The 114678-nt window shown below is 72.0% G+C and carries 104 protein-coding genes and 3 pseudogenes (2 of these 107 cut by a window edge); 52 read left to right on the top strand and 55 right to left on the bottom strand.

Going from position 1 to position 114678, the window contains the following annotated elements; translation table 11 throughout:
• Positions 1-657, top strand: partial view of a multicopper oxidase family protein gene (locus IE273_RS30310; RefSeq protein ID WP_189818355.1) — the end only. Its footprint begins 1242 nt before the window's first position; the window shows 657 of its 1899 coding nt (coding positions 1243-1899); its start codon lies off the left edge, out of view; its stop codon occupies positions 655-657.
• A 285-nt stretch (positions 658-942) separates the two neighbouring features.
• Here IE273_RS30310 and IE273_RS30305 read toward each other — a convergent pair whose 3' ends face one another.
• Complete coding sequence (locus IE273_RS30305; protein WP_229887704.1) at positions 943-1956, bottom strand: winged helix-turn-helix domain-containing protein; 1014 nt, start codon at positions 1954-1956, stop codon at positions 943-945.
• A 298-nt stretch (positions 1957-2254) separates the two neighbouring features.
• On the opposite strand from IE273_RS30305, the gene IE273_RS30300 reads away from it, so the two are divergent.
• Positions 2255-2764 (top strand): hypothetical protein, encoded by a 510-nt coding sequence (locus IE273_RS30300; protein WP_189818354.1) that lies wholly within the window; start codon positions 2255-2257, stop codon positions 2762-2764.
• Between the two features lie 110 nt (positions 2765-2874).
• Here the strand turns inward: IE273_RS30300 and IE273_RS30295 are convergent, their stop codons facing one another.
• Positions 2875-3138, bottom strand: coding sequence for a hypothetical protein (locus tag IE273_RS30295; RefSeq protein WP_189818353.1), 264 nt, complete (start codon positions 3136-3138; stop codon positions 2875-2877).
• A gap of 168 nt (positions 3139-3306) precedes the next feature.
• Here IE273_RS30295 and IE273_RS30290 point away from each other — a divergent pair, with 168 nt between their 5' ends.
• Entirely contained in the window at positions 3307-4089 is a 783-nt protein-coding gene (locus IE273_RS30290) for a TIGR03084 family metal-binding protein (RefSeq protein ID WP_229887703.1), read from the top strand.
• Positions 4090-4230: 141 nt separating this feature from the next.
• Here IE273_RS30290 and IE273_RS30285 read toward each other — a convergent pair whose 3' ends face one another.
• Positions 4231-4869, bottom strand: a complete 639-nt coding sequence (locus IE273_RS30285) for a TetR/AcrR family transcriptional regulator (RefSeq protein WP_189818352.1) — start codon at positions 4867-4869, stop codon at positions 4231-4233.
• A gap of 167 nt (positions 4870-5036) precedes the next feature.
• On the opposite strand from IE273_RS30285, the gene IE273_RS30280 reads away from it, so the two are divergent.
• Both IE273_RS30280 and IE273_RS30275 read left to right on the top strand, forming a co-directional pair.
• Entirely contained in the window at positions 5037-5999 is a 963-nt protein-coding gene (locus IE273_RS30280) for a zinc-binding dehydrogenase (protein ID WP_189818351.1), read from the top strand.
• A 135-nt stretch (positions 6000-6134) separates the two neighbouring features.
• A complete protein-coding gene (locus tag IE273_RS30275; protein WP_189818350.1) occupies positions 6135-7268 on the top strand; it encodes a hypothetical protein in 1134 nt (377 codons plus the stop codon).
• Positions 7269-7310: 42 nt separating this feature from the next.
• On the opposite strand, the gene kdgD is transcribed toward IE273_RS30275, so the two are convergent.
• Positions 7311-8237: a 5-dehydro-4-deoxyglucarate dehydratase gene (gene kdgD / locus IE273_RS30270; protein ID WP_189818349.1), complete on the bottom strand. Its 927-nt coding sequence runs from the start codon at positions 8235-8237 to the stop codon at positions 7311-7313.
• A gap of 276 nt (positions 8238-8513) precedes the next feature.
• Positions 8514-9695, bottom strand: a complete 1182-nt coding sequence (locus IE273_RS30265) for an L-talarate/galactarate dehydratase (RefSeq protein WP_189818348.1) — start codon at positions 9693-9695, stop codon at positions 8514-8516.
• Positions 9696-10052: 357 nt separating this feature from the next.
• Here IE273_RS30265 and IE273_RS30260 point away from each other — a divergent pair, with 357 nt between their 5' ends.
• Positions 10053-10931, top strand: coding sequence for a LysR substrate-binding domain-containing protein (locus tag IE273_RS30260; RefSeq protein WP_189818347.1), 879 nt, complete (start codon positions 10053-10055; stop codon positions 10929-10931).
• A gap of 199 nt (positions 10932-11130) precedes the next feature.
• On the top strand, positions 11131-12534 hold the full coding sequence (locus IE273_RS30255; protein WP_229887701.1) for an MFS transporter: 1404 nt from the start codon (positions 11131-11133) through the stop codon (positions 12532-12534).
• 92 nt (positions 12535-12626) lie between these two features.
• Here the strand turns inward: IE273_RS30255 and IE273_RS30250 are convergent, their stop codons facing one another.
• The 3 genes from IE273_RS30250 to IE273_RS30240 all read right to left on the bottom strand — a co-directional run bounded on the left by IE273_RS30250 (position 12627) and on the right by IE273_RS30240 (position 14899).
• Complete coding sequence (locus tag IE273_RS30250) at positions 12627-13055, bottom strand: phosphotransferase (RefSeq protein WP_229887712.1); 429 nt, start codon at positions 13053-13055, stop codon at positions 12627-12629.
• A complete protein-coding gene (locus tag IE273_RS30245) occupies positions 12985-13386 on the bottom strand; it encodes a hypothetical protein (RefSeq protein ID WP_189818345.1) in 402 nt (133 codons plus the stop codon). The genes IE273_RS30250 and IE273_RS30245 overlap by 71 nt, the downstream gene beginning before the upstream one ends.
• 292 nt (positions 13387-13678) lie before the next feature.
• The gene (locus IE273_RS30240) at positions 13679-14899 is read right to left on the bottom strand and encodes a hypothetical protein (protein ID WP_229887699.1); all 1221 of its coding nucleotides are present in this window, start codon (positions 14897-14899) and stop codon (positions 13679-13681) included.
• A gap of 179 nt (positions 14900-15078) precedes the next feature.
• Here IE273_RS30240 and IE273_RS30235 point away from each other — a divergent pair, with 179 nt between their 5' ends.
• Entirely contained in the window at positions 15079-15723 is a 645-nt protein-coding gene (locus IE273_RS30235; protein WP_189818344.1) for an HAD family hydrolase, read from the top strand.
• 271 nt (positions 15724-15994) lie between these two features.
• Here IE273_RS30235 and IE273_RS30230 read toward each other — a convergent pair whose 3' ends face one another.
• Positions 15995-17455 (bottom strand): sensor histidine kinase, encoded by a 1461-nt coding sequence (locus IE273_RS30230; protein WP_189818343.1) that lies wholly within the window; start codon positions 17453-17455, stop codon positions 15995-15997.
• Positions 17452-18213 carry a response regulator transcription factor gene (locus tag IE273_RS30225; protein WP_189818342.1) on the bottom strand — a complete coding sequence of 254 codons (762 nt, stop codon included), beginning with the start codon at positions 18211-18213 and terminating at the stop codon, positions 17452-17454. The genes IE273_RS30230 and IE273_RS30225 overlap by 4 nt, the downstream gene beginning before the upstream one ends.
• A 408-nt stretch (positions 18214-18621) precedes the next feature.
• On the opposite strand from IE273_RS30225, the gene IE273_RS30220 reads away from it, so the two are divergent.
• The 4 genes from IE273_RS30220 to IE273_RS30205 are packed head-to-tail and all read left to right on the top strand — an operon-like array spanning position 18622 to position 24434.
• On the top strand, positions 18622-20196 hold the full coding sequence (locus IE273_RS30220; RefSeq protein ID WP_189818341.1) for an IucA/IucC family protein: 1575 nt from the start codon (positions 18622-18624) through the stop codon (positions 20194-20196).
• Between the two features lie 37 nt (positions 20197-20233).
• Positions 20234-21928, top strand: coding sequence for an IucA/IucC family protein (locus tag IE273_RS30215; protein ID WP_189818340.1), 1695 nt, complete (start codon positions 20234-20236; stop codon positions 21926-21928).
• Entirely contained in the window at positions 21925-23151 is a 1227-nt protein-coding gene (locus tag IE273_RS30210) for a type III PLP-dependent enzyme (RefSeq protein ID WP_189818339.1), read from the top strand. Before IE273_RS30215 ends, IE273_RS30210 begins: the two co-directional genes overlap by 4 nt.
• Entirely contained in the window at positions 23148-24434 is a 1287-nt protein-coding gene (locus IE273_RS30205; RefSeq protein WP_229887698.1) for an MFS transporter, read from the top strand. Before IE273_RS30210 ends, IE273_RS30205 begins: the two co-directional genes overlap by 4 nt.
• A gap of 111 nt (positions 24435-24545) precedes the next feature.
• Here IE273_RS30205 and IE273_RS30200 read toward each other — a convergent pair whose 3' ends face one another.
• Positions 24546-25733 carry a hypothetical protein gene (locus IE273_RS30200; protein WP_189818338.1) on the bottom strand — a complete coding sequence of 396 codons (1188 nt, stop codon included), beginning with the start codon at positions 25731-25733 and terminating at the stop codon, positions 24546-24548.
• 303 nt (positions 25734-26036) lie between these two features.
• Between IE273_RS30200 and IE273_RS30195 the strand changes: the two genes are divergently transcribed.
• Both IE273_RS30195 and IE273_RS30190 read left to right on the top strand, forming a co-directional pair.
• On the top strand, positions 26037-26354 hold the full coding sequence (locus tag IE273_RS30195) for a hypothetical protein (RefSeq protein ID WP_189818337.1): 318 nt from the start codon (positions 26037-26039) through the stop codon (positions 26352-26354).
• Positions 26355-26429: 75 nt separating this feature from the next.
• Positions 26430-26987 carry a hypothetical protein gene (locus tag IE273_RS30190; protein WP_189818336.1) on the top strand — a complete coding sequence of 186 codons (558 nt, stop codon included), beginning with the start codon at positions 26430-26432 and terminating at the stop codon, positions 26985-26987.
• 135 nt (positions 26988-27122) lie between these two features.
• On the opposite strand, the gene IE273_RS30185 is transcribed toward IE273_RS30190, so the two are convergent.
• Both IE273_RS30185 and IE273_RS30180 read right to left on the bottom strand, forming a co-directional pair.
• Complete coding sequence (locus tag IE273_RS30185; RefSeq protein ID WP_189818335.1) at positions 27123-28034, bottom strand: helix-turn-helix domain-containing protein; 912 nt, start codon at positions 28032-28034, stop codon at positions 27123-27125.
• A 35-nt stretch (positions 28035-28069) separates the two neighbouring features.
• Positions 28070-28810 (bottom strand): peptidoglycan-binding protein, encoded by a 741-nt coding sequence (locus IE273_RS30180; protein ID WP_189818334.1) that lies wholly within the window; start codon positions 28808-28810, stop codon positions 28070-28072.
• Between the two features lie 561 nt (positions 28811-29371).
• Here IE273_RS30180 and IE273_RS30175 point away from each other — a divergent pair.
• Together IE273_RS30175 and IE273_RS30170 are read left to right on the top strand one after the other, a co-directional pair.
• Positions 29372-30364, top strand: a complete 993-nt coding sequence (locus IE273_RS30175; RefSeq protein ID WP_229887697.1) for a peptidoglycan-binding domain-containing protein — start codon at positions 29372-29374, stop codon at positions 30362-30364.
• Between the two features lie 163 nt (positions 30365-30527).
• Positions 30528-30944, top strand: a complete 417-nt coding sequence (locus IE273_RS30170; RefSeq protein ID WP_189818333.1) for a DUF2690 domain-containing protein — start codon at positions 30528-30530, stop codon at positions 30942-30944.
• Positions 30945-31015: 71 nt separating this feature from the next.
• On the opposite strand, the gene IE273_RS30165 is transcribed toward IE273_RS30170, so the two are convergent.
• Genes IE273_RS30165 through IE273_RS30155 form a run of 3 tightly spaced genes read right to left on the bottom strand, consistent with a single transcriptional unit; the run spans position 31016 to position 34112 of the window.
• Positions 31016-32287 (bottom strand): type III PLP-dependent enzyme, encoded by a 1272-nt coding sequence (locus IE273_RS30165; protein ID WP_189818332.1) that lies wholly within the window; start codon positions 32285-32287, stop codon positions 31016-31018.
• A 56-nt stretch (positions 32288-32343) separates the two neighbouring features.
• Positions 32344-32676 carry an acyl carrier protein gene (locus IE273_RS30160; protein WP_189818331.1) on the bottom strand — a complete coding sequence of 111 codons (333 nt, stop codon included), beginning with the start codon at positions 32674-32676 and terminating at the stop codon, positions 32344-32346.
• 29 nt (positions 32677-32705) lie between these two features.
• Positions 32706-34112: an aldehyde dehydrogenase family protein gene (locus IE273_RS30155; RefSeq protein ID WP_229887695.1), complete on the bottom strand. Its 1407-nt coding sequence runs from the start codon at positions 34110-34112 to the stop codon at positions 32706-32708.
• A gap of 541 nt (positions 34113-34653) precedes the next feature.
• Between IE273_RS30155 and IE273_RS30150 the strand changes: the two genes are divergently transcribed.
• The 6 genes from IE273_RS30150 (at position 34654) to IE273_RS30125 (ending at position 42677) form a co-directional block, all read left to right on the top strand.
• Positions 34654-35634 carry an NAD-dependent epimerase/dehydratase family protein gene (locus tag IE273_RS30150; protein WP_189818330.1) on the top strand — a complete coding sequence of 327 codons (981 nt, stop codon included), beginning with the start codon at positions 34654-34656 and terminating at the stop codon, positions 35632-35634.
• Positions 35631-37469, top strand: coding sequence for a beta-galactosidase trimerization domain-containing protein (locus IE273_RS30145; protein WP_189818329.1), 1839 nt, complete (start codon positions 35631-35633; stop codon positions 37467-37469). The genes IE273_RS30150 and IE273_RS30145 overlap by 4 nt, the downstream gene beginning before the upstream one ends.
• Positions 37470-37548: 79 nt before the next feature.
• On the top strand, positions 37549-38946 hold the full coding sequence (locus tag IE273_RS30140) for a preATP grasp domain-containing protein (RefSeq protein ID WP_229887694.1): 1398 nt from the start codon (positions 37549-37551) through the stop codon (positions 38944-38946).
• Between the two features lie 12 nt (positions 38947-38958).
• Positions 38959-39795, top strand: coding sequence for a 4'-phosphopantetheinyl transferase family protein (locus tag IE273_RS30135; protein WP_189818328.1), 837 nt, complete (start codon positions 38959-38961; stop codon positions 39793-39795).
• Positions 39796-39817: 22 nt separating this feature from the next.
• Positions 39818-41362 (top strand): class I adenylate-forming enzyme family protein, encoded by a 1545-nt coding sequence (locus IE273_RS30130; protein WP_189818327.1) that lies wholly within the window; start codon positions 39818-39820, stop codon positions 41360-41362.
• The gene (locus tag IE273_RS30125; protein WP_189818326.1) at positions 41355-42677 is read left to right on the top strand and encodes a nucleotide sugar dehydrogenase; all 1323 of its coding nucleotides are present in this window, start codon (positions 41355-41357) and stop codon (positions 42675-42677) included. Before IE273_RS30130 ends, IE273_RS30125 begins: the two co-directional genes overlap by 8 nt.
• Before the next feature lie 87 nt (positions 42678-42764).
• Here IE273_RS30125 and IE273_RS30120 read toward each other — a convergent pair whose 3' ends face one another.
• The 4 genes from IE273_RS30120 to IE273_RS30105 are packed head-to-tail and all read right to left on the bottom strand — an operon-like array spanning position 42765 to position 46798.
• Complete coding sequence (locus tag IE273_RS30120) at positions 42765-43802, bottom strand: alcohol dehydrogenase catalytic domain-containing protein (RefSeq protein ID WP_189818325.1); 1038 nt, start codon at positions 43800-43802, stop codon at positions 42765-42767.
• Entirely contained in the window at positions 43799-44980 is a 1182-nt protein-coding gene (locus IE273_RS30115; RefSeq protein WP_189818324.1) for a DegT/DnrJ/EryC1/StrS family aminotransferase, read from the bottom strand. The genes IE273_RS30120 and IE273_RS30115 overlap by 4 nt, the downstream gene beginning before the upstream one ends.
• A gap of 22 nt (positions 44981-45002) precedes the next feature.
• The gene (locus IE273_RS30110) at positions 45003-46061 is read right to left on the bottom strand and encodes a glycosyltransferase family 4 protein (RefSeq protein ID WP_189818323.1); all 1059 of its coding nucleotides are present in this window, start codon (positions 46059-46061) and stop codon (positions 45003-45005) included.
• Positions 46058-46798 (bottom strand): sugar phosphate nucleotidyltransferase, encoded by a 741-nt coding sequence (locus tag IE273_RS30105; RefSeq protein WP_189818322.1) that lies wholly within the window; start codon positions 46796-46798, stop codon positions 46058-46060. The genes IE273_RS30110 and IE273_RS30105 overlap by 4 nt, the downstream gene beginning before the upstream one ends.
• Before the next feature lie 228 nt (positions 46799-47026).
• Here IE273_RS30105 and IE273_RS30100 point away from each other — a divergent pair, with 228 nt between their 5' ends.
• Genes IE273_RS30100 through IE273_RS30090 form a run of 3 tightly spaced genes read left to right on the top strand, consistent with a single transcriptional unit; the run spans position 47027 to position 49153 of the window.
• A complete protein-coding gene (locus IE273_RS30100; RefSeq protein ID WP_229887693.1) occupies positions 47027-47956 on the top strand; it encodes a ketoacyl-ACP synthase III family protein in 930 nt (309 codons plus the stop codon).
• A 33-nt stretch (positions 47957-47989) separates the two neighbouring features.
• Positions 47990-48262, top strand: coding sequence for an acyl carrier protein (locus IE273_RS30095; protein ID WP_189818320.1), 273 nt, complete (start codon positions 47990-47992; stop codon positions 48260-48262).
• Between the two features lie 3 nt (positions 48263-48265).
• Positions 48266-49153: a hypothetical protein gene (locus tag IE273_RS30090; protein ID WP_189818319.1), complete on the top strand. Its 888-nt coding sequence runs from the start codon at positions 48266-48268 to the stop codon at positions 49151-49153.
• Between the two features lie 57 nt (positions 49154-49210).
• Here the strand turns inward: IE273_RS30090 and IE273_RS30085 are convergent, their stop codons facing one another.
• The 5 genes from IE273_RS30085 to IE273_RS30065 all read right to left on the bottom strand — a co-directional run bounded on the left by IE273_RS30085 (position 49211) and on the right by IE273_RS30065 (position 54520).
• A complete protein-coding gene (locus tag IE273_RS30085) occupies positions 49211-49816 on the bottom strand; it encodes a helix-turn-helix transcriptional regulator (protein ID WP_189818318.1) in 606 nt (201 codons plus the stop codon).
• A 138-nt stretch (positions 49817-49954) separates the two neighbouring features.
• Positions 49955-50995, bottom strand: coding sequence for a glycosyltransferase family 4 protein (locus IE273_RS30080; protein ID WP_189818317.1), 1041 nt, complete (start codon positions 50993-50995; stop codon positions 49955-49957).
• Positions 50995-52092, bottom strand: a complete 1098-nt coding sequence (locus IE273_RS30075) for an NAD-dependent epimerase/dehydratase family protein (protein ID WP_229887691.1) — start codon at positions 52090-52092, stop codon at positions 50995-50997. Before IE273_RS30075 ends, IE273_RS30080 begins: the two co-directional genes overlap by 1 nt.
• Entirely contained in the window at positions 52080-53489 is a 1410-nt protein-coding gene (locus IE273_RS30070) for a nucleotide sugar dehydrogenase (RefSeq protein ID WP_229887689.1), read from the bottom strand. The genes IE273_RS30075 and IE273_RS30070 overlap by 13 nt, the downstream gene beginning before the upstream one ends.
• 41 nt (positions 53490-53530) lie before the next feature.
• A complete protein-coding gene (locus IE273_RS30065; protein ID WP_189818316.1) occupies positions 53531-54520 on the bottom strand; it encodes a glycosyltransferase in 990 nt (329 codons plus the stop codon).
• Positions 54521-54893: 373 nt separating this feature from the next.
• Here IE273_RS30065 and IE273_RS30060 point away from each other — a divergent pair.
• The 5 genes and pseudogenes from IE273_RS30060 to IE273_RS30040 all read left to right on the top strand — a co-directional run.
• Positions 54894-55634 (top strand): annotated as a pseudogene (locus IE273_RS30060) (SDR family NAD(P)-dependent oxidoreductase); the annotation flags it as partial.
• 427 nt (positions 55635-56061) lie between these two features.
• Positions 56062-57378 (top strand): MATE family efflux transporter, encoded by a 1317-nt coding sequence (locus IE273_RS30055; protein WP_229887687.1) that lies wholly within the window; start codon positions 56062-56064, stop codon positions 57376-57378.
• Positions 57375-59411, top strand: a complete 2037-nt coding sequence (locus IE273_RS30050) for a condensation domain-containing protein (RefSeq protein ID WP_189818314.1) — start codon at positions 57375-57377, stop codon at positions 59409-59411. Before IE273_RS30055 ends, IE273_RS30050 begins: the two co-directional genes overlap by 4 nt.
• Before the next feature lie 2 nt (positions 59412-59413).
• Positions 59414-60640 carry a cytochrome P450 gene (locus IE273_RS30045; protein WP_189818313.1) on the top strand — a complete coding sequence of 409 codons (1227 nt, stop codon included), beginning with the start codon at positions 59414-59416 and terminating at the stop codon, positions 60638-60640.
• Positions 60637-60849 (top strand): ferredoxin, encoded by a 213-nt coding sequence (locus tag IE273_RS30040; protein WP_189818312.1) that lies wholly within the window; start codon positions 60637-60639, stop codon positions 60847-60849. The genes IE273_RS30045 and IE273_RS30040 overlap by 4 nt, the downstream gene beginning before the upstream one ends.
• Positions 60850-60876: 27 nt before the next feature.
• On the opposite strand, the gene IE273_RS30035 is transcribed toward IE273_RS30040, so the two are convergent.
• Both IE273_RS30035 and IE273_RS30030 read right to left on the bottom strand, forming a co-directional pair.
• A complete protein-coding gene (locus tag IE273_RS30035) occupies positions 60877-62049 on the bottom strand; it encodes an acyl-CoA dehydrogenase family protein (RefSeq protein ID WP_229887686.1) in 1173 nt (390 codons plus the stop codon).
• Positions 62043-62720: an acyl-CoA dehydrogenase family protein gene (locus IE273_RS30030; protein WP_189818311.1), complete on the bottom strand. Its 678-nt coding sequence runs from the start codon at positions 62718-62720 to the stop codon at positions 62043-62045. The genes IE273_RS30035 and IE273_RS30030 overlap by 7 nt, the downstream gene beginning before the upstream one ends.
• A 269-nt stretch (positions 62721-62989) precedes the next feature.
• On the opposite strand from IE273_RS30030, the gene IE273_RS30025 reads away from it, so the two are divergent.
• The 3 genes from IE273_RS30025 (at position 62990) to IE273_RS30015 (ending at position 66530) form a co-directional block, all read left to right on the top strand.
• Positions 62990-64147 carry a hypothetical protein gene (locus IE273_RS30025; RefSeq protein ID WP_189818310.1) on the top strand — a complete coding sequence of 386 codons (1158 nt, stop codon included), beginning with the start codon at positions 62990-62992 and terminating at the stop codon, positions 64145-64147.
• Between the two features lie 155 nt (positions 64148-64302).
• Entirely contained in the window at positions 64303-66225 is a 1923-nt protein-coding gene (locus IE273_RS30020) for a P-loop ATPase, Sll1717 family (RefSeq protein ID WP_189818309.1), read from the top strand.
• 62 nt (positions 66226-66287) lie between these two features.
• Positions 66288-66530: a hypothetical protein gene (locus IE273_RS30015; protein WP_189818308.1), complete on the top strand. Its 243-nt coding sequence runs from the start codon at positions 66288-66290 to the stop codon at positions 66528-66530.
• On the opposite strand, the gene IE273_RS30010 is transcribed toward IE273_RS30015, so the two are convergent.
• Positions 66478-70278, bottom strand: coding sequence for a serine/threonine-protein kinase (locus IE273_RS30010; protein ID WP_189818307.1), 3801 nt, complete (start codon positions 70276-70278; stop codon positions 66478-66480). The genes IE273_RS30015 and IE273_RS30010 overlap by 53 nt on opposite strands.
• 35 nt (positions 70279-70313) lie before the next feature.
• Between IE273_RS30010 and IE273_RS43900 the strand changes: the two are divergent.
• Positions 70314-70547: pseudogene (locus IE273_RS43900) on the top strand (transcriptional regulator); the annotation flags it as partial.
• Positions 70548-70607: 60 nt separating this feature from the next.
• Here the strand turns inward: IE273_RS43900 and IE273_RS30005 are convergent.
• Both IE273_RS30005 and IE273_RS30000 read right to left on the bottom strand, forming a co-directional pair.
• The gene (locus tag IE273_RS30005) at positions 70608-71258 is read right to left on the bottom strand and encodes a response regulator transcription factor (protein ID WP_067360243.1); all 651 of its coding nucleotides are present in this window, start codon (positions 71256-71258) and stop codon (positions 70608-70610) included.
• The gene (locus IE273_RS30000; protein ID WP_189818306.1) at positions 71246-72502 is read right to left on the bottom strand and encodes a sensor histidine kinase; all 1257 of its coding nucleotides are present in this window, start codon (positions 72500-72502) and stop codon (positions 71246-71248) included. Before IE273_RS30000 ends, IE273_RS30005 begins: the two co-directional genes overlap by 13 nt.
• A gap of 171 nt (positions 72503-72673) precedes the next feature.
• Between IE273_RS30000 and IE273_RS29995 the strand changes: the two genes are divergently transcribed.
• On the top strand, positions 72674-73153 hold the full coding sequence (locus tag IE273_RS29995; RefSeq protein WP_373309412.1) for a hypothetical protein: 480 nt from the start codon (positions 72674-72676) through the stop codon (positions 73151-73153).
• Between the two features lie 210 nt (positions 73154-73363).
• Here IE273_RS29995 and IE273_RS29990 read toward each other — a convergent pair whose 3' ends face one another.
• Positions 73364-73927 (bottom strand): dihydrofolate reductase family protein, encoded by a 564-nt coding sequence (locus tag IE273_RS29990; RefSeq protein ID WP_189818304.1) that lies wholly within the window; start codon positions 73925-73927, stop codon positions 73364-73366.
• Between the two features lie 94 nt (positions 73928-74021).
• Positions 74022-74357: pseudogene (locus IE273_RS43895) on the bottom strand (LLM class flavin-dependent oxidoreductase); the annotation flags it as partial.
• Between the two features lie 294 nt (positions 74358-74651).
• Between IE273_RS43895 and IE273_RS29985 the strand changes: the two are divergent.
• Together IE273_RS29985 and IE273_RS29980 are read left to right on the top strand one after the other, a co-directional pair.
• Positions 74652-75575 (top strand): LLM class F420-dependent oxidoreductase, encoded by a 924-nt coding sequence (locus IE273_RS29985; protein WP_189818303.1) that lies wholly within the window; start codon positions 74652-74654, stop codon positions 75573-75575.
• A 62-nt stretch (positions 75576-75637) separates the two neighbouring features.
• Positions 75638-76462, top strand: coding sequence for a DUF1684 domain-containing protein (locus IE273_RS29980; RefSeq protein WP_189818302.1), 825 nt, complete (start codon positions 75638-75640; stop codon positions 76460-76462).
• Between the two features lie 184 nt (positions 76463-76646).
• Here IE273_RS29980 and IE273_RS29975 read toward each other — a convergent pair whose 3' ends face one another.
• Positions 76647-77231, bottom strand: a complete 585-nt coding sequence (locus IE273_RS29975) for a helix-turn-helix domain-containing protein (protein WP_189818301.1) — start codon at positions 77229-77231, stop codon at positions 76647-76649.
• 117 nt (positions 77232-77348) lie between these two features.
• Here IE273_RS29975 and IE273_RS29970 point away from each other — a divergent pair, with 117 nt between their 5' ends.
• From IE273_RS29970 to IE273_RS29955, 4 genes are all read left to right on the top strand, one after another.
• Complete coding sequence (locus IE273_RS29970; RefSeq protein ID WP_189818300.1) at positions 77349-78185, top strand: EamA family transporter; 837 nt, start codon at positions 77349-77351, stop codon at positions 78183-78185.
• A gap of 32 nt (positions 78186-78217) precedes the next feature.
• Positions 78218-78865, top strand: coding sequence for an FMN-binding negative transcriptional regulator (locus tag IE273_RS29965; protein WP_189818299.1), 648 nt, complete (start codon positions 78218-78220; stop codon positions 78863-78865).
• A 42-nt stretch (positions 78866-78907) separates the two neighbouring features.
• Complete coding sequence (locus tag IE273_RS29960; protein WP_189818298.1) at positions 78908-79615, top strand: B3/B4 domain-containing protein; 708 nt, start codon at positions 78908-78910, stop codon at positions 79613-79615.
• A 203-nt stretch (positions 79616-79818) separates the two neighbouring features.
• Complete coding sequence (locus IE273_RS29955; protein WP_189818297.1) at positions 79819-80148, top strand: MazG-like family protein; 330 nt, start codon at positions 79819-79821, stop codon at positions 80146-80148.
• Positions 80149-80212: 64 nt separating this feature from the next.
• Here the strand turns inward: IE273_RS29955 and IE273_RS29950 are convergent, their stop codons facing one another.
• Positions 80213-81109, bottom strand: coding sequence for a LysR family transcriptional regulator (locus tag IE273_RS29950; RefSeq protein WP_229887684.1), 897 nt, complete (start codon positions 81107-81109; stop codon positions 80213-80215).
• Positions 81110-81248: 139 nt separating this feature from the next.
• Here IE273_RS29950 and IE273_RS29945 point away from each other — a divergent pair, with 139 nt between their 5' ends.
• Both IE273_RS29945 and IE273_RS29940 read left to right on the top strand, forming a co-directional pair.
• Positions 81249-82616, top strand: a complete 1368-nt coding sequence (locus tag IE273_RS29945; protein ID WP_229887682.1) for an MFS transporter — start codon at positions 81249-81251, stop codon at positions 82614-82616.
• 129 nt (positions 82617-82745) lie between these two features.
• Entirely contained in the window at positions 82746-83306 is a 561-nt protein-coding gene (locus IE273_RS29940; protein WP_189818295.1) for a nitroreductase family protein, read from the top strand.
• Between the two features lie 63 nt (positions 83307-83369).
• Here the strand turns inward: IE273_RS29940 and IE273_RS29935 are convergent, their stop codons facing one another.
• On the bottom strand, positions 83370-84527 hold the full coding sequence (locus tag IE273_RS29935; protein ID WP_189818294.1) for a Dyp-type peroxidase: 1158 nt from the start codon (positions 84525-84527) through the stop codon (positions 83370-83372).
• A gap of 217 nt (positions 84528-84744) precedes the next feature.
• Between IE273_RS29935 and IE273_RS29930 the strand changes: the two genes are divergently transcribed.
• The gene (locus IE273_RS29930) at positions 84745-85956 is read left to right on the top strand and encodes a right-handed parallel beta-helix repeat-containing protein (protein ID WP_189818380.1); all 1212 of its coding nucleotides are present in this window, start codon (positions 84745-84747) and stop codon (positions 85954-85956) included.
• A gap of 7 nt (positions 85957-85963) precedes the next feature.
• On the opposite strand, the gene IE273_RS29925 is transcribed toward IE273_RS29930, so the two are convergent.
• The 3 genes from IE273_RS29925 to IE273_RS29915 all read right to left on the bottom strand — a co-directional run bounded on the left by IE273_RS29925 (position 85964) and on the right by IE273_RS29915 (position 90344).
• Positions 85964-86644 (bottom strand): hypothetical protein, encoded by a 681-nt coding sequence (locus IE273_RS29925; protein WP_189818379.1) that lies wholly within the window; start codon positions 86642-86644, stop codon positions 85964-85966.
• Positions 86645-86953: 309 nt separating this feature from the next.
• The gene (locus tag IE273_RS29920) at positions 86954-89476 is read right to left on the bottom strand and encodes an SdrD B-like domain-containing protein (RefSeq protein WP_229887680.1); all 2523 of its coding nucleotides are present in this window, start codon (positions 89474-89476) and stop codon (positions 86954-86956) included.
• A 595-nt stretch (positions 89477-90071) separates the two neighbouring features.
• Complete coding sequence (locus IE273_RS29915) at positions 90072-90344, bottom strand: hypothetical protein (RefSeq protein WP_189818292.1); 273 nt, start codon at positions 90342-90344, stop codon at positions 90072-90074.
• Positions 90345-90559: 215 nt separating this feature from the next.
• On the opposite strand from IE273_RS29915, the gene IE273_RS29910 reads away from it, so the two are divergent.
• Positions 90560-91159 carry a DUF6058 family natural product biosynthesis protein gene (locus IE273_RS29910; RefSeq protein WP_189818291.1) on the top strand — a complete coding sequence of 200 codons (600 nt, stop codon included), beginning with the start codon at positions 90560-90562 and terminating at the stop codon, positions 91157-91159.
• A 470-nt stretch (positions 91160-91629) separates the two neighbouring features.
• Here IE273_RS29910 and IE273_RS29905 read toward each other — a convergent pair whose 3' ends face one another.
• Positions 91630-92244, bottom strand: a complete 615-nt coding sequence (locus IE273_RS29905; protein WP_189818290.1) for a ScbR family autoregulator-binding transcription factor — start codon at positions 92242-92244, stop codon at positions 91630-91632.
• A gap of 400 nt (positions 92245-92644) precedes the next feature.
• Here IE273_RS29905 and IE273_RS29900 point away from each other — a divergent pair, with 400 nt between their 5' ends.
• Positions 92645-93355 (top strand): HAD family hydrolase, encoded by a 711-nt coding sequence (locus IE273_RS29900; protein WP_189818289.1) that lies wholly within the window; start codon positions 92645-92647, stop codon positions 93353-93355.
• Between the two features lie 117 nt (positions 93356-93472).
• Entirely contained in the window at positions 93473-93973 is a 501-nt protein-coding gene (locus IE273_RS29895) for a peptidylprolyl isomerase (protein ID WP_189818288.1), read from the top strand.
• Between the two features lie 104 nt (positions 93974-94077).
• On the opposite strand, the gene IE273_RS29890 is transcribed toward IE273_RS29895, so the two are convergent.
• The 7 genes from IE273_RS29890 to IE273_RS29860 all read right to left on the bottom strand — a co-directional run bounded on the left by IE273_RS29890 (position 94078) and on the right by IE273_RS29860 (position 102087).
• Entirely contained in the window at positions 94078-96114 is a 2037-nt protein-coding gene (locus IE273_RS29890) for an oxidoreductase (protein WP_189818287.1), read from the bottom strand.
• A gap of 45 nt (positions 96115-96159) precedes the next feature.
• Entirely contained in the window at positions 96160-97191 is a 1032-nt protein-coding gene (locus tag IE273_RS29885) for a Gfo/Idh/MocA family protein (RefSeq protein ID WP_189818286.1), read from the bottom strand.
• Positions 97192-97220: 29 nt separating this feature from the next.
• On the bottom strand, positions 97221-98345 hold the full coding sequence (locus tag IE273_RS29880; RefSeq protein WP_189818285.1) for an NAD(P)/FAD-dependent oxidoreductase: 1125 nt from the start codon (positions 98343-98345) through the stop codon (positions 97221-97223).
• Between the two features lie 244 nt (positions 98346-98589).
• Positions 98590-99717: a LacI family DNA-binding transcriptional regulator gene (locus IE273_RS29875; RefSeq protein ID WP_229887678.1), complete on the bottom strand. Its 1128-nt coding sequence runs from the start codon at positions 99715-99717 to the stop codon at positions 98590-98592.
• Positions 99717-100487, bottom strand: coding sequence for an amino acid ABC transporter ATP-binding protein (locus IE273_RS29870; protein WP_308437071.1), 771 nt, complete (start codon positions 100485-100487; stop codon positions 99717-99719). Before IE273_RS29870 ends, IE273_RS29875 begins: the two co-directional genes overlap by 1 nt.
• Positions 100484-101233 (bottom strand): amino acid ABC transporter permease, encoded by a 750-nt coding sequence (locus tag IE273_RS29865; RefSeq protein WP_189818284.1) that lies wholly within the window; start codon positions 101231-101233, stop codon positions 100484-100486. The genes IE273_RS29870 and IE273_RS29865 overlap by 4 nt, the downstream gene beginning before the upstream one ends.
• Before the next feature lie 2 nt (positions 101234-101235).
• The gene (locus IE273_RS29860; protein WP_268257523.1) at positions 101236-102087 is read right to left on the bottom strand and encodes an ABC transporter substrate-binding protein; all 852 of its coding nucleotides are present in this window, start codon (positions 102085-102087) and stop codon (positions 101236-101238) included.
• Between the two features lie 413 nt (positions 102088-102500).
• Between IE273_RS29860 and IE273_RS29855 the strand changes: the two genes are divergently transcribed.
• Positions 102501-104075, top strand: coding sequence for a protein kinase domain-containing protein (locus IE273_RS29855; protein ID WP_189818282.1), 1575 nt, complete (start codon positions 102501-102503; stop codon positions 104073-104075).
• Positions 104076-104142: 67 nt separating this feature from the next.
• On the opposite strand, the gene IE273_RS29850 is transcribed toward IE273_RS29855, so the two are convergent.
• From IE273_RS29850 to IE273_RS29815, 8 genes are all read right to left on the bottom strand, one after another.
• Positions 104143-104679 carry a GNAT family N-acetyltransferase gene (locus IE273_RS29850; protein WP_189818281.1) on the bottom strand — a complete coding sequence of 179 codons (537 nt, stop codon included), beginning with the start codon at positions 104677-104679 and terminating at the stop codon, positions 104143-104145.
• Complete coding sequence (locus IE273_RS29845; RefSeq protein ID WP_189818280.1) at positions 104676-104966, bottom strand: hypothetical protein; 291 nt, start codon at positions 104964-104966, stop codon at positions 104676-104678. Before IE273_RS29845 ends, IE273_RS29850 begins: the two co-directional genes overlap by 4 nt.
• A 158-nt stretch (positions 104967-105124) precedes the next feature.
• Positions 105125-106306, bottom strand: a complete 1182-nt coding sequence (locus IE273_RS29840; RefSeq protein ID WP_189818279.1) for an adenosylhomocysteinase — start codon at positions 106304-106306, stop codon at positions 105125-105127.
• Positions 106307-106624: 318 nt separating this feature from the next.
• Entirely contained in the window at positions 106625-107053 is a 429-nt protein-coding gene (locus IE273_RS29835; RefSeq protein WP_189818278.1) for a universal stress protein, read from the bottom strand.
• Between the two features lie 122 nt (positions 107054-107175).
• On the bottom strand, positions 107176-108213 hold the full coding sequence (locus IE273_RS29830; protein WP_189818277.1) for a TIGR03571 family LLM class oxidoreductase: 1038 nt from the start codon (positions 108211-108213) through the stop codon (positions 107176-107178).
• 127 nt (positions 108214-108340) lie between these two features.
• A complete protein-coding gene (locus IE273_RS29825) occupies positions 108341-109168 on the bottom strand; it encodes an aldo/keto reductase (protein ID WP_189818276.1) in 828 nt (275 codons plus the stop codon).
• A gap of 163 nt (positions 109169-109331) precedes the next feature.
• Positions 109332-109754 (bottom strand): GlcG/HbpS family heme-binding protein, encoded by a 423-nt coding sequence (locus IE273_RS29820; protein WP_189818275.1) that lies wholly within the window; start codon positions 109752-109754, stop codon positions 109332-109334.
• 158 nt (positions 109755-109912) lie between these two features.
• Entirely contained in the window at positions 109913-111133 is a 1221-nt protein-coding gene (locus IE273_RS29815) for an MFS transporter (RefSeq protein WP_189818274.1), read from the bottom strand.
• A 157-nt stretch (positions 111134-111290) separates the two neighbouring features.
• Here IE273_RS29815 and IE273_RS29810 point away from each other — a divergent pair, with 157 nt between their 5' ends.
• From IE273_RS29810 to IE273_RS29800, 3 genes are all read left to right on the top strand, one after another.
• Complete coding sequence (locus IE273_RS29810) at positions 111291-111761, top strand: MarR family winged helix-turn-helix transcriptional regulator (protein WP_189818273.1); 471 nt, start codon at positions 111291-111293, stop codon at positions 111759-111761.
• A gap of 17 nt (positions 111762-111778) precedes the next feature.
• Positions 111779-112708, top strand: a complete 930-nt coding sequence (locus tag IE273_RS29805; RefSeq protein WP_189818272.1) for an NADP-dependent oxidoreductase — start codon at positions 111779-111781, stop codon at positions 112706-112708.
• A 74-nt stretch (positions 112709-112782) separates the two neighbouring features.
• On the top strand, positions 112783-113109 hold the full coding sequence (locus tag IE273_RS29800; protein WP_229887676.1) for a nuclear transport factor 2 family protein: 327 nt from the start codon (positions 112783-112785) through the stop codon (positions 113107-113109).
• Between the two features lie 623 nt (positions 113110-113732).
• Here the strand turns inward: IE273_RS29800 and IE273_RS29795 are convergent.
• The gene (locus IE273_RS29795) at positions 113733-114089 is read right to left on the bottom strand and encodes a winged helix-turn-helix transcriptional regulator (RefSeq protein ID WP_189818270.1); all 357 of its coding nucleotides are present in this window, start codon (positions 114087-114089) and stop codon (positions 113733-113735) included.
• Positions 114090-114226: 137 nt separating this feature from the next.
• Here IE273_RS29795 and IE273_RS29790 point away from each other — a divergent pair, with 137 nt between their 5' ends.
• Positions 114227-114678: the start of a zinc-binding alcohol dehydrogenase family protein gene (locus IE273_RS29790; protein ID WP_189818269.1), read on the top strand. It continues 580 nt past the right edge of the window; 452 of the gene's 1032 nt are visible here — the first part of the coding sequence; the start codon lies at positions 114227-114229; its stop codon lies off the right edge, out of view.

The following is a 114678-nucleotide window of genomic DNA, read 5'->3' as shown; positions in this document are numbered from 1 at the left end:
ACCGAACGACTGTCCGCAGGCGGGGACAGGTCGAGGCCGCCCAAGGAACTCAGGCTGCCGACAGTCGCACCGGTCAAGCCGAAACCGCACACCCGTCGGCGGCAATGGGTCGTGTACCAGCACAAGTTGTTCAGGACCATGACGTTCAACGCGGTGCCGTTCGAGGCGCCGTCCCAGGACTTCATCAAGGAGGGCTCGACCGAGATCTGGGAGTACATCAATCCCAACCACGACGCCCACCCGATGCACGTCCACCTCGTCAACTTCCAGGTGCTGGACAGGCAGCCGATCGACGCGGCGGCCTACCAGGCCGATTACGACAAGTGGATCCACGGTGGCCGCAAACCGAAGGACCTGCCGGTGCTGGAGAACTATTTCACCGGCCCACCGGTACCGCCGGAACCGGACGAAGCACGGTCCAACAAGGACACGTTCAAATCCTATCCGGAGACGGTGACCAGAATCATCATCCAGGAATTCACCCCGCCGACGGCCACGATCGCGCGGATTCCGGGCAGCGGCACCAAGCTCCCGGCGACGTACATCCACCACTGCCACATCCTCGAGCACGAGGACGACGATCTGATGCGCCCGTGGACGATCGTCGGCCACGGCGACCACAGCGGTGGCGGCCATGACGGCGGCCACGGCCACTGACGGGATCGATCGACCCGCGTGTGCAGGTCCGCGCCCGCGAGGGGCCCGGACCTGCACTGACGCCGTGGGCCGACCCTCCCCGGATCCTTGCGCGTGCGCCATAGGTGTTGACTCGCCGGCGGTGACCCGGTGACGAGTGGCATTCCCAGCCGGGTGGGCGTCGACGGGGATGCCCGGCCGGCGGCCGGGTCGGGATGCGCGTCCTGGTCCGGTGGGTCGCGCCGGTTCGGTTGCCTGGCACGTGAGCGGACCGGCACCCGTGAGCTCTCCCCCGAACTGACGTGATCAGGGCGCCTCTGGTCGATCAGGTGTGTGGTTCAGAAGCCGGCGTCCTAGCTGAGTCAGGCTGTGCAGTGCTGTGTTGCGATGCCTGGTGGTCGTGACGAGTCCGGCTTCGCGGAGGATCGTGGCGTGTTCGCTGGCGCTGGACGGGGCGAGCCCGGCGAAAGCGGCGACTTCCTTCGTCGAGCAGCCCGGGTGTTCGGCGATGGTGGTGAGTACGGCGGCTCGTGTGTGTCCGAGCAGCGCGGCGACCGTGTGTGGGGTGCCCGTGGGCGCGAAGGCGGTCAATCGCCGTAGTGGCTGGTCATGGCCGGCCGGGTAGGTGACAGCGGGCTGCGGCTCGGCGTCGTGTTGGATGAGGGGCCGCGTCAGCATCACCGAGGGGACGAGCAGCAGACCTCGGCCCTCCAGGTGCAGGTCGTACGTGGTGCTGTCACCCCGGGTGGCGATCTCCAGCACCGGAGGGTTCCAGCGCATGTCCTCCGGGTTGGCCTGACTGAGGAGATGTTCCACGCCCCCGTGCAGTACCTGCCGTACGCGCACCGACCGGTCGGCCGTGAAGGCGTCGGCCATCGCCGGCCAGTAGGGAGCGAGGAGAACGTCGTAGAGGGCGCTGAGACCATCGCAAAGGCGGCCGAGGAAATCCGGGTCGGCCAGGTGACGCGTCCCCAACGGGGCTTCCGTAGTGGGAAGTATCGTGGTCAGCGCTTTCCGGATCTGACCGGGCGATGTCGCGCGCACCTGCTCGATGAGCTCCGCCGGCCCGCCGGCCCGCGGCGGACCGATGAAGGTCGGTGACCAGCCCACAGGCGGAAGGAAGTCGAGGGCCAGCCGCGCCTCCGCGGACAGGCGTGCGCGTGCGTGCCGACGCCAGCCGCTCAGCCGGGCCGGCTGGTCGGTACGTTGCAGGGCCCTGGCAGCCTGCTTCAGCTCCAGAAGCGGCATGGGTGCGTCGGCCACCTTCGTGCGCGCCAGGTCCTCGGTCGTGAAGTGAATGCGAAAGACCATGCTGACCATGCTTTCCCCTGACGCGGCCCGGCACCGTTCTGATCTTTCCGCTGTGCGGGTTGTTCGGTCCAGAGGGATTCCGGCCCGGACAAAGGACAGGCCCTTGAACGCCGGAGTCGAAATGTCGTGATTCGGTCCCGGCCGAACGACGTCGACCGGCAACTCGCGGGAAGCGCACGATGGTGCCGTACCGAGCCGGAGGACGACCTCCTTCGTAACGGTGAGCCCGTCTTGTCCAGGTGACGCACCGCGAATTCCCGCGTCCGCTCCACAGCCACTGCACGACTACACGTCAAGGAGTTGTGTCATGAAGCGCTCTCTCACCGCGCTTGGCCTCGTCGTCTGCGCCATCTCTTCGGTCCCCGCCCTGGCCTCCGGAGCCTCGGCCGGCCCATCGCCCGCCGGCGTCCCGAAGAGCTCGGCGTTCACGGTCCCCCTGCGGGCCGCGGGGCCCACGGCGAGTCCCGCCGCCGACCAGGTCTGCGCCACAGTGGGCGGCGCGGAGGGGTGTTTCGTGAAGTACGGTGACAAGTTCACCGCCGAGGACACGGCGTCGGACGGTTACTCAGCCGTCGTGTACTGGACCAACTACCTCTGGGACGGTTCCAGTTGGCGGCTTTACCGCACGGGGGGATGCCTCAACAGTTCCGGTGCGGGCACCAAGGCCACCTGCAACTACGACTTCTACGAGAACACCAGCACGAACGCCTACGGCGCCAAGGGAAGTCAGCTGGCCTTCCAGGCCTGCACCTACGACTCCCCCACGGATACCGTCGCGAGTTGCGGAGCCGTGAAGACAGCGGTCAACGACGGCTGATCCACTCGGCTCAGCTGGGGGGTTGGTCTCCGGTGTCGGCGTCGGACGCGGCGCCGGTAGGAGCTGGGCGGGGGAACGGGACGTCACCGTGGGGGATTTCTCGCCTCCCGCTACAGGCCGAGCATGTCCTCTTCGAACAGGCTGCCGACCAGGTCGGCGTGCGCGGTCCGCCAGGCCACGTACTCCACCGCCCACGGCTCCCCGTCCACCCAGGCGGACCGCAGCGCATCATCGAATTCCCAGCTGATGACCTTCTCGTCGCCGGGATGTTCTTCGCCGAGATGCTGAAGCAACACGTTGATCTTCACGCTCGTGGGTGGCGTGCACTGGGTGGCCCACGCGCCGTGGTCGTCCGGGTTGGTGTGATCGCTCATGCCGGTTCAACGACGCCGCAGGCGGCACGGAACGCCTCGGAGTTGTCGCGCAGCCACACACCACGTGATCATTCCGGGGCCGTCGCCGTCCCCTGGAGCGGACTCCGGCGACCTCGGGAGTCCGCCCGCACACTTCGTCCCCGCCGTCGGTGAGGAACGAGTGGCACCATGGCGCACATGTTGAACTACAACCTCGCCGTCTCCGATGCAGACGACGCCGGTGTCCTGTCCGCGCTGGTGGCTGAGGGCGACGAACTCGACGCCCTGGTCAGGGCAGTGGACGACTGGTCCGTACCGACACCGGCACCGGGCTGGACGGTCGCTCACCAGATAGCCCACCTCGCGTGGTCGGACGCGAACGCACTCAGCGCCTTACGTACCCCGGAGGCGTTCGGCGCCGAGCTCAGGCGGGCGGAAGCCGAAGGCACCGGGTACGCGGACAAGGCCGCCGCCGCGGGAGCGGCCAGACCGCGGTCGGTACTCCTGGACGAGTGGCGGGCCGGTCGAGCGGAACTGGCGGCGGCACTGCGCGACACATCATGGGATCACGCGTTCCCCTGGTACATGTCGAAGGTGACGCCGGCGCTGATGGTGCCCCTTCGTCTGATGGAGACCTGGGCACACGGGCAGGACGTCTTCGACGCTGTGGGTGTGGCGCACCGCCCGACGGACCGGCTCCAGCACGTGGCGTCGCTGGGGGTGCTGGGGCGGGCGCTGTCCTTCGCCGCCGTCGGACTGCCCGAGCCGGCGGACCCCTTCCGCGTCGAGCTGACAGCACCTGGCGGACGGACCTGGGTGTGGGGCCCCGAGACCGCCGCGCAACGGGTACAGGGCGGCGCCATGGACTTCTGCCTGTGTGTCACCCGGCGTCGCCCCTGGTCCGAGACCAGCCTGACGGCGACCGGCGAGGACGCTCAGAAGTGGCTGGAGGTGGCGCGCGTCTTCCTCTGAACACGTCGGGGTGCCCTGGTGATGCGAGACGCGTGACGGTGGGGATCCGCCCTTCAGGCACGGCGACGGCCCCCGGAATGGGCACGTGGTGTGTGCCGGCGCGACAACTCCGAGGCCGTCAGCGGCCCATGCTCGGCGTGATCAACTGGCCACCCGGCCGGCTCCCAGGCGTGGTGCCGGCGGCAGCGGCGTGGGCGCCGCCGTCTCCGGTGCGGCGCGGAACGCCTCGATCACATAGGCGGCGAAGCGGCGGGAGGCCGTGATTCGGGCGGCAGGCGGCGTGTCCCGGAGACCCCGGTGGGCCATGAGCATGAGGACGAGGTCGTCGACGACGAAGCCGGGGCGCAGCCGGCCGGTCTCCTGGGCGCGACGGGCCAGCTCGCCGACCGCGTGCACAGTCCGCTCCCGGTCGGCGGCGAAGTCCATGGCCTCGGGGAAGGCCGTCATGAAGGCGTCGGCGAATCCCCGGCTGTGCGCGTGGAGTTCGCAGATCCGCTCGATCAGGCTCCGGAATCCGCGCCACGGGTCGGGGTCCGCGAGGGCGTCGCGGACGGCGGCATGGCAGGCCCGCCGCTGCTCGGCGAAGGTCTCCGCGATCAGTGCCTGCTTGGTCGGGAAGTGCCGGTACAGCGTGGCGGGGCCGACGCCCGCATGCCGGGCGACCTCGCGCATGGGCGCGCTCAGGCCCTCCTCGCCGAACACCGCGCGGGCGGCTTCCAGGATGCGGGCCCGGTTGTCGCGGGCGTCGGAGCGCACGGTCTGAGGCAAATGGCTGGTCATCGTTTCTCACTTTAGCCAAACGGACGGGGGCGTCCGTTACGGTCCGATGACGGTGTCGCCGCCCCGTCCCCGCACGTCGCCGGCGGTGCCCCCGGCTGCGGCGGCCGGCTCGACGCCCACGGCCGCGGCAGCCGCGAGCCGTCCCTCCCCCGACCCGAGGAGCAGAGATGAAGGCCGTTGTGATCAGGGCGTTCGGAGACCCCGATGGCCTGGAGGTCGTCGATGTGCCCGTGCCCGTGCCCGCCCCGGGGCAGGTGCGGATCGTCACGGAGGCGATCGGGGTGGGCGGCGTGGACGCCGTGATCCGCCGGGGAGCGCTCGCCGCCTACGGCTTCCGGGAGGGCCATCTCCTCGGCAGCGAGGTCGCGGGAAGGGTCACCGCGGTGGGAGAGGGGGTGGACGCCTCGTGGATCGGGCGGCGGGTGTGGGCGTTCACCGGTCTGTCCGGTGGGTATGCCGAGCAGGCCGTCGCCGCCGTCGAGGACGTCCTCGCGCTGCCCGACGGCCTGTCCGGCGCCGACGCGGTGACCCTGGGCGGCTCCGGGGTGGTCGCCCACTTCGCCCTGGACCGGGGCCGTTTCACGTCCGGCGAGACGGTGCTCGTGCGCGGTGCGGCGGGCGGCATCGGGATCACGGCGGTCCAGCTCGCGGCCAGGGGCGGCGCGAGCGCGGTGGCGGTGACCACCTCGTCGGTGGAGCGTGGCGCCCGCCTGCGGGACCTGGGCGCGACCCATGTCCTCGACCGCTCCGGCGAGGGCGGCCCGGACGCCCCGGCGGGCTTCGACGTGGTGATCGATGTCGTGGGGGGTCCCCGTCTTCCCCTCTTCCTGGACAAGTTGAACTCCAACGGGCGGTACGTGGCCGTCGGTGTGGTCGGCGGGCAGCCGCCGGCGGATTTCGGCATGCGGTTGATGGACGCCTTCCGCAGGTCGTTGTCGTTCGCCACCTTCAGCTCTGACACGGTGCCCGGCCCCGACCGGCAGGCCGTACGGTCGTCCCAGTTCGCCGATGCCGCGCACGGGGACCTGCGCACGGTCGTGCACGAGGTGCTGCCTCTGGACCAGGCGGTGCCGGCCCACCGCGCGATGGACGCGGGGAAGGTGTTCGGCAGGGTGGTGCTGGTGCCCTGAGCCGGGCAGGCGAGCTTGCGCGGCAGCCGCCTGGTGGTCAGGGTTTCCCGGCACCGGCTACCTCGGGGGTGTCGTCCCGTTCGGGCCCGGAGGTATGTTGCCGCACACGAGATCTGCACGCCAGGGGGAGACCGCATGCAGCACCGATCCACACCGCTTGCCAGGGCTCTGGGGGCGGCGGCCCTGTTGTCGGCGGCTGCCGCATGGGGCACGGCCTCGATCCGGAGCGACACCGGCCCGCGTCTTGACATACTCGTGCCGCTGGCCTTGGCGGCGCTGTCGGCCTTGGGCTGGTTGCTGGCCTCCAGGTCGGCCCCCCTCGTCCAACCGCTTCAGGCGACCGCGCCTGCCCGGGAGGCGATCCCCGGCAACCTGGGTGCGGTGCGCCGCGACTGGGGGCTCGTCGCAGCGGCCTACCTCACGGTCTGGGCCCCGTACGTGGCCGCCTGCGCCGCCGACGAGGGCCGCGAGTCGCTCTTCGGTGCCTTGTACGTCGTGGTCACCTTCCTCCTCGGTGCCGCGCTGTCCGTGTGCAATCTCTCGCTGCTCCAGAGCTACCTCGATCGCTCGCAGCGCATGCTCAAGGAGGACGCCGCCGCGGGCGGCGTGCACGCGGTCCGCGTCCGGTTCGGCGCCCCGGTGCGGGAGACGTACCGGTACCCGACAGGGAAGGGTGTCGGCCAGATCGGCGTCCGAGCCGACTGTTTCATCGAGTTGGTACCCGAGGACGAGACCGGCAGCCGACGGGCCGTCCGGCTCCGGACCACGCACGCCGGTCACAGCGTCATCGTCAGCGAGAAGCACCTCACCCATGCCGCCGCCCGGCTCGTGGGTCACGGCGGCTGGCTGTGCTGGCCGACCCGGTGGCGGGACATCGCGGGCACGGACAAGGAGCGCAAGGTCTCCGCCGCCTTCGTCTCCGACTCCGGCCATGTGGTGTGGGGCGTGACGCACGAGGAGGACCACGCGCACTACCTCCGTGGGGGTGCGGCACCGGTGTGCCAGACCGACACCGCTCTCACCGTCACACCTCTTCCCCGGCCGTCCCGTTACTTCGCCAAGGTGCACGGCTGGCACCTTGGCATCGCGGCGGTCGGCGCCCTCCTGGCCGTACCGTTCCTGCTCGATGTCGTCCCGTACTGGGCCCGTTTGCTGTTGAGTGTGTTCTCGGGGGCCTTGGGGGTCTTCGCTGCGATGACGCTGGACGGAGAGGGCGTGGACAAGGAACCGTGGAGCGCGCGCGAGAGTCTGCATCCGTCGTTGCAGTGAACACGGTCGCTCAGGGGAGGAGTGGTTCCTCGGGGGCGGGGGTCAGGCGGTGGCGGTGGGCAGTTCGGCGATCAGCCGGGTGAGCTCGTCGAGTTCCGGCGCGCTCAGGTCGGTCAGGGGCGGGCGGACGGGGCCCGCGCTGTGCCCGGTGGCGGTCATGCCGGCCTTGACGATGCTGACCGCGTAGCCGGGCTGCCGGTCGCGGATCTCGGTGTAGGGGAGAACGAAGTCCGTCAGCATACGGATGACGGCGTCGTGACGGCGTTCGCGGACGGCGGTGTAGAAGTCGAGGGCGAAGTCGGGCAGGAAGTTGAAGATCGCCGAGGAGTAAGTGGTGACGCCGAGTTCCAGGTAGGGCAGGGCGAACGTCTCGGCGGTGGGCAGGCCGCCGATGTAGGTCAGGCGTTCGCCGAGGCGGGTGTAGATGCGGGTCATGGTGTCGATGTCGCCGACGCCGTCCTTGTAGCCGATCAGGTTGGGGCAGGTCTCGGCGAGGCGGGCGATGGTGTCGGCCGAGTAGACGGCGTTGGCGCGGCTGTAGACGACGACACCGAGGGACGTGGAGCGGCAGACGGCTTCGACGTGGCGGGCCAGGCCTTCCTGGCCGGCCTCGGTGAGGTAGGGCGGGAAGAGGAGGATGCCGTCGGCGCCGGCCCGTTCGGCCGCGGCGGCGAACTCGGTGGCGGTGGTGGTGCCGTAGCCGGCCGGGGCGAGGATGGGGGTGTCGTCGGGGGCGCTGTCCGCGGCTGCGGTGACGACGCGCTCGACCTCGGTGGGGGTGAGGGAGAAGAACTCTCCGGTGCCGCCGGCCGCGAAGAGGCCGCCGACGTCGTACTTGGCCAGCCGGATGATGTTCTCGCGGTAGGCGTCCTCGTCGAAGGACAGGTCGTCCCTGAAGTGGGTCACGGGGAAAGACAGCAGTCCGGAGCCGAGGCGGCTGCGCAGTTCCGCGGGGGTGTAGGACGTCATGGGTGTGCCGCTCCTGAAGGACGCAGGGGTGGGTGGGGTGGGTGGGGTGGGCTGCGGGAGGTGCCGGCCGGAGGTGAAATGGCCGGCGGGGACGGGCGGTGCCGACCGGAGGCCAGGTGGACGGCCGGGACAGGCGGTGCCGGCCGGAGATGAAATGGCCGGCCGGGACGGGTGGTACCGGCGCGGGCAGCGCGGCTGTCCGTTACGCGTGCCGCCCGCGCCGGGACTGGGCGTCGGCCGCAGCCGGAACTCCGCGGCCGACGAGGAGTCCGTCCGTCAGGGGCGGGAGCCCACTTCGTGCGAGGCGATCGTCCAGGCGCGGGCCTGGTCGCTGAGGGTGAAGCCGAGGCCGGGCCGGGAGGAGACGTACATGCGTCCGTCGCGGATCTCCAGGCGCTCGTTGAACAGCGGCTCCAGCCAGTCGAAGTGCTCCACCCACGGTTCGATGGGGTAGGCGGCGGCCAGGTGGAGGTGGATCTCCATGGCGAAGTGGGGGGCGAGCTGGAGCTGGTGGTGCTCGGCGAGGGCGGCGAGCTTGAGGAACTGGGTGATGCCGCCGATGCGGGGGGCGTCGGGCTGGATGATGTCGCAGGCGTTGTGGCGGATCAGCTCGACGTGTTCGGCGACGCTGGCCAGCATTTCGCCGGTGGCGACGGGGGTGTCCAGGGACGAGGCGAGCGCGGCGTGGCCGACCGCGTCGTAGGCGTCGAGGGGTTCCTCGATCCACACGAGGCCGAACTCTTCCATGGCGCGGCCCAGGCGCTGGGCGGTGGGCCGGTCCCACTGCTGGTTGGCGTCGACCATGAGCGGCACGTCGTCGCCGATGTGTTCGCGTACTGCGGTGAGGCGGGCCAGGTCGTACTTGCCGTCCGGGTGCCCGACCTTGATCTTGATGCCGCCGATGCCGTTGCTCAGGGATGCGCCTGCGTTGTCCAGGACTTGTTCGGTGGGGGTGTGCAGGAAGCCGCCGGAGGTGTTGTAGCAGCGCACGGAGTCGCGGTGGGCGCCGAGCAGCTTGGCCAGGGGCAGGCCGGCGCGCTTGGCCTTGAGGTCCCACAGGGCGACGTCGAAGGCGGCTATGGCCTGGGTGGCGAGGCCGCTGCGGCCCACGGAGGCGCCCGCCCACACGAGCTTGGTCCAGATCCTTCCGATGTCGCTGGGGTCCTCGCCGATCAGGTTGTCGGCGATCTCGCGGGCGTGCGCGAACTGGCCGGGGCCGCCGGCGCGCTTGGAGTAGCTGAAGCCGATGCCCTCGTGTCCCTGCTCGGTGACGATCTCGACGAAGAGGAAGGCCACCTCCGTCATCGGCTTCTGACGGCCGGTGAAGACCTTGGCGTCACTGATCGGCGTGGCCAGCGGCAGCGTGACTGAGGACAGGCGCAGCCAGGCGATGCGGTCGAGGGTGGCTTCGCCTGCGGTGGGCGCGGCGTGCGCTGTCGTGTTCGTCGTGGTCACCACTTCGTGTCCCTGGGTTGGCGCGGGTTGGACGGGTGCGGGCCGGATGAGGATTCGCGGCGGCCCGGCGTGCGAACGTGCGGCGGGGGCGGTCGGCCGGGTGGGGGACGTGGTCCGCCCGTGTGCGGCCTGGAGAGGTCCTGGCTGCTACGGGCAGCGTCCGCAGAGGTACTGTCTGCGGCGATCGATCGGGCGATCACGGCCGGGCTGTGCCATGGTGCGTCTCTCCTGTGGCTGCTCTCCGCTGCCGCGGACGGGCGTGCTAGGCGGGAGCGCCGTGTCGGATAGGTCCGACGCTACGGTCGCGATCGATTCACGTCCAACATAAGTTTTGGATGTGGCGATACAAGGAGAGCATCATTGTTCACATTGACGCAGCTGACGTGTTTCGTGGCCGTGGCGGAGGAGCTGCACTTCACGCGGGCTGCGGAGCGCCTGAGCATGACCCAGCCCCCGCTGAGCCGGCAGATCCAGCTCCTGGAGGGCGAGCTGGGAGTGAAGCTGCTGGACCGCACCAACCGGACCGTGCGGCTCACGCCGGCGGGCCGCTCGTTCCTCGCCGAAGCGCGCCGTATCGTGCGCCAGGCCGAGCATGCCGCCCTGGCGGTGCGGCGGGTCTCCACGGGAGAGGCGGGTTCGATCGCCATCGGGTTCACGGCCGCCAGCGCCTACTCCGCCCTCGGTGAGCTGCTGGAAAGCGCCCGTCGCGCGCTGCCGCGGGTGGAGATACTGCTGCACGAGCTCGTCACCCGGGACCAGTTGGAGGCGCTCAGCGAGGGCTCGCTCGACCTCGGGCTCATCCGCCCGTCCGCAGTCGGTCCCGACCTGACCGCACGCACCGCGGTCCGGGAAGGGCTGGTGGCCGCGCTGCCCGCCGACCACGCCCTGGCCGCCGACGACGGACCCATGGAGCTGTCGGCCTTCGACGGCCAGGACTTCCTGATGTACTCCCCGACAGAGGCCCGCTACTTCCACGAGTTGCTGCTCACCACCTTCCGCGGCGCGCAGGTACGGCCGGTGTTCACCCAGTACCTCAGCCAGGTCCACAGCATCCTGGCCCTGGTCAACATCGGCTGGGGCATCGCCCTGGTTCCCGAGGCGGCGGCCGAGATGCGGCCCACCGGAGTCGTGTACCGGCCGCTGCGCCTGCCCGGTCATCCGCGGCCGGTCGAACTGGACTACGTGTGGCGCAAAAGCAACGACAATCCGGCGCTGCACGCCCTGCTCCAGCTCCTGTGACCCGGGGCGCCGGCCGTCGGCGGACATGTGCTCGGCACGTGCCCGTCACAGGGGTGTCATACAAGGAGTGAATTGCAAGCAACAAAATTGGACATGGACGTGAATCGAAAGCGTCTCTACGGTCAACTCAGCCACCGGTTCTGTGGCTCGGACCACACGCGGCAGCGCAGCCGCATCACCTAGGTCTAGGAGACCGACCATGCCCGCTCTCGACCGGCAGGACGAGCCGGCGATCGCCGTCCCCACGGCCACCGCCACAGCAGGCCGCATCAGGTACCTGATTCTGGCCATGCTGTTCGTTGTCACCACGATCAACTACGCGGACCGCTCCACCCTCTCCATTGCCGGCGACTCGATGCAGAAGGACCTGCACATCAGCTCGGGCGAGCTCGGTGTGCTCTTCTCCGCCTTCTCCTGGTCCTACCTCATCGCCCAGATACCCGGCGGCTGGCTGCTGGACCGCTTCGGCTCCAAGAAGGTCTACGGCATCGCGATCTTCCTCTGGTCGGTGCTCACCATGCTCCAGGGCGCCATCGGCTTCTTCGCCGGCGCCGCAGTCGTCCTGCTGTTCATCCTGCGCTTCGCCGTCGGCTTCGCCGAGGCCCCCTCGTTCCCCGGGAACTCGCGTATCGTCGCCGCCTGGTTCCCCACCCGTGAGCGCGGCTTCGCGTCGGCCCTGTTCAACTCGGCCCAGTACTTCGCCACCGTCGCGTTCGCCCCCCTCATGGGCTGGCTGGTCACCGCCATGGGCTGGGAGCACGTCTTCACCGTCGTCGGCGGCGTCGGCGTCGTCCTGGCCCTCGTGTGGACGAAGGTCATCTACGCCCCCCGCAGCCACCCGCGCATCAGCGACGGCGAACTCGACCACATCCGCGGTGGCGGCGCGCTGGTCGACCTGGACGCCCCCACCGCCGAGGAGGACATGAGCGCCAGGAGCGCCACCTCCGGCCGGCGGAACCTGCGTCACATCTCCACACTGCTGAAGAACCGCACCACCCTGGGCGTCTTCGTGGGCCAGTACTTCATCAACACCATCACCTGGTTCTTCCTGACCTGGTTCCCCGTCTACCTGGTCCAGGAACGCGACATGAGCATCCTCGAAGCCGGCTTCGTCGCGTCACTGCCCGCGCTGTGCGGCTTCGTCGGCGGTGTCCTGGGCGGCTGGCTCTCCGACCGTCTCGCGCGGGGCGGCACCAGCCTCACCGCCGCCCGCAAGATCCCCATCGTCACCGGCCTGCTGCTGTCGACCACCATCATCATCTGCAACTACGTCACCGCGTCCTGGCTGGTCGTGCTGATCATGTCCCTCGCCTTCTTCGGCAAGGGCATGGGTGCCCTGGGCTGGGCCGTCATGTCGGACGTCGCCCCCAAGCAGATCGCGGGCCTCGCCGGCGGCCTCTTCAACACCTTCGGCGCCGTCGCCGGCATCGTCACCCCCCTCGTCATCGGCTACATCCTCGACGCCACCGGCTCCTTCGACCTCGCCCTCGTCTTCGTCAGCGCCTGCGCCGCCATGGCCGTGGTCAGCTACCTCGTCATCGTCCGCGACATCGAGCGCGTCGAACTGCCGGAGGAGGGGCACGCCCAGCCGAGCGTGACCTGACGGCCGACGCCCGCCGAACGGGAACCCACCACGCGAAGACGCAGCCTCCGGGAGCACTGAGCCCGGGGGCTGCGCCGTCGGCCAACCGTCAGTTACTGCTCTCCAAGTACCGGCCGATGCCGCCGGCGTGTTCCTTCAGCCCGGGCGATGTCGGCGCCGAGCAGCCACAGCCAGGCGGCATAGGCCAGGTCACGCGCGCGAGGGCCGGGGGCGGCCTGGTCGAAGTCGAAGGCGGGGGCAGGAAGGCCGTCGACGAAGGCGACGTTGAGCGGGGAGAAGTCGTTGTGACACACGGTCTCTTCGCCGCCCGCGACCACCGTGCCGGCGGTCGCGTCATGCAGTCGGCGCGGCAACCGCGCGGCGGCGGTGATCTGGGCGGGCGACCAGTCACGTGCCCGGAAGTCGGTCCGGTTCTCACCGTGCTGGAAGCCGAGGATCTCGCGGCACTTGTCATCGGTTCCGAGCAGCCTCGGTGCGGCGTCGAAGCCGACGTCCTCCAGATGCTGGAGCAGCCGGTGCACACCCGGCAAGCACGGACAGACGGGAAGTCTCACGCAACGCATAGCAGGCAAAGATCGCGACAGGGGCGAACATGATTGCGTTGGCCGCCTCCTGCTTGAAAATCATCGCGATCTCATTGGATCCCATGCCGGCCGTCCCGTAGAGAAGACCCTCACCGGGAAGCCAGTAGATGCGATCGAATCGTCCCGTCGGCGAGCCGTCGGGAATCACCGTCACGGCCAGTACGAGCAGCACCCAGACGGCCAGCGAGAATCCGGACGCCGGGCGAACGACGTCGGGGCGCCGAGCCATGAGGAACTCGGCAAGAAAACACAGCAGAACTGCCGCCACGGCCGCAGTCAAGCAGCTGGCGGGCGAGATGTAGAGGACTACTTGCCACACGGAAGTACCCTTTGCTTCGACTGTTTGCTATGCCTGGGGCTGATGGTGGCCATTCGTCTTCCCAGCATGACGGATGGCTGTGACGGCGGCGGGCGGCGCCTGTCCACCGGTCAGCTGTCGCCAGGTGCGGCCCGCGGTGGACCAGCGCTGCTGACGCCGCCTGTGATGGAAGCGCGGGATCAAGCCGGTCTCCGTCAGACACGGGGTCGATTTCAGCAGCGGCGTCAACCGCGTGACGTCGTCACACCGACCGCTCCTGAGGCGATGCCCCCGCCCCTCGGTTCCCGAAAGCCGGATACCCCGGCAGTGGGGTCGCCTCCCAGCCTCCGGCGACCTCGCGCAGCAGCGACTGCATCGTCTCCGTGAGCGCTGGGAAGTCCTCCAGCACGCTCGCCGTCTCCCAGCGGTGCCGCAGCACCTGGCGCCTCGTCGGGGCCGGACGTCGGGTCCGATGGAGCGGCCCGTCCTCCACAGTGCTGCGAGGCAGCAGACGCACCGTCGCGTCCACCGTCCAGACCGCTGTGGCCTGCCGCATGCCGGCCTGCCACACCTCGTCCTCGGCCAGTGCGGGGTACACGCCGACGACCTCCGCGCGGTACGCCTGCTCGATCCCCGCGGCCATCTCGGCCGGCAGGGTGAAGACGCACCAGCAACTGGAGAACGGCATCCGGCAGTACGCGGCCGTCAGGAAGACCGACTGGTAGCAGGCCGCCTCGAAGTCGATCAGCCGTAGCCCCTCCGAGGTGAGCAGGTTGTTGTCGGGACAGGTGTCACCTGGGGTGAAGGCTGGATACGCCCCGCCGCCCGCTGTCCCGATCCGGGCCAACTCCTCGGCAAGGCCCGGAGGGGCCGCGATGGCGACGCGGTCGAGCAGCGCGAGCAGATCAGCGACGTTCCTCGCGATCCACGGCTCGTCCTCCCAGGACAACATGCCCTTGTCGTACCGGGACCACAGCCGCCTGAAATCGGCGCGCCGGTCCGCCGATTCGGCGGCCAGCCTCCCGAGCCCACGGGCCCAGACCAGCAAACCGTCTTCTGCGACGCTCGGATCGTTCCCGAGCAAGACGTCCGCCAGGGTCGGTGCGTTCCCGAGATCCGCCATCACCAGCAAGGGAACATCGAGGTCTACGCCCAAGACCTCGGGACCGGCGATCCCGAGCGACAGCCCGGCGGCCTCAGCCGTGAAGCAGCGCAGGGACTCCGGCTCCTTGCCGAACGCCTTGACGATCACACTGCCGCCGTCGGCCGTCTCACAACGCAACACGGTGCTGCGCGGGCTGCCACCCAGGTCGACCGGGCCGGACAGCTCAGTACCCAGCAGCTCACCGGCAGCGCGCAGGATCGACTCCATCGTGCGCATTCTGCCACCGACGTCCTGGACGCCACAGGTCGCCATCGGACCGCCGGCCATGCTGAAACGACCATCAAGTCTCCGCCGCGGTCCGCTTCGAAGGTCGGCCACGGCGGCGTAGGCGTACGGAGGAGTCGTCCGCGAGACGGTGAAGCAGCACCGCCTCGTACACCGCACGCCCCGGCCCGCGCGCTGCGTCGCGGGTGTCGGCCGCGCACGGTCGGTGAGCCGGGCGATGTCATGGGGGTCGACTGTGGCTGTCGGCGGACTCGGCCGGGTAGGGTCCGCCCGTGAGACTCGCGATCTTCGACTTGGACGGCACCCTGGTAGACCGCACCAGTGCCGTCGCCGACGCCATAACCACCCTCAGCCACGACCATGGCTACGGACCCGAGATCGAGACCTGGCTGCTGACCGAGCTCGCCGACCACGCCGACCGCGCCGACTTCGACCGCCTGCGCGCCGCCTTTCCGATCGCCGAGAGCAGCGATCACCTCTGGCGCGTCTACATCGACCGCATGGCGTCCGCCGTCACGTGCCGCCCCGCCGTGCTCGATGCGCTCACCCGCCTGAAGGACGCCGGCTGGAGCATCGGAGTCGCCACCAACGGGGCCAGCGACATCCAACGCGCCAAAGTGCGGGCCACCGGGCTCGCCGACCTGATCGACGGCATCGCCGCCTCCGGCGACATCGACGTACGCAAGCCCGATCCGAGGCTCTTCGAGCTGGCGGCGGCCCGGTGCGGCACCCAGCTCACCCCCGGCGACTGGATGACCGGCGACAACCCCGAAACCGACATCGCCGGCGGCTACAACGCCGGCCTGCGCACCATATGGGTACGCGGTCGTACCTGGCCCGACGCACTGGACACCCCCCACCACACCGTCGGCGACGTCACCGAGGCGGTCGACTACCTGCTCGCCCACTCCCGGTGAGGACGGACTCGCCCGGGGGGACGTGAGGTGAGCCGAGCCGAGTGATCTGTTCGCCGCCCGCTGGGAGTTGTTCGAGCCGGTCGCGGTCGCAGCGCCGCTGCCGGGGGCTCGGCATCGGCCGGCCGGCCGCCCGACCACGACCCGCGCAGTCCGCTGGACGCGGTCCTCGTCACCGTGAGACCGGCAGCCGCTGGTTCCCCGCACGGCGGACCACATGCGGAGAGCGCCCGCGTGCTGCGCAGGCCGGGCAGGACGTCCCCTGGGCGCCGGGTCACCTCGCGGGCGTGGGACGGCCTGCGGGGAGCACGTCCGCGCAGGTGCCCGGGTGGCCCCAGTGCGTGCGGCTTCCGGCCCGCCGGAGGTGGACGACGGCGTCGAGTCCACCGCCGGGAGCCGCCTCCAGGGTGACCTCGCCACCGCCGGCGCGGGTGAGGTGCCGGACCATCGGCAGGCCGAGGCCCGTGCCGTCGTGGTCGGCGTCGGCGGCTCGCCAGAACCGGTCGAAGGCGCGCTGCCGTTCGGCCTCGCTCATGCCGGGTCCCTGGTCGGTCACATGCAGCTCGGCCATGGGCGGGGTGCGGCCGTCCTCCTTGGGAGCGACGGTCGCCAGCGTGATGGCGGATCCCGGCGGGGACACACGCAGTGCGTTGGAGAGCAGGTTGTCGATGATCTGCTCCAGGGCGCCGGGCACCGCCCACACCCTGACGGCCGCGGCCCCGGAGACGATGAGGTCGACGTCTTGTTCGTCGGCGAAGGCCGCCCAGATCGCCGCGCGATCGGCCACGACGGCAGGGAGATCGACTGCCTCCGGCCTGATCGCGGAGTTCTCCAGCCGGGCGAGCGCGAGCAGCCCCTGCACCATACGACTGAGCCGCTCCAGCTCCCCGAGTGCCTGGTCCAGGCTGTTGTGGGCGCAGGGGTCGAGGTGCGGTTCGAAGTTCTCCAGGCGCAGGCGCAGCGCCGTCAGCGGAGTCTTCAGCTGGTGCGACGCCTCGGAGGCGAACGCCTGCTGAGCCTGGAGCAGGTGCTGGAGCCGGGTCGCGGTTCTCGTGAACGACGCGACGAGGCGGCGCAGCTCCGGGGGCCCCTGGTCGGCGGCCGGTGGATCGGTGATCCGGCCTTCGGCGAGTTGGGCGGTGGCACGTTCGAGGGTCTGGAGGGGGCGGGTGACGGAGCGGGCGAGAGCGAAGCCGATCACGGAGACGGCGGCCAGGACGCCGAGCCCGGCAGCCGCGAGGACCAGCCAGGTGGCGTGGACCTTCGCCGTGATCGGCCCGAGGAGATAGGTGGTCCGCACGACGCAGGCGACGGCGGCGGCGGAGCCGCCCGGCACGGTGACGAAGAGGACGTCGCCGCCCGTGGACGGGTCGCTGCGGGTGCCGACGGCGGGACGGCCGCGCAGCGCGGCGAGGACGCCCGGCTCGGCGGACAGGTCCTTGCCGGCCAGGGTCCGGGCGGCGGTGTCGGTGAGGACGATGCCCCGGCGGTCGGCGACGAGTACTCGGCTGCCGGTTCGCCGCCCGTACGCGCGGGCGAGTTCGGGCAGGTCGGCCGTCAGCCCGTGCTCCATCTTGTCCTCGCAGACCTCCGCGAGCGTCATCGCCCCCTGCTGCGCCGCATGGGAGAAGCGGGACAGCTCGCTGCGGGCGTAGAAGATGCCGAAGGGCACTTCCAGTGCGAGCAGGACGAACAGCATGAGGCTCAGATGGCTGAGCAGCAGGCGCCGCGTCACCGGGGTGTTCCCCCGCGCGCCGGTACCGCGGCGGACGCGGTGCCGGCGTGTGCCGGTGGGACCAGGCGGAAGCCGATGCCGCGGATGTTCTCGATCCAGGCGGAGTCGCCGAGTTTGCGGCGCAGCGCGGCGATGTGGACGTCCAGGGTCTTGGTGGGTCCGAAGAAGTTCGGTTCCCACGCCGTGTCGAGGATCTGCCGGCGGGAGCAGACCGCTCCGGGATCCTCCGCGAGGCAGACGAGCAGATCGAACTCCTTGGGCGCCAGGGCGATGGGTGCCTGGTGCAGACGTACCTGCCGGGTGCGGCGGTCGATGGTCAGCGGGCCGATCCGCTGGACGTCGGGCGTCCTGGTCGGTGCCGGGTCGTCCGAGGGATCCGGTTCCGTACGGCGGGGGTCCGCGCCCGCCGGCCGGGCGCGGCGGGTGACGGCACGGATCCGGGCGACGAGCTCCCGTACGCCGAAGGGCTTGGAGACGTAGTCGTCCGCGCCCAGCTCCAGACCGAGCACCCGGTCCACCTCGTCGTCCCGGGCGGTGATCATGATGATCGGCACGGACGAGCGGGACCGGATGGCGCGGCAGACGTCGAGGCCGTCCATGTCGGGCAGCCCCAGGTCCAGCAGCACCATCTCCGCCTCCGGCACGGCAAGGCCGTCGGCCCCCGTTCCGGCGTGTTCGACGGTGAATCCGAAACGGCGCAGCCCCTCCATCAACGGCAGGGCCACCCGGTCGTCGTCCTCGATCAGCAAGACACGCATGCCGAAAGGCTCACAGACCTTTGCCACAGGGTGTGGAGCAAACGCCGGAACCTCCCCCGAGCCGGTGATCCCGCACGCTCGGCGTAACCGCGGAAGAGTGCGTCGACGACGACATCCAGGACATGGACAGCGGGGAGTAAGCGGGGAGTTAAGGCCGCGGGCGGCGCGGGTGCGGTCGCCCAGGCGACAGCGGGAAACCGATACAAGGGCGGACCGCGTACGAGGAAATCACTGCCGGCGGAATCGGCTGGGGGTGGGGAGGAAAACCGCCGCATCGCAGATATCCGGGGATTCCCGCTGTATGTGCTCTGGCAATTCGCTTGATCGTCTTCCCGTAGCGTCGGTCGCACGGCCGGTGCCACCGGGGCACCGTGCGGCACGCACCCCCACGAGCACCTGGGATGTCCCATGCCCCTTGATGAACTACGCCTCGCGCGCCCGGACCTGGTGGAGCCCTTCACGACCGCGCTCCCGGGAGCGCGCGCCACCGTGCTGGGCCGGCTGTGGGGGGCCTTCGCACGAGAACCCGTGCCCGGTGTCCTCGGGCGCCGCCGGGACGCCGGCGCCCTGGTGGTCGAGCTGCGGCGAGGCGGCACGCTCTCGGCGGTCGAGTCCAGCGCCCGGCCGTTCGCCGAGGTGCCCGACGACTTCGCCGTATCCGGGCCGGACGGGCCGATCGGCGGGCCGGTGGAGTTGCTGGCCCAGCTGGACCTGCGCACCCCCGCCGCGGAGCGTCTCGCGGCCGAGCTGGACAACAGCGTCGTCAACCTGGCCCTGGCCCGGGCCGCGAACGCCGGAGGAAGGGGCGCGCCGGAGGACTCGGCGGATGCCGAGCAGGCGGTCGTCGACGGCCACCCGCAGCACCCCTGCTGCCGGACGCGCACCGGCATGTCGATCGCCGACGTGCTCGCCTACGCACCCGAGCACCACCCGGTCGTCCGGCTGGCGCTGCTCCGCGTCCCGGCCGACCGCTGGCGGGGGGCCGGGACCTGGCCGCGGCACCTTCGGGACGGCGACACGGTCCTGCTGCCGCTGCACCCGTGGCAGCGGGACCACGTGCTCGTGCGCCACCCCGACCTGACCGTCGTGGAGGAGACGATCCCGGCCCGGCCGCTGCTGTCGATGCGCACCCTGGTGCCCCTGGGCGCCCTGCCGGGCTGCCACATCAAGACCGCCCTCGACGTCCAGGTCACCAACTACCGACGCACCATCTCCCCGGCCGAGGTCGCGGACGGGCCTCCGCTGTCCGACCTCGTCTCGGCCGTCGTCGACAAGGCCGGGTACGGCGGAAGCCTGCGCGTTCTGCGGGAGCTGGGCGGTGGCGCGGTGTGCGTCGACGGGCAGCCGTCGGCGAGCCTCGCGGCGATGGTCCGGGAGTCGACCGAGTGCTGCCTCGACGCCGGGGAGATCGCGGTTCCGCTCACCGCCGTCCACGCGACCGGAGCCGCCGTGGTGGCGGGGGACCCGGTGCGCTGGCTGTCGGACTTCGCCGGGCTGATCCTGCCGCCCGCGCTGACGCTGCTGTCCATGGGCGTGGCACTGGAGGCCCACGGTCAGAACACCCTCGTCGTCCTGCGGGACGGGCGGCCGGTGCGGGTGCTGTACCGGGACCTGGACGGCGTACGGGTCAGCCCGCGCCGCCTGGCCCGCTGCGGCTTCACCCTGCCTCCCCTGCTCGGCACCCGCGCGGGCGACGACGTGGAGGCGCTGCGCACCAAACTGTTCGGCGGTCTGATCAGCGGAGTCTTCAGCGAGCTGGTCGACGTGCTCAGCCGGACGCGGGGGGCCGATCCACGAGTGCTGTGGGGCGTGGTGGCCGAGGCGGGCCGCCGGGTGTACGCCGGCCTGCCGGAACAGGGGGACGAGGCCGCGTTCCTCGGCGACACCATGCCCCTGAAGGCGACCATCGCCATGCGCCTGGCCGAGGACCCGGGCAGGGCGCGGTGGGCGCCCGTCCCCAATCCCCTGGCGCCGTGCCGTTGAACTCCGACATCGACCACCGTCCCCCTGGAGCGACCGTATGACCACCGGCACTGCCCCCGGCACCACCACCTCCGGCGCGAGCGCGCCCGTCACGACAGCCGACACCGTCACTGCGCACACACTGCTCAACTGCCTGATCCGTGAGGTCTCCGCCCCCGAACACCAGGTGACGGTCGACGGCGACCACCTCCTGCTCCGGCTGCCGCGCCACGGGATCCTGCTGCGTTCCCCGCTGCGCCGGGTCTCGCTGATCGGAGCGCACCGCTTCGAGGGCCCGGTACAGCGGCTCGACGACGACGCCTGGACGGCCGTGAGCTGGAGAGAGCTGGCCGGTTACATCCGACACGAACTGGAACTGCGCACGGGTGTCGCCAACGAGGAGTTCCTCGCCCAGGTCGCCGACAGCCGGGAGACGATCCGCACCGCGCTCGAAGAGCGGGCGGGCGCGGCACCGCACACGGACCCGTACGTGGCGTCGGAGCAGTCCCTGGTGTTCGGCCACCGCTTCCACCCCACTCCCAAGTCCCGCACCGGCGACCCGGCGGACTGGCTGGCGTACGGCCCGGAGACCGGCGCGCGTTTCCGCCTGCGCTACCTGGCCGTACGCCGCCACCTCGTGCGGGAGGAGGGCGAGCTGCACGAGCTGGACGCGCTGCACCCGGCGACCGACCCGGAATTCGCCATCCTGCCGGTGCACCCCTGGCAGTTCCGGCTGCTCGGGGAGCACCAGGCGCTGCGCGAGGCCATGGCTCGCGGCGATGTGGCCGACACCGGGGTGAGCGGACCGGAACTGGTGCCGACCGCGTCGGTGCGCACGCTGTACGACGTCGAGAGCGACACCTTCCTGAAGTTCAGCCTGAACGTGCGCCTCACCAACTGCGTGCGCAAGCACGCCAGTTACGAGCTGTCCGGTGCCGTCGCCCTCAATCGCCTGCTCCGGCCCGTCTTCACCGGACTCGCGGGTCGCTACCCCGGGTGCGCGCTCCTGGCCGAGCCCGGCTACCGCACACTGGACACGGCCGGCGACACCGCCCTCCTGGAGGGTCTCGGCGTCATCGTCCGCTCCGGCCTGCGCCGCCACCTGCGTCCCGGGGTGACGCCCCTGCTCGCCGCCGCGGTGGCGGACGAGTACCCCTCCGGCGCGGCGCACGTCTCCCGTCTGCTCGCCCGCGGTGACGGGGACGTACTGGCCTGGTGGGACGCGTACCTGCGGCTGCTGCTGCCGCCGGTGCTGGCCGCCTACTTCGAACACGGCGTCGTACTCGAACCCCACCTCCAGAACGTCGTCGTGGGCGTGCGCGCGGACGGTACTCCGGCACAGATGTTCTTCCGCGACCTGGAGGGCACCAAGCTCCTGCCCGGGCGCCACGAGCGCGCCCTCGCGGATCTGCCCGAGGACGTCCGCGGTCCCCTCACCTACGACCCGGAACGTGGCTGGAACCGGGTCGCGTACTGCCTCCTGGTCAACCACGCGGCCGAAGTGCTCGGCGCCCTGGCCGACCTCGACCCGACCCTGGAGCCCGCCCTCTGGGGCCTGGTCCGCGACCACCTCCACGCCTACGCCCGCACCGCCGCCCAACCGCCGCGCCTGCGCGCCCTGCTGTCCGGAGTACCTCTGCCGGCGAAGGCCAACCTGCTCCTGCGCTGGTCCCGCAAGGCCGACCGGCACGCCACCTACGTCCCCCTGACCAGCCCCCTCGGCGCGGACTTCCCCCGCGAGGCGATCCGGTGAGGGCCGCCCTGCTGGACCACGTCGTCCGGCTGACCGACGACGACCTGCCCGCGTACCTCTACGACCTCCGGGCCCTGCGCGAGCACGTCCACGCCGTCCGGGCCGCACTGCCGGACCGTGTCGGGCTGCTGTACGCGGCCAAGGCCAACGCCGACCCCCGGGTCCTCGGGACCCTGGCCGGTCACGTCGACGGTTTCGAGGTGGCCTCCGGCGGCGAACTCGGCCATGTCCGCGCGCTCCTTCCCGACGCGCCGGTCGCCTTCGGGGGCCCCGGCAAGACACGGACGGAACTGGCCCACGCGCTCGACGCCGGAGTGGAGCGCCTGCACATCGAGAGCGAACACGAACTGCGTCTGCTCACCGGCCTGTTGGGCGGCCGGACGGTCGACGTCCTCCTCCGCGTCAACCTGCCCGTCGACCTGCCCGTCGATCTCGACCGGGCCGGCCTGGTCATGGGCGGCCGGCCCAGCCCCTTCGGCATGGACCCCGCGCGGCTGGACCGCTGCCTGGAGCTGATCGCGCCCGTCCCCGGCATCCGGCTGCGCGGCCTCCACTTCCACCTGGCCAGCGGCCTCACGGCCCCGGCCCACCTGGCGCTCGTCGACCGGATCCTGGCCTGGGCCGGGGACTGGGCGGCGCACCGTCGCGGCGTGCGCCTGTCCGAGGTGAACGTCGGAGGGGGGATGGGCGTCGACTACGCGCACCCGCACCAGAGGTTCGACTGGCCCGCGTTCGGCGCCGGACTGCGTCTGCCCCTGGCCCGCCACCCCGGTCTCACCTTGCGGATCGAACCCGGTCGTTCGGTCACCGCCTACTGCGGGTGGTACGTCACCCGGGTCCTTGACGTCAAGTTCAGCCGCGGCCAGGCGTTCGCCGTGCTGCGCGGCGGCACCCACCATCTGCGCACCCCGAGCGCGAAACAGCACGACCAGCCTTTCGAGGTGATCCCCGACGACGTCTGGCTGAGCCCCTGGGACCGGCCGGAGGTCCGCGACGAGCCGGTGACGCTGGTCGGACAGCTGTGCACACCCAAGGACGTCCTGGCACGCCGGGTCAGGGTCGCACGGCTGCGCGTCGGCGACCGGGTCGCCTTCGCCATGGCCGGCGCCTACGCCTGGAACATCTCCCACCACGGCTTCCTCATGCACCCCCACCCGACCTTCCACCACGTCGACGAAGCCGAGGCGCCCGACCCGGGCGCGTACGCCCGCCGACTGTCATGAGCGCGGGCCCCCGCCTGCCGGTGAAGGCCGTACTCACCGTCCGGAACGTCCGTCGCTACCTGCTCGGACAGCTGACGTCCAACATCGGCACCTGGATGCAGCGCGCCGCCCAGGACTTGCTCGTCCTGCGCCTCACCGGCGACAGCGGCGGCGCGGTCGGCATCGTGACCGCACTACAGTTCCTCCCCCAGACGCTGTTCGGCCTGACCGGAGGCGTCCTCGCCGACCGGTACCCCAAGCGGCGGCTGCTGCTGCTCACCCAGGCGGCCATGGGGGCGCAGTCGCTGCTGCTCGGACTGCTGACCGTCACCGGGGAGGTGAATCTGCCGTCCGTCTACGCGCTGGCCTTCGCCCTGGGCACCGCCACCGCCGTGGACGGCCCCGCCCGGGGCGCCTACCTCTCCGAACTGGTCGCGCGCGAGCTCGTGACCACCGCGGTCAGCCTGAACTCCGCCCAGTTCAACGTGGCCCGCGCCGTCGGCCCCGCCCTTGCCGGCCTGACGGTCGCCGCCTTCGGCACGGGCCCGGTGTTCCTCGTGAACGCTGCCTCGTACCTGGCCGTCCTCTACGGCCTGATCACCATCAGGACGGACGACGCGGGCGCCCCGGGCGAGCGCGGCCGGCCCCGCCCCGGCCGCACCCGGCCGCGCGACGCCTTCCGCCACATCGCCTCCACGCCCGGACTGCTCCTGCCGCTGGTCCTGATCGCCTTCGTCGGCACCTTCGGCCTCAATTTCCAGGTGACCATCTCCCTGGTGGCGATCACGGCCTTCCACACGGGCGCCGCCGCCTTCGGCTGGCTCTCCGCCGCGTACGCCCTGGGCAGCCTCGCCGGCGCGCTCTACGGGGCGAGCCGCGGCAGGCAACCCACGGCACGCCGTCTGACCACCGCCACGGTCGTCTTCGGGGCACTGGAGACCGCACTGGCTCTGATGCCGGGCTACGGCACGTTCATGGTCCTGCTGCTGCCCACCGGTTTCGCCGCGGTGACCGTGACCACGACCGCCAACGCGCTGACACAGCTCCATGCCGACCCGCGCCTGCGGGGCCGCGTCATGTCGGTCTACTTCCTGGTCCTCCTCGGCGGCACTCCGGTGGGCGCCCCGCTGGTCGGCATGGTGTCGGACGCCCTGGGCGTCCGCTCCACCCTGCTCCTGGGCGGCGTGATCTCGGCCTCCGCCGCGCTCGCGCTCCCCGTCCTGATCCCGGTGATGACCGCGAGACGCCGTCCGAAGGCCGGATCGACACCGCCCACGACGGCCGCGGCACCGGCGCCGAGGTGACGCGCACGCCACCTCGGCCGACGGAAGCCCCGGCCGGTGCTGAACCCTCCGCGGGGTGTGATCGTGACGGGCGCCCCCCGGCCGGCGCGCCGCGTCGGTTTCCGTGTCCCTTCAGCGTTTCAGGGCGTACACGTACCTGGTGCGGTACTTGCCGGGGTGGGTGTCGTCGTCCCCGGGCGCGTACTCGCCCAGGGTCCACAGCACGTCACCCCGGGCGTCGTAGCTGAGGTCCTCGGGTCCGGGCGGGAGTTCCCAGGTGGTGCCGGCCGGGCGCCAGCTCCGGAGCTCGCCGTTGCCGCTCACGCCGTGGCCGACGTTCAGGTAGTAGCGTCCCCTGACACTCACCGCGCCCTGGACCGACCGGGGTCCCGGGTAGACGATCGGGACGCCCGACGTGCCCCTGGCCAGCAGACCCGTTCGCGGGTTCAGCGGCCACCGCGCGATCCTGGGCCGGTGGCCGTCCTGCGACCACTCGCTCACCACCAGGCGGTGCGTCGCCTGCGAGCGGTCCAGCGCGACCTGGGAGTAGGTGAAGCCGCCTGCCGTGTCGCGGTAGGTCAGCACCTGGGGCAGGACGTACGCGTAGCCGTCGGCGCTGTAGTAGCCGTCCTGGAACCCGAAGCGGCCCTGGTTCCGTGCGGCGGTCCGGACCCGCAGCATGTTCTCCAGGTTGAAGACCCGCAGTCCGACGCGGGTGTCGGTGACGTACAGCCACTTGCCGTACCAGACCAGGCCGCCCGCGTGCACATGGACGGCGCGGAACCCCGGGTCCCGGCCCTGCATCACCGGTTCGGCCAGCAGGGCGTGCCAGTACCGGACGGGACCGGAGGCCGGCACGTGCACCAGGCTGATCCGCGTGCCCTCCGCACGTGCCCCGGGGTGGGCGTCCCAGGACACCAGCAGCACGGTGGCACCGGGGGATCCGCCGAAGGCGTCGTAGTTGCTCGTGATGCCCTGGGGTCGCCAGTTCCGGGTGAGGAAGTCGTCGTCCGCCCAGCGGAATCCGGTCTTCAGGCGCGGGACGCGCCGGGGGTCGGAGGGGCGGCCGACCGGATAGGGCACCCGGCTGATCCTCGGGCCGGTGCGTTGCGGGCTGCTCCGTACGATCTCGTTGGTCGACACCCGCCAGAGGCCGACCCGGTCGCCCTGCCGCGCCGCGCGGTCGTTCAGGCGTTGGATGACGGCCCAGTACCTCTGCCAGGTGTCACCGGGGTCGAGTCGGCGGGCGGTCTCGGCGGCGTACGCGGCCGGCGACGGGAGCAGTTCCCCCGCCGCGGCGGCGAGGGGTGCCACGGCCATGCCCCGGAGGAGGGCTCTTCGTAAGGTGTCCATACCCGGTCAAGGTAGGCAGAGCACCCCTCCCTGCCTATGGTGCCCATCGGTTTTCGGACATCGGCCTCTGCTGCCGAAGAGCAGGCGTAGACGCATCGCCAAGCAGGCCTGCACTCAGCGCTAACGCAATCCGTGGTGCTGCCACTTACCGTGAAACGCGTACGCCAGCGAGTGGAACCGATATCAGCACAGGGGGATTCATTTTCGATGTACACACGTACTCTCGCCCGCACGGCGGTGGCCGTCTGCGCCGTCGGTGTCGTGTCAGCCATGGCCATGGCACCGGTTTCGGCGACGGGAAATGCCTCGGTGTACACCAACGGCACGGAACGGGGCCGGGTGCACTACTGGAGCGGCACCGACGACTTCCGGGTCTCCGACACAAGCTGCGACGGCCGCGGCGTCTATACCGAGTACCAAAGGGCCCAAGCGAGCACGGTGAGGCTGCATCACAAGGGAGGCTGCGGCACGCACGTGGACGTCAACCGCAGCTTCGCCGGCGGCCAGACGATCAAGTACCGCGTCTGCGTCGACGTTCCTGTCGCCCGTGACATCTGCGGTCCGTGGAAGCGGGACACCACGGGTTGACCTCGCCCCACACCGGCTCTAGAAACAGGCGCCGCGGCCCCGGATGCCGACGGCGCGAAGAAGAAGGGGGAAAGAATGAACCGCGTGAAGAGGAATCTGGCCGTCGCGGGCCTCGCGACGTCCTCGCTCGTTCTGGGGTCTTTCGTGATTCCTGGGACGGCATCGGCGGCACCGGCTCGCTGCAATGAGGTCTTCTACTTCAAGGTGACCAAGTTGGGCCGCCCGACGTACAAGAGCATCGGCCCGACGGTCAGCAAGAGGAACGCCGCCTCGACCACCTCCACCCTCAAGTACGCGATCCGGACCGACACGACGCGTTCGTCCACCTATCACCGCGAGGCCGGCGGCAGCCTGGACTGGGGGATCGGCAAGGTGGAGGCGAAGACCAGCTACGACATCACCAAGACCGTCTCCAAGGGCAGGACGGTGACGAACACCTTGAAAGTGGGGCCGGGGAAACGCGGTTACACCAAGCCGATGGTCGAGTACCGCAAGTTCATGATCGACGAGTACGTCCAAGGGGAGGATTGCCAGCATTGGCTCTACAAATCCTACGGAGTACTGAAAGGCATCACTTCCTCGGTCCACTTCGCGGAATGCGTCTCCAAGGATCCGTGCACCCCGAAGCCGTAGCGTGAGGCGCGGCACCGCGTGGCGATCGGTCGGGCGGAGAGGTGAGCGTCCCCGCCCGGCCGATCGGCCGTCGTGGCGCACACGATCGCGAGCCTTGACTCACCACCGGCCGAACCAGGCCCTGGGGCAGCCCCGCTAGGGGCTGAAGCACTCTCTGCCGGAATGCTCGGCGGACGCGTAGTAACAGGCACGGAGGCGGGAGGGCTGAGGGGCGGCGATCATGGGAGTGGTGACGAGGTCCTCGATGGCGGAGCGCCGCGTCACCGTGTTGCCGCGGGAGCGCCGGCCCGGAGAACTGATCTCGATGCGGAAGTCGGCGTGGGTGGGCCGGGCACGGATCCAGCCTGCCTGGCACCGGGGGCTGAGGCGCAGTTCGAGGCGCGTCCCGTCCGTCGCGGTGTAGGACGCCAGGGTCTTCGGGTCCTCGCACGCGGTGGTCCTGGGGTCACGGCCGGCACACGACGTCAGCCGGCAGATCGGCGGGAGGGACGCCGTGGATGCCGGGGCGGCGTTGTGGGACGTGTGGTAGAGCGCGGCCGGAACGATCATCATGGCCGAGGCGAGGAGTACGCCGATCACCGTGACGACGGGGTGTGCGCCGATCATTTCGGAGGCGGCCGGCAGGAGGGCGTGTACGGGTCCGGGCGTCCGCCGCGGTACCGGCTCCGGAACGGGGCCTGGTGGTCGGAGCGCGGCCTTGCTCGACACGTACCCGGCGGAGGCGGGGAAGACCTCTCCCGGCGCGGTGATGTCCAGGTCACGTCCGCTCCAGACCGCTTCGGCGCGCGCCCACCGTTCCAGGATGCCGGCGTCGGACGACCGCACGGCCAGGCGGAGGGCCTCGACGGCGTGCCGGGGTGGGAACTGCTTGCCGTTGAGGTAGCGCTCCCAGGAGGATTTGCTGATGGCGGTCAGCTCGGCCAGTTCCGCCAGCGTCAGTCCGCTGCGGTCCTTCAGTTCCCGCAGCCCCTCGATCAGGCTCGCGCAGACCTCCGGCAGAGTGGGAGGCAGTGGGCGCGGGCGTGTTCCCTTCGCGTACTTCCTCATCGTCGAAACCCCCGTTCCGGCTTTCCGGTCAGTGATCACCGCACATGCCGCAGCAGGCGCCAGGTCTCCTCTCCCACGACTCCGTCGGCGGGTATGTGCCCCTGCCCTTGCAGCCGTTCGACCTGGGTCTGTGTGCGGGCCCCGAAGTACCCGTCGACATCGCCCGGGGACAGCTTGTGGCGGAGCAGCAGGCACTGCACCTCCGCGGCGTCCGGACCGGTGCTGTTGAGCATCACCCGACGGGACGACGTGGTGCTGTTTCCGCCGAACAGCAGATCGCCGCGCCGTGTGTAGTGGCACTCGTACTTTCCGGCACCGGAGCCGGATCCCCCTGCCGAACCGGGTGCCGGGCGGTGGGTGTCGAGGACCAGCGCCACGGAGAGCACGGCGGAGAAGAGGACCGTTCCCACGGCCAGGGACAATGCCGCGACGCGAATCCGCGGGCCGCCGGTGCCCGGACCGTTCTTCGCCCGTTCCGGCTGGTGCCCGACGGCGGAAGTGCCGTCCTCAGCCGTCTTCCACGTCTTCTCCGCGGCATCGCGCAACGCCAGCAGGGGACCGACATCCTCGTCGGCGATCCGGGCCAGCGCCTCGACTGCCGATGCGGGAGGAAGGGCCGTGCCGTTGAGATACCGGGCCCATGACGAGGCACTGAAATAGGTCTTCGCCTGGAGGGCTTTCAGCGTCAGCCCGCTGTGGTCCTTCAACTGCCGCAGCGTGCTGACGAACCGCCGCCCGTTGTCGTCCAATGACGGGGGCAGTGCTTTCCACCTCACCGTGCTCCTTCCCGCGGTGCCGCTTCTGCCGAGTATGGCCAGTGCCGGCGTCGGTGCGAGGGCTTCCGTATGTGCACACTTGCGCACGGACAGATTCCGGTCATCGGCGAACCCGGACGCGCCGGGGCGGGGGCCGAGCGCTCCTCGGTCACCGGCGAGAAGCCGAAGGGCTGTCCCGGGACTTCGCAGCGTCGGGTGAATCCGCAGGTGACCGGCCTGAGAAATCCCGGGACGCCGCTGGGCACCCCAAGCGCTGGTGGTGCGGCCATGCCGACGCCATGCTCGTTTCCGGTGCGGATCGCCACGGACGCCGCGCTGACATCCGCCATGAAAGGGGACCTGATCCATGCGTGTTTCGCCGCGCCCCCGCAGGGCTGTTTTCTTCTCCGCAGCACCCATCACGCTCAATTGCGCGGCGGACGGCTGTTCGAAGACCTGAAGCAATTCGACCGGCTCTGCCGCAACGGTCCTTCCACTGACGGAGTCGTCGGGCCCTACGGGCGGGATGCGCGGCAGCCGGAAATTCAGTCAGCGGGAATCCACGGGAAAGGAACCGACATCATGCTCACCACTAGTCAGAGGCCCCGCCGGAGCCTGGGCGCGTCCGTGCTCCTCGCCACGGCCCTGGTCGCCGGCATCACGGCGACCGACGTCACCACTGCCGCGGCGACCGCCTTGCCCGGCGCCGCGCGTGCGGGCTCCACCACCGACACCGCCGTGCGGGCGTCCTGGCCGACGGTCAAGTCCGGCCAGCGCGGCGTGGACGTGGCCACCGTACAACTGCTCCTGACCGCACGGGGCTACACGCTCGCCGCCGACGGGATCTTCGGTTCGGGTACCGCCGCGAAGGTCAAGTCCTTCCAGCGGGCGAAGCACTTGACCGCCGACGGCATCGTCGGACCCAACACCTGGACCAAGCTGGTCATGACGGTCAAGTCCGGTTCCAGGGGTGCGGCCGTGAAGGCCGTGCAGCGCCAGCTCACCGACAACGGCTACGCCGTCACCGCCGACGGGGTGTTCGGTTCGGGTACCGCCGCGAAGGTCAAGTCCTTCCAGCGGACGAAGCACCTCACCGCGAACGGCGTCGTCGACGTCCAGACGTGGGCCGCCCTGGTGAGGGGCGGGGGCGGCGCCGGTGGCGGCGGCAAGCTCAGTGACGCGCAGGCCGCGGCACGGCTGAGGGCGGCGGGCATCACCCGTTCCTCCTCGGGCAACTGCACCAACCGCCACAACAAGAACTGCACCAGCCTGCAGGACATCCGGGCCCGCACTGTCGACGGGGTCATCGCACTGAAGCGGAAGAGCGGCTGCCGGATCGTCATCACCGGCGGCACCGAGGTCGGCCACGCGGGGGGTACGTACAGCCACTGGAACGGCTACAAGGTCGACGTGGCCCGCACCTCGTGCGTCACCGACTACGTCCACGCGCACTCCAGCAAGCACCACAAGCGCGGTGACGGCGCCTGGGTGTGGCGCGTCACCTCCGGCGGCAGGACGGTCACCGACTACGCCGACGAGAACTGGGCCAACCACTGGGACATCACGTACTACTGATGCCTTCCCGAGGTGCCCGGCCTGCCCCGGATACCGGCCGGGCACCACCTCTCCCGCCCCGGGCTCCACCCGCCCGCGCAGGCGGTCACCGGGACATCACCCACCACGGCGGCGGCCCCGCCGCCGGCTCCTGACCCCCGATCCGACGTGGAAAGGCACCCCCATGAAACACCTCGCAACCGTCCTCCTGGGCACCGGAGCGCTGCTGGCCGGCGGCCTGGTCGCCGCGCCCTCCGCCTCCGCCGCCACCCATTGCCTCGGTTCCTCCTGCAACGGCCTGAACCCCGGCAGGACGACCTGCGCGGACGACGCCCGCACCGTGGCCGAGGGCACCGGTCCGGTCACGGCCATGGAGCTGCGCTACAGCCCCTCGTGCCGGGCCGCCTGGGGCCGCTTCAGGATCAGCGCCCCGTCCGGCTCCAAGATCGTGATCAAGAACAGCCGGGGGAAGCAGTACACGACGTACGGCAGCGGCCACTTCTTCAGCGTCATGGTCAGCGACAAGAACGTGAAGGCCTGGGCGTGCGGTACGTGGAAGGCCCGGGGCTCCCACAACGTCGACTGCACCGGCAGCTACTGACGGGCGGCACCGGCCGGGCGGCGGTCCTGCCCGGGTGACTCGGGGTCTGTCCGTCCTGTGCCCCTGTCCCGTCACCGGGGGGCGAAGGCCGGATGCAGGTGCTGGCGGGCCAGCAGGTCCTGTGGGCGGTCGCGGTCGCGGACCAGGTACGGGACGCCCTCGTGGACCAGGACCTCGGCAGGACAGCCGTGGCTGAGGAACAGGGTGGGCGAGGCGGTGGGCCCGTACGCGCCGGAACGCAGGATGCCTATGAGGTCCCCGGGGCGCAGCGCGGGCAGTTCCACGTTCTTGCCCAGCAGGTCGTTGGGCGTGCACAGCGGGCCGGTGATCTGCCAGCGTTCGGTGGGAGCGGCAGCCGCGCGGTTCAGCAGCCGCGTGGGGAAGTTCCGTTTGACGAACGATCCGATGCCCACCGCCGCCATGTGGTGGTGGGTGCCACCGTCGGTGACGGCGAAGTTCTCCCCCATGGAGGTCTTGGTGTAGCGGACCCGTGCCATGTAGGTCCCCGCCAGGGCGGTGAGGTAGCGGCCGAGTTCCATGATGACCCGGGTGCCGGGGTGAGCGGCCCTGAAGCGGTTGACGAGGGGCGCGAGGTCGAGTGTGGTCAGGTCCAGGTCGCGTTCGTTGTCGAAGTAGCCGACGCCCAGGCCGCCGCCGATGTCCACGATCTCCAGGGGGAAGCCCAGAGCGGACGCGATCCGGTCGGCCAGTTCCAGGATGCGCGCGGTGTTCTCGGCGACGACCTCCTCGCTCAGGATGCGGGTGCCCATGTAGACGTGGACGCCCATCAGCCGTACGCCCGGGTACTTGGCGGCGAGGTCCGGATGGTCGAGGAGTTGCGCCTCGTCGAGGCCGAACTGGCGCGGACGGCCGCCCATCGTCAGCTTCGAACCCTTCACCGTGAAGGAGGGGTTGACGCGCAGGGCCACGTCCACCGTGGTGTTCCTGCGGCGGGCCAGCTCGTCGATCGCCTCCAGCTCGCCGAAGGACTCGCAGACGATGGCGCAGATCCCCGCTTCGACGCAGGCGTCCAGTTCCTCGAAGCTCTTGCCGGGACCGAGGAAGATGATCTTCTCGGGTGGGATTCCGGCCCGGCGTGCGGTGTGGAGTTCCGTGAGCGAGGAGACCTCGGCGCCCGCGCCGGCGGACGCGAAGACGGCGCAGACCGAGACGTTGGGGTTGGCCTTCAGGGAGAAGAAGACCTCCGCCTCTTCGGGCAGGATCCCCCGGACCGCGGTGAAGTGGTCGGTGAGCACCCGTGAGTCGTACACGTACAGGGGTGTCCCGAAGGTCTCGGCCAACTCCGTGAAGGCGACGCCCTGCACCGTCAGGCCCTCTGACATGTGAAACCCCTTCGTCCGCATCCGGTCGTCGTCCGGTTGGCGACGGCTTGTCCTGGTCACGCGGCGCCGAGCTCGCGCGTGATGGTCGCGGCCAGCCCGGTGGGGGTGGCGTCCTCGAAGACCACGGTCAACAGCTCCGAACCGAGCTGATCGGCCTCGACAGCGCCGCTGGGCCGGTACCGCTCCGTCAGTCGCGTGATCAGTTCCACGGCGCGCAACGAGTCGCCGCCCTCCTGGAAGAAGTCGTCGAACGGTCCGAGCGGGCGGCAGGAGAGAAGCGCACCCATTTCCTCGGAGACGACGGAAACAACGTCCTTCTCTGTGTCACTCACAAAGATCCGAGCCCCTATCCGACATCGCCGTTGCGCAGTACAGGGATTGCTTGTCATGGCTGACACGATCGGGCCCGCGCTGCCCCTCACTGCCGCTCCACGTGCCGGACCCGCGCCCGCGTGTACTCCAGTAGCCCCCAGCGGCCGTACTCGACGCCGACGCCGGACGATCGTGTTCCGCCGAAGGGGACGTCGTGCCGCAGTTCACCGTGGGTGTTGACCCAGGTGGTCCCGCAGTCGAGCAGGGCCGCGACCTCGCACGCCGTGGTTTCGTCCCCCCACACCGAGCCACCGAGTCCGAACGGTGTGGCGTTGGCGCGGGCGACCGCCTCGGACACGTCGTCGTAGGCGATCACCGGGATGACAGGACCGAACTGCTCGTCGGCTTCGAGGCGCGTGCCCGCCGGCAGGTCCGTCAGGACGGTGGGTGCGTAGAAGTAGCCGGGCCGGTCGAGCGGGGTTCCGCCGGTGACGACCCGGGCGCCCGCCTGCCGTGCCTGGGCGACCAGCGCGGAGACGTGGTCGCGCTGCTCCCGGCTGACCACCGGGCCCAGGTCGGTGCCCGGCACCGAGCCGTCGCCGATGGTCAGTGCTTCGGCGGCGGCCACCAACGCCTCGACCAGCCGCCCCTGCTGCCGCCGTGACACGTACACCCGCTTGATCGCCGCGCAGAACTGTCCGGCGTTCACCATCGAACGCCGGAAGATCTGCCCGGCCACGGCGGCAAGGTCGGTGTCCGGCAGCACGATGCAGGCGTCGTTGCCGCCGAGTTCCAGCACGACGTGGGTGAAGGACTCGGCCGCGGTCCGCGCGATGCGGCGGCCGGAATCCACCGAGCCGGTGAACGAGACCATGCGCACGTCCCGGTGGCCGGTGAGCGCCGCGCCCACGTCGGCGCCGCCGGAGATGACGCTGAGGACACCGCCGGGCAGACAGGGGCCGATGACCTCCCCCATCCGCAGCGTGGACAGCGGGCACACCGGTGAGGGCTTGAGTACGACGGTGTTCCCGGCCAGCAGCGCGGGCGCGATCTTGACCACCGACAGGATGACCGGGAAGTTCGACGGGGCGATCGCCGCCACCACACCGCGCGGTACCCGTTCGACGACGACGTCGGCACCGGTGTCGTCGGCGGCCCGCTCCGGCGGACCGAGGGTCAGTGCCGCGGTGTGACGGAACCAGTCGCACGCCAACCGCACCTCCGCCGTGGCCTCGTGGAGGGGCTTGCCCTGCTCACGGGTCAGGAGCCCGGCGATCTCCCCGGCGTGCGCGCTCAACGCCGCGCCGCAGTCGCGCAGCAGCCCGCGGCGTGTGTCCTCGCCGAGCGCGCGCCAGGCCGGCCAGGCGGACGCCGCCGTGCCGACCACGGCATCCACTTCGTCGGGGGTGCAGGCCGGGGCGTCGGCGAAGACCTCGCCGAACGCCGGATTCTCCACCGGTATCCGCCCCGAGCCCGCGATCCGGCTGCCGGCCGTCGTCATCGTCACCGTCACCCGTCCAGTGTCGGCAGCCGTGGCCGGCCGGGGGAACTCCTCGTTGTGTCATGCCCTTAGGCGCGCTCGGTGGTGCCTTGCCCGGCGGCCGGGGCCCCGCCAAAGCTGGGGGCCCGGACGAGAAGGGGAGGTCATGTCGCTGCTCGACGCCCACACGGCGGAGGTCCTCGGGATCTCGCACGGGGCCTGTGCCGGCCCGGTCGGGACCGCCGTCGACGCCCGGCAGGCGCGACGCCCGCACCGGCGGGTCCGCCACCCCGCCGGACCGTGCCCCGCCCGGCTCGTGGACCGTACGGCCGCGGGCACCTGGCATGTCCCACCCGGTCATCTGCTTCCGCGCACCGTACGCGGCGGTCGAGCGGGGCTCCGCGCGGACGGCCGGACGCGGCCACCGGATCGCGCGGCGGTGTCCGTCCGCCGTGGCCGGTGCCGGCGGTTCCCGGGCCTCGCCGCCGCGCGCACACCCCGGCACAGCCGCTGACGGCCCCCGTGTGCCAGGAGCTTGTCCAGGGAGCATCAACCGACGACCGGAGGCCGGGCCATGACCGAACGCGTACTGATCACTGGTGGTGCCGGATTCGTGGGACTGCATCTCGCGCGGCACCTGCTCACGCAGGGCGCCGAGGTGGTCCTGCTCGATGACTTCTCACGAGGGCGGCGGGACGACGAACTGCTCGCCCTCCAGCAGCACGTGTCGGTCGTGGAGCACGACCTGTCCCGTCCGCTCCCGGACGACCTGCTGTCCGGGTCGTTCGACGCCGTCTATCACCTCGCCGGTGTCGTCGGCGTGGCGCGTGCCACCCAGTACCCCGCCCAGGTGCTCAATGTGAACCTGCGCGCGGCGCTGCACGTCCTCGACTGGTGCCGCCGTCGGCAGCCGGGCGCCGTGTTCCTCAGCTCCACCAGCGAGGTCGCCGACGGCGCCGCCGCGTTGGGGCTGGTGGACTTCCCCACTTCGGAGGACGGACCCTTCGCGCTGGCCGCCCCGGCTCGCCCGCGTGCCTCGTACGCGTTGAGCAAACTGGTGGCGGAGGTGCTCTTCCGGCAGTGCGCGCACGAGTTCCGGGTCAGGGTCGGGCGCTACCACAACATCTACGGCCCCCGCATGGGGTACGAGCACGTCATCCCCGAGTTCATCGAGCGCGGCCTCGGCCGGCTGGACCCCTTCCCCCTGTACGGCGCGACGCAGACCAGGGCGTTCTGCTACATCGACGACGCCGTGGAGGCGACCGTCGCACTGATGCGGCTGGGCACGGACGAGGCGGTCGTCGCGAACATCGGCAACGACGAGGAGGAGATCGAGATCCGCCGCCTGGCCGGCCGTGTCGTGGCACTGTGCGGCTACTCCCCCGCGATGCGGGTCTTCGCCGCGCCCTCCGGCTCCCCCCAGCGCCGCCTGCCGGACCTGACGGTGCTCCGGGAGGCGACCGGCTACCGGCCGAAGGTTCCCCTGGACGAAGGGCTCCGGCTCACCCACGCGTGGTACGCCGCACACCGGACGCCCGCGGAAGGCCCCCGGTGACCGGGTTCACCGTGCGGGACGGCCGGCTGTGGCGCGACGGGGAGCGGTTCGTCGCGGTGGGGGTGGACTACCACCCGTCGGGAGCGGGCTGCCGCATCTGGACCGACTGGGATCCCGCCGCGATCGAACGGGACTTGAGGGAGATCGCCGACGCGGGCTTCTCCGTCGTCCGGTTCTTCGTGTTCTGGCGCGACTTCGAACCCGAGCCCGGCCGCTTGCTGCCCGAGGCCCTGGCCAGGTTGCGGCACACCGTGGAGTGTGCCGCGAGCGCGGGGCTCGCCTGTGTCGTCTCGCTGTTCACGATCTGGATGAACGGCCAGCTCCTCGATCCCGCCTGGCGGCACGGCCGGAGCCTGTTCCTGGACGCGGACATGCTCGCCCGACAGGAGGAGTTCGCCGCCGCGGTCGGACGCGAACTGCGGGGCACCACCGCCCTGCTGGCCATCGACCTCGGCGACGAGATCGGCAACGTGTCACCGGACCCGGCGCCGTCCGCGGCGGACGTAGCCGCCTGGCACCACCGACTGGCGACCGTGCTCCGCCGGGAACTGCCGGGCGTACTGGTGACACAGGCGAACGACGTCTCCGGTGTGCTCGGCCAGTCGGTGTTCGGGCCCGCCAACTCGGCCGCCCTGGACATGATCTCGGTGCACGGGTTCCCGACCTGGTCACCCGGCTCGATCGAGTCGACCACCGCGTACAAGGCGACGTCCCTCGCCCCCTTCCTCGTGCGCTTCGCCGCCGCGTACGGTGTGCCGTTCGTCGACGAGCTGGGCGCTTACGGCGTCGACGAGGAGGTGGCCGCGCACTACCTGCGGGCTGCCGCGGCCTCCAGCCTGGCGAACGGGGCGGCGGGCGTGCTGGCCTGGTGCTGGCAGGACATCGCGTCCGTCGACGAGCCTTACTCGCGCCACCCCTCGGAGCGGTTCGTCGGGCTGCGCCACCTGGACGGCACGGCCAAGCCGGCGCTCACCGCGCTGCGGAAGGTGGCCGGGGCGGCGCGGGAGCTGAGCGACGTACGCCGCGGCCGGGCGAGGATCGCGCTCTACGTGCCGGAGCGCACCCGTGCGGGCGGCGCTTCCTACCTGGACCCCGAGCCGGGCACCCTGGCGACGTTCTACGCGCATCTGCTGCTCAAGCGCGCCCACCTCGACGCCGACATCGTCAGCGGCGACCTCGACGGCTACCGCCTGGTGGTGTGTCCGTCGGCCACGATGCTGACGATGACGGACCTGGAACGGCTACGCCGCCACCTCGACTCGGGCGGGTTCCTCTTCTGCTCGATGGGTGACCGGTTGCACGGCTTCCCCGGCGAGGACATCGCCGGAGCACGACTCGTGGACTTCTCCCTCCTGCCGGACGGGAAGACCGGCTTCCGCTGGGACGCGGACGCGTGGCCGGTCGACTGGGACGCCGGCCGGGCGCCCGCCGTCACCGTCCGCACGACGACGGGGACGTGCCTGGGGCGCTTCGGTGACGGCACACCGGCACTCGTCCTGAACGAGGTGGGCGAGGGCCGGGTGCTGTTCTGCGCGGCGCCGTTCGAGCGCCAGCTCGACCGGCCCGGACGGCTCACCTCCGGCAACGCCGAACACCTCTACCGGCGCGTGGCCGAGCTGGCCGGGATCCCCGCGGACGTCGACTGCGCCGACCCGGACGTCGAGATCGTTCCCGACGGCACGGACCGCCCGCGACGCGCCGCCGTCATCAACCATGGCACCGCGCCCGCCCGAGTGGACCTGGCCTGGCGCGCGGGCCGGCGGCACGTACGCGTGCCGGTGAGCGTCGGCGCCAAGGACTGGTGCGTCGTGGACCGCCCGGCGCCGGCCGGGTGACCCGGGGCGACCGGCTGCCCACCGTGCGGACCTCCCCGTCCGCACCTCAGCGAGCACGTGAGTGAAAGGAGTGGTTCCCGTGCGGACACTGTCCGACCCCGTTCTTGCCGGGCTGCGGACCGCGCTCACCGGAGCGTCCGACCGGCCGCTCGTCCTGGTCGGGAACTTCGAGGTGGAGGAGCACTGGGGCGCCTCGGAACCCGGCCTGCCGCACATGGCCATGAACGGCAGCCGCGCCATCGTCAACCACATGGACGAGCTGGCCCTGTCGCTCGCCGGAGCGGGCGACTACGTCCTGCTCAAGGCGGCACCCGACCCGGAGTTCCTGGCCTACCTGCACGGCCTCGGCCTGGCCGTCCCCACCGTGCTGACGCCCCGCGCGCCGGACCCGGCGCGCACCGTCACGCAGGACGCGCTGGCAGACCCGGACCTGCTCGCCACCCTGCGCGGCCTCGCCGCGGTCCGCGCCCATCTGTGGGCCCACGGCATCTCCGAGGACGAGGAACGGCTGACCGTCGGCTGCGGGCTGCGGGCGGCCGGTCCGACGGCCGCCGTCTGCAAGCGCGTCAACAGCAAGATCTACAGCCGTCTCACCGCGGACCGCCTCGGGATACCCCAGCCGGCCGGGATGGTCTGCCGGGACGCGGACGAGTTCGACGCCGCGTGCGAACGGGCCGCCTCCTGGCTCGGTGCGGGCCGTCCCGTGGTGCTCAAGGACGCCTACGGGGTCTCCGGGAAGGGCCTCCTCGTGGTGCGGGACGAGGCCAGGCTCCGTCAGGTGCGGCGCCTGATCGCGCGGCGCGCGCAGCGCTCCGGCAACCGGCGCCTCGGTCTGGTCATGGAGGAGTGGCTGCCCAAACGCACCGATCTCAACTACCAGTTCACCGTCGGACGCGACGGCTCCGTGCGGTACGACTTCGTCAAGGAGGCCCTGACCGAAGGCGGTTCCCACCAGGGTCACCGGATGCCGGTCCGGCTGACCGAGGCCCAGTCGGACGGAGTCCGCGAGGCGGCACACGCGCTGGGCGGGGCCCTGGCGGCCGACGGCTACTTCGGCGTCGTCGGCGTCGACGGTCTGATCACCGAGGACGACCGGCTGTACCCCGTGCTGGAGATCAACGCGCGCAACAACATGTCCACGTACCAGGAACGGCTCAGGGCGATGTTCTTCGACGCGGACCAGACCGCTCTCGCCAAGCGCTATCCGGTACGGCTTCGGCGCCGGCTGCCGTTCGGTGAGTTGCGCGCCCTCCTGGACGGCCTCCTGCTCGTGGACGGGACCGACGGCGGCGTGCTGATCAACTGCTTCGCCACGGTCAACGCGGGCGCCCCGGCCGACGGGTCCTCGCCGGGAGAGACCTTCGAGGGGCGTCTGTACGCCGTGGTGGTGGCCGGCTCGCCGAGCCGGGCCGAGGCACTGGACCGGGAACTGGCGCGGCGGCTCGGGACACTCGCCGGCCGCCCGGTGACCGGGTGAGGCGGGCAGCGGATGTGGGATGACGGTGACCTCCTCGCCGTCCGCGAGCGCCCGCCCTCCGCCCGCGAGGTGCACCTCTGGACCATCGCCCCGGACGCACCGCCGGAGGTCGCCGACCAGCTCGCCACCGTCCTGGACGCGGCGGCGCGCAGGCGCTGCTCCGGCCTCCCCGACGCACGCCGTGCGCGGTCCTTCGTCGCCGTGCACGGTGCCGTGCGCGTGATCCTCGGCAGGTACCGGGGAACGGCGCCGGACCGCTTGGGGCTGCGCGCCGGAAGGTGGGGCAAGCCGGAGCTGGTGGACGGCGACGGGCTGCGGTTCAGCCTCACGCACTCGGGCGGCGCGGTGCTCCTCGCGGTCACCGGCGGCGGCCGGGACGTGGGCGTCGACATCGAGGGGGGACGTCCCGGCGGCGCGGCCGAAGCACTCGCCGCCCGGTACTTCCCGCCGCAGGAGAGCGCGCTGGTGGCCTCGGCCGCGCCGGGGCGGCGAAGGGACACCAGCCTGCGGTTGTGGACCCGGAAGGAGGCGTGCGTGAAGGCGGCCGGCGCCCGTCTCGCGCTGGGACTCGGCCTGCCCGTCGCGGGTGACGGCGACGTACGGCTCGTCGACGACCCCACCGGACGGCTGCCCGCGCCCTGGCTGGTACGCGACCTCGACGCCCCGGCCGGATACCGGGCCGCGGTCGCGATGGCCGGCCCCGAACCGTACGCCGTGCGCCGAAGGCGGTTGCGCCCCTCGGACCTCGCGTGCCACCTCGGCACAGCGCCAGGCCCGGCGGGCGGCGATCCGGGCCCGAGCGCCGGAAACCGCTTCGTGGACCTCACCGAAGGAGAGACCCAGCCTTGAATCCGCACAACGGACCCCGCCCATGACGGACGCGCCGACAGCCGTCTCCGAGCTGTACACCGCCCTGTGCCGGCACCGGGACGCGGCGCCGGACGCGGTCGCCCTGCGGACGGCGACGGCGAACGGCCGGCACCGGACGTTCACCCGGGCCGAGTTCTGCGCCGACGTGCTGTCCGTCGCCGCGGGCGGCCGGATCACGGCGGACCGGTCACCGGTCGTCGTACGGGTGGACGGCAGCGCCGAGAGCATCGTGACCGTCGTCGGACTCGCCCTGACGGGGGCGGACCTCCTGCTGATCGAGGAGGAGAGTTCCTACCTCGCCGACCCGGGATCGGCGCTGCGCCGGCTCGCACCGTCGACCGTGGTGGGGCCCCCGGCCACGGCGCCGGACGCGCCGGACCCGAACACGTACCTCACCTACGAGGAGTGCCGTGGCGAGTTCCGGCGCCCGGCCGCCGGCCGGGACGGCGAGATCCTCCAGATGACGTCCGGTTCGACCGGCGAACCACGGGTCGTACGGCAGCCGTTGCGCCATGTGCTGCGGGGTGCCCGCACCTACGGGGACGTCCTGCGGCTCGGCCCCGGGGACACCCTGCTCACCGCCGTGCCGGCGGCCCACTCCTTCGGCCTCGTCGGGGGGCTGATGGCCGCCCTGGTGTCGGGGGCCGGCCTCTGGGCGCTGCCCCGGTTCGGGCTCCGGCCGCTGCTGGACGGGCTCGACGCGGGTGCCACGGTGCTGCTGGGCACACCGCTGGTCTACGAGTTGCTGACCCGCGTGCTCCGGACGCGGAACCGGCCCCCGGCGCTCCGGGTCGCGTTGTCCTCGGGGGGACCGCTCGCCCCGGCGGTGGCGGCCGAGGCCGCGAGCGGTCTCGGAGTGCCGGTCCGGCAGATCTACGGGAGCACGGAGACCGGACTCATCGCCGTCCAGCCCGGCCACGCCGAAGCCTGGCCCGCGAACGCCGTGGGCGTGGCCGCGCCCGGGGTCGGCCTGCGCGTCGAGCCGCCCGGCGGTGAGGGTGAGCTCCTGGTGCGCACGCCGACGCTCCTGTCGGGCTACGCGGCGGAACCGGGAGGTCCCCCGCTCACCGAGGACGGCTTCTACCGGACCGGCGACGTGGCGAGGATCGACGCCGAGGGACGCGTCTTCCTGATCGGACGCAAGAGCACCTTCGTCAACGTCGGGGGCAGGAAGGTCAACCCCCGCCGCATCGAGCGGATCCTCGCCGAACACCCCGCCGTACGGGAGGTCCACGTCCACGGAGTGGCCGCGCCGGGGGCGGAGGAACACATGGAGGCGGTGGTCGTACCCGACCCGGGGACGACGGTCGCCGACCTCGCCCGGTTCTGCCGTACGCGCGGGCTGCTGCCCTACGAGGTCCCGCACCGTTTCCACGTCGTGGACCGGCTGCCGCGTACCTCGATGGGCAAGGTCGACCGCCGCCGCGTGCGCGCCGCGACCGCCGGCACCGCGACCGACGGAGCCACCAGCCCCACCACGTCCGTACCGGCCGCACAGGGCCGGACGACCGAGCCCAGCGGGAGCGAGGACAAAGACCATGAGTGACTCAAGCGCACGGCGGGACACCCCCCTTGTCGCCGTCATCGGACTGGGATACGTCGGACTGACACTTGCGGTGTCGCTGGCCCGTGCCGGGGCGCGGGTCGTGGGCGTCGAGACGAACCCGCGGGTACGCACGGCGCTCGCCGCGAAACAGCCCCCGCTGTTCGAGCCGGGAGTGGCCGAACTGCTGCGCACGCTGCCGGAGGACCGTTTCAGGGTGGTCGACGCCCTCCCCGACGGCGGCCTGGACGCCGTCGTCATCTGCGTGGGCACCGCTGTCGACCCGCAGACCAAACGCCCCGACCTGCGCCATCTGGAGGCGGCCGTCGAACACACCGTGGCCCATGTCGCGGACGACACCTTGGTGGTCGTGCGCAGCACGGTGCCGGTGGGCACCTGCCGGCAGCACGTCCTCCCGCGTTTGCGCGAGCGGGTGCGCCGACCGCTCCTGGCCTTCTGCCCGGAGCGGACGATCCAGGGCCGGGCGCTCGAAGAGCTCTCCTCGTTGCCCCAGGTGATCGGCGGCGTCGACGAGCGTTCCGCGGCCCGCGCGGAGGAGTTGTTCGCCCTCGTGTCCGCGGACCGGGTGGTCGTCTCGGCCCTTGAGCCGGCGGAGATGGTGAAGCTGGTGTGCAACGCGCACACCGACCTCATCTACGGTTTCGGGAACGAGATCGCCCTGATGGCCGACGCGCTCGGTGTCGACGGCAACGAGGTCGTCGCCGCGGCGAACCTGCGCTATCCGCGCCCCGACCTGTCCCGGCCCGGGACCGTGGGGGGAAGTTGTCTCACCAAGGACCCCTACCTGCTGATCCACGGCGCGCAGGCGGCCGGGTACCACCCGCCGATGGTGCAGGCCGCCCGTGCGGTCAACGAGCGTGTGCCGCAGTTCGTCGCCGATCACGTGTTGAAGGCCCTGGCCGAGAAGGGCCGTCCGCCGAAGGAGGCCAAGGTCTTCGTCTGCGGCATGGCGTACAAGGGCCGGCCCGAGACCGACGACGTACGGGGAACGGCGGCGGCCGAGATCGCCCGGGCCCTGCGCGGCCGGGTCGGCGCCCTGGCCGGCCACGACTTCGTCGTCGGCGAGGAGCAGACCGCGGGGCTCGGGTTCGAACCGGTCGGTGTCCCCGAGGGACTGGACGGCGCGGACGCGCTGGTGCTCCTCGTGGATCACCCCCGCTACGCGGAGCGGATCGGCATCGACGCGATCAGGGCCGGGATGCGCGCGCCGGCCCTGGTCTTCGACGTGTGGGGGGTGCTGGCCCCGGCGCTCCGGGACGCCGAAGGCGTCGCGTACAAGAGGTTCGGCAGCGGCTGAGCCGGTAGGGCGGGGGCCGTCTGCCGCCGGGAGGTGTCCCGGCGGCAGACGGCCCCCGCCGTCCGTGGACAGGGTCCACCGGGCCGTTCAGGAGGCGCACTCCAGCACCACTTTGAAGGCCCGGTGCCGGTCGAAGAGCCGGTACGCCTCGGCTGCCGCCTCCAGCGGGAGGCGGTGGGTGACGATGCCGCCGGGGTCGACGCCCGCGCGGATCACCCCGAGCACCCGGTCGCGCAGGGCGATCGGGTTGCCCACGGTGAAACGTACCGACAGCTCGCGGGCGAACGCCTGCCCGGTGGGGAAGGGCATCGCCGTCGAGTGGTGGGCGCCCAGCGCGACGACGGTGCCGCACGGGCCCGTGGCGTCCAGCGCGCAGGCCAGCGCGGTATCACTGCCGACGGCCTCGATCACCGCGTCGGCGCCGCGACCGCCGGTGGCCGCGCGCAGCGCCTCGGCGAAGTCCGCGGGGGCGACGGCACGCACACCGAACTCGGCGGCCTGCTGCCGTCGTCGCGCATCGGGCTCGGCGACGACGATCTCCGCGGCCCCGGCCAGGGCGCCGCACCGTGCGGCGAGCACCCCGACGGGCCCCGCCCCCACGACGCCCAGCACGTCACCCGGCTCGCACCGGGCCGCGCGGACGCCGGCGTACGCGGTGGTGAGCACGTCACCGACGAACAGTGCCTGCTCGTCGGTCACCGAGTCCGGGGTGCGGGCGAGCACGACGTCGGCGAAGGGCACGCGGACGTACTGCGCCTGCCCGCCGGCCACCGAGGGGCCGGCCACGTCCGCATACCCGAACAGGGATCCGGCACCGCACTGGTAGTGCCGGCCGCGCAGGCAGTCGGAGCACCGCCCGCACGCGATGACGTCGGACGCGAAGACCCTCTCGCCGACGGCGAACGGCACCTCGGGACCGGCTTCGTGGACGCGTCCGGCGAACTCGTGGCCCAGCACCGTCCCCGCCGGGAAGCCGGGCAGCTCGCCGCGGTAGGGGTGCAGGTCGGTCCCGCAGACGGCGGCGCGCGTGACACGGACGACCGCGTCACGGGGACCGAGCGGACGGGGCACCGGCACGTCCTGGACCTCGACCTCCCCCGGCCCCCTGTAGACCACGGCTCTCATCGCTTCACCGCCTCGGTGAGCCGCCCCGCCACGTACGCCACGTCGTCGGCGGTCATCCGTGCGTGCAAGGGCAGCGACAGCAGGGTGCCCGCCAGCGCCTCGGTCACCGGAAGCCGCTGCTCGGGCGTCGCGGGGTCGCGGCGGCCTGCGACGACGTCCCGGTAGTACGACAGCAGGTGGGTGGGCGGGTAGTGCACGGACGTCTGGATCCCCGCCGCCTTGAGGAGCTCCTGCACCTCCGGGCGCGGCACCCCGGGCGGCAGTACGACCGCCATGAGGTGGTGGGCCGTGTCCGCCCGGTGCGCGGCGAACGGCACGGTCAGTCCCGGCACCCCGTGGAGCATCTCGTGGTAGCGGCGCGCCAGTTCACGGCGGATGCGGCGGTCGTCGGGGAGCCGGGCGAGCTGGACCCGGCCGATGGCGGAGGCCATCTCGGTGGGGCGGTAGTTGAAGCCGAGGCCCGGTACGTCGTAGTCGGAGGCTCCCGTGCGCATACGGTCCCAGGTGGAGCGGGTCAGGCAGTGGGCGCGCGCCGACCGGACCTGTGCCAGGACGTCGGGGTCCCGCGCCACGACCATGCCGCCCTCCCCCGTCGTCATGTTCTTGGACGCGAAGAAGCTGAAACAGCCGATGTCGCCGATGGTGCCCAGCGCTCCGTCCGGGGTCCGGACCACGGGGGCGTGGGCCGCGTCCTCGATGACCGGGACGCCGTGCGCTCGGGCGAGGTCGGTGATCTCCCGGGCTCGGGCCGGGTATCCGCCGTAGTGCATCACCACGACGGCCTTGGTCCGCTCGGTCATCAGCCGGGCCACGTCGGCCGGGGCGAGGGTGGGTTCGCCGGGCGAGAGCACATCGGCGAAGACGGGAACACCGCCCTGCAACGTGACCATGGCGGCGGAGGCGACGAAGGTGAGCGAGGGGACGATCACCTCGTCCCCCGGTCCGATGCCGAGGGCCGACAGGGCGAGGTGCAGTGCCGCGGTGCCGCTGCTCACGGCCACGGCGTCGGGAGCGTCCAGGGCGGCTGCGAACCGCCGCTCGAAGTCCCGGGTCACCGGTCCCGCGGACAGCCAGCCTGAGCTGAGCACGTCGGTGACGGCTGCGATCTCCTGCGCACTCACCGTGTTGTCGGCCAAGTTGACCCGGTGGGGGGGAGCTGGTGTGTCTGCGGTGGCCACGGGCCGGTTCCTCCGTTGCTGGTCAGGGAGAGGGGACGGATGACGGGTAGCCGCGCTCCACTGCGCGCACGACCTGGTCCCACGACATCTCGGCCCGCACACGGCGCAGACCGGCGGTGCCGAGGGCGCGGCGGGCGGTGCCGTCGGTCAGCAGCCTCAGCAGCGCGTCGGCGACGGCCGCCGGGCGGGCATCGGCCACGATCCCGTCCACACCGTCGCGCACCACCTCGCCGACACCGGGGAACCGGCCCGTCACCACGGGCTTGCCGCAGGCCCACGCCTCGGCGAACACGAGTGGGAACACGTCGGCGCTGGTGGGCAGGCACAGCACGGAGCAGGCGGCCAGCGCGTCGTGTTTCTCCTGGTCGGACAGCAGGCCGACGTCGACGACACGGGCGTCGAGCGGGCCCCGGAAGGCTCGGGCCGCCTGGGCGTCGCCGACCGGGCCGGCGAAGACGAAGAGGGTGTCCGGCAGGTGTTGCCACACCCGTGGCGCGGCGTCGAGGAGCACCTGGTACCCCTTGGAGGCGATCCGCCGGCCGAGGAACAGGACGAGGTCGCCGGTCAGTTCGCGCCGTGCGCGGAAGGCGGCCGGGTCCGGGGTGCCGACCAGGTCGGGCGCCTGCGGAAGGGCGCGCACACGGGCGCCGGACACGCCCATGGCCTCCAGGGCGGCCGTTTCCGCCTGCGTCAGGGTGTAGACGACTCCGGCCTCGCGGCACAGCGCCGCGCCCAGGTCCCGGTCGGGCCACACCTCGGGCGCGGAGGCCGGGGTGAGGACGAACGAGGCGTTCCAGCCACGGGCCAGCTCATGGGCTTGGGCCACGGCTCGGGGAAGCGCGACGTCGTAGGCGTGCACCACGTCGGGGCGCGGCCAGGGGCGGTCGGACAGCAACTCCGCTACGGACCGGAAGACCGGGCAGTGCGCGGTACGCAGGTCGTCGGGGGGCAGCGCGTCGGTGAGCGTGGCCACCTGGTGCCCGCGGCGCGCGAGGGCCGACGTGGTGCGCCAGGCCATCCGTTCGGCCCCTGACGTCCGGCCCTGCCCCGAGCCGCCGAAGACCGTGAGGACGCGGCTCATGCGGGACGCGCGTTCTGGACGGGGTCCGGGTCCGCTGTGACGTAGCTGCCGGGGTCGGCGAGGAACGCGCGCGCGGCGGTGTGATAGCTGCCCAGGGTTCCGATGTCGTGCCACGACCCGAGGACCCGGTGCCCCCGGACGCGTTCACCCCGGTCGATGACCGCGCCGATCAGGGTGGGCATGTCCATGTGGTGACCGGCCGGGATGTACGCGCGTACGGCGGGGTCGATCACGTACATCCCCGACGAGAAGTCGACGTTGATGCGCGGCTTCTCCCGTATGCGCGCCACCCGGCCGTCCTCGTCCAGGTCGAGCACCCCGTAGGCGACGGGGATCTGGGTGCGGCGGACGGCCACCGTCATGATCGGCCGGTGCCGCTGGTGGGCCGCGAACAGGTCGCCGAAGTCGGTCGAGGTCAGAATGTCGCCGTTCATCACCAGGGCGGGGGACGTCCAGTCCGGCACCAGGCGCAGGGGTGCGGCGGTGCCGAGCGGATCGCGGTCCCAGCAGTAGTCGATCGCCACGCCGAACCGCTCGCCGTCACCGAAGTCGCGTTCCACGAGTTCGCCGAAGTGCGACACGCAGAAGGTCAGCCGGTCGAATCCGGCACGGCGCAACTGCTGGGTGATGATGCCGAGAATCGAGTCGTCGCCCATCTTCATCAGGGGCTTCGGGAGGTTTCGCGTCAACGCGCCGAGACGGGAACCCTTTCCGCCCGCCATGACAATCGCATGCATGTTCGCTTCTCCGGGTGGTCGCGATTCCGGGATGCCGCCGGGCGCGCTCACTCTGCCGAATTCCCCGGTGACCCACCAACACCCGATGGTCGCCCCCTTGAGGTAACCGGATCGGCATACCTGAAAAAGGACCGCCAAGGAGGGTCGTACTCGGTGGGGTCGGCGGAGATATTGGTGACCGCGACAAGCGTGCCGTCCGACCACTCGCCGCCATCGGAGGTTGCCTTGGTGTCCCTTGAGGCCGTGTCGAGCCACATCCCGAGCCGGCGCGTCCGAGTCTCCGAGTACCTGCGGCGCTACGGCTTCAGCGAGAAGCGCATCGACATGCACATCCGCTACTTCGGGTTCGGAGAGGTCCCGTGCGACCCCGACGAAGGGCCGGTGGCACAACTCGTCGCGGCGGCGGCCGGACTGGGGCTGCGCGGCCGGGAGCACCGGGTGCGTTACGTGCTGCACGCGCGCACGATGCCGGTGACCGCCCCGTACCCGGTCAATCCGCTCCGGAGGGTGTGCGAGGAACTCGGCTTGGCGGACAGCACCGCGTTCACCCTCACCCAGCACGCCTGCGCCTCCAGCCTGCTCGCCGTCCAACTGGCCGGGCAGTTGCTCGCCGACGACGGCGACCCGGACGCCCGCGCACTCGTCCTCGCCGGGGAGAAGACGTTCACCTCCGCCGCCCAGGTCATCGCCGACACCGGAGTCATGGGCGAGGGCGCGGCGGCGATCCTGGTCGCGCCGCGGGGTGGGCGCGACCGTGTGCTCGGCTACGCCACGCACACCCTGGGCGAGTTCCACAGCGCGCCGTGGTCGGACGAGGCCACCAGCGCCCGGTTCAACCAGATCTATCCGAAGGCGCTCGCGGAGGTGATGCTCGCCGCGGTCGAGACGGCCGGCCTGACGCTGGACGACATCACCCTGGTGCTGCCGCACAACGTCAACCGGATGTCCTGGCTCAGGGTGTTGCGCCACCTCGGGATCCAGGGGAACGGCCGGCTGTTCCTCGACAACCTGGCGACGCTCGGCCACTGCTTCGGGGCCGACGCCTTCATCAACCTCCAGTCGGCCCGCGCGCAGGGGCGCCTGCGGACGGGCGACCGCTCCATCATGACGGCCGTGGGGCTGGGAGCCACGTTCTCCGCCATGGTCCTCCAGCACTGAAAGCCACCGCACACCACCGAAGAAGGGCAGCCCATGGAGACCTCGAACGTCAGCACCTCGACCCCTCAGCTGACCAGCACGGTGATCGGGACCGTCGCGCGCATGGTGTCGCGCGAGCCCCGGTCGATCTCCCCGGAGACCCGGTTCCTGGACGACCTCAACTTCGACTCGACCATGGTCCTGGAACTGCTGATGAATCTGGAGACCGATCTCGACACCGAATTCGACCCGGAGACGCTGGAGCCCAGTGACTTCGACACGGTGGGCACCCTGGTCGCCTACCTGACCCGGCAGTTCGAGGCGTAGCCGGTGTACGTCGCCACACCGCCGGAGTGCGCCGGGGCACGGCCCGGCACGGAGCGGACCGCCCTGGGGCTCGCCCGGGTCGAGTACCAGGAGTTCGACGGCGGGGGCGGCTTCCAGCCGCAGGACCGCATCTACTTCTCCGATCTCATGGCGGCGTACGGCCGCACCGTGCGGCCGGGTTACTTCGACGGGACCCGGGTCACCTTCCGGGACATGGCCGAAGGGATGCTGCCGCGGTTGCTGCCGCACCACGACCGGTTCGACCTCGCGCTGCTCGCCTCCGTCACCTCCGACGCGGAGGCGGGCCGGCCGTTGTGCTACCTCGCCCACACCCTGTCGCACATCGGCCTGGCCTACGGAGTGGCCGACCAGGGCGCGGGGTCGGCCTTCACGGCACTGCGCATGGCGGCGGCCGGCGTCCGGCAGGACGGGGCGCGCAGCGTGCTGCTGCTGATGATGGACCAGGCCGCCGTGCCGCACGCCGACCCCGTGCCGGGTCGGCTGGCGGCGGACCGGAACGCGGTGGTGGCCCTCGTGCTGGGCACCGAGGGCGACCTCGCCTCGGTGACGCCGCTCCCGGCCGTCCGCGTGGCACCAGGCGGGGCCGGCGAGCGACTCCGCGGCACGCTGGCCTCCCTGCGCGCGGACGGCCGGCCCCTGACCCTGATCGCGGGGCCCGGCCTGACGCCCCACCTGCCGGACCACCCGGCGGACGAGGTGGTCACGGCACCCGGGGGCCGGCCGTGCACCGCGGCGTGGTCGCTGCTCGCGCGGGGGCTGCCTGCCTGGCGGGCGGTGGGGCGCCGGGTCGTACTGGCCGACTACGACCCGGACTTCAGCCGGCTGAGTCTGTGCACGGTCGACACCGCGCGCGTCGGCACCGGCCCCTGACCGCTCCGGGCCGACCGCGGGCCACGGCGGGCACCGGACGCCGGTGGCCCGCGGTCATCACACCAGGCCGGCCTTCTGGGCGGTGACCACGGCCCCGGTCCGGTTGGGCGCGCCCAGCTTGAGCAGGATCGAGCCGACCAGGCGCTTGGCGCCGTGGATGGAGATGCCGAGCTTGCGCGCGATCTGTTTGTTGCTCAGGCCGTCGGCGAGCAGGGAGAGCGCCTCGGATTCACGCGAGGTCAGGGACACCGAACGGACCGCGGAACCCGAGATGCGCACCTTGTTCGCGGTCAGCAGGCGGCGGGCGAGCGCCGGCGGCATCGGCATCTGGCCGGTGACGGTGCGCAACAGGGATTCCCCGGCCGATTGCGCCGAGAGCTTCTGGAGGGAGAGGAACCCGTCCACGGGAAGCGCGGCGAACAGTTCACCCGACCACTCATAGGGCTCGTCGCCGAGGACGAGCAGGTGGGGAAGGCGGGTGTGCGTGCCTTCGGTGCTCTCGGCCAGTACGCGCCACTCGTCGAAGGTGATGATGAGGATGTCCGGCGGGGCGTCCAGCAGGACGTCCAGGGACTCGGGTTCGTATGTCTCGACACGCCCCACGCAGGCCAGATCCCGCAGTATCCCCTCCATGCCGATACGTATGATCTGGCTCTCGATCATGAGAGCGACGCTCCAGGTGGCGGTTGCCGTTTGGGTAGTCACAGATGTGCACCTCGCGATACCTCGTGGATTGATGGCCGCTGCGCGTGCGTGTACCGGGCATGGTCACGATTCCCCGCGTGACCATGCCCGAGGTCCTCAGTCCGAGTACTGCTCGATGACGTCCAGCATCGCCTTCGGCTTCTGCCAGATGTCGCGCTCCTTGTGCGCCCAGGCGGAGGCGGCCCGGCCGAGTGCCCGCGCCTCGTCGCGATGGTCGGCGACCCAGCGCAGGTGCCGGGCGACCTCGGCCACGTCCGGGACGCCGCGCACCCCGCAGTGGCCCAGGTGCGACTCGTACACGCCCTCCCAGCGGGACGGGGCCACCGGCAGCACGAGGTCGCCCGCGTCCGCGCAGACGTCGCCCTGTCCCTCGGAGGACAGCGCGATGACGGGCAGGCCGGTGGCCATGCCCTCGACCAGGGGCAGGCCGAAACCCTCGCTGCCCAGCGCGAGCAGCACGTCCGCCTGTTCGTACCAGTGCAGGATGCCGCGGGTCGGCTCGTTCTCGTCCACGATGGTGACCCGGGCGTCGCGCGAGGTCAGGCCCGCGCGCCCCTCGGCGCCGAACCGGGCCTTGATCACCAGCCGTGCGGCGGGGTCGTCCGCGAAGGCCAGGTTCCAGGCCGCGATGGCCTCGGGAACATGCTTGCGCGGTACCGCAGTGCCGACCACGAGCGTGGTGATCCCCTCCCGCTCGGGCCGCGTGACGTACGGGTACACATCGGCGTCGACGCCGTCCGGGGTGACCTCGACGGGCACGGTGATCCCGCTGTCCCGGAACATGCGGGCCACGAACCGGGTCGGCACCATCAGGGCCCGCGCCCGGTTCAACGGACCGATCCAGCTCGCGGGCAGCCTGCTCGACTCCCACATGGTGTGCACCAGGTGCGGACGTCCGGCGAAACGGCCGAGTTCCGGACGGACCCACGAGTTGAACACCAGCGGGCCGGGCACGGGCGGCCCGGCGGCGGCCACGATGTCGAGCATCTCCGGGGAGAGGCCGGCCGTCTCCAGTTTGAACGGGATCAGGTTGACCCGGATCCCGAGCCTGCTCAGGCCGACGACGATGTACTCGGAGATACCCGCGTACCCGTCGTGCACGTAGAACTCCCCGGCCAGGTTGACCGACTCGATCATCAGGCCGCCGCCGCGAGTCCGGTTTCGCGCACCCAGGCGACGACCTCGTCCACCATGGCCTCGATCGGTGTGTCGGCCACGAAGCCGAGCACCTCGGCGGCCTTGCGCGTGTCGGGCCTGCGGACGCGTACGTCGTCCGGGAAGGCCGGCTCGTGCCGGATCGAGAACGGCACGCCGGGGTTGACCCGGTCCCAGACGAGCCGGGCCAGTTCGGAGATCGTGCAGCCCTGGTTGCCCGAGAGGTTGAAATCCTCGTTCCACGCGGCCTCGGACTCCATGGCCAGGACGACGCCGCGCGCCAGGTCCCGGGCATGGGTGAACGTGCGGAACTGCCGGCCGTCGCCGAGGACACGGAACGGGTTCTCGCGGCGCAGCGCGCGTTCCACGAAGTCGGGGATGACGTGCCCGCGCACCAGGCGCTGCTGCTCCTCGGAGGAGGTGCTGGTGTGGGGGGCGTGCCGTTCACCGGCGCCCACACAGTTGAAGGGGCGGACGATGGTGTACGGCAGTCCGTACTGGGACCAGGCGGCGCGGGCGTAGTACTCGACCGCCAGCTTCTGGAAGCCGTACGCGGTGGCCGGCGGGGCGGTCTCCCGTTCGTCCCCCTCACGGAAACCGACGCCCGGGTGGCGCTCGTACACCATCGAGGAGCTGACGTAGGTGACCTTGCGGAGCCCCTCGCGGTGGCGGCTGACGCCCACCTCGGCTGCCGCGCCGGCCAGCCTGTTGTTGGTGGACAGGATGTCGTAGGCGAGGTCCTTCATGTACCGCACGCCGCCGATCAGGGCGGCGCCCGCGATGAAGTGCGCGCACCCCTCGCTGAGTTCGTACAGCAGGTCCTTGTCCGCGGCGTCTCCCACCACGCTCGTGAAGCGCTCGTGCTCGGGCAGCCCGCGGGCCGGCTGTCGGTACTTGGAGAGGTTGTCCAGGCCGACGACCGTGTACCCGCGGTCGATGAGCTCCTCGACGATGTACCCGCCGAGGAAACCGGCCGCACCCGTCACCAGCACCTTCACGCCGTCCCCCTTCCGCCGCACCACCGGCCGTCCCTGCTCGTCCGCTTGCTCGCGCCCGCTCGCCCCCGTCACGCCGTCCACGCCAACCGCCCTTCGCCGAAGGCGAGGTACTCCACCCCGCCGCCCAGCGAGGCGGCGTGCCGGGTGTGCAGGCCCCAGGCGTCGTACACGAGGCCCGGACTCGCCATCCTGTCGGTGACCGAGTGCAGTTCGAGCTCCGCGTACGACGGGTGATCGGTTCCGAGGATGACCAGGTTGGCGCCGTCGACGGCGTCCTTGGCCTCTGCACACGGCCGGTACCCGAGGGCCTGCTGTCTGACGAGGGGCACCAGCGGGTCGTGCGAGCGCACGGTCATGCCCGCGTAGCGCTCCCGCAGCCGGGCCACGATCTCGACCGCCGGCGAGGACCGTTCGTCATCGGTCTCCGGGTGGCCCTTGAAGGCGACGCCGAGCAGGGCCACGACCGGGGGAACGGAACCGGTCAGGCGCGCCATGCGGTCGGTCACCCGGTCGGCGACCCGGACAGGGGTCGCACGGTGGGCTCCGGCGACGCCGTCGAGAAGCGCGGAGGCCGGTGAACCGTGGTCCGCGAAGGCCCGGGAGAGTATCGCCGTGTCCTTGGGGAGGCAGGCCCCGCCCACCGGCCCCGCACCGGGCATCGCCGCCCGGCTGTACCCGGCCACGGCGGCCTGGCGCACCTCGCGGGAACTGACGCCCACGCTCTCGCAGAGGCGGGCGATCTCGTTGGCGAAGGCGAAGACCGTGTAGCGGTAGGCGTTGCAGGCCAGCTTGGCGATCTCCGCCGTCTCCAGGTCGGACACCTCGACGATGTCCGGTGTGAGTGTGCGGAACAGGGCGGCGGCCCGCTCCCCCGCACGCCGGCCGCCGGCGCCCACGATCTGCGGCAGGCTGCGCAACTCCTGTGCGGCGATGCCCTGGACGGTGCGCTCCGGGCAGAAGGCCAGCTCGATGTCCCGGCGGGAGCGGAGTGCGCCGAGCAGCCTGCGGGAGGTGCCCACCGGCACGGTGGAGCGCAGGATCACCAGGCACCCGTCGGCCGCCTGCTCGGCGACCGCCCGGACGGCGCCTTCCACCTGGGTCAGGTCGGGGCGGCCGGACTCGTCCACCGGTGTGCCGACACACACGATGTACGTGTCGACCGTTCGGCCCGACGGCACATCGCCGGTCACGGTGAACCGGCCGCTGTCCACGGCGCCCGCGAGGTCCAGGCCGGCCTCGTGGATGTGCGGCTGTCTGCGAGCCAGCTGCTCGCGGATCGCCCGGTCGCGTTCCACTCCGATGACCGCGCGTCCCTGGGCGGCGAGGGTGACGGCGAGCGTGAGCCCGACGTAACCGAGGCCGATCACGCACACGGCGCCCGGGGCTCGGGCCGTCGTCCCCTCGGTGTCCGTGTCCCGCGCGTCCCGCGCGTTCCCCGTGTGCGGTGCGTTGCGTGTGTCTCCGCTGTCTCCGTGCATACAGGCATTGCCTTTCTGATCGGGCGGCCGACGTGCGCTGGTCACCTCGCCCGGAGTCGCCGCGGCGGCCGCATGTGGGTCTCCATGACGTCGAGCAGGGCGGGGCCCTTGTTCCAGAGGTTGCGGTTGCGGTGCACCCACCCCGACGCGGCGGCCCCCATGGAGGCCGCCTCCTCGCGGTGGCGAGCCACCCAGGTCAGCTGTTCGGCGACCTTGGGCACGTCGGGGACCCCCCGTACTCCGCAGCGCCCGTAGCCCGGTTCGTCCGCCGTCTCCCAGCTGCCGGGCGGCACGGACAGCACGAGGTCGCCCGCGTCCGCGCAGACGTCGCCCTGTCCCTCGGAGGACAGCGCGATGACGGGCAGGCCGGTGGCCATGCCCTCGACCAGGGGCAGGCCGAAACCCTCGCTGCCCAGCGCGAGCAGCACGTCGGCCTGTTCGTACCAGTGCAGGATGCCGCGGACCATCTCCTCGTCGTCGATCACGGTGATGCGCGGGTCGTCGGCGGTCAGGCCGTACGTCCGCGCCGTCCGGAACCGGGACTTGATGATCAGCCGGGCGTCCGGGTCGCCGTCGAAGGCCAGGTGCCACGCCTCGATGGCCTGGGCGACGTGCTTGCGCGGCAGCACGGTACCGACGACCAGAGTCGTCATGCCCTGCCGGGCGGGACGCTCGATCCACGGGTAGAGATCCGGGTCGACGCCCTCGGGGACCACCTCGACGGGGGCGGTGACGCCGCTCGACCGGCAGACGTCGGCGACGAACCGGGTGGGCACGATCACCGCTCGGGTGCGGTTCAGCCGGTCCGGCCAGTCGGCGGGCAGCCGGCTCGACTCCCACATCGTGTGGACGAAGTGCTCGGTGTCGGCGTACTGCTCCAGCTCGGGTTCGAGAGCGGCCGAGAACAGTACCGGCCCTTCCCGGTAGGGCGTGGATTTCTCCAGGAGTTCGAGGACGGCCGGGGCCAGCCCTTCCCGAAATACCTTGATGGGGAGGAGGTTGACCCGAGCGCCTTCTCTCGCCATTCCCATGGCGGCGTATTCGGCCAGACTTCCGTATCCGTCTGCGACCAGAAAGTGCGCTACGAAATTAACGGGTAAGGTAGCTGATTCCTTCACCATATGTCCGTTCTGCCCTGGCATCCAGCAGCCCACATCGGTGCAGGTCCGCGGCGAGACAACGGGACGCTAAGCAACTAAAGCGAATTAGTCAACAGTAGTATCAGAGGCAGATTGCCACCACAGTACACACCTTTTCTTTGCGGAATGCACTCTTGACGCTGTTCATACAACCGCCCTACGATGAAGATCACGATCACGCGGAAGACGGCCGTATTACGGCCGTTGCGGTGTGTCCGGACGGAAGGCGAAATCGGGCGACCAAAGAAGGATCGGTGGAACGTTCGTGAACGGGAGAACAGCCGTCGTGACCGGGGCCGCCGGCGGAATCGGATCGGCCACAGCCCGCCGTATGGCCCGGGAGGGCGCCGCGGTCACCGTCGCCGACATCGATGTCGACGGCGTCGAGGAACTGGCCGCGCAGATCACCGCCGAGGGCGGCACGGCGCTGCCCGTGAAGTGCGACGTCACCGACCCGGACCAGGTCACAGCGATGGTCCGGGCCACGGCCGAGCGGTTCGACACCGTGCACATCCTGGTCAACAACGCGGGTGTGATCCGCGACAGCGCCCTGTACACCATGTCCGAACGGGCCTGGGACACCGTCCACGCGGTGCATCTGCGAGGGGCCTTCCTGTGCGCCCGCGCCGTGCAGAAGCACATGGCACGCGCCCGCTGGGGCAGAATCCTCAACCTCTCCAGCATCTCCGCGCTGGGCAGCCACGGCCAGGCCAACTACGCAGCGGCGAAAGCCGGGTTGGAGGGTCTGACCCGCGCACTCGCCGTGGAACTCGGCCCGTTCGGCATCACGGTCAACGCCGTCGCCCCCGGGTACATCGAGACCCCGATGACCCACCGCGCCGACGGCCTCGGGGCCGTCAAGGCGGCGTCCGTCGCCGACGCCGCCCCGGTACGCCGGACCGGACGCCCGGACGACGTCGCCTCGGCGCTCGCCTTCCTCGCCGGGGACGACGCCTCGTACATCACCGGGCAGACGATCCACGTGGACGGCGGGCTGCCCATGGGCCGGCTACAGGCCGGCGACGGACGGTGGACGCCGGGCGTGGACCGTGCCCGGGCCAAGGGACCTGAGGTGCTGGGTTGATGCATCCGCCTCCCCTTTCCTCACTTACGGTGCCACACATCTCACCGGCACCGCCGCCCTGACTTGTGAGCTGCCCGCGTGGCCATATCCGTTGTGCTACGCACCGCGCCGACGAAAGGCGACCATTCCCGACATGCCGTAGGCCGCGGGGCCGCTTCGGGCCACCCGGTACTCGCAGACGGTGCTGCCGGGCTCCCCGCCGGCATCGAGGACCGTCCCGCACAGCAGTGGGCCACGCACGGGGAGGCGGCTGCGCGGACCACGAGGGCCGGACAGGCCACGAAGGAGGAGGACGCTGATGACAGAGCACAGTGACGCGAGAGGTTTACCGGACGCGCCGCCGACGCGGGTGTCGCGGAAGATCGGGCGCCTGGCCGTCCCCATGGTGCTCGGCGATCTCCTCGGCTATCTCACCATGCTGACCCTGGTCGCCATGGTCGGGCGGATGGGAGACCAGGCACTGTACGTGCGTTCGCTCTTCCTGCCGCTGGGCATGGTGTTCAGCGCGATCAACGCCGCGCTCGCGGTCAGCACCCAGGTCGCCTGCTCGCTCAGCAAGGGCCGTGAGAAACCCGAGGACGTCTTCCCGCTCACGGTGAGCATGACGAAGGTGTGGGTGGTCCTCGGGGCGTCGCTCACCGTCGTGCTGTCGCTGGGCGCACCCGGCTTCGCCCACCTCTTCGACGTGTCCGACACGGCGCGGTCGGAGTTCGTGTGGTTCCTGCGCTGGATGTCCGTCGTCAGCCTGCTCGGTTTCGGGCCCGCGCTGTGCGCGTCCGCGCTGCGTGGCTTCGGGTTCGCCCGGCAGGGGCTCATGCTGACCCTGGTCAGCTCCTTCACCGAAGTCGCTCTGGTGGCCTGGCTCGGCCTGGGCACCGGCCTCGGCATCGACAGCCTGCCCGTCGCAGCCGCCGTCTGCGCCTTGGCCGGTACCGCCGCGGGCCTGTGGCTGATGCGCCGGGCAGGGCTCTGGCGGCCGGGACAACGCGCGCCCTGGCGACGCGAAGTGCTCGGCCACGTCCGGTCCGTGGGCGTTCCCGTGGGCGCGACGCTCGGCCTCATCTCCTTCTACAGCCTCGCCCTGCTCTGGGTCCTCGGGCCGTACGGCGAGGCGACCGTCGCCGGATTCTCCACCGCGTCGTCCGTGCAGAGCCTGATCCTCATGCCCGGGATCGTGCTGGGTTCGGCCACCGCGATCATCTTCAACCAGGCGCGCGGCGCGGGTGCGTACGGGTCGCTGGGGGTGACGTACCGCAGCGGCATCGTGCTGTCGTTCGCCGTCTTCGCCGCCATCGCCGTGGTGACGTTCTTCGCCCGTGACGCCATCGCCCAGGTGATGACCGGCGACACCGACGCCGCCGCGGTGGCGAGCGAGTACCTGGGCATCGTGGCCTTGACCTACGCGGTGCAGGGCCCGGTCCTGGTCGCCCTGACGCTCCTGGAACACATCGGCGGCGGGCGGCTCGCGGTCCTGCTGAACGCCGTCTACTTCGGCGGGAACGTGGTCGTGGGCGCCTGGGTCTGCGCCGCGAGCGACAGCCCCCACGGCATGTACTGGACGGTGGCCGTCTTCAACGTGGTCGGCGCCAACGTCCTGGTGGCCGCGGCGGCCTTCGTCAACAAACAGGTGCGGCAGAACACCCTGGCCGAGGCGGCACCCCTGTGAACGCCGGCGCACCCCGGCACCCCGCGCCGGGAGCGGCGGCGGGCCGGGAGACCCCGACGCCGGAGCGGGCCGGGACCCGTTGGGCACCGATGCTCTGGAGCCAGGAGCACTACTGGTTCCTGTACTTCGACGTGCCCGCCTACGGCGCCATCCGGGACTGCGTGAAGATCAGCCGTTCGTGGCGGTTCGACTCCGACGTCCCCGACGCGGCCGTCCTCGCGGCGCTCACCGCCCTGGTGGCCCGCTACGAGTCGCTGCGCAGCAACTTCCTCCTCGACGACGCCGGCACACCCGTCCAGGCGGTCCGTCCGCCGTGGCCGGTCACCTTCGACCTGCGGCTGCGGGCGAGCGCCGCGGACCTCCCCGCGGTGACCGAACGCCTCGGCGCGCGTCCCTTCGACCCCGCCCGGGACCGGCCGGTGCGCTTCGCCCTGATCGCGGGGGACGCGGGGGACTCCTGGGTGCTGATGACGGCGATCCACTGCGTGATCGACGGGCAGAGCTGGATCGCGCTGGAGAACGCCTTCCGCTCCCTGCTCGCGGCCGGGCACGACGACGTACCGCTGCCCGAGACACGACAGCCCCGGGAACAGGCCGAGTTGGACCACTCCCCGGAACGGGCCCGCTACCGGGAACGGGTGCGCGCCTACTGGCGTGACCGCTACCGCTCGATCCCGCAGGGCATGTTCCCCGACTACCGGCCGGCACCCGTGGGGCACTTCGCGGGCTTCACCCCGCCGAGCCCGTACGAGCGCGTGACGCTGACGTCCCGGCGGCTCGTGCACGCCGCCGAACTCGTCGCCGCGGAGCGTGGGATCGGCCCCGGCGTGGTCTACCTGACGGCGTTCGGCACCGTGCTGTCGGCGCTGTCGGGCAACGACCGGTGCGTCGTCTCCATGGACACCGCCAACCGGGCCGACCCGATGCTGTCGTCCGCCGTGGGCTGCTTCTTCCAGCCCGCGCTGGTCGTCTTCGACGTGGCTGCGCAGGACACCGCGGCGTCCCTGCTGAACAAGGTCTTCAGCGCCACCGTCAGGGCCCAGCGCTATGCCCGCTACTCCTCGCTGGAGATGACCGAGGAACGGGTTCGCGCCGGTCACGAGCGCGGCATGAACCTGCGGATCGGGGTCACCTACAACTATTTCGCCCGCAGGAGTCCGGGGGCCGGCGCCCCGGCCCCGGACGGCACGGGCGACGGCGGCGGCGCCACGGACGACTTCGTCGTCGAGAAGGCCCCCATCGACTGGCAGGACAACAGCGCCGACCTGTACTTCGCCGTGGAGGCGGGCGAGGACGGCGTCACCCTGTCGATGCACGGCCATGTCTCCGTGACAGACGCCGACCGCATCGGGCAGGCCCTGCGCGGCATCGGCGCACTGATCGCCGGCTGGGCCGACGGCACCCTCCCGATGGACCTGCCGCTCGACCGCGCGCAGGCCGAACTCGACCTGCCGAGACGCCGGTTCGGGCCCGGATGGGTCCACGTCGACCATGCCTGGGCCGACACGCGGGCGTGTACCGCGCTGCTCGCCCGGCTGCCCGGCGTCGTCGGGGCCGCCGTCCTCACCGAGGGCACCGACGACGGGACCCGGCTCGTCGCCTACGTGGCCGGTGACACCACGCCGGAGCGACTGCGCCACGGGCTGTCGGCCGCGCTGGTCACCCACCCGTGCCTGGTGCTGCCGCACCGGTTCGTGGTGTGCGCCGACGCGCCGGAACACAGCACACCGCGGGCCTGGGCCACGGCCGTGGTGACCGCCGAGGGCGACGGGTTCCCGAGCCGTCCCGTGCCTGCGCACACCCCTGGGGAACGGGCGCTGGCGACCGCACTCGCCGCCCGGTGCCCGGCGCTGACCGTCGACATGGCCACCCCGTACCTCCCGGCGGGAGGCAGGGCGGCGCTCGCCCCCTCGGTCGTCGACCACCTGGAGGACGCCGGATTCACCGGCATCATCCCGGCCGACCTGCTGGGGCCGCTGCCCCTGGGCGCCGTGGCCGCGAAACTCTCACCGACCCCCGAGGCCAGGAAGTGACGATGCCCGACGCTGCCCGGCGGACCCCCGCTGCCGCCCACCCGGACCGGCAACCCCACGACCTGCCCGGCCTCCCGCTGACCCGAGAGTGCCCCTACCACCCGCCACGGGCCTACGAGGACCTGCGCGACCGTGGCCCCGTGACGAGGATCAGGCTCTACGACGGGCGGGAGGCCTGGGCGGTCACCGGCCATGCCGCGTTCCGGTCGCTGCTCACCGACGAACGGCTCACCGTCGACCGCGACAAGGCGGAGTTCCCCGACCTGGTGCGCGTGCTGGCGCTCGCCCGGCCGGGGCGCCACCACGCGATGCGGGCGCTGCTGCGCACCGACCCGCCCCTGCACACCGAGCAGCGCCGCGCCATGCTCCCCAGCCTCGCGCTCAAACGCGTCCAGAGCCGGCGGCCGGCACTCCAAGCAGCCGCGGACCGGCTCCTGGACGGACTCGCGGCGCGGCCACGCACGGAACCCGCCGAGCTGATCAGCGCCTACGTCCGGCCCCTGGTCGCCACCGGGATGACCGAGATCCTCGGCCTGCACGGGCCCGACGGCAGCGCACTGCACGACCTCCTGCACCGCCACTTCGACCTCGTACCGCCCCTCGACGACTTCCTGCGCTCCCTCCTCGCGCGCATGCCGGACCGGCCCGGCGGCGACGGCCTCCTCGACGACCTCGCCGCCCAGGTGCGGGACGGACGGCTGACGACCGAGCAGTTCGTGCACTACGGCACGGTCCTCGTCGTCGCCGGGCAGGACGTCACCATCAGCACCATCGCCCTCGCCGTGCTGACCCTGCTCGTCCACGGGGACGAACTCGACCGGCTGCGTGCGGGCGAGGTGCCCTGGTCACGCGCGGTCGAGGAACTGCTGCGCTTCCTGTCCGTCACCAGTGGCCTGGTCCGTGTCGCCCTCGCCGACATCGAGACGTCGGGCGTCGTCATCCGAGCCGGCGACGGCGTGGTGCTCCTCAACCCCGCCGCCAACCGCGACCCGGGCGTCTTCGAGGATGCCGACCGGCTCGACCTCCGGCGGCGCCACGGCAACCACGTCTCGTTCGGCTTCGGTGTCCACCAGTGCATCGGCCAGAACCTGGCTCGCCTGGACGTGGAGGTCGCCCTCAGCAGGCTCTTCGAGCGCTTCCCGAGGCTGCGGCTCGCTGCCCCGGTGGACGAGGTGCCGGTCCGTCAGGGGCTGGTCTTCGGCCTCGGCGCCCTTCCGGTGCGGTGGTGAGGATCACGGTGCGCATCACGGCGGACCGCTCGCGCTGCGTGGGTTCGGGCAACTGCGTCCGCACCGCACCGGGCGTCTTCGACCAGGCGGACGACGGCCTGGTACGTCTCGTCGGCGGCACCCTGTCCGGCGAGGACGCGCGGAACGCCGCCGAGGCCGCCTCGCTGTGTCCCGCGGCGGCCATCTTCCTGACGCCTCAGGAGGATTGAGGTGGGCCGCGCCGCTCCGGTGCGCGGTCAGCCGACCGGGGCTCCCGGGTCGAGCGTGCCACGCGTCAGGGCACCGGCGACGGCGAGGCGCTGGACGTTCTGGCTGCCCTCCATGAACTCGAAGGCCAGGGCGTCCCGGGCGTACTTGTCGAGCAGCGGGTGCTCGATGCGCCCGCCGGCCCCGAAGAAGGCCGGCGCCGCCCGGGTCACCGAGACGGCCAGGCGCGCCGCCCGCAGTTTCGCCACCGAGGCCAGGTGTCCGTTCTCCTGGTTCCGGTCCACCGCCGCCGCGGCGCTCAGGGTGAGATGCCTGACGGCATCGATCTCGTGTGCCATCCGCGCGAGCCGGGCGGCGTCCTCGCGGCTCGGCTCCGCGCGGTGCTCACACACGTATTCGTACGCGGCCCGGGCAAGCCCGACGGCCATGGCGGCGACGGTGGGCCGGAGCCGGTCGAGCACGCGGCTCCAGCCCCACAGTCCTCTTCTGAGGCTGGACAGGCCGGATCCCAGCATGTGTTCCTCACTCAGTTCCACCGACTCCAGTGTCACCGAACCGAGTTGGGCGGCCCGCACACCGATGGTGGGGATCGGCTCGGCACGGTAGCCGGGGAGCGAGGTGTCCACGAGGGCCGCACGGATGTGGTACGGACCCGGGCCCGTGCGGGCGAAGACCGCACCGAAGCGTGCCCGCACCGCGTTGCTGACGAACCGCTTCGTCCCGTCGAGCCTGATGCCGCCGGTGTCCGACCGGGAGAAGGTGCTGGCCAGCGACGCGGGGTCGGAGCCGGTGTGCGGTTCGGTCAGAGCGAACATCGTCCAGGTCGGGCGCTCCAGCAGATCCCCGTAGAAGCGCCTCTTCTGCGCCTCGCTGCCCAGCGCCTCCACCAGGACCCCGCACATCGACGCACCCGGCGAGGCCAGGCCGATCCCCAGGTCGCCCCAGGCCACCTCCTCGCACCAGACGGCGCGTTCCAGTGCGCCGGTGATGTGGAAGACCTCGCCCTTGATGGAGAGGGGCCGGTCGTTGTACGGGGGCGGGATCTGCACCCTGGCCGCGAGCGCGACCGTGGGCAGGTGCAGGAGCCCGGTGGCCAGGCTCGGATCCCGGTCCACTTCCAGGGCGAACGGCCGCACCTCGGCCGCCCATTCCCGTACCTGGTGCCGCAACAGCGCGAGACGCTCCTCGGACGTGGTCAGCAAAGGTCCGTGCCCTCCTGCGCGATGGTGAAGTAGGTGTCCACGAGCAGTTCCGACGCGTGGGCCACGCGACCCGGGCCCTCGGTGGTGAAGCCGCTCGCGCCCAAGAGGGGAAGGAGCATGCGGTCGGCCTGGGTGACCATCGCGTTCAGGCCGGCCGAGAGGGGCCGGGGCACGTCGCCGGGAGCGTGCGCGTCGAGCACCGAGCGGACCTGTAGCTGGAGGGCGACCGCGTCGGCGAGCGCGCCCTTGATCAACTGCCGTGTCAACAGCGGCGATCCGCCCGTGACCCGGTCGCGGAGGTATCCGAGGGCCTCGTCGAGGATCTTCACCGACAGCCCCAGCCGCAGCCAGGTCAGCGCCTCGGCCCAGGCGGCGGGACCGATGGGGCCGCCCTCCGGTCCCGGTTCGCGCGCCGGTGCGTCGGGCGCGGTCGGGCCACGCAGCGGGAGCAGGCCGAGGCCGTCGATCCCGGGGAGCACGGCGGTGTCCGCGGCATCGTGCCGGACACCCTCGGGGACGAGCGCGTGTCCGCCGGGCCCCCGCACAGGGGTGTCCCGGCCGATGGCCTCGTACAGTGCCGACAAGGCGGCCGTAGGCCCTTCACGCCGTGCCGTGTCGTGCACCGCCTGCTGGACGCTGCGGGTCAGAGCGGGTCGCTCTCCGGACGTCATGGCTCGCCTCCTCGTACCCGGCGGGTGAACCGGCCCCCCTGGGACTCTCGCGCCGGGCCCGTCCCTCACCAAGGGGAGATCGGGCGCGCCTCAAGGCTGATGACACGGGCATAGCCCATCGAGGAGCTTCCTTCCCGCGCCGCCCATGACAGAGCATGTAGCGCCGCACTGGTCGGCCGCGGCGGAGCACTGCGGTCGCCGCGCGATGCGGGGGCTCCGGTCGTGACCGGGGCCCCGGCGCCGATGACCCTCGACGAGAGGAGTTTTTGGTGGATGAGATGTCCGAACGGCAGCTCAGAAACCTCCTGGTGCGGGCCAACCGCGCCATCCGCCAGGACCGTCCGCCCTTTCCGGAATACACCAACTCTCGTCTGAGGACCTACACGGCCGCGACCGGCCACGCCCGCGAAACCGTCCGCATGTACCAGTTCTGGTTCCGCACCCGTGGCTGCACGTACGACCGGGCCGGACAGTGCAGCATGTGCAATTACGGCATCGGCCCCGAGATCGATCCCCGCCGGATCGTCCGCTCGGTCCGGCGCAGACTCGCCGAGGTGCCCGAGGGCGCGCACATCTACCTCTCCCCCTCCGGCAGCCTCCTCGACGACCTCGAAGTCTCTCCCGGCTTGCGCGAACAGCTGCTGCGGCAGGTGGCGGAACGGCGACCGGCCCTCTTCGCCTTCGAGTCACGGCCCGAGGTGTTCACCGAGGAGAAACTCGACGTGCTCCGCACGCTGCTGCCGGACACCCAGATCGTCGGGCAGGTCGGCGTGGAGTCATGGAACCCCGAGGTCCGTTCCCTCTGCCATCTGAAACCCACGCCCCAGAAGGCATATCTGAACGCGGCGAGAATGCTCCAGGAAGCCGGCTTCGCGTCGATCGCCAACCTCACCCTCGGGGCCATGGGCCTGTCCCAGAAGGAGGCCTACGACGACACGCTCGCCGGCATACGGGACGCCCGCGCCGCGGGCTACACCACGCAAATGGTGTTCCCCCTGAGCGCCAAGTCCGGAACCCTGCTGGGCTGGGCACACGAGCAGGGGATGTGGGAACCCCCCACCCTGTGGATGCTCGTACGGCTCCTCGCGCGGACCGCGGACGACAAGGCTCGCGACGACGAGGCCGGGGATCTCTCGATCTCGTGGTTCGCCCCCGTGATCGACGAGGTGGTGCGTTCCCGGCCCGACGGGTGCGACCGCTGCCGGCCGGCCGTGTACGAGGCGCTCAACGAGTTCCGTGACTACCCGCGCGCGGAGAAGCTCGCGGAGATCGCCGGGTGGGACGGCTGCGACTGCCCCCGCCGGACCGCTGAACTGCTGAGCGGCGACTCGGACGCCCAGCGGGACTTCCGCAGCAGACTGCGACGGATAGCCGCCCGCTGGACCGAGCTGCACATGAGCGCCACACCTGTCGCTTCACCGTCCTGACGGTCGGGGACGCTTCGCCGGCCGGGGGTGGGGACCGCGGCGGCGCGGCCCCGCCCGACTGCCCGACGCCGCTGCGGAGTGCGGCGGGAACCGGCGGCCACGAGCTGGCATCATGCCCAGTGAGGACCGAGCCGGGCAGGGGAGTTGGGGGATCCATGACGGGGCCGTCGGGTGTGGTCGAGCGCCTCTACTTCGGGCGGGAGGACGCCGAGCGGGACATGTCCGACGGCCTGCTGCGCGAGGGGTTCCTGCGGACCGCCGCCTACGACGCGGCCGTGTCCGGCCGCAAGATGCTCATCATCGGCCGCAAGGGCTCCGGCAAGAGCGCCATCTGCATGCGCCTGACCGCCGACGGCGTCCACGCCGGCGGGACCGCCCTGATCACCCCCGACGACGCGGCGGGCGACGAGATACGCCGGTTCGAACTGCAAGGGCTCACCGGTGACACGGCCAAGTCGCTGATCTGGCGCTACGTCTTCGCCGTCCAAGCCGCGCGGCACATCGTCGCCCACGCCAAGCGGGTCCACGGGCTGCGGCGACTGCCCCGCCCGGTCAGGACGCTGCGGCGGTTCCTCCGCGCGAACGGCGAGTCCGCGGACGAGCCCCGTCTCTACGACCGGCTGCTCCGCGGCGTGACCGGGCTACAGACGTCGCTGTCCCTCGAAGCCTTCGGCGTGAAGGCGGCGGTGGAAGTGGGCGGTGCCCCGCCGGCCTCCGAAGGCGCCCGCGCCGCACGTCAGCTGGAGGTCGTCGAGCGGGGCGTGGCGGAGGGGTTCGCCGATCTGGACTGCGCGGGCGCGCACGCCCCGCTCCTGCTGCTCGTGGACCAGCTGGAGCAGATCTGGTCGAGCGACCCGGACAGCAACGCCATGGTCATCGGGCTGCTGCTGGCGGCGAAGCACGTCTCGGGCGCGTACGGCAGGGCGCTGCGCTGTCTGCTCTTCCTGCGCGCCGACATCTACGACACCCTCACCTTCAGCGAGGGCGACAAGTTCCACAGCGAGGAACTGCGCATCCAGTGGACCGCCACCGGCCTGCGGGACCTCGCTCTCGCCCGGGCCCGCGCGTCGGCCGGCGCCGAGCTGACCGGCGACCGGCTGTGGCGGGAGGTCTTCCCTCCGGCCGTGGGCGGCGAGGACACCGCGGACTTCCTCTTCGGCCGCGCCCTGCCCCGCCCGCGCGACGCGATCCAGTACCTCAACGCGTGCCGGGACACCGCCGTCGAGCGGGGACACGAGAGCATCCACGAGAGTGACGTCCTGCTCGCCACCCGGCAGTTCTCGGAGTGGAAGCTGCAGGACCTGGCGAAGGAGTACCTGGTCACCCATCCCTTCCTGGCACAGCTGTTCGTGATGTTCCAGAACACCGGCTACGTGGTGATGCGCAGCGCGCTGGAGGCCCGCTTCGACACCGTCGCCGAGACGCTCCACCGGCAGTATCCCGCGTACGCCGAGGGGCTCACCGCGCCCGGCGTGGTCGACACGCTGTACGGGGTGGGCTTCCTGGGGGTGCGGCGCGGCAACGACGTGGTCTACACGGGCGGGGCCCACGTGCCCGTACAGCCGCACGAGGCGGAGTTCCACATCCATCCGTGCTTCCGGCCCGCGCTGGGTGCCACCCACGCCATCGACCTGCACCGGTACGAGCCGCGGGCGCTCACCCACCTGCTGCTGCGGAGCAGCTCGTACCCCTCGGCGGCGCTCGGCCCCGCGGTCCGCCGTGACTTCACGCTGCTGGAGGAGCTGGAGCGGTCCTGCAACAGCATCCAACGGCAGGTCGGGCGGGCGGTGGGGCTGCCCACCGAGACCCGCGCGCAGCTCTCGCAGCAGGTCGTCCGGGTGATGAGCGACGCTTCCCAGGCACTGCTGCGGCTGCGCGACGGCGAGGCCGTCGACGCTCACGGCCATGTGCTGGCCGCCGCGCAGTACTTCACCACCGTCGCCGCGCAGTTGCTGGCCAGCGGGGTGGACGACGGCAGCGGCGGCAGCGTGGTGCGCAGGATCGAGGACGAGGCCCGGCGGCTGACCCGTACGGCGGGCGGCAGTCACACGGGAGGCGGGGGTTCCTCCAACTCCTGATTCCCCGCCGCCTGTTGCCGGGGCACTGTCTTCCGTCCCCCCGCGCTGCTACGGTCCGTTCCATGGCCGTCATGATGTGTTCCCGGCAGGGCTGCGATCGCCTGCTGTCGGTGTCGCGCGTTCCGGGGGGCAACCCGGTCGCCAGGAACGACCCGGAGCACTGGGCCGTGGTCTTCTGGCACTGTGCGAGCTGCCGCGCCTACTTCTGCGACCGGTGCGTGACCCGGCGCGTGCTGCGCAGGCCGGTCTGCGTCAGCTGCGCGGGCGTCCTCGCCAAGCCCGATATCGATGCCTTGCTGAACTGAGCAGCCCCGTCGGCTCCCGCCGCGGTGCGGGCAGCGGACGCGGACCCTGCCACGCCGCGGCCATCCGCTCCAGCTCCGCCCGCACACCGTCCGCCCGCAGCCACCCGTATCCGGCCCGTGCGAGGTGACGCAGCAGCAGGTCCGCGTCGGCCTCGGACCACACCGGCTGTCCGTGCCGGGCCAGCCGGGGGTCGTACGACACCGACTGGAGGCCGGGCGACACGGGCCGTCCGAATGGCGTGTGCGCGGCGAGGAACGCCTCCAGGTGCGGGCGGGCGCCCTCGTCCCAGTCCGCCGGCTCCCTGGCCTCCAGCTCCCAGTCGAGCTCCCACCGGCGCAGGGTCCGGTCCGTCCCGGTGGAGACCGCGTAACGCCCGTCCGCGCTCAGGTGGACCGACTGCACCCAGCGCCGGTGCCCGCCCAGGGTGCGCAGGCAGCGTCCGGCCCGCAGGTCCAGCAGCCGCACGGTCGTGTCCCAGTTGGCGGCCAGCGCGAAGCGGCCGTCCGTGCTCAGGGACACCGACGTCATGGGCTCCGCGTGCCCGTCGCTCCCGACGTGCTCCTCGAAGACGTGCAGACGCCGCCCGCCCGCCACGTCCCACAGCGCCACCCGCCCGTCGGCGTTGGCGGTCACCGCGTGCCGTCCGTCCGCGGTGAGCTGGGCCGAGTGCAGGATGCCCAGCAGCGGCGAGTCCGTCACGGCGTCGCGGGTCAGGTCCTCGAAGGTCCGCACGCGGTGGCCGGAGTCCAGCTCCCACAGCCGCGCCCTGCTGCCCTGGCCGCAGGAGAGAAGGAACCGCCCGTCGGCGCTCGGGCACACCGAGTCCACCTTCTGCCCTCCGTACGCGTAGGCCCGCAGCATCCGTCCGGTCGACAGTTCCCACCAGCGCACGGACCCGTCCTCCCCGCCGGAGAAGGCGAAGCGCCCGTCGCCGCTGAAGCTCACCGAGCGGACCGTCGCCCCGTGCCCCGCGAGCACGCTCAGGCAGCGACCGGTGCGGACGTCCCACAGGCGGACCGTCCCGTCCTCCCCGCCCGACAGGGCGAGGCGTTCGTCGGCGCTGAGGGAGACGGCCCGGACCGCTCCGTCGTGCCCGTCGAAGGTACGCACGCACCGGCCGCCGTCCTCGAAGTCCCACAGACGCAGGGTGTCCAGGTCCGCGCACAGGGCGCGCCGGCCGTCCGCGGTGGCGTGGGCCTGCGTACCGGACGTGGGCAGCTCGACGGTCCCGGCGGGCCAGGCGCCGCGCACCCCCGTCCGGACGGTGACCAGCGAGAGCCGGTGCCAGGCCGCCAGGGCCCGGGTGTCCCGCTCGTGCCCCGGCAGGGCGCGTGCCTCGGCCACCAGGGCGAGCGCGTCCGCGTACCGCTGCCGTCCCGCGGCCGACTCGGCGTCGTCCAGCAGCACGGCGACCCGGTCGTCGTACCGGGTGAGTTCGGTGTGGGAGCGGGGGCGGCAGATCCGGAAGGGCGCGGTGTACGCGTCGGGGGCGGGCAGCTGCCACAGTCGTACCCGGTGGTCGCCCCCGGTCAGCACCCGCCGCCCGTCCCCGCTCAGGCTCACCGAGGTCACCTGGGAGAAGTGCGCGTCGTAGGTGCGCAGACAACGCCCGGTGGCGGGCTCCCACCAGCGCAGCGTGCCGCCGATGGCCCCTGACACCGCGAACCGCCCGTCGGCGCTCAGCTCCGCCGTCCAGGGGGGCCGGGCGTCCGCCCGCAGGGTGCGCAGGGACCGGCCGGTCGCCAGGTCCCACCACACCAGAGCCCGGTCGCCCCCGCCGGTCAGCGCGTGCCGCCGGTCGTGGCTCAGCGCGGCCGGCCAGATCGTGCCGCGGTCCAGGGTCCGCACGCGGCGGTCGTCCACCAGGTCCCAGAGTACGGTCCGACCGCCCACGAACAGGGCGAGCCGACCGTCGGCGCTCAGGCAGGCGGCGTTGACCTCGCGGCCCGCCCCGCCCGGCCCCTCAGGGGAGTCGACGACCCGCAGACAGCGGCCGGTGGCCACGTCCCACCAGCGCAGGGTGCCGTCCCAGCCGCCGGTCAGGGCGGTGCTCCCGTCGGGGGCGAGACGGACGGCGCGGACCGAGCCGGTGTGCCCGGAGAGCCTGCGCAGGCAGCGGCCGGTCGCGGTGTCCCACAGCCGTACGTCGCCGTCGTGCCCACCCGTCAGGGCGAGACGGCCGTCCGGGCTCAGCGACACCGCGTGCACGGCGGCCCGATGTCCCTTGAGGGCGCGCGGGCGGCCGGTGGCCGTGTCCCACAGCCGTACGTCCCCGGCGTCGTCACCGGACAGCGCGCGGCTGCCGTCCGCGCTGAGACTCACCGCGTGCACGACCGCCCGGTGCCCGGTGAAGGTGGCGAGCAGGCGCCCGCCGGCGGCGTGTTCGCGCTCGGCGTGCGCGAGCGCGGCACGCAGGGCCGTGCCGGCGTCCGCGTCCGCGCTCGCCTCCGCGGTCGCGGACGCCGCGCGCAGGAGGGGCAGGGCGGACTCGTGATCGCCGCGTTCGAGGTGCACCTGGGCGAGGAGGTGGCCGGCGGGCGAGGGCCCTTCCGCGCTCGCCCTCGCCGACTCCATCCGGTCCACCAGCGCGTCGTCCGCGAGCGTGCCGGACCGCCACCTCAACAGCCCGAGGTTGTACGTGGCCTGCGGGTGCTGCGGGTCGGCGGCGTGCGCCTCGGCCAGCGCGGCCTCCGCCTCCCTCGTCCGGCCGAGGTCGAGCAGGGACATCGCCCGGTTGTTCAGCCCGTCGGCCCGGTGCACGGCGGCGTTCTCCGCCCGGCGCGGATACGGCCGGGCGACCTCCCGTGCGTACACCTCGGCCAACTCCCCGGCCACCGCCGCCAGGTCGTCGGGCCGCTCCTCGACGCGCTCGCGCAGACAGCGCTCCAGCAGGTCCGCGAGCGCTCCCGGCATCGAGGCCACCGGGGCGTCGGGCGGGGGGCTCAGCCGGTACGCGGCGAGCGCCGCCCCGGCGGCGGACCCCACGCCCCACGTCACCGCCCCGGTGAACATCTCCAGCACGCTGACCGCGAAGCTCCACACATCGGTGCGACGGCTCAGGGGCGCGCCCCGCACCTGCTCGGGCGAGGCGTACGCGGGCGTCATCCCGCCGTGCGTGACCAGAAGCGTTGCCGCGTCGGATACCGCGTCGCCGGGTGCTGTCCCGTCGGCCACTCGGCCCGAGGGCGTCGGCCGGGTGCCGAAGTGCCGGGCCCGCGCGAGCCCGAAGTCGGTGATCTTCGCGGTGCCCTGCCGGTCGAGCAGCACGTTGCCCGGCTTGACGTCCTGGTGCACCACCCCGCTGAGGTGGGCGTGCGCCAGCCCGCGCGCCACCTGGACGGCGATGTCCAGGATCCGGCCCACCACCTCGTCGCGTGCTCCCCGGTAGAGCCGGCCCTCGTCGATCGACTCGCGCAGGCTTCCGCCGTCCACGTACTCCGCGAACACCCGCGGCACCCCGCCGATCGTGCGCACGTAGTGACATCCGCACAGGTGCGGATGGAGTTCCAGCCCCACCCACGTCTCCGCCTCGCGGACGAACCGTTCCTGGTCCGCCTCGTCCCGGAAGAGCTCCGGACGCGGGCTCTTGACGGCGAGATCGGTGTCCCACCCCAGGTGCCGCACCCGGTGCACGCGCCCCATGCCGCCCTGACCGAGAGCACCGGTCACCTCGTACACCCCGAGGACCCGGTCACCGACCCGCCAGTCCCGCCACTGCCCCGCCACTGCCGCCGCCCCCTGCCGCATGGACTCAGAGTAATGCGCCGGGCACGGCGTAGACCATGAACGAGCCCCGGGGCCCACACGTCCGGAATCTCGATGCCCGATGCCCGCGCAGGCAACTGCCCGACGCCCTGCGCTTCGACGGGCCGGCCACCGCGTCCCAACTCGCCGTACGGCCGGGCGAGTCAAGCGGCGCGACCAGCTACCACCCGCGGCGGCTCGCCGCCCACGGCTTCGTCGAGGACGCTCCCGAACGCGGCAGAGGCCGTGAGCGGTGGTGGAAGGCACGCCACTGTTTCAAGCGGTTGATGCAGCGTTCGACCGTGTTGTGGGCATGGGGTCGTGATCGCGCACTATGCGGTCGCAACGCCCAGGAAGCGCAGCACCGCCAGGACACGGCGGTGGTCGGCGTCGGCCTTGGGCAGGTCCAGCTTGGTGAAGATGCTGTTGATGTGCTTGGCGACCGCGCTCTCGCTCACGACCAGCTCGGCGGCGACGCCGGAGTTGGACCGGCCGCCCGCCATCAGCTCCAGCACCTCCCGCTCGCGCGGTGTCAGCCGGTCGAGCGGATCACTGTGCCGGCGCACCAGCAGCTGCGCGACGACCTGCGGGTCGAGCGCGGTGCCGCCGGCCGCCACCCGGCGTACCGCCTCGGCGAACTCCTCGACGTCGGCGACCCGTTGCTTGAGCAGATAGCCGACGCCCGAGGTGTTGGCGGCGAGCAGATCGGCGGCGTACCGCTCCTCCACGTACTGCGACAGCAGGAGCACGGCGGTACGCGGGTACTGGCGGCGGATCACCAGCGCGGCGCGTACTCCCTCGTCGGTGAAGCCGGGCGGCATGCGCACGTCGACCACGGCGATGTCGGGCCGGTGCTCCTCGACGGCCGCCAGCAGCCCTTCTGCGTCGGCGACTTGCGCGCACATCTCGAAGCCGGCCGCCTCCAGCACCTTGACCACGCCGATGCGCAGCAAGAGGGAATCCTCGGCGATCACGGCGCGCACGGCAGCTCCACGGTGATGACGGTCGGGCCCCCGGCGGGGCTGCGGCAGGAAAACGTGCCGTCGACGGACGCGACGCGCTTGGCGAGCCCGGCGAGCCCGGTGCCGTCGGCCGCCGCGAGATCCGCGCCGCCCGCTCCGTCGTCCGCGACGACCACCAGCAGTGTCTCCCCGATCCGCTCCACGGTCACGTCCGCCCGGGTCGCCTGCGCGTGTTTGACCACGTTCGTCAGGGCTTCGGAGACCACGAAGTACGCGACGGCCTCGACCGTGGGTGAGGGGCGCTGCGGCAGGTCCACCGCCACGCGCACCGGGATCGGGAGGCGGGCGGCGACCCCGGACAGCGCGGCGTCGAGGCCGCGGTCCTCAAGGACGGCCGGATGCAGACCGCGCACCAGGTTGTTCAGCTCGGCGATCGCCTCCTTCGCCTCGCGGTGCGCCTCGTCGATCACCTTGCGGGCATCCGCCGGCAGGTCGCCGAGGGTGGCCCTGGCCAGGCCCAGGTTGACGGCCAGTGAGACGAGGCGCTGCTGCGCGCCGTCGTGCAGGTCGCGCTCGATCCGCCGCCGCTCGGCGTCGGCGGCGTCGAGCACGCCGGCCCGGCTCTCGGCGAGGTCGGCGACCCGGCGGGCCAGCTTCTCCGTGCGGCTGGGGCCGAGCAGGACCTCGGCCGCCCGGGTCTCCAGCCGCACCAGAGCGCCGGTCAGCCGGGGCCCGAGGAACAGCAGGGCGAGACCGCCGGCGGTGATGTACGCGGCCTGCGTGGTGTACCCGACGTCGGTGACCCGCCACTGCGGGGGCAGCGCCCAGATCCACACGTAGAGGGAGGCGGCCACGAGAGCGACGGCCCAGACGGCGAGGACGGCGAGGTCCAGGACGGCGAACAGCGGACCCGCCACGGCGTGGTAGCAGACCTGCCGCCACAAGGCCCCGCCGGTCAGCCGGCGCACCGCCGACTTCCAGTTGCGTCCCGGCCCGGGTACGGCGGGGCGCGGGAGGTCCTTGCCGACGAGCGCCCGGTAGCGCCGCCGCTGCCCGGCGGTCAGCAGGGGTGTCACCACGAGCGTGAGCAGCACGGGCGGCGGAGTCAGGGCCGGCACCAACGCCGCCATCGTGCCGACCAGCCAGAGCCACAGTGGCACCACGGCGAGGTGGAGCGGCAGGCCGGCGGCGACGAACGCGGTCCGGTGTCCCGCCCTGCGGAACGGCCGGCCCGGTACCAGCCGCAGCCACGTCGTGAGTCGCATGCGTCAAACGGTAAAGCCGCAGGCCATCCCCGTGCCATGACGCTCCCGCCCGGTTCGGGGGTGCACTTTTCTCCACCCCGGGTCGGAACCCTGCGTGACTGACGGCGCCCCCGTGTGCGGCGGAGGGTGGAGCACGTGAACGGGAGAGCCGGCGAGGAGCGGGGTAAGACGATGCGTCAACTGGTATTGCGCAATGACGAATTGGCCGGTGCCGAGGGCTTCGACCGCGCCGAGGTCATCCCGCTCCACGAAGAGGCGCAGGAGCCGCGCCCGGCGCGGGGCATGCGGCGGGCCGGGGGGCTGCTGGTCGCCTGCGGGCTCGCCCTGCTGCCGTGGCTGTACGTGCTGGCCACCGGCCTGCCGGCCACCGCGACCGCGGCGCACTGGCCGGTCGCCTGGGTCGGGCTCGACGCGCTGGAGGCGCTCGGCCTGATCGCCACCGGCCTCCTCGCCGCCCGCGGCGACCGGCGGCACGCCCTGGCAGCCGCCGCGACCGCGACGCTGCTTGTGGTGGACGCCTGGTTCGACACCACGACCGCGGCCCCGGGCGGCGACGTCGCCACCGCGGTCGCCATGGCGCTCGGCGCCGAGCTGCCGCTCGCCGCGCTGTGCGGCCGGCTGGCGCTGCGGGCGCTGAGCCGGCACGCCTGACGCCGACCGCCCAGCCACATGCCACGGACCAAATCAATCCACCGGAGAACACCATGCACCGCATCACCACCGCCCCCGTCGCCCCGGTCCCGGCCCGGACCCGCTGGGCGGTCGCCGCCGGCGTCGGACGCGGCCACCGTCTGCGACGCGGCAGCCGGGGTGGCAGGCCACCCCCGCCTTTGACCGCGAGGCACAAAACAACGAAACCGCCTAGCGCGCCACGCGGTAGCGGAGGTAGACGACTCTTGAGCTGAAGGTGCGGGTCTCGACGAGTTCGAGGTCCACCCGGCGCTCGTGCCGGGGGAAGAACGGGGTGCCACCGCCGACCAGCACCGGGTGGACCTTGGCCCGGTACTCGTCGATCAAGCCCGACGCGGCGGCCTCGGCGGCGAGAGTCGCGCCGCCGATCGCGATGTCGCCCTCCCCCGGCTCGGCCCGCAACCGCTCGACCTCCTCCGCCAGGCCGCCGGAGGCCGGGCGGGCATGGCCCTGGACCTCCGACAGCGTGGTGGAGAACACCACCTTGGGCAGCGGCTTCCAGACCGCGGCGAACTCAAGCGTCGAGAAGTCGAGCGACGGATTCTGATCGACGGTCTCCCAGTACAGCATCGTCTCGTACAGCCGTCGTCCCATCAGGTAGACGCCGACCTCTCGCACCTCGTCGGTGGTGAACCGGAAGACCTCCTCGTCGGGCACCGTCCAGTCGAAGCCGCCGTCCGGCCCGACGATGTAACCGTCAAGTGAGACGTTCATCGAATAGGTCACGCTGCGCATCCGAAGTCCTCCTTGATGACGGGTTCGACAGTACGACCGCCGGACCCCTCAGAACTCATCGCGCCGCGCGGGACCCCAAGCGGGAAACGCGGCCTCACGGGCTCCCGGCGCCGGCGAAGGGCACCTGGGCCGAGGGAACGGCCCGCTGTCCATACGGGTGCTGCCACCGGCCCTGGGCCTGGGAGCCTCGGCAGGACGCCCTCGCTCAACCAGTAGGCGCCCTCCAGATGCGGGTAGCCGGAGAGGACGAACTCGTCGATGCCGAGGGCGTGGTACTCCTTGATGCGCTCGGCGACCTCCTCATGGCCGCCGACCAGCGCCGTGCCCGCGCCGCCGCGCACCAGCCCGACGCCCGCCCACAGGCTGGGGGGATCTCCAGGCTCTCCCGGCTGCCGCCGTGCAGCGCGAGCATCCGCTGCCGGCCTTCCGAGCAGGCCCACCGGTCTCCTGGTGACAGGATTGCCCCGGTATCGTCGGCACCCGGCGCCGTACACCCGGTGCGCCACGAGGGGCCGCGGCTCGACGTCGACCTCGTTCCGACCTTGCGGACTTCGACGACGCGCCGGCCTTCGCCGACGACATCCGGCGCCGGCCGCGGGCGGGCGGGCTGGGCCGCGGGCGGGCCCTCGTCCACATGCCTGACAGGAACCCGTACACATGACTGACAAGAAGCTGTCACACACGGACCGGAATGCGGGTCCGGCCGGCGCCCGTTCTGACTGACATGACTGTTGGAGTAGCGCTCAACGCGTCCGACGCGCCGAACCAGGTCGACGCCTCCGTTCAACTGGCCCGGGAGGCAGCTGAGTTCGGTCTCGCGTCGGCCTGGTTCGGCCAGACCTTCGGCGCGGACTCACCCCAGCTCGCGGCGATCGTCGGGCGCGAAGTGCCCGGACTGCACGTCGGCACCTCCGCGATCCCCGTCTTCGGCCGGCACCCGCTGCTGGTCTCCAGCCAGGCCCAGACCGCCCAGGCCGCCACGCACGGCCGCTACCACCTCGGTCTGGCCCTGGGCACGAAACTCCTGACGGAGGCCGGCTTCGGCCTGCCCTTCGAACGCCCCATCGCCCGCCTGCGCGAATTCCTCACCGCGCTGCGTCAGTTGACCGAGACGGGCACGGCCGACTTCCACGGTGAACTGCTCACCGCCGCCACCCCGGTCCCGGCGCGGGTACCGGGCGCCGAGGACGGCGTCCCCCTGCTGGTCGCCGCGATGGGGCCGCAGGCGCTGCGGGTCAGCGGTGAGCTGGCGGACGGGATCCTGCCCTACCTGGCGGGACCACGCGCCCTGGCCGACCACATCGTCCCCGCCCTGACCGCCGCCGCCGAGGCCGCCGGCCGCCCCTCGCCCCGGATCGTGGCCCTCGTGCCCGGCGTGGTCACCGACGACGTCGACGCGGTGCGGGCCAAGGCCACCGAGGACCTCGCGTTCTACGAACAGATCCCGTCCTACGCCCGGGTCATCGAACTCTCCGGCGGCCGACGGGCCGCCGACCTGGCCGTGATCGGCGACGAGAAGACCGTCGAGGCCGAGGTACGCCGTTACCGCGACGCCGGCGCCACCGAGGTCGTGTTCTCGAGCACCGAGATCGCCGGAGAAGCCGACCGCCGACGCACCTGGCGGCTCCTCGGCGACCTGGCCCGCTGAGCACGCCGGTCGCGCCGACGGTCCTACCGGTCCCCCCGCACCCCCGTGACGAAGGAGAGCCCATGAGCACCGAGGCCACCACAACCGACCGCGACGCCTTCACCGAGAGCTGGCTGGACTGGTACCGCGCCCAAGAGGCCCGGCTCGCCGCCCCTCACGGGTTCCTGGCGATCACCGGCCTGCACTGGCTCGACGACCGGCCGCAGCGCTTCCCCGACGCGCCCGGCACCTGGCGCACCGGCCCCGAGGGCGTCGTCGTGGACCTCGACGACGGCGAGGAACTGGTCGTCGACGGAACGCCGGTGCGCGGTGCACACCACTTCGGCGTGCTTCCCGAGCGCGGCGGCGTCGACGCCGTCTGGGGAGACGCCGTCATCGAGGTCGCCAGGCGCGGCGGGCACGACATCGTGCGCCCCCGGCACCCGGACGCACCGCTGCGCACCGCCTTCACCGGAACGCCCGCCTACTCCCCCGACCCGCGCTGGGCGGTGACGGGCCGCTACATCCCCTTCGACACGCCACGGCCGACCACCGTGGGCGCCGCGGTCGAGGGCCTTGAGCACGTGTACGACGCCCCGGGCAGGGTCGAGTTCGAGCTGGACGGGCGCCCGCTGTCGCTGACCGCGTTCCCCGCCCGTGGTGCGGGCCGGCTGATGGTGCTGTTCACCGACGCGACCTCCGGGGTCACCACCTACGCCGCCAACCGGTCCCTGACCCTGGAGCCGCCCGCCGCCGACGGTACGGTCGTCCTGGACTTCAACCGTGCCGCGAACCTGCCGTGCGCCTACACGGACCTGGCCACCTGCCCGCTGCCCCCGGCCGAGAACCGGCTGCCGGTGGCGATCGAGGCCGGCCAGAAGATCCCCCGCGAGCGCGGCGGTGCCTGAGCCTGACCGGGCCCGACGCTCACGAGCACCCCTCCCGCGCGGTGGGGTGCTCCAGGCGAAGGCCCGGCGGGACCACCGGCGATCCCGGAGACACGGGCGAAGCACGCCTACGGCAGCCGGACCCGCGGCCTCGCCGCCCGAGTCCGACGGGTGCGGGTCCCGCACGGCCGCCCCACGGCACCGGTCAGCTCGCGGAGCCGGGGCCGGGCGGGATGTGGACTGTCATGATCAGGTGGCAGGTCCCGGTGCCCGCGCCACGGTAGGTGTGCGGGGCGTCGCCGTCGAAGGTGGCCGTCTGCCCGGCCTCGACGGCGTGCTCGGTGCCGTCGACGACGAGCACCATCCGGCCGGCGGTGACGCTGACCGTCTCCACGACGCCGGGCTGGTGCGGATGGCTGGGGTACTCCTCCCCCGGTTCCAGTCGCCAGCGCCAGACCTCGACCGGGGCCGGTCCGGAGGTGGTGAGCATGAGCCGCGCCTCGCCGCCCTTCTCCCCGGCCCACAGGGGCATGACGGAGTCGGCGGACACGATCCGGACACGGCCTTCGGCAGGGCCTTCCATCAGCGCGGACACCGAGATGCCGAGGGTGTCGGCGAGGCGGACCAGGGTGGCGAAGTTCGGATTGCCCTGGGCCTTCTCCAGGGCGACCAGGGCACCCTTGCTGACCTTGGCGCGCCGGCCGAGTTCGTCCAGGGACAGCCCGGCGCGGGTACGGGCCGCGCGGACGTTGTGCGCGAGCGTCCGCAACGCCGCCTCGGTCTCGGCCATCGCCATCACCCTTCCGGCAGTGGATCAGTGCACTGCACCGCGCGGTCGTTCGGTTGACGAATCCCGGTCGGTGCGCTGTACGGTGTAGTCGTTCCACTGATAGTAAGGGATGTCCCCGTGATCGCTCTGCTGCTGGCCCTGGGCAGCTCCCTGGCCTACGGGTGCGCCGACTTCCTCGGCGGGCTCGGCGCACGCAAGGCCCACGTCCTGCGCACCGTGATGATCGCCGCCCCGGCCTCACTCACGGTGGAGTTCCTGCTGTGGCCCTTCCTCGGCGCCTCCTTCGCTCCCGCCACCCTCGCCTGGGGCGCGGCGTCCGGCGTCGCGTCGGCGGTCGCGTTCGTCCTGCTCTACCGCACGCTGGCGATCGGCCCGATGAACGTCCTGTCCCCGATCACCGCGCTGGTCTCGGCGATGCTGCCGGTCGGCGTCGGGCTGTCGCAGGGCGAGCACCTGGGGCCGGCCGGACTGATCGGCCTGCCGCTGGCGCTGGCGTCCGTGGTACTGGTCAGCGCGGGGCACGGTGCCGGCGGCGCCCGCCCCTCGCGCACCGCGCTGCTGCTGGCCTTCGGCGCCGGGGCCGCCATCGCCCTGCAACTGGTCTTCCTGCACCAGGCGCCCTCCGACAGCGGCGTCGGCCCCCTGATCACCGGCCGCGCCGTGTCCTCCGCCGTCACCCTGGCCGCGGTCGGGCTGCTGTTCCGGCGGCTGGGGCCGGAGAAGCCGGCGTACGCGATGTCGGCGACGGCCGGCGTGCTCGACTCGGTCGCCAACCTGCTGTTCCTGCTCGCCGCCCGCGGCGGTGACCTCGCCGTCGTCGCCGTGATCATCGCCCTGTACCCGGCCGGCACCGTCCTGCTCGCCCGCACCGTCCTCGCCGAGCGGATCCACCGCGGGCAGCTGATCGGCCTGGGCACCGCCGCCGTCGCCGTCGGCCTCCTCGCCCTCGCCTGACCTCCCGCACCTCCGCCCCGAAGGACCCGCGCATGTTCATCCACCCCTGGGACGCCGCCCTGGACGACGCCGAGTGGCAGACCTGGATCGCCGACGGCCACGACTTCGGCATCCTCAGTGTCAACGGCCCGCCCGGCCGGGCGCCCGTCGTCGTACCCACCCACTTCGCCGTCGACGGCGGCACCTTGCTGGTCCACCTCGCCCGGCCCAACCCGGTCTGGAAGACGATCGAGGCCGACCCGAACGTCACCTTCACCGTCACCGGCGACTACGCCTTCGTCCCCGGCCCCTGGCGCGCCCAGCCCGGCATCCCGCCCACCGACGGCGTTCCGACCAGCTACTACGCGGCCGTCCAGTTCACCTGCCGGGCCACGGTCATCGAGGACCCCGAGGCCAAGGCCGAGCTGCTGCGCCGCCAGATGGCCCACTTCCAGCCCGAGGGAGACCACGCCCCCATCGACCCTGACGAGCCGCCCTACGGACGGATGCTGTCCGGCATCCGCGGCCTGCGCCTGGACGTCACCGAGGTCCGCGCGAAGTTCAAGTACGACGACCACAAACCCGTCGAGCAGCGCGCCGGCACCGCCCGCCGGCTCACCGAGCGCGGCACCGGCCTGGACGCGCCCACCGCGGCCCAGCAGCGGCGCCGCCTGGACCGTATCGGCCCCTGGAAATCCTGACCCCGCCGTACCAGCCCGCCTTTTCGGAACGGATCCCTCACGATGACCGCCTTCCGCCTCGGCCCCGCCGTGGCCGACGCCTTCCCCGACACCCTCATCGCCGTCGTCACCGCCACCGGACTGCGCTGCCGCGAACCCTGGCCCGCGACCGCCGCCGCCCTTGAGGAACTGGAGCGACAGCTCGCCGACGGCGCCTGGCGGCCCGCCGACGAGAGCGACCCGCGCATCGAGGCGTGGCACACCGCCTACCGCTCCTTCGGCACCAACCCGCGCCGTGTCCGGCCCAGCGTCGACGCCCTCGGCCGCCGGTTCGCCAAGAAGGGCACGCTGCCGCGGATCAACCCGGCCGTCGACTCCTACAACGCCGTCTCCGTCCGCCACGGCCTGCCCGCCGGCGCCTTCGACCTCGACCACGTCACCGGCGACGTCGACATCCGCTACGCCGACGGCAGCGAGACCTTCACCCCGCTCGGTGAACCCGGCACCACCGAACACCCCAAGGCCGGCGAGATCGTCTACACCGACACCACCGACGTACTGACCCGCCACTGGAACCACCGGGACGCCCACCGCACCCGCGTCACCGAGGACTCCACCCGCGTCGCCTTCGTCCTCGAAACCCTCCACGCCACCTGCGACGGACACCTCCTCAAGACCGCCGCCGTGGAACTGCGGGACCTGCTGGCCTCGCACACCGACCGGACCCAGGTGCACCACCTCACCCGCGAACACCCTCGGGCCACCGCCTGATGTGGAGTCGGTCATGGTGCACCAGAGCGAGGACGCCGACGGTGACCAGCTGCACGGCGAGCAGTTGTACGCGATGGAGACCGACCGGTGACCCGCGGCCCGCTCACGGGCCGGCAGGACACGGGGGCGTGGATCGGCCTCGCCGCCTTGGTCGGCGCTGAACCCGCCCGCGCCCGACCCACGACACGAGAGGACACCCGTACATGACCCCGGAGCAGTGGGAGACCATCGGCCGCCTGGTCGACTGGCTCGACAGGGAGAACGGCCGCGACGAGCACGAGCGGGCGTTGCGCCTGCTCAAGCTCACGGAGGAGGTCGGCGAGGTCGGGCAGGCATATGTCGGTCTGACCGGGCAGAACCCCCGTAAGGGCGTGACCCACACGTCGGCCGATGTGGCCGACGAGCTGTGCGACGTGATCGTCACCGCCGCCGTGGCGCTGCACAGCTTCAGCCGCGACCCGGCCGCCACGTTCGCCGCGAAGCTGGACGCGATCGCCGCCCGCACCTTCGGCCCCCCGTCCGCCACGCGGTGACCCCTCCGACGAGGGCTCGGCCGGGGGCACTTCCGCCCCCTCCGGGGCCGCCCCCGCGTGCTGTTCAGGGACGGGCGGCCGCGTAGAGGACGTCGCGCAGTTCGGGCACGCTCTCGCGGTCCTTGCGCCACACGAGCCGCAGGCTGAGGTCGGGCACGGGGAGAGGCAACTGGACGAGGGTGCCGGTGCGGAGGCTGTCGGTGACGGCGAAGCGGGGCAGCAGGGTGACACCGAGGCCGTGTTCGGCCCAGGCGCGCATCACGGGGACACCGCCGGCCCGGACGCGTCGGGGACCGGTGCCGAGGAGGTGCTGTCCGGCCAGCCAGAAGGAGCATTCCGGGACGTTGACCAGGAGCCGCTCGCCGTCGAGGTCGGTGGGGGTCAACGCGGGGCGGGCGGCCAGACAGTGGGTCGGGGCCGCGACGAGGGCCAGGGGCACGGGGTCGAGGTCGAGGAAGGCCAGGGGTTCGGCGGGGGCGGGAAAGCCGAGCCCGCCGAGGGCTTCCCCGGCGTCCAGGAGGAGGGCCGCGTCCAGGCGCCCGTCCACGACGTCCGTGAGCAGTCCTTGGCGGGTGCGGTCGGAGCGGACGTCGACCGTGATGTCGGGGCGGCGTTCGGCCAGCCGGGCGAGGACGAGGGGAACGTGGGAGCCCGCGAGGGTTTCCAGGGCGCCGAGCCGTAGCCGCAGGCGCTCGCCGCGGACATCGTGGACGGCTCGTTCGGCGGTGTCGAGCAGTGTGCGTGCCCAGCCGCGCAGCCGCTCCCCGGCGGGGGTCGGGTCCATGCCTCGGGGACCGCGCGTGAACAAGGAGACGCCGAGGCCGGCTTCGAGGGTGCGGATCTGCTGCGAGACGGAGGAGGGGGCGAGACCGAGGGCGACGGCGGCGTCCGTGACCGTCCGGTGCCGGACCACGGCCTCGAAGGTGACGAGTTGGCGTAGTTCCACGTAGGCGCCCAACACCGTTGGAGCATACGGAAATTCCGAACGCGGCGTACGGCTGCGCCGGTGGAGCGCCCCGCCCGGTCGGACCGAAGGTGGGCGGCGTGACCGATCTCGCTGCTCACCGGAGGCTTCCTCTTCCATGACTGTGGTGAATTCCATGACCGCGGTGGACCCTGGCGCGCCCACGCCGCCCGCGCCGTCCCGGGCGAGGCGCGCGGGCGCGCTGACCGGCGTGTCGCTGGGCTATTTCATGGTGCTGCTCGACACCACCGTGCTGTCCGTCGCCGAACCCGATCTGGCCGCGTCGCTGCATACGTCGATGGCCGGCCTCCAGTGGGCCACCACCGGGTACACCGTGGTGTTCGCGGCCCTGCTGCTGTCGGCGGGGGCGGCGGCCGACCGGTTCGGCGCCGACCGGGTGTTCCGTACCGGCACGGCCGTGTTCGCGCTCGCGTCCCTGCTGAGCTCCCTGGCCCCGGACCTGGGTGCGCTGCTGGTCCTGCGGGCGGTGTCCGGGGCGGCGGCAGCCGCCTGTGTTCCGGCCTCGATGGCACTGATCGCCCGTCTCTACCCGCGGCCCGCGGCACGGGCCCGCGCGATCTCGGTGTGGGCCGCGGTCAGCGGGGCGGCCGTCGCGGCCGGCCCGATCGCCGGCGGCGCCCTGGTGGAGGCGGCCGGATGGCGGGCGGTGTTCCTGGTCAACGTGCCCCTCGGGCTGCTGGTACTGGCCCTGACCTGGGGTCGGGCGGTGCGCTGCCCACGCGGCGCCCACCGCGTCGACTGGCCGGCCCAGGCCGCGGCTGTCGTGGTGCTGGCGCTGCTCACGGACGTACTGATCGCCGCCGGCGCGGGCGCATGGGTCCACACCGCGTGGTCGGCGGGCGGGCTCGGCATCGCGGTGACGGTGTTCGCCCTGCTCGAACGACGCAGCCAGGCCCCGGTCGTGAACCGGACGCTGCTGCGGTCGGCACCGGTACGGGCCGGGCTGATGGCGGGCGCGGTCACCAACTTCGCCCTGTCCGGCGCCCTGTTCGTGCTGCCTCTGCTGCTCCAGCGCGAACGTCATCTGAGCGCCCTGGAGACGGGCCTGGCCTTCCTGCCGCTGACCGTCCCCTTCGCGGCGAATCCGCCACTGACCGGCAGGATCGTCGCCCGCACCGGCCCACGGCCCCCGATCGTGGCCGGCCTGGCACTCCTGGCCGCCGGAGGCACGGTCCTGGCCGGCACGGTCTTCGCCGAGGGCGCCTACGGCTGGCTCGCGGCGGGCCTGCTCCTCACCGGCTTCGGCATCTCCTTCATCCTGCCGGCCCTCGTCGCGGCCGTCATCGGCGCCGCCCCGCCTGGCACGGCCGGCTCGGTCGGCGGCCTGCTCAACGCCGTCCGCCAGATCGGCGCCACCCTCGGTGTCGCCCTCATGGGCGCCGCCGCGACCGCCGGCACGGGATGGGCACTGCTGCTGTCGGGCGGCCTGTGCGCCCTCGCCTGGCCGGCCTTCGCGCTGACACCCGGGGGCACGACCCGGTGATCAGCGGCCACGACGAGCGCAACGCCCCTCCGTCCCGTTGGTCTTGGTCCGGCAGCTCGTCCGGCGTGGGCGGTGCCCGCGCTCGCGGCGGCCGGAATACGCGCCGGCCGTCGCCGGTTGCAGCGGAACATGCCCCATCCCCAGGAGCCGCCCGGCGGCATACACCCGCTGCTCGCCGGGCGCTTCAGCCCCTACCGGTTCGACCCGTCCGCGGTCGTCGACGACCACGCGCTCGGGCTGCTGCTGGAGGCCGCGCGGTGGGCACCGTCGGCGGGTAACTCCCAGCCGTGGGGCTTCTTCGTCGGCAGGCCGGGTGAGCCGGAGCACGACCGGCTGCTCCCCCACCTCGCGCCGAGCTCGGCCCGCTGGGCGACGGATGCGGGCCTGCTCGTCGTCACGCTGACGCGCCGGCACGTCGATGACACGGGGTTGCTCTACTCGGAGTTCGCGGACCACGACCTCGGCCAGGCCGTCGCCCACATGACTGTTCAGGCCCAGGCCATGGGACTGGCCGCACACCAGTTCCGGGCCTTCGACCTGGAAGGGCTCACCAAGGAACTGGACCCGAACCCGGGCTGGGCGATCGTCTCCATGGTCGCGATCGGCAAGGCGGCCGGCGGACCTCCCCGGGGCCGGGAGCGGCGCGGCGTCGCGGACTTGCGCTCCGCCCCCTGGTCACCGGCGGAGTAACAGCCGGGGCGTGGTTCGTTCCGGCCCGCGCCGGTGCCGCCCCGGGCCATGAGCCGACCATGATCAGCCGAACAGCTGGGAACCGAGCGGGCGTTGGCGGTCGAAGCCGGGGAGGATCAGAAACGTCGCGCTCGCGGTCGTGGTGGTGAAGGACAGCAGTGCGTCGGAGGTTTCCATGTGCGTGAGGGTGGCGGTGAAGGTCCGCAGGTCGTTCTGGAAGCTGATGAAGAGCAGGCCGGGGGCGGGCTGGTCGGTGCTGTAGGAGCGGCGGAGCATGAGGCCGACCCCGACCACGGTGGCGTGCGCCCGGCGCACGTGGGCGTCCGCGGGGACGAGATAGCGCCCGTCCGGTGTCTTGGCCCCGAGTTCCGGGCCCGAGGCCGCGGTGCCGCCGGAGAGGGGGACGCCGCTGGCCCGGCGCCGCCCGAAGACCGCTTCCTGTTCGGCCACGGACAGGGCGGCGAACCGCGTCAGGTCGAGTTCCATACGCCGCAGTACGGCCAGGGTGCCGCCGGCGACCGCGGGCGGCCCGGCCAGCCACAGGTCGCGTTCCTGTTCGGCGGTCGTGTGCGGACCCACGATGCCGTCGATGAAACCGAGCGGGTTGCGTGGCGCGGTGAGGCCGTTGCCGACGGACACGTTCGTACCGCGGCGTGCGGACTGCCGCCAGCGTTCGCGGACGCGGTCACCGGCGTGGTCCAGGAGCGCGGCGGCGACGACCGGCAGGAGCAGCGCGTCGCCGGCGCAGATCTGGATCAGCAGGTCACCGCCGCGTGCGTGCGGGGCGATCCGCTCGCGGGAGAATCGCGGGAGGTCGGCCGCGCCGGGCAGCGAGGCACCGGCCGTGCGCACCAGCCGGGGGCCCACGCCGACGGTCACGGTGAGGTCGCCCGGCGGCAGGCCCAGCAGCCGCGTGTCGGTCCCCGCTGTGAGTGCGCGGATGGCCTGGCCGAGTTCGGCCAGCAACGGGCCGGGAGCCGCGGTGTCGTCGACGTCGGCCACCACGGCGAGCAGGTTGGGCTGGGCCTGCTGGGGAAGTGTGATGCCCGCCTGATGGCGGCCCGTCGCCGGAACCGGCATCGGCGTGGCCCCCGGGGCGGGGGCGTGCCGGCCCGGCCGGGCGGAGTCCGATGTGCACCCGGCGGTCAGACCGGCGGCCATCATGGTGCCGGTGACGTCGAGGAACGTGCGGCGTGACGGGTGGTGATCGGCTCGGCGCATGGGGTGCAGAGTGCCACACCTTGGATCGTGCGTGCCGGTCAACCTCATGATTCTGGCGTGGAATTGGGCGTCATGCCAGACTGGGATCATGCCTCGATTAGCTCTTCGCGTGTTGGCGGCGGTAGTGGGCACGCTGACACTGGTGGCAGGCTGCGGCGGCGGCGATGGCGGATCAAGCAAAGGCCGGCGTCCGGCCGGTGCGCACGTGACGATCCGCGTGCCGGCCGATGCCCCGACGATCTCGGATGCGGTGTCCTTGGCCCGGCCCGGTGACCTGGTGCTGGTCGCGCCGGGCGTGTACCACGAGTCGGTGAAGGTCGACACGGAGCGCATCACTCTTCGCGGTCTGTCCCGGGACAAGGTCGTCATCGACGGGCGGTTGCGGCAGCCGAACGGCGTCGTCGTCTCGGCGCCCGGGGTGGCCGTGGAGAACCTGACCGTACGGAACAACACGCAGAACGGGGTCCTGGTCACCGGTTCGGCGAAGGCCGCCGCCGGTCTGCCGGGGGGCAGCGGCGGCTACGACACCGGCGACGAGCCCGTCACCTTCCTGAAGTCGTTCCTGGTCTCCCACGTGACCGCGACCCGAAACGGTCTGTACGGCATCTACGCGTTCTCCGCCCAGAACGGTGCCATCGAGCACTCCTACGCGTCGGGGGGCGCCGACTCGGGGATCTACGTCGGCCAGTGCAAGCCCTGCAACATCGTGGTGCGGGACAACGTCGCCGAACTCAACGCGGTCGGTTACGAAGGCACCAACGCCAGCGAGCACATGTACGTGGTCGGCAACCGCCTGGTCGGCAACCGGGTCGGCATGACCACCAACTCCGACCACCAGGAGAAACTGCTCCCGCAGAAGGGCTCCGTCATCGCGGGGAATCTGATCGCCGCCAACCAGCAGACGGCCACCCCGGAGCAGGCCGACGGCGGGTGGGGCACCGGCGTCGGTATCGACGGCGGCAGCGACAACCGGTTCATCCGCAACCGCATCGCCGACAACAGCAACGCCGGGCTGGTCATCACCGCGACCGCCGACCTCCCTCCGGTCGGCAACCAGATCGTGGACAACACGTTCACCGGCAACGGCGTCGACGTCGGCTGGACGTTCCCCACCGCCACGGGGGGACGGGCCAACTGCCTGCGGGGCAACGATCTGCGCACCACGGTGCCCGCCCGGCTCGTGACGACCGCGGCCTGCCCGTCTCCGGCCGGGGCGTCCTCGCCGGCCGGAAGGTGGGCGGCGCCGACGGCGCCCGGTGGCATCCCGTTCACCGAGGTCGCGGCGCCTGCTCCGCAGCCGCAGTTCCCCGGCGCCGCCACCGCGGGCGCCACCGTCGTCCCGCCCGTCCCGGCCCTGCCGAGGACGGAGGGCGTCCGGGTGCCGCCGACGTCCCTGCTCGCCGTGAACGCGCGGGTGCGGACGTCCTGAACAGCGGCTACCGGGCCGGGGTGGTCCCGGGTACCGGCTTGACCGGAACGTAGGTATGGGTGTCGAAATCGATGACTACCGGCTCCGGCTGCGACCCCACGCTGACGCGGACCCGGTACATGGTGCCGTCGGAGCCGATCCAGTAGCGCACGTTGCCCGCCGTACCGGAGCGGTCGGACGAGGACGGCCCGGTCATGACGTCGACCCGGTGCCCGTCCACCTGCTCCCGCCCCCACCAGGCGGCGCCGTTCTGCGGCAGCAGTTCGGCGTTGTCCGGCCGGTCGCCGCCGAGACCGAGCGCGATGGACAGGGAGGTGTCCAGCGCACTGCCGGACGCCAGCAGCCCACGGTCGTACCAGCCGGAACGGGGCGGCGACGCGGGTGCGTGCGCCGGGGCGTCCGTCATCGGGCGGACGCGCACCGAGGTGGGCGTCCACTGGATCAGCCCGTCGCTGGACCTGCCGCGCCCGGTGCCGTGCACCACGCCGTACCCCACCTTGTGCCGGTAGTCGACGGACCCGGTGACGGTCAGCCCGCCGGCGGTGCCCGGCACGGTGATGGTCACCGCGCGGCCCTTCGCCTGGTAGTTGCGGAATCGCGTGATCGCCAGCCGGCTCGCCTCGTCCGTCGTCAGCGAGCGCGGACCCTCGGCGCCGGAGCCGCCGTCGGCGATCAGGAACGCGGCCACAGCGGCCACGGCGACGGCCACGACGCCTATGACGGTCGCGCCCCGGCGCGACCGCGGCCATCGGCGCCGGCCGGCCGGACGGCCTGGTGGGGCTTGCCGGGTCCTCAGGCTCCGCACGCGGTTCGACGCTGACACTCTCCGCTTCATCCTTTCCCTCACCAGCCGTCCGGCCGCCGCGGGCTCGCGACGGCACTCGGCAGTCCGGTGGCGGACCACGCCAAGGCCGGCCCTCATGGACCGGCCGTGACGTGATCTGCCCATCCACGCCGTCCGGATCGCGGACGGCGCGGATCACTGTCGTGCGGTTGTTCAGTGTTGCCGGGCGCGACGATGCCGGGCCACGAACGCGATGACCACGCCCGCACCCACCAGCAGACCGACGAGGCCGATCATCTCCGCCAGCCCGGACGTACCGGTGTTCGCCATCGAACCCCCGCCCCCACCGGCCGGGGCCGGGTGGTTGGCAGGCGGCGCGGGCGACGGGGGCGTGGAGGCCCCGGGCGGCGTCGGAGTCGGTTTCGAGGTGGATGTCGGCGTCGGAGTGGGAGTCGGCGTCGGGGTCGGCGCCTTCTTCCAGATGTACACCCCGGCGTCGATCGTGTGATCGACCCCGCCCGGCTTCTCCGGCGCCGTGACGGGCGCGTAGCCGTTGCACAACGGTCCGCTGGTCGGCGGGGTCACGTTGGAGTCGTGCGCACGGTCGGCACCGGCCCGCGGAAGCGTGAACCTCAGTCGGCTCGCCGGGGGCTGCTCGGGCACCTGGCTGGTGTCCGCGGTGCACACGTCGAACTGCACCGTGTACTTCGCGCCCGGTGTGAGCTCGTACGCGGCGCCGACACCACCGAAGTAGTACTCGCCGGCGGCATTGGTCTTCGTCGTGGCGACCTGTTTGCCGTCCTTGTCGAGCAGGTTGATCGTCGCCCCCGGCAGCAGCACGTGCCCCGGGTCCTGGATCCCGTTGTGGTCGCCGTCGAACCACACGACGTTGCCGATCTGGATCGGCGCGTTCGCCGCGGCGTACGCGATGTCACCGAGCCCGCCGGCCTTGCCGAACCCGCCTTGTGCCTGGCTGACGAACTGGAACCCGTTGGCGGTCGGGTTGTTGCCCGGGCCCTCACCGGTGGTGATGTCGTGGTACCCGGTCCCCGAGGTCGCGACGTTGACGACCGGGTCGAACTCCGTGCTGACGACCCACTGCTGCTGCGGGATGTAGGCCACCGACCCCAGCGCGGTCTCCTGGTGCGCGCCTGCGTAGGAGTCGCCCGGGAAGTACTCGACGACACCGGCGGGCTGGCCGCCGCTGTTGGCGGGGGTGGCGTGGTTGGGGCAGTTCCCCGTGCCTTCCCACTGGTACTCGCCGGTGGGAGTGGCGCACACCATGGTGATGTCACCACCGGACATGCCGTTCTCCGCCGTGTCGTTCCCCGGGCGGGGGTCCAGCCCTCCCCAGCTGAGCACGTCCATGAACCGGTCGCGGAAGCCCAGGATCATCGAGCCGTCGCGGCCGAAGGCGAGGGAGGACAGCTCCGGCTGCGGGTCGATGAAGACGTTGCCCGACTTCCGGTCGTCCCACGTGCCCAGGCTGGTGTTCCACGGGTTCCAGTGGGTGGCCTTGTCGCCGGAACCGAAGACGCTGCCGCGTTCGTACGTGAGCGGGTGGCTCAGTACGGTGGTGAACCGCTTGCCGTCGTAGGTGGAGACGTAGGCCTTCAGGTCCGCGCGCTGCTGCGTGCTCTCCGCGCTGCACACGCCGCCCACGTACAGCGTGTTGTTGTGGACCTGGAGACCGAACGGCCGCCAGTCGTCGGCGCTCGCGCACCCCGGGTCCGGGATCGGGACCGTCGACTTGGGCGCCGCGGCGGTGGCCCCTGTCGCGTCGAAGCTCACCAGGCTGCGGGTCCGCAGGTTCACCGCGTACAGCGTGGAGCCGTCCTCCGACAGGGCCAGACCACCGATGCTCTCCTTGCCCGGTACGTCGGTGAACCCGGCATCCTTGATCATGTTGGCGGTGTCGTGCGCCGTCACCGTGGCGTCGGGTACGCGCGCGAACAGCTGCGGCGCGCCCGAGCCGTTGACCGGTACCGTGTAGATCGCACCTCCGCCCTGCGGCCCGTACGGGGCGTACCGGCGGGCGAACGCGCTCTGGAACAGCCGGGTCCGGTTCGTGTCGTACGCCAGCCCGAACGTCGTGCCCACCTGGTCCTGCGTGGCCAGCGTGGCCGGGCACGCCACATCGGTGGGACACGTGCCCCGGACCTTCGTCCCGAACGCCACCAACGCCCGGTTGTCGGTGCTGTTGGGGCCGCTGTGGACCGGAACGAAGTACCGCGAGTCCGGCAGCGCGTAGTCGGCCGGATCCCACACCCCCGTCACCACGGAGGCGTTCTTCCCGTCCGACACGTCCACGAACGACGTGAAGCTGTCGAAGTGGTTCTCGCCCGTCGACGCGGGCGCCGCCCGCAGATAGCCGTTGTACGGCGCCGGGACACTGACGTCGACGCGGTACCGGCCGCCGCTCAGCACGGTCGACGGCGGAACCACGACCTTTCCGGTGGCATCCGTGACGCCGTTGACGACGTGCCCATCGGGGTCGGAGATCTTGACCTTCATGCCCCGCTGCGGCACGTCCATCGTCGTGTTGATCACGCCGGTGCCGAAGAAGTCGCGCAGCACCTGAACCGTCAGCGTGCCGTCGGCGGCCGAGGCGGAGGCCGGTCCAGCCGTCGCTCCTACGGCGCCGCCCGCCAGCAAAAGAACGGATAAAGCTATGCGCGTCGGCGGCTCCGCGAGCCTCCAGGGTAACCGGCGCGAGTCTCTGCCGATTCGGTTCATGGCATCACACTCCACACTTCTCTCGTCGTGGAAACGAAGGGAACGGCACGGAAGAAAAAATGGCCCACTGCTGTTGCGTGGACCGCTTTGCGGTGATCATATGAGGAATTTGTGGGTGAGTCGTAAGCACCGCAGGCCAGGAAGAGCGAACGCGCGTTCACGACCTCGGGCGGAACCGCCCCGCGTTGCGTGTCTTTCCAGCTCAATCACGATGCCCCCGCCCCCGCCCCCGACCTCGCCGACCGCCTCCGCGTGCAGCGCGCGATATCCTATCCCCGGAGTCTCGCCGCCACCACCAGAACCCCGGAACCCCTCGCATCCATCGGAACCCGCGATATTTTCCGAGCGCTCGGAGAATGCCGACCGGAAGAATGTTCGGCAGCCAAGTGGTGGCCGAATCTGGTCCATTCGGGTCCGCGATGTCCGGATGACGCGTCCGGGACGTGCTCGTCACCCAGGGACGTTGCGCGGTCGAAAATCGGTCCGGTTCGCTTGCCGCGCCATGGACATGGCCGATAACTCGTATGCCGTGCCGGCTCAGCGACGATCCCGACGGCGAGGGCGACTCGGGCGCGGTGGACGGAGCCCCGGACGGTCACGGGGTGTCGCCGGCCCAGTCGAAGCGGGTCGGGTCACCGGGGCGCGGGTCGTACATCGCCCGGCCGCCGGCGCCGAACCGCCCCAGCTCGGTGGCCAGTGCGACGCCCGTGCCGACCTCGTCATGCGTCCAGCCGGTGATGTCGAGCAGCAGGCCGTCCAGCGGCCCGCCGACCAGTTCGGCGTAGCGCCGGTCCGGCCGCGGGCCCGGATGGTCGTGGTCGGCGCCGTAGACCCGGCGGCGTAGCAGCTGCTCCTCGTAACGGTCCATCCGTTCAGCCTCGCATCCGCCACTGACAGCGCGGGCTCGCCGACGTCAACTGCGGGCACCTGAGCGCCGGTTGCCGTCGGTCTTCTCGTCGAGCCGGCGCGACCCTGGCCGTCTCCGCGGGTCCACGACGGTTCGGTGAGTGCCGAACCGTCCGGCCCGTAGCGTGCGGAGTCCTGTGCGGGAGATGCCCGCGCCGATGACGCCGGAGGCACCCCATGACGGAGACGGACCTGAGGCGGCAGCTCGTCGAGCGGTTCCAGGAGGTCAACGGCGACCATCCGATGACCGACGCGGATGACGTGTACGTCAGCGCGCAGTTCATCGCCCTGGAGGACCTGTGCGCGGTCCATGGCCGCGAAGCCGATGCGGTCCGCCGGCTGATGCTGGAGCGGCGCCTGCCGCTTCCGGGGTATCTGCGCTCCGACGGTGCCGAGATGGTGCCGGCCGACCTGTTCGCCCTCGCCGACGAGGCCGGCGGCGTGGACCGGCTCGAAGCGTGGTTCACCGCTCACTGGGCCGACCCGGTCACCGGTGGGGCGGAGTGGGACGCGTACCTCAGCGGACAGTACGTGTGTCTGCACTCGGTGACCCCGGCCACCATCCAGCGCAAGGATTACCTGACGACCGCGATCGGTGCCGCGGCGAACGAACTGGACGCCGGTTCGGCGCGGTGCCCTGAGCGGCTGCACGCTCTGGTCGACGAACTCGACGCCCTGGAACCGGCGTTCACGGCCTACGACCGTCTCCGGTTCGGCGGACCCACGTCCCGGGACACCTGCGTCGACGCCATGCGCGCCCGCTTCCCGCGCCCGTGACCGGGAAGCGATCAGGTCGGGAACCGTCTTGCGGCGGAGACGGCCCTTGCCGGCCGCCGATGCGGCCGGTTCGGCCAGTGGGCCGACGCCCCGCAGACCGGCGAGCTCGGTGCCTGCTTGTCCGGCGCGGGAGGATGCCCTCCGCGCCGCCTCGGCAAGGGCGCCGGTGCGCGTCAGCACGGTGAGGATGTCCCGGTGCAGTGGTCCAGGACCGCGTGGAGGCGCTGGACGCCGACGCCGGCCGGTGATGCCGGAGCCGACCGCGCTCGCGAAGGCGAGGGCTTCCGAGAGCGGCCCCGCGCACGCCGTGGAGCTGGACGTCTGGCGCATGAACGCGGCGTACGGCACCCCCGCCGCCCCGCCGCCCCGCCGCCTACGACCCGCCCGGCCGGCCGGTCTCGGCGAGGTCGGTGACGGCCACGACGCCGGGCGCCGGGTCGCCGGACTGCCCGCACGGGGAGCGCCGGGTGTCAGCGGTCCGCCCGCGGGTCCTCCGCGCGCGCTGGGTGCGGGCGGAGGGAGGGAAGCGTCAGCTGCCACCAGTCGGTCAGGCGGTCGGTGACGACGGCCGTGCCTTCGAGCGCCTCCGTGAGGGCGCAGAGGCCGAAGAACGCGCGCACCAGGGTCCGGGCCGTGCGGGCGGGGCGGATGTGCGCGTACAGATGGCCGGCGAGCCGGGCCTGCGCGAGCAGTCGTGTGGCGGCGGCGGTCCACAGCGCGAAGGGGTCGGGAAGGGGAGCGTTGATGGTGGCGCGCTCGGCCCACAGTCGGGCGCCGGCACGCGTCACCGGGTCCTCGGCGAGGGCACGGGCGATGTCGTAGCTGAGGGCGACGAGCCGTTCCACCGGGGGCACCGCCTCGTCCGCGTAGCGTGCGGCGAGCTGTGACCAGGTGGCGAACCGGTCCTGGACGACGGCGACGGCGATGCCCTCCTTGCCGGCGTAGTGGAAATAGACGGCGCCGCTGGTCCGGCCCGACCGGGCGCTCATGTCGTTGACGCTGGTGGCCGCGTAACCCTGTTCGGCGAAGAGCTGGGCAGCCGCTTCCAGCAGTGATCTACGGGTTGCCTTCGCCCGTTCCTGCAACGTCCCGTCCGCCCTCGCTCGGTTCTTCCACCGGCCACGAATTTAGTGCGCCAGCGTACGCCTGGCGCAGAATAGGTCACACTCGCGCGGTAATTACGTATTTCTTTCGAATGGGAACGCGGCCGAGTGGTATGGGGCGCCAGTTCATGCAGAGTGCCGTACGGCTACGGCTGTGTGTCAACTGATGCGTGGTGACAGCGGTGTTGACGATGCCGATCACCAACCGCCCGACGTGGCCGCCGCACGGCCATACGCCCGGATCCCGGCGCCGTCGAGTCACCGAAAAGAGTTATTGCCCGATTTGCCGGGACGGAAATAACGTAGTCGTCACTATCTTTCCGATTCCCGTAGATGGTCGGAAATGTCGTACGTCATGCGTGCGGACACCTAGGAGGCCCCCGTGAGCACCACGGCCCACGATCTTCTCGACTGGTCGCCCGAAGCCGTCGTCTTCGACTGTGACGGCACCCTGATGGACAGCGAACGCCACTGGCAGGACGCCCGCAACCGGGCCTTCCGGGAGTACGGGCTCCAGCCACCGCCCGGGTTCGCCGAGCAGGCCACGGGCCTGTACTACGAGGACTGCGGCCGGCTGATGGCGCAGTCGGTGCGCAAGCCGGAACTGGCGGAAGGCCTGACGGCCGCCCTCCTCGACCACTTCCTGGAGCTCGTCACCGACGACCCGGTGACGATGCCGGGCGCGGCCCGGCTCGTCCGGCTGCTCTCCGCCCGGCTGCCGCTGGCGGTGGCCAGCAACTGCCCGAGAGTGGTGGTGGAAGGCAGCCTGGGACGGGCCGGGCTGCTCACGCACTTCCAGCACATCGTCGTCCCGGACACCGGGGACCGTCTGCGTCCCAAGCCGCACCCGGACCTCTACGCCCAGGCGGCCCGGCTCTGCGGTGTCCGCCCGCACCGGGCGCTGGCCGTCGAGGACTCCCTCACCGGTGTGGAAGCGGCCCGCCGCGCCGGACTGCGGGTCCTGGGCGTCGGCCCCCGGCCGCCGGGCGACGGCGCCACCCGGGCCGACTGGTGGTTACCGGCGCTGGGCGCCCCCGAACTGCTGACCTGGGCCGACTCCTGCGACACCCCCGGGGCGGCGCCGGAACCCTAGACCCCGTCGTCAGACTCCCGTCCGCCGCGCGACGACAGGACCCAGTGCGACGGCCGGACCGGCCAGAGGTGGACCCGCGTGTGAGACCGGTGCCCGGCCGAATGTCAGGATAGGGGCATGACGACCAAGGTCTACTTCGATATCACCATCAACGACGAGCCCGCCGGGCGGATCGTCTTCAACCTGTTCGACGACGTGGTTCCGAGGACGGCGGAGAACTTCCGCGCCCTCGCGACCGGCGAGAAGGGCTTCGGTTACGCGGGCTCCTCCTTCCACCGTGTCATCCCCGCCTTCATGCTCCAGGGCGGTGACTTCACCCGGGGCGACGGCACCGGCGGCAAGAGCATCTACGGCGAGAAGTTCGCCGACGAGAACTTCACCCTCAAGCACGACCGGCCGGGCCTGCTGTCCATGGCCAACGCCGGCCCGAACACCAATGGCTCGCAGTTCTTCATCACGACCATCGTGACCGACTGGCTCGACGGCAAGCACGTGGTGTTCGGCGAGGTCGCCGACACCGCGAGCATGGACCTCGTCAAGAGGATCGAGGCGCTCGGCTCCTCCCCCAGCGGCCGTACCTCCGCGAAGATCACCATCGCCGAGTCCGGCCAGCTCTGACCCGTCTGCCCGGGGCTGCCGAGGGTCGCTCGCGCGACACGTCCTCGGCAGCCCCGGCGGGCCGTCCCCGGGCGCCGGTCGGTACGCCCCGGAGCGATGGGGTCCTACAGGGACCCGCACAGCCGCCGGGCGTCGAGGAGCGCGGCGTGGACGTTGCGGTGGGCCACCGCGTCACCGATGCGGAACAGCTGGTAGGTCCCGCCCTCATGGGTCACCCGGTCCTGTGGCCGGCCCTCGGCCAGCGCGGTCACGTCGGTCTCGCCGAGGTTGCGGGAGCCCGCCCGCAGCCGGTGGTACAGGTCGTCGGCCGGGGTGGTGCCGTGTTCGACGACGACCTGGTCGACCGTCCGCTCGCACACCGCGTCGGTGTAGGCGTTGACCAGCGTGGCCACCAGTGCGCCGCCCTCGCGGCGGACCGCGCGCAGGAGATGGTCCGGGGTCAGCACCGTGCCGTGTGCGTACAGGGCGCGCAGGTAGTCCGGGTAGAGGGTACCGGTCACATCGGCGCCGACCGTCCGGTCGGGGGTGACGAGCTCCACGTGCGCGCCGGCGGTAGCCAGGTGCTCGGCCGCGGTCAGTGCCTGCTCCCCGCCGTGGTCGTCGAAGATCAGTACCCGGTGGCCGGGCCGGGGCCTGCGGCCGAGTACGTCCCAGGTCGAGTCGACCAGTTCCTCCCCGCTCTGGCCCACGGCGGTGTCCGGGAGACCGCCGGTGGCCAGCACCACGACGTCGGGCCGCAGGGCGAGGACGTCGGCGGGCTCCGCGAGGCAGCCGCGTCGGACGGTCACCCCCAGATGCTCCACCTCCTTGGCCAGCCAGTGGACGATGCCGGCCTTCTCGGCGTGCCGTGGGGTGCGGGCGGCGAGGATCACCTGCCCGCCGAGCCGGTCGGCGGCCTCCAGCAGCGTGACCTGGTGACCGCGTGCCGCGCAGACGCGGGCGGCCTCCAGTCCCGCCGGACCGCCGCCGACCACGACCACCCGCTTGCCGGCCGGTGCGGGGCCGACCAGCTGCGGGATCACCTCTTCCCGGCCGGTGGCGGGGTTGTGCAGGCAGAAGGTCTCGACGCGGGAGGCGCAGTAGGTGGCGCCGACGCAGGGGCGGATGCGCTCCTCCTGTCCGTCGAGGAGTTTGGCCACGATGTGCGGGTCGGCGATGTGCGCCCGGGTCATGCCGACCATGTCGGCGTGACCGCCGTCGAGGGCGTGCCGGGCGGTGGGCAGGTCGGCGATCCGGCCGGCGTGGAAGATCGGAATGCCGCCGGCCGCCTCGCGGATCGCGGCCGCCACCGGGAGGTGGGCGCCCAGCGGCCGGCCGAAGACGGGGATGACGTCGGCCAGTTCGCGGTCGGTGTTGCCGGAGCCGTAGACGACGGACAGGAAGTCGAGCTTGCCGGTGCCGGCCATGGCGGTGGCGATGTCGGCGCAGTCGGCGGCTGTGAGGCCGTCGGCCACGCCCTCGTCGCCGGGGACGCGCATGCCGACGACGAAGTCGTCGCCGACCTGTCTGCGGACCTCTTCGAGCACCATGTGGCCGAAGCGCAGCCGGTTGCGCAGGGTTCCGCCGAACTCGTCCGTGCGGTGGTTGGTGCGCGGCGACCAGAACTGGTCGATCAGGTGGCCGGCCATGGCCGCGATCTCGATCCCGTCCAGGCCGCCCTCGCGTGCCCTTCGCGCGGCCGTGCCGTAGGCCGTGACGATCCGGTCGATGTCGAAGTGCTCGATCTGCTTGGGGAAGCTGCGGTGGGCCCGCTCGCGCACCGGGGACGGGCCGAGGGCGGGCAGCCACTGGTCGATGTCCCACTTGGAGCGCCGGCCCAGGTGGGTGAGCTGGATCATGACGGCGGTCCCGTGCCGGTGCACCCGGTCGGCGATGGAGCGGTAGAACGGCAGGATGGCGTCGTCCCCGGCGTTGATCTGGTCGAAGACGTTGGCGGAGTCCGCCGCGACGTTGCTCGAACCCCCGATGATCGTCAGGGCGATACCGCCCTTGGCCTTCTCCTCGTGGTACAGCTCGTACCGCAGGCCCGGCACGCCGCCGTCAAGGTAGCCGGACGGCGCGTGCCCGGTGCTGTAGATCCGGTTCTTGAGGGTCAGGTTGTTGATCCGCAGGGGTTGCAGGACGGGGTCGTTGACACGCACGGGGCTGGGCTCCTTCACCGGATCGATGGGGGAATGGGTGCGGGGTCAGGGCAGGCGTACGGCCTGGCCGGTGTGGGCGCTGGTACGGGCGGCGTCCAGCACGGTGGCGGTCTCCACCGCGTCCCATGGATCGACGGGCACCGCACCGGTGCCGCGGACCGCCGCGGCGAAGGCGGGGTAGAACAGGTCCCACGCGCCGCGGGCGGACGGCACGGACTCGGCGTACGCTCCACGCAGCACCTGTCCCCAGTGGTCCTCGGGCTCGGTCCCCCAACGGTCGCCCTCCGACGCCGGGCGGGCGCCCGCGACCAGCAGCGCCTCCTGCCCGTCCATCCGGTCGACGACGTAGGTGCCCGAGGTGCCGGTGGCCCGGACGCGTGGGCCCGGGGCACCCTGGCGCCAGCTTCCCCACAGGTGTGACTGCACGCCGTTGCGGTGCGTCAGTGTGATGAAGACGTCGTCGTCGAGGCCGCCTGCGTCGTCGCGGTGGTGCGTCTGCGCGTACACCCGCTGAACGGGCCCGGACAGTACGAGGGCCTGGTCGACCAGATGACTGCCGAAGTCGAGCAGGGTGCCGCCGCCCGCGGCGGGCGGGCCCGGCTCGGGCTCGAAGCGTTCGAACCGTGACTCGAACCCGATCAGCGTGCCCAGCCTCCCGTCGTCGACCAGCTGCCGCAGCGTGCGGAAGTCCGAGTCCCAGCGCCGGTTCTGATAGACCGTCAGCGGGACACCGAGCCGGTCCGCCAGGCGTACCGTCTCCCGCGCCGACTCCGCGTCGAGCGCGAACGGCTTGTCGCAGACCACCGCCAGGCCCAGCTTCAGCGCCTGCCGCGCCAGCGGCACGTGGGTGGCCGCCGGCGTGGAGATCGCGACCGCCTCGGCGCCGGCCCGGGCCAGCTCATCGAGCGAGGCGTACGTCGGCCGGTCCAGGTCGCGGGCGACCTGGGCGCGGCGCTCGGGTGAAGTGGTGACCACCCCGAGGAACGCGCAGTCCCGCGCGGAGGCGATCAGCGGCGCGTGGAAGTGCCGGCCGCCGAAGCCGTAACCGACCAGACCGATGCGTACGGGCGTGGTCATGCGTCGTCCTTCCTGTGGTGGGGCGGTGGTCAGCGGAAGCGGCCGGGGCTGAACGCGGCCAGCAGCGGGCTGCGCTCGCCGGTGGTGATCTCGTCGGCGAGCAGTTCGCCGGCGATGAGGGCGAGGGTCGCGCCGCTGTGCGTGAACGCGACGAACAGGCCGGGGACCTCGTCGAGTTCGCCGAGGACCGGCTCGCCGTCGCCGGGGATCGGCTTGCGGCCCACGCCGTAGGAGTCCAGTTCCAGCCGCGGACCGCCGGCCAGCACCGCCGTCGCCTCGCGCAGCAACTGCTCGACGGTGGAGTCCTTGACCTCGTAGCTGCCGTCCCCGTGGTCGACCACCTCGGCCGCCGAGGCGTCGGAGTCCATCACCAGCGCCCCGCCCGGGGCGGGCCGCAGCGCCACGCGCGGGGTGTTCAGCGTGGCGCGCAGGGCCGTGTCGACCGGCTTGGTGCGCACCAGCAGCGCCTGCGGCGTCGCGTCCGGGATCCGCACCCCGTAGGGGCGCACCATGCGCGGTACGTCGGCGCCCGTCGCCAGCAGGACGGCGTCGACGTCGATCCGCTCCCCCGCGCCCGTGCGCACCGCGACCGCCCGGCCGCCTTCGACCACCACGTCGGCGGCGCCGCCACCGGCGCGGATCACGCCGCCGGCCTCGGTGAACACACCGGCGAGGTGCCGGACGAGCGCGACCAGATCCACCCAGCCCTCACCGGGGTTGAAGATGGCGCCCTCCTCGGGGACCGCGGCCGGGTCCACGCCGGGCGCCCACCGCGGGACCTCGTCCCGGGTCAGCCACACGGCGTCGTAGCCGTTGCGCCGCATGTGCTCGAACGCCGCGCGGTGCGCGTCCTCACCCGGCGCCGCCCAGGTCAGTCCGCCGTCGAACCTCAGGAAGTCGGAGGACGGGACGCGGGTGGCGAAGGTGCGGTAGCGGTCGATGCCCAGGACCCGCAGGCGGTGGTAGGCCTCGGAGCGCATGCCGCCGAAGGAGTTGAGCCAGGACAGGGAGCGGCCCGACGCCCCGTCGGCCAGTTCGGACTCGGTGACCAGGACGACCTGTGCTCCGCGGAGGGCGAGCCGCGTCGCGGTCGCCACCCCGATGACACCGCCGCCCAGGACGGCGACGCGGGGGCGGGAAAGGGAAGTACGCATGGGGAAACCTCTCGGTGTTCGGGAGAAGGGCATGGACGAGACGCCCGGGGCGCGGCACTTGCTCGTGGGTCGGGTGCGGCGCCCCGAAGGTGTTCCGGCCGACGACGCGGGGCGCGGTGGATCAGCCGGGAGCGGGCGCGGTACGGGAATCAGCCGACGGTCGCGGTACGCGGATCAGCCGGGGTCGGGGTGCGGGGGATCAGCCGGGAGTCGCAGTACGGGGATCGGCCGGGGTCGGAGTGGCTCAGCCGGAATGTTCGCGCACGCCGTGGCTGTGCTCGGCGGTGCTGGAGCGGACGACCAGTTCGGTCGGCAGCACGATCCGCTCGGCCGGGCGGTCGTCGCCCTTGATCCGCTCGAAGAGGCGCACCGCGGCGGCGCGGCCCATGTCCAGCGGTGACTGGGCCACCACGGTGAGCGGCGGATCGACGAGCGTGGTCCAGTCCAGGTCGTCGAAACCGACCAGGGAGACGTCCGCGGGGATCGCCAGTCCACGCCGGCGTGCCGCCATGAACAGGCCCTGCGTGGTGACGTTGTCGGTGGCGAAGACGGCCGTGGGCGGCTGCGGCTGCGTCAGCAGGGCCTCCGCCCTCCGCTGGGCCTGTGCCGCGTCGCTGAGCGGCGTGTACTGGATCAGCTCGGCCGAGGAGGTCGCCCGGTGGTCGTCCACGGCCGCCAGGTAGCCCCGGATACGGTCGATGGACGGGCGGGCGGCGCCCCGGACCGTCAGCCGTCCGGTGCCGGTCCGCGCCGCCAGTTCCGGGCCCTCCGCGGGGTCGACGCACGCGAGCAGACCGACCCGGCGGTGGCCGAGGCCGAGCAGGTGCGCGACCGCCTCGTACGCCGCCGCCTCGTTGTCGACCACCACGCTGTCCGCTTCGAGCGCACCGATGTGCCGGTCGAGCAGGACGATCGGCACGCCCAGTTCCTTCGCCCGCTCCAGGTGGGCGACGTCGGTGACCGAGGTCGGCGCCACGACGATGCCCTCGACCTGCTTGTCCAGCAGGACGCTGACCGCGGCGCGCTCCACCTCCAGCCGGTCGTCGCTGTTGGCGAGGATCGGCTCGTAGCCCTGTTCGCGGGCCACGTCGCAGATGCCGCGCATCGCGGTGGCGAAGTAGGGGTTGGAGATGTCGGCGCCGACGAAGCCGATGCTGCGCGTGCCGCCGGAGCGCATGCTGCGCGCCACGGCGTTGGGTGAGTACCCGAGCCGTTCCGCCGCCGCCTGCACCTGCTCGCGCAGGTCGTCCCCGACCCGGCCGTAGTTGCCCAGCGCCCGGCCGGCCGTGGCCACCGAGACACCCGCCTCGCGGGCCACGTCGGCCACCGTCGGACGCCTGCGCCCCGGCGCGGCTCCTGTGCCGGCCGACATCACAGCACCTGCGACAGGAAGGTCTTCAGCCGCGGCGAGGAGGGCGCGTCGAAGATCTGCTCGGGCGGCCCGGACTCCACCACGACTCCCGCGTCCATGAACACCACCGTATCGGCGACCTTCCGGGCGAACCCCATCTCATGGGTCACCACGACCATGGTCATGCCGCCCCGGGCCAAGTCTGCCATCAATTGGAGGATGCCCTTGACCAGTTCGGGGTCGAGCGCGCTGGTGACCTCGTCGAAGAGCATCACCTGCGGCTCCATGGCCAGGGCCCGCGCGATGGCGACCCGCTGCTGCTGACCGCCGGACAGCTGGGTGGGACGGTGTCCCGCGCGGTCGGCCAGGCCCACGTCCCGCAACCGCTGCCGGGCGATGGCCTCCGCCTGTTCCTGCGGCATCTTCTTCACGTGCCGCAGCGCGAGCATGATGTTCTGCGCCGCGGTCTTGTGCGGGAACAGGTTGAAGTGCTGGAAGACCATGCCGACCCGCTGGCGCAGCACGTTGATGTCCATCGTCGAGGTGTCCTCGCCGCCCAGCAGGATCCGGCCCGCCGAGCGGGTCTCCAGCCCGTTCAGGCAGCGCAGCAGCGTCGACTTGCCCGAACCGGACGGGCCGATGACGCACACCACCTCGCCGGCCGGGGCGAGGAGGTCCGCGCCGCGCAGGACCTCGACCGGCCCGAACCTCATCCGCACGTCGCGGGCTTCGAGCGACGTCCCCTCGTAGCGGTGCGAGTGGGAGGGGACCGCCACATCCGGCGTCGTCATACCAGCGCCTCTTTCGGGTCCACGAGGGACGGTTCGTCGGTTGCCGCGGCCGGGCGGGAGCCTTCGCGCAGCCGCCGGTCGATGGAGTTGACCAAGTGGGTCAGCGGGACGGTCAGCAGCAGGTAGCACAGTCCCGTGGCCAGCAGCGGGGAGAGGTTGCCGGTCGTCATCGCGTCGTCCTGACCGATGCGGAACAGCTCCCGCTGGCTGGTGACCAGGCCCAGGAAGTACACCAGGCTGGAGTCCTTGATGATGGCGATGAACTGGTTGACCATGGCCGGCAGGACCCTGCGCACGCCCTGTGGGACCACCACCAGGCGCAGCGCCTGGCCGTGGGTGAGCCCGAGGGCCCGGCACGCCTCCCCCTGGCCCTTGTCCACGCTCTGGATGCCCGAGCGGAAGATCTCGCCGATGTACGCACCCGACATCAGGCTCATCGCCAGGATGGCCACCGGGTACGGCGAGGTCAGCCAGCTGACCTGCGCGGAGAACACCCCCTCGCCGACGATGAGGATGGTCAGGGCCGCGGGCAGGCCCCGGAAGAGGTCGGTGTAGATCCGGGCGGGCAGACGCAGCCACCAGCGGTGCGACAGGCCCATGACCGCCAGGACCATGCCGATGACGCTGCCCAGCAGCGCGGAGGCCACCGCGAGGACCAGGGTGTTGCGCAGCCCGTAGCCGAGCAGGTCCGGCAGCACCTGGCCGATCAGTTGCCAGTCGAAGAAGTTGTGCAGGAACGCGTTCATGGCTACCCCTTGGGGGTGTAGGGGGGCAGCTGGCTGCCGGTGGGCACCGGGTCCTGCGGGAAGTACTTCTTGTAGAGCTTCAGCCAGGTGCCGTCGTCGACCAACTGCTTGAGCGCGCCGGCGAGTTCGCCGGTCAGCTCGGTGTTGCCCTTGCGTACCGCCCAGCCGGCGGGGAAGTCGGTGGCCGGGAGGGTGATGGGCTGCTTCAGGTGCAGGTCCGGGTACTTCTTGACGATGCCGAGGTTGGGCCCGAAGTCGTTGAAGAATCCGGCGACTCGGTTGTTCTTCAGCGCCAGGTCGGCGGAGTTGTCGTCGGGGAACCGGACGATGTCCGCGCCCGGCAGGAACGTGCCGGCGTTGGCGTCCTCGATGGACCCCTGCAACACGGCGATCCGCTTGCCCTTCACGCTCGCGACGGAGGAGGTGATCCCGCTGTCCTGCTTGGTCAGGACGCCGAAGTAGCCGGCGAGATAGCCGTCGGAGAAGTCGACCACCTTCTTGCGCGGCGCGGTGATGCCGATCGCCGCGGCGGCCACGTCGAACTGCCGGTTGCTGACCGCAGGCAGCAGCGCCGAGAAGTCCAGGGACACGATCTGCGGCTCCAGCTTGAGCTTGCGCGCGGCTGCCGAGATGAGATCGACCTCGAAGCCGGTCAGCCTGCCGTTCTCCTCGTAGGCGTAGGGCTTCATGTTGTTCGAGGTACCGATCTTCAGTACGCCCGCTCGGCCGACCCCTTGCGCCTGACCGGCAGAGCCCGCCCCAGCGGACGTCCCCCCGGAACCGCAACCGGTCACCGCGAGCAGCAGCACGGCCACCGCGGCGAACCCTCTCTTCGCTGGACGGGCCTTCCCCATAACTCCTCCATGCATGCCGGGACACTCGCGCGTGTGCTTGAGGTCCGGATCCGACTGACCGACCCGGACGAGAGGACAGGTGGGGCAGATGCCGACGAGGCCGAAGCGATGACCCGTGCAGCACGCCCCCTCGCAGCGAGAGAACGTTCTCTCGCTGCGGAGTGAGAGAACGTTCTCACCGGCCGTCGTGAGCGTCAATACCTTCGACCGGAAACCCGGGAACGGGGGGTGCCGCGACAGCCGCACGCGACCGGCGCCGCGATCACCGAGCGGCGGCTCGCGTGACCACCGCGGGCGGCAGGAAACGGTTCCGTCACAAGCGGTCCCCGGAGCCGAAGCGCCCGTCACAGAACGTGCACGCACCGATACGGTGTCGACGTGGCGTCGGACGACCGGCGGTGGAGAGGGGGGCCATGGCACAGGAGACCCAGCCCGGCAAGGTGATCGGGGACCGTTTCCGTCTCGACGAGGCACTGGCCCGCGGCGGCTTCGGCATCGTCTGGAAGGCTCGTGACCTGGACCTCGGCATCGACGTCGCGGTCAAGGAGCTCTACCTCCCACCGGCCACCTCCCCCAAGGAGCACGCCGACCGCCTCGCCCGCGCCGAGCGGGAGCCGCGGAACGCCGCCAGGCTGCGCGACCACCCCCATGTCGTCGCGGTGCACGACGTGGTCTTCGACGACGACAAGCCCTGGATGATCATGCGCCTGGTCACCGGGCACTCGCTCCTCGAACACCTGGACAGGCGCGGCCCGTTGTCGGTGGCGGAGGCGACGCGCGCGGCCCGTCATCTGCTGTCGGCGCTCCAGGCCGCCCACCGGGAAGAGATCATCCACCGCGACGTGAAGCCCGCGAACGTGATGGTGGCGGACAACGGCGACTTCCTGCTGACCGACTTCGGCATCGCCGTCCACGCCACCGACACCTCGCTCACCACCACCGGCGGATTCATCGGCTCGCTGGAGTACGTCGCCCCGGAGCGCGCGAACGGCGTCGACGACCGTCCGGTCAGCGACCTGTTCTCCCTGGGTGCCACCCTCTACCAGGCCGTCGAGGGCGTCTCGCCGTTCCGCCGGGACAGCCAGACCGCGACGCTCACGGCGATCCTGATCGAGCAGCCGGACCCGCCCCGGCACGCGGGCACGCTGACGCCGCTGATCACCGCGCTCCTGGAGAAGGACCCCGACGAACGGCCGACGGTCGAGAAGGCCCTGGCCCTCCTCGACGCTCCCCCGACCAAGGGTGCGGGCGGGACGGCGCGGACGAAGGTCACGGGCGGGGGCGGCAAGACGAAGGAGGCGGGGACCGCAGGCACGTCGGAGAGGACGTCCCGCATCGACGCGACCCCGGCCGCCCGGGAACGCGCGGCCCTGAAGGGCGTCGACCTGGCCAGGGTGAAGGGCACCGGCAAGGGCGGGCAGATCACCGTGCAGGACGTCTACGCCGCCGAGCGGACCACGTCGGGCCACCAGGCGTCGGCCTGGCTGTTCGTGGCCGTACTCGCCGTCCTCGCACTCGTCTTCGGCCCGAAGATCATCGACGCCGCCACGAAGGACGACACGTCGACCACGGGCTCCCAGCCGGCTTCCACGTACACTCCCTACGCGCCACCGGCCGCGGAATCCCCCGACGTCTCGGACCCGGCCACCGAGGAGGCGGAACCGGATCCCGCCCCCGACCCGGCCTGCCGGGTGGCGACCGACACGCTCCGGAGCCACATCGACCTGATCCCCAACCCGGTCACCAGCGACAACGTCGACTCGGCCGTCACCACGTACCAGGACCTGGCTTCCAGCCTGGACCGCGCCGCGTCCGACGCGGACGACGCGGACGTACGCGCGGCCGTCAGCGCCCTCGCCGCCGACGCCAGGACGATGGGCGCGAGCCTCAGGGACCCGGGCAACTCCAGTTTCCACGCGGCACGGGACGAGATGACCTCGGACCTGGAGGACCTGAGCAGCGCCTGCGAGGGCTCGTCGAAGTCCTGAGCGCGGGGAGCGCCGCCGGGGGGTGAACGTGGGCCCCGCCCCTGCGCGCGACGGGTGCCGGGCGCGGTCAGCGCGACCCGTGGATCACTCGTCCGACGCTCCGCTGCCAGGTGATCTCGCCGTCGTGCCATTCGTCGGTGGGGCTGAGGCCGGCGGCAGCGGCGACGGCGGCGGATGCCCGGTGTTCGGGGTGGATGTGGGCGATGACGGTGCGCACCGGCTGCGAGCCGAGCCAGTCGACGAGTTCCCGGGCCGCTTCGGTGGCGATGCCCCGCCCCTGCCACGGCGTCCCCACCACCCAGGCGATCTCGGCGACGAGGCCCTGGCCGTAGGGGCCGACCGTGGCCTGGACGGTGCCCGCCAGGCAGGATTCCGCGCGGAGCCGGATCACCCAGTTGAGCCAGGACACGGTGGGGTCGGGCGAGCCCGCGGTGAGGCGCCGGTAGCGCGAACGCAGGGCTCGCGGGGTGTCCGGAGTGCCGCCGATGAAGGTGTGCAGGGCCGGGTCGGACAGCACCGCGGCCATCTCCTCGGCGTGCTCGACGCGCAGCGGCAGCAGGTCCAGCCGCCTGGTGCCGAGGGCCTGGGCCGCGAGGGCGCTCACGCCGCGACCGCCTCGGGGTGTCCGACGAGCCGCCCGTGTCGCAAGCGGGCTCCGGCACGGACGGGGGCGACGCGGCGGGGCGCGTCCACGACCTGCCGGCTCCGGTGACGGCCGCGGCCCGCCAGGCGCTGCCCCGGGTCGTCGCGCTCATCGGCCAACTCGGCGCGGTGAGCGTCGACTTCGGTCTCCAGCGCGGCCGGCGTCCGCCATGGGCCGTCCCGAACGGTCTCGGCCGGCGGCGAACCGCCGCTCGGCGTCGTACGGTCCTCGTCGACCAGCGTACGCATCGGCGTGCCTTCCCGACCGACGCGACGACGTCGGCCTTGTTCGATGACCTGTCGATCGATCCGTCGGAAAGGTACACCTCGAAGGGGCGGCGCCGGACGGCCTGATGTGACCGGGGACGGCCGGGCGCATCAGGCCCGCACGGGCCGGGTCCGGGAACTCAGATACGGCTCAGAGTGTCGACGAGGTCGGCGGCGACCTGCCTGTCGATGGACGCCGGCACCGCCTGTACACCGGGTTCGAGTGAGGGGCTGTGGCCGGTGGCGATCGCGGCGAGGCTGCGTGCCTGGAGGGTCAGACCGAGGTCCATGGCCTCGATCGGATTGCCCTTGGCCGCCGTCAGGTTGATCATCTTCGTATCGGCAAGGATCACGATCTCGCGGCCGTCGCGCAGTCGGTGCACGGCGCGTTCCTGTCCGCTGGGCCCGGAGCGGTGTACGGAGGCGGTGTGTTCGGCGAGCGCGTTCGCGTCCACTTCCCAGGGCATGTGTCCGACCCCGGCGACGACGGTGCCGTGCCGCAGCGCCCCGATCTCCGCGGCACCGATGACGCCGGGATGGCCGGTGGCCAGGAAGAGCAGTTGCGTGCGGGGCAGCAGGTCGACGAGTGCGCCGACCCGGTGGCCTGCCATCACGGCCTCCAGCGCACGGTAGGGGTCCGTGTCGGCGACCGCTACGCGGGCGCCGAGGTGGGCGAGCGTGTCCGCGACGCCGCGTCCGCAGGGGCCGTAGCCGACGACGGTGGCACGGGCTCCCGGGATCATGAGGTTGGTGGCGTTCATGAAGCCCTGGACGACGCTCTGGCCGACACCGAACTCGTTCTCGACCAGCAGTTTGAGGCGACTGTCGTTGATGACGATCACCGGGAAGTCCGGCCGGCGGTCCCAGGAGCGGATGCGCAGGCCCCCGGTGGTCGTCTCCTCCGTGGCGCCGACGAGGCCGGGCAGGCCGCCACGGGCGAGGACACCCTCGATGAGATCGGCGCCGTTGTCGAGGATGAGGTCGGGCTGTGCGTCCAGGACGCGCGCGATGTTCTCGCGGTGCCGGGCGAGGTCGTCGGAGCGGTGGCCGACGACGGTGATGCCGTAGTCGCGCAGCGCGTCCGCGGTGTCCTCCTGCGTGGTGCCGGGAGACCCGGTGAGGACGATCTCGGCGCCCGCCTGGGCGAGGTGGCCGACCAGCACGGCGGTCTTGGGTTCGATGTGCAGGCAGATGCCGATGCGGCGGCCGGCGAACGCGGACGCGTGCGTCCGCATCGTGGCTGCCAGCATCGGCATGTGGCGGGCGGCCCACTGGGTGCCGTCGTGCGGGACCGGGCAGCGGGCAGGGGTGAGCTGGGACATGGCGAAGTTCCTTGGCCGAGAGGGAGGGAGACAGGGCACCTCGGGTGCCGTGGAGCCGGGTCGAGGGCACACCTGTCCCCTCGACGCGAAGCCTCTTGTCAGCCGTAGAAATCGCTGCGGAAGGAGTGGTCACCGAAGATCCACAGGTGGCGGCTCGCCTGACTCGTGTTCATCGGTGACCTCCTCTCTGGACCGGGGCGACGCGGGGAAACTGCTCCCCGGGGGCAAGTTATACGCATAACCCCACTCGGGCAAGAGGTGCCCGACAGGGAGCCCTCCCGAGCTCGGTGCCCCGGCGCCCCGGCGCCCCGCGGCCCGCTACGCGTCGGCGCCGTCGGGCACCAGGAGGACGGGGATGCCGCTGACGTGTGTCACCGCGTCGCTCACCCGGGGTGTGAACCAGGCGGTGAACATGTTCCGCTTGTGCGGGGTGATCACCAGCAGGTCCGCGCCGAGGTCCCGGACCGTGTCGGTGATGATGCCGGGCACCTCACCGACCGTCCCCGCCGCGAGGTGTCCTTCGGAGCGGACTCCGGCGTCGGCTACCGACTTGACCGCGATGTCGAGGACCTGCCGTGCCGCGCCGGTGTCCTCCAGACGCACGACCGTCTGGTGCTCGATGTCCGTGACGGCGATGTGGAGGACGTGCACGACGCCGCCCGCGACCTGCGCCAGACGAGTGGCCGTGCGCAGGGCGACCGTGTCGCCCGCGCTGGAATCGACGGCGACCACGATGTTCTTGAACATGAGTCACTCCTTCGGAAGGTGAGATGTTCTGGGAAGTTGAGATGTTCTGGGGGGAGGAGAGGTCCGCGGCGTTCACGCGAGCGGCATGGGTCCGGTACGGAACGATCGGCGCGCAGCCGGTGTCAGAGCGTGGCGACGGGGTCCGCACCGGTCGCGGTCGTCACGTCGGGGGTGGGGAAGTGCGGCAGCACCGTCTCGGCGAGTTCCCGGAGGACCTCCTCGACGGGTCGGTCGCCGGGCCGCAGGTTGAAGGAGACGTGGCTGACGCCGAGCCCGCCCATCTCCCGCAGGTGGTCGACCAGGGCCTCACGTCCGGTGCGCAGGCCGAGCCGGATCGCGGTCGCGGCGACGGCCGGGTCCTCGGTGAGGTCCAGTTGCATCGGAGTGAGGTACGGCTTGGGGGCCCCGGCGGTGAGCTGCTGCCACTCGCGGGTCTTCAGCCGCAGGGCGCCCAGGGGGCGGGGGTAGTTGAGGGAGGCGTCGGCGTTGCGTGAGATCCACTCCGCGGACTGCTGCGCATGCCCCGCGATGGCGAGGGGAACGGTCCGCCCCGTCGGCTTGGGCAGCACATCGAGGTTGCGATCGGCGCCGAGTCCGATGTCGGGCAGGCTGATGCCCTGCCCGCTCGCACGGGTGGCCCAGGCCTCGCGCAGGATCTCCACGCCCTTGCGGAACGTGGCACCACGAGCCTCGAAGTCCTCGCCGAACAGGGGGTACTCCACCGGCCGGTCGCCGCTGGCCAGCCCGAGGACGAACCGGCCGCCGGAGAGGACGTCCACGGTGGCCGCCGCCTTCGCGACGAGCAGCGGCTGCCGCAGCGGCAGCACGATGGCGCCGGTCCCGAGCACGACCCGCTCGGTGACGGCTGCGAGGTGACCCAGATGTGTGAAGGCCTCGAAGACGGAGCCGGCGTCGCCGAACTGCTCGGGGTCGTACAGGGGCACGTCCCGGACCCACAGGGCCGCGAAGCCCAGGGTGTCGGCGAGGCGCGCCAGTTCGGCGTGACGGGTCAGGTCGGGGACGCCGAAGGGACGGCCGGCGGCCCGGTTGGCGCGCAGGCGCGTGTGGCCCCAGTCGTTGTTGAGGGGGAGCTCAAGGCCCAGGGTCGGCAGACCCGCGGGGTTCACGAGCCGCTCCAGGGCAGTGGGGGTCGGGGACATCGGATGGACACCTTTCAAGGTCGGTACGGCGGCTCGTGCGGGCGGGTCCGCCCGCCGCGTCCGCGTGGTCCGGGACAGTCCGTGCGGGACGGTGCCAAGCGCTCCCGCCCGGGTCGGCCAAGAGGGACTAGTGGAGGGTGTCCGGGTGCGGACCGGTGCGCAGACCGCGGTCGAGGGCGGCGATCGCGGCCATCTCCTCGCCCGACAGGGTGAAGTCGAAGACGTCGAGGTTCTCGCGCATGCGGGCGGGCGTCACGGACTTGGGGACGACGATGTTGCCGAGCTGGAGGTGCCAGCGCAGGACGACCTGCGCGGGCGACTTGCCGTGCCGCGCGGCGATGGCGGTGATCGCCTCGTCACCGAGGACGGCGCCCTGCGCCAGCGGACTCCACGCCTCGGTGGCGATACCGAGGTCGGCGTGCAGGGCGCGCAGTTCGCTCTGCTGGAGGCCGGGGTGCAGCTCGATCTGGTTGACCACCGGCACCAGGTCGGCGCCGTCCAGCAGCCGCTTCAGGTGCGCCGGCTGGAAGTTGGAGACGCCCGCGGCCCTGATCCGTCCCTCGGCGGCCAGCTTCTCGATGGCCTTCCATGACTCCCGGTACAGGTCACGGGCCGGGGTCGGCCAGTGGATCAAGTAAAGGTCGACGTAGTCCAGTCCCAGCCTTTCCAGGCCGGCGTCGAAGGCCTTGAGCGTGGCGTCGTACCCCTGGTCGGCGTTCCACAGCTTGGTCGTGACGAACAGGTCGTCGCGGGGGATGCCGGAGCCGGCGAGGGCCTTGCCGACCCCGGACTCGTTGCCGTAGATCGCGGCGGTGTCGATGGAGCGGTAGCCGGCCTCCAGAGCGGCCGAGACGGCCGTGGCCGTCTCGGCGTCGGGGACCTGGAAGACGCCGAAGCCGAGCTGGGGGATCTCGACGCCGTTGTGGAGCGTGACGGTGGGGACGGGGGCGGTCATGCGCGGGAGTTCCTTGCGTGGTGACGGGTGGTGCCGGGCAGGGCCCCTCCGGTGCGGCGGAGTGCGCCCTGGCCTGCCGTGGTGCGGGCCCGGCCGATCCGTTCCGGCGGTCGGGCGCTGGGCCGGCACTGCCGGCCGGGATGTCCTCAGACGAGGGATGTCCTCAGGCGACAGTGCCGAGTGCCGTGGCGGCGAACCCGTGGTCCTGCTCGGGGGTGCCGCCGCCGACACCGATGGCACCGATGAGGCGGCCGTCGCGGTGGACGGGCAGGCCGCCGGCGATGAACAGCAGCGGCCGGTCGAGGGCGGTGGGCAGGGTGTGGAACGGGCCGCCCGGCTTGACCAGGTCGACGAGGTCGGCGGTCGGGGCGTTGAGCTGGAGCGCGGTGTACGCCTTGCGGGTGCTGGTCTCCCCGGAGATCAGCACGGCGCGGTCGTCGCGGCGGAAGGCGATGAGGTGACCGCCGGCGTCGAGGACGGTGACGCTGACGGTGACCCCGGCCGCCTCCGCGGCACGACGGGCGGCGGTGATCAGGGCCTCCGCGTCCTGGGTGGTCAGGGGGGCGACGGTGGCGGGGGTGCTCATGGTGTGGTGCTCGCTTCGTTCGGGGTGTCGGGTCTGGTCCGGCCGGGTGGGTGGGTGGGTGGGGGGTTGGTATGCGGGGGGCCAGTGGCCGGGGGCAGTGACCGAGTGGGTGGGGGGTCAGTGCCGGGTGGGGGGTCAGTGCCGGGTGGGCAAAGGGGTCAGTGGCCGATCGGGGCGCTGGTCCGCTGGGCCTGCGGGTGCGGGGAGCCGGCCGTGACGCTGTCGGAGGCCCGGCGTGTACGGCGGTCGAGGAACGCGGCGAGGAAGGACAGCAGCAGGGCTGAGCCGGAGAGCAGGGCACCGACCCAGTTCGGCGAGGTGTAGCCGAGGCCGGCCGCGATCACCACACCGCCGAGCCAGGCGGCCAGCGCGTTGCCGAGGTTGAAGGCGCCGATGTTGGCGGCCGAGGCCAGGGTCGGGGCGGCCGAGGCCTGGTCGAGGACCCACTTCTGCAACGGGGGCACCGTGGCGAAGCCGAGCGCGCCGATCAGGGTGAGCGTGATGGCGGCGAGGACCTTGTTGTGGGCGGTCGCGGTGAACAGCAGCAGTACCGCGGCCAGGGCCGCCAGGGTGGTGAAGAGCATCGGCATCAGGGCCCGGTCGGCGAACTTGCCGCCGAGCAGGTTGCCGAGGAACATGCCGACGCCGAACAGGACGAGCAGCCAGGTCACGGCGCCCTCTGTGTAGCCGGCCACCCGGGTCATCATCGGAGTGATGTAGGTGATGGCCGCGAAGACACCGCCGTAGCCGAGGACGGTCATCGCCATGGCGAGCCAGACCTGGACGTTCTTGAAGGCGGCGAATTCGGCACGGACGTTCCCGGCCCTGGGCTTGCCCTGCTCGGGGACGAGCTTGGCGACGCCGAGGAGTCCGATGACGCCGAGGGCGGCGACGAGGGTGAAGGTGAGGCGCCAGCCGGCGACCTGTCCGATGTAGGTGCCGCCGGGGACGCCGACGATGTTGGCGACGGTCAGGCCCATGAACATCAGGGAGATGGCGGAGGCCTTCTTCTCGGGGGCGACCAGGTCGGCGGCGACCACCGAGCCGATGCCGAAGAACGCGCCGTGCGCGAGGGAGGCGATGACCCGGCCGACGAGCATGAGGCCGAAGCTCGGGGCGGCGGCCGAGAGGGCGTTGCCCACGATGAACAGGCCCATGAGGAACATGAGCATCTTCTTGCGGGACACCCTGGTGCCGAGCACGGTGAGCAGCGGGGCACCGATGACGACGCCGAGCGCGTAGCCGGACACCAGCCAGCCGGCGGTGGGGATGCTGACACCGAAGTCGTCCGCGACCTGGGGCAGCACGCCCATGATCACGAATTCGGTGGTGCCGATCCCGAAGGCCCCGATGGCCAGGGCCAGGAGCGCGAGAGGCATGGGGAGAGACCTTCCGAGCGATTGCGTGGAACGCTTACGTGCGACCACAATAGTTGCAGACGCTTCATATACGCAAGCGCGGTGTGCCGGTGCTTGCAATAGACATTGTGCGCAAGTATGCTGGCCATCGACCGGCCCGCCGCCGAAGGAGGCTCCTGTGACCGCCACCACCCCAGCGCTCTCCGTCCTGGCTCAGGGCTGGTGCGCCCTCTCCCTGCTGCACGGCAAGATCGAGACACACCTCGAACGCGCCCTGGAAACGGGTCACGGCCTGAGCGCCCGCGAGTACGCGCTGCTCGACGTGCTCAGCCGGCAGCACGACGGAGACGGAGGGCACTTGCAGATGAAACAGGTCGCCGACGCCGTCGTCCTCAGCCAGAGCGCCACCACGCGTCTGGTCACCCGCCTGGAGGACCGCGGACTGCTGTCCCGCTACCTGTGCCCCACCGACCGCCGCGGGATCTACACCAACGTCACCGACGCCGGTACGGAGCTGCTTGAGGCGGCGCGCCCCACTCACGACACCGCCCTGCGGGCGGCGCTCGCCGAGGCAGCTCAGGACGCCAGGCTAGAACCGCTGGTCCGGGCGTTGCGGTCGTCGCCCACCCCGATCGCGGTCGCCGCCTGAAAGGAGCACGTCCGTCCATGAAAGCCATGGCACTGCGCCGGTACGGTCGTACCGAAGACCTCGAATGGACAGAGCTGCCGGACCCCAAAGTGGCACCCGGTGAAGTCCTCGTCCGTGTGAAGGCGGCCGGGGTCAACCCGGTCGACTGGAAGCTCGCCGAAGGACGGCTCGACGCCGTCATGGAGACCGGCTTCCCGCTGATTCCCGGCTGGGACGTGGCCGGCGTCGTCGAGCGGGTGGGGTTCGACGTCACCGAGTTCGCCCCCGGCGACGAGGTCTTCGGCTACATCCGCAAGGACTGGGCCCAGTTCGGCGCCTATGCGGAGTTGGTCTCCGCGCACGTGCGCCTGCTGGCTCCCAAGCCCGCCGCGCTCACCTGGGAGGAGGCGGCGGGCGTACCCCTCGCGGGGCTCACCGCCTACCAGGCCGTCCGGCGCACCGGCCTCCAGCCGGGCGAGACGGTGCTCGTCCACGGCGCGGCCGGGGGTGTCGGCTCGTTCGGAGTCCAGATCGCCACCGCCCTCGGGGCACGGGTCATCGCGACGGCGAGCGAGCGCAACCACGATTTCCTCCGCTCCCTGGGCGCCGTCCCCGTGGCCTACGGGGACGGCCTGCGCGACCGTGTCCGTGAGCTGGCCCCCCAAGGGGTGGACGCCGCTGTGGACTTCGCCGGGCACGACGCGGTGGACGTCTCGCTCGACCTGCTCGACGACCCCGGCCGGCTGGCCTCCGTCGTCGCCCCGGAAGCCGCCGCCAAGGGCGGGCACTACGTATGGGTGCGGCCGGACCGGGCCGATCTCACCGCCCTGGCCGCCCTGGCCGACGACGGCCGGCTGACCGTCCATCTCGACCGAGTGCTGCCCCTCCATGAGGCCGCGGAAGCGTGGCGCATCAGCCAGGGCGGTCACACCAGGGGAAAGCTCGTCCTGTCGGTCCCCGGGCGCTGAACGGCCCCGGCCCCTGTGCGAAGGAGCACGTCATGACAACACCCACCCCATCGGATCACCGTCGTCCGCAGGAGGTGTTCGCCGACCACGGTGCGCGGCTGGGGACGGGAGATCTCGACCGCGTCGCCGCCAACTACGCCGAGGACGCCGTGTTCATCACACCGTCCGGCACCCTGCACGGCCGCGAAGGGGTCAAAGAGGCGATCGGCAAGCTGCTGGCCGATCTCCCGGACGCCGACTGGGAACTGAAGCCGCAGTTCGCAGGCGATGTCCTGTTCCTCGAATGGTCCGCGGCCAGCCCGACAGGGCGCCGCGTGGAAGACGGTGTCGACACCTTCGTCTTCCACGACGGGCTCATCCAGGCCCAGACCGTCCGCTACACACTGATCACCGATCACTGATCACTGACCGGCTCAAGGGTCCGGCACCGGACACCGGAGGGTGGAAAGTGCCGTTCCCGGCGAAGCGGACGCCCGCGGTCCGCGGCCTGGGTGCCCGGCGCCGGGCTTCGCACGGGCGAGGCCCGGCGCACGCCGGCGGGGACGGTTCACCTCCCCCGGCGCGGACAATTCGCCCCTGCGGCGCGGGAGGCAGGCTGCTCGGACGCGGTCCATGGGCCGGTCGAGGTGGTGCGGCCGGTGCCGGACACTCCGGGCACCCACGCAGGACCCGGCGGCGTCCGGCGGCACTGATCCGGCGCCGGGCGACCGGGGCGCATCCCGGCGGCCCCGTCCGGGCCGACACCGCCGCGACCTCCCCCGATTCCGCTCGCCGACGGCAGACGCAGTGCCTGGCGGCTGGTCGAGAGCGGCCTGGCCGGGTTCATGCACCTCGGCCTCGGAACTACTTCGCCACCGGACGCCGGGGCGAAGGGCAGCACCTCGCCGACGAGGACCCGGCCCTGCGACGCCCCGGCGACCCGCGCGCCTTCCGGGCACCGGCGAGCAACGGCACCCGGAACCGGCCGGCATGACGTGCCGTACCCGCGACGAAGGCGAGCGGACCGCCGGACGGGCCCGCGTGCCTAGGCGATCTCGTCGACGTGGTCCTCCACCCAGTTCCGTAGCTGGGCGAGCGGCTGGGCCACGCTGCATCCCAGGTCCGTGAGCGCGTATTCCACGTGCAGGGGCACCGCGGGGTAGATGGTCCGGTCCACGAACCCCTTCTCCTCCAGGCGGCGGAGCGTGGAGGTGAGCACCTTCGGGCTGACGCCCTCCAGACGCCGCTGTAGCGCCCCGAAGCGCTGCGGCCCCTCCTCCATCGCCCCGATCGCCAGCGCCGACCACTTGTTGGCCAGCAGGTCCAGCACCTCCCGGCAGGGGCACTGGGCCGCGTAGACGTCGTGGTGGTCGTGTCGTTCGGATGCGCATGTCGTCGCCAACGGTCGCGTCACTCCGCTCGTGGATCGGCTTCTACCAGCTTACTTTCCAAAGGGAAGTAGGTTCCGTTGAAGGTTACTACCTCCCCCGAGCTACGTTATCGCCGCAGCCAGCACCTACGGCACAACAGGAGCGCGAGATGAGTGAGATCCCCACCACCATGCCGGCGGTCGCCTACCGCAAGAGCCTTCCCGTCGACGACACGGAGAGCCTGGTCGACGTCACGCTGCCGGTGCCGCGGCCCGGCCCCCGCGACCTGCTCGTACGGGTCGAGGCCATCGCGGTCAACCCGGTGGACTACAAGGTGCGGCAGAACAACGATCCGGGCGGCGAGCCCAGGGTCCTCGGGTGGGACGCCGCGGGCGCGGTCGTCGCCGTCGGCGACGAGGTGGAGGCGTTCGAGGTCGGCGACGAGGTCTTCTACGCCGGAGCCATCGACCGGCCCGGTGCCAACGCCCTCTTCCACACCGTGGACGAGCGCATCGTCGGCCACAAGCCGGCCACCCTCTCCTTCGCCGAGGCGGCGGCCCTGCCGCTGACGTCGCTCACCGCGTGGGAGGGCCTCTTCGAGCACCTCGGCCTGCGCGAGGG

Origin of the sequence: Streptomyces olivaceoviridis, from assembly GCF_014650115.1 — a bacterium.
GTDB classification, from domain to species: Bacteria; Actinomycetota; Actinomycetes; order Streptomycetales; family Streptomycetaceae; genus Streptomyces; species Streptomyces olivaceoviridis.
The sequence above is the reverse complement of the archived record's forward strand: the minus strand, read 5'-3'. Positions and strand labels throughout refer to the sequence as shown.

Excerpts from the sequence above, each read along its gene's own strand:
- IE273_RS30305 (WP_229887704.1), bottom strand. The coding sequence starts at position 1,956 with ATGGTCAGCATGGTCTTTCGCATTCACTTCACGACCGAGGACCTGGCG.
- IE273_RS30300 (WP_189818354.1), top strand. The coding sequence starts at position 2,255 with ATGAAGCGCTCTCTCACCGCGCTTGGCCTCGTCGTCTGCGCCATCTCT.
- IE273_RS30295 (WP_189818353.1), bottom strand. The coding sequence starts at position 3,138 with ATGAGCGATCACACCAACCCGGACGACCACGGCGCGTGGGCCACCCAG.
- IE273_RS30290 (WP_229887703.1), top strand. The coding sequence starts at position 3,307 with ATGGCGCACATGTTGAACTACAACCTCGCCGTCTCCGATGCAGACGAC.
- IE273_RS30285 (WP_189818352.1), bottom strand. The coding sequence starts at position 4,869 with ATGACCAGCCATTTGCCTCAGACCGTGCGCTCCGACGCCCGCGACAAC.
- IE273_RS30280 (WP_189818351.1), top strand. The coding sequence starts at position 5,037 with ATGAAGGCCGTTGTGATCAGGGCGTTCGGAGACCCCGATGGCCTGGAG.
- IE273_RS30275 (WP_189818350.1), top strand. The coding sequence starts at position 6,135 with ATGCAGCACCGATCCACACCGCTTGCCAGGGCTCTGGGGGCGGCGGCC.
- kdgD (WP_189818349.1), bottom strand. The coding sequence starts at position 8,237 with ATGACGTCCTACACCCCCGCGGAACTGCGCAGCCGCCTCGGCTCCGGA.
- IE273_RS30255 (WP_229887701.1), top strand. The coding sequence starts at position 11,131 with ATGCCCGCTCTCGACCGGCAGGACGAGCCGGCGATCGCCGTCCCCACG.
- IE273_RS30225 (WP_189818342.1), bottom strand. The coding sequence starts at position 18,213 with ATGCGTGTCTTGCTGATCGAGGACGACGACCGGGTGGCCCTGCCGTTG.
- IE273_RS30220 (WP_189818341.1), top strand. The coding sequence starts at position 18,622 with ATGCCCCTTGATGAACTACGCCTCGCGCGCCCGGACCTGGTGGAGCCC.
- IE273_RS30215 (WP_189818340.1), top strand. The coding sequence starts at position 20,234 with ATGACCACCGGCACTGCCCCCGGCACCACCACCTCCGGCGCGAGCGCG.
- IE273_RS30205 (WP_229887698.1), top strand. The coding sequence starts at position 23,148 with ATGAGCGCGGGCCCCCGCCTGCCGGTGAAGGCCGTACTCACCGTCCGG.
- IE273_RS30200 (WP_189818338.1), bottom strand. The coding sequence starts at position 25,733 with ATGGCCGTGGCACCCCTCGCCGCCGCGGCGGGGGAACTGCTCCCGTCG.
- IE273_RS30195 (WP_189818337.1), top strand. The coding sequence starts at position 26,037 with ATGGCCATGGCACCGGTTTCGGCGACGGGAAATGCCTCGGTGTACACC.
- IE273_RS30190 (WP_189818336.1), top strand. The coding sequence starts at position 26,430 with ATGAACCGCGTGAAGAGGAATCTGGCCGTCGCGGGCCTCGCGACGTCC.
- IE273_RS30185 (WP_189818335.1), bottom strand. The coding sequence starts at position 28,034 with ATGAGGAAGTACGCGAAGGGAACACGCCCGCGCCCACTGCCTCCCACT.
- IE273_RS30175 (WP_229887697.1), top strand. The coding sequence starts at position 29,372 with ATGCTCACCACTAGTCAGAGGCCCCGCCGGAGCCTGGGCGCGTCCGTG.
- IE273_RS30170 (WP_189818333.1), top strand. The coding sequence starts at position 30,528 with ATGAAACACCTCGCAACCGTCCTCCTGGGCACCGGAGCGCTGCTGGCC.
- IE273_RS30165 (WP_189818332.1), bottom strand. The coding sequence starts at position 32,287 with ATGTCAGAGGGCCTGACGGTGCAGGGCGTCGCCTTCACGGAGTTGGCC.
- IE273_RS30160 (WP_189818331.1), bottom strand. The coding sequence starts at position 32,676 with ATGACAAGCAATCCCTGTACTGCGCAACGGCGATGTCGGATAGGGGCT.
- IE273_RS30150 (WP_189818330.1), top strand. The coding sequence starts at position 34,654 with ATGACCGAACGCGTACTGATCACTGGTGGTGCCGGATTCGTGGGACTG.
- IE273_RS30135 (WP_189818328.1), top strand. The coding sequence starts at position 38,959 with ATGTGGGATGACGGTGACCTCCTCGCCGTCCGCGAGCGCCCGCCCTCC.
- IE273_RS30130 (WP_189818327.1), top strand. The coding sequence starts at position 39,818 with ATGACGGACGCGCCGACAGCCGTCTCCGAGCTGTACACCGCCCTGTGC.
- IE273_RS30125 (WP_189818326.1), top strand. The coding sequence starts at position 41,355 with ATGAGTGACTCAAGCGCACGGCGGGACACCCCCCTTGTCGCCGTCATC.
- IE273_RS30120 (WP_189818325.1), bottom strand. The coding sequence starts at position 43,802 with ATGAGAGCCGTGGTCTACAGGGGGCCGGGGGAGGTCGAGGTCCAGGAC.
- IE273_RS30110 (WP_189818323.1), bottom strand. The coding sequence starts at position 46,061 with ATGAGCCGCGTCCTCACGGTCTTCGGCGGCTCGGGGCAGGGCCGGACG.
- IE273_RS30105 (WP_189818322.1), bottom strand. The coding sequence starts at position 46,798 with ATGCATGCGATTGTCATGGCGGGCGGAAAGGGTTCCCGTCTCGGCGCG.
- IE273_RS30095 (WP_189818320.1), top strand. The coding sequence starts at position 47,990 with ATGGAGACCTCGAACGTCAGCACCTCGACCCCTCAGCTGACCAGCACG.
- IE273_RS30085 (WP_189818318.1), bottom strand. The coding sequence starts at position 49,816 with ATGATCGAGAGCCAGATCATACGTATCGGCATGGAGGGGATACTGCGG.
- IE273_RS30080 (WP_189818317.1), bottom strand. The coding sequence starts at position 50,995 with ATGATCGAGTCGGTCAACCTGGCCGGGGAGTTCTACGTGCACGACGGG.
- IE273_RS30070 (WP_229887689.1), bottom strand. The coding sequence starts at position 53,489 with ATGCACGGAGACAGCGGAGACACACGCAACGCACCGCACACGGGGAAC.
- IE273_RS30065 (WP_189818316.1), bottom strand. The coding sequence starts at position 54,520 with ATGGGAATGGCGAGAGAAGGCGCTCGGGTCAACCTCCTCCCCATCAAG.
- IE273_RS30045 (WP_189818313.1), top strand. The coding sequence starts at position 59,414 with ATGCCCGACGCTGCCCGGCGGACCCCCGCTGCCGCCCACCCGGACCGG.
- IE273_RS30030 (WP_189818311.1), bottom strand. The coding sequence starts at position 62,720 with ATGACGTCCGGAGAGCGACCCGCTCTGACCCGCAGCGTCCAGCAGGCG.
- IE273_RS30020 (WP_189818309.1), top strand. The coding sequence starts at position 64,303 with ATGACGGGGCCGTCGGGTGTGGTCGAGCGCCTCTACTTCGGGCGGGAG.
- IE273_RS30015 (WP_189818308.1), top strand. The coding sequence starts at position 66,288 with ATGGCCGTCATGATGTGTTCCCGGCAGGGCTGCGATCGCCTGCTGTCG.
- IE273_RS30010 (WP_189818307.1), bottom strand. The coding sequence starts at position 70,278 with ATGCGGCAGGGGGCGGCGGCAGTGGCGGGGCAGTGGCGGGACTGGCGG.
- IE273_RS30000 (WP_189818306.1), bottom strand. The coding sequence starts at position 72,502 with ATGCGACTCACGACGTGGCTGCGGCTGGTACCGGGCCGGCCGTTCCGC.
- IE273_RS29995 (WP_373309412.1), top strand. The coding sequence starts at position 72,674 with ATGCGTCAACTGGTATTGCGCAATGACGAATTGGCCGGTGCCGAGGGC.
- IE273_RS29990 (WP_189818304.1), bottom strand. The coding sequence starts at position 73,927 with ATGCGCAGCGTGACCTATTCGATGAACGTCTCACTTGACGGTTACATC.
- IE273_RS29985 (WP_189818303.1), top strand. The coding sequence starts at position 74,652 with ATGACTGTTGGAGTAGCGCTCAACGCGTCCGACGCGCCGAACCAGGTC.
- IE273_RS29980 (WP_189818302.1), top strand. The coding sequence starts at position 75,638 with ATGAGCACCGAGGCCACCACAACCGACCGCGACGCCTTCACCGAGAGC.
- IE273_RS29975 (WP_189818301.1), bottom strand. The coding sequence starts at position 77,231 with ATGGCCGAGACCGAGGCGGCGTTGCGGACGCTCGCGCACAACGTCCGC.
- IE273_RS29965 (WP_189818299.1), top strand. The coding sequence starts at position 78,218 with ATGTTCATCCACCCCTGGGACGCCGCCCTGGACGACGCCGAGTGGCAG.
- IE273_RS29960 (WP_189818298.1), top strand. The coding sequence starts at position 78,908 with ATGACCGCCTTCCGCCTCGGCCCCGCCGTGGCCGACGCCTTCCCCGAC.
- IE273_RS29955 (WP_189818297.1), top strand. The coding sequence starts at position 79,819 with ATGACCCCGGAGCAGTGGGAGACCATCGGCCGCCTGGTCGACTGGCTC.
- IE273_RS29945 (WP_229887682.1), top strand. The coding sequence starts at position 81,249 with ATGACCGCGGTGGACCCTGGCGCGCCCACGCCGCCCGCGCCGTCCCGG.
- IE273_RS29940 (WP_189818295.1), top strand. The coding sequence starts at position 82,746 with ATGCCCCATCCCCAGGAGCCGCCCGGCGGCATACACCCGCTGCTCGCC.
- IE273_RS29935 (WP_189818294.1), bottom strand. The coding sequence starts at position 84,527 with ATGCGCCGAGCCGATCACCACCCGTCACGCCGCACGTTCCTCGACGTC.
- IE273_RS29920 (WP_229887680.1), bottom strand. The coding sequence starts at position 89,476 with ATGAACCGAATCGGCAGAGACTCGCGCCGGTTACCCTGGAGGCTCGCG.
- IE273_RS29915 (WP_189818292.1), bottom strand. The coding sequence starts at position 90,344 with ATGGACCGTTACGAGGAGCAGCTGCTACGCCGCCGGGTCTACGGCGCC.
- IE273_RS29910 (WP_189818291.1), top strand. The coding sequence starts at position 90,560 with ATGACGGAGACGGACCTGAGGCGGCAGCTCGTCGAGCGGTTCCAGGAG.
- IE273_RS29895 (WP_189818288.1), top strand. The coding sequence starts at position 93,473 with ATGACGACCAAGGTCTACTTCGATATCACCATCAACGACGAGCCCGCC.
- IE273_RS29885 (WP_189818286.1), bottom strand. The coding sequence starts at position 97,191 with ATGACCACGCCCGTACGCATCGGTCTGGTCGGTTACGGCTTCGGCGGC.
- IE273_RS29880 (WP_189818285.1), bottom strand. The coding sequence starts at position 98,345 with ATGCGTACTTCCCTTTCCCGCCCCCGCGTCGCCGTCCTGGGCGGCGGT.
- IE273_RS29875 (WP_229887678.1), bottom strand. The coding sequence starts at position 99,717 with ATGTCGGCCGGCACAGGAGCCGCGCCGGGGCGCAGGCGTCCGACGGTG.
- IE273_RS29870 (WP_308437071.1), bottom strand. The coding sequence starts at position 100,487 with ATGACGACGCCGGATGTGGCGGTCCCCTCCCACTCGCACCGCTACGAG.
- IE273_RS29865 (WP_189818284.1), bottom strand. The coding sequence starts at position 101,233 with ATGAACGCGTTCCTGCACAACTTCTTCGACTGGCAACTGATCGGCCAG.
- IE273_RS29860 (WP_268257523.1), bottom strand. The coding sequence starts at position 102,087 with ATGGGGAAGGCCCGTCCAGCGAAGAGAGGGTTCGCCGCGGTGGCCGTG.
- IE273_RS29855 (WP_189818282.1), top strand. The coding sequence starts at position 102,501 with ATGGCACAGGAGACCCAGCCCGGCAAGGTGATCGGGGACCGTTTCCGT.
- IE273_RS29845 (WP_189818280.1), bottom strand. The coding sequence starts at position 104,966 with ATGCGTACGCTGGTCGACGAGGACCGTACGACGCCGAGCGGCGGTTCG.
- IE273_RS29840 (WP_189818279.1), bottom strand. The coding sequence starts at position 106,306 with ATGTCCCAGCTCACCCCTGCCCGCTGCCCGGTCCCGCACGACGGCACC.
- IE273_RS29835 (WP_189818278.1), bottom strand. The coding sequence starts at position 107,053 with ATGTTCAAGAACATCGTGGTCGCCGTCGATTCCAGCGCGGGCGACACG.
- IE273_RS29830 (WP_189818277.1), bottom strand. The coding sequence starts at position 108,213 with ATGTCCCCGACCCCCACTGCCCTGGAGCGGCTCGTGAACCCCGCGGGT.
- IE273_RS29825 (WP_189818276.1), bottom strand. The coding sequence starts at position 109,168 with ATGACCGCCCCCGTCCCCACCGTCACGCTCCACAACGGCGTCGAGATC.
- IE273_RS29820 (WP_189818275.1), bottom strand. The coding sequence starts at position 109,754 with ATGAGCACCCCCGCCACCGTCGCCCCCCTGACCACCCAGGACGCGGAG.
- IE273_RS29815 (WP_189818274.1), bottom strand. The coding sequence starts at position 111,133 with ATGCCTCTCGCGCTCCTGGCCCTGGCCATCGGGGCCTTCGGGATCGGC.
- IE273_RS29805 (WP_189818272.1), top strand. The coding sequence starts at position 111,779 with ATGAAAGCCATGGCACTGCGCCGGTACGGTCGTACCGAAGACCTCGAA.